Origin of the sequence: Gracilimonas halophila, from assembly GCF_042684365.1 — a bacterium.
GTDB classification, from domain to species: Bacteria; Bacteroidota; Rhodothermia; order Balneolales; family Balneolaceae; genus Gracilimonas; species Gracilimonas halophila.
The window spans coordinates 57,672-173,014 of record NZ_JBHULI010000003.1 but is presented as its reverse complement, the minus strand read 5'-3'; the positions used below and the strand labels follow the sequence as shown (position 1 = coordinate 173,014).

Genomic DNA, 115,343 nt, shown 5'->3' with positions numbered 1-115,343 from the left:
AATCTCATCGGTAACTATGTGGTATCCTCTTGACTTGGGGGTAAGCTTGATCTCTTTTTGTATCCACATGGTCTTGTTATTTGTTGATTCGTTAATCGTGTTAAAAGCACCTCAATTAACAAATAACGATTAACGGTTTTAAAATCTACGCTTCTTCCGTTTCTAATTTCTCCTCAAATGGAGCAATGACTTCATCAACATCTTTGGTTCCCTCAAAATATTCCAATATCTGAAGTAATACCTCATCCACTAAAATATCAGGACAAGAAGCCCCGGAAGTGAGGGCAATTTTTAATGGCTTTTCTGAGCCTGACAACCAGTTCTCTGTTTCCTTCATCGCTTTATCCCATTGATCGAAATGGTTGATCTTATCCTTAGAAAGCTCTCCTTTATCCCGAACGTGATAGGTTGGAAATTTATGCTCAAGGATCTCAACCAGATGCATGGTATTTGATGAATTGTAACCCCCTACAACCAACGCGAGATCTGCATCGGTCTCAGCTAAAGCCAGTGTTGCCGATTGATTCTCATTGGTAGCGTAACACAAGGTGTCTGTGGTGTCAGCAAAGTGGTCAAGGATATCTGCCTCACCATATCTTATGATTGCAGCCTCACGGAGAATCTCCATCACTTCCTGAGTTTCAGTAGCCAGCATAGTAGTTTGATTAATAACCCCAAATCGTACCATATCCTCCAACGGATTGAATCGCGGAGTAGCTTTATGGCCAAAATATTTTTCGAAATCTGAAAGTGGTCTTTCCTCTATAAGGATATCAGCAAGAATCCGCGCTTCCTCGGGATTTAGAACTACCACCACTTCAGAATGATCGGCACTGTGAGAAAAAGTTGCACGTGTTTCTTCATGCTGATGCTTTCCATGAACTACTAAACTGTAATCTTTCTTACCAAGTTGCTTCCCCCGCTTCCAAACCTTCTCCACAAAAGGGCAGGTGGTATTGTATTGATAGGGATCGATACCTACTTCTTTAAGCCGCTCCTGAATTTCCAATGTTGTTCCAAATGCGGGCACGATAACGATATCATCTGAATTCAGAGATGAGATGGGAATGCGTTCAGTGCCATCCGTATCAAATAAAAACTTAACTCCTTTTTTCTGAAGATCTTCATTCACAGTGGGGTTGTGAATCATCTCACTGAGCAGATAAATATTCTTATCCGGGTTTTCAGTGACTGTTCGGTAGGCAATATCGATTGCATTTTCTACACCGTAGCAGAATCCGAAAAAACGGGGAATATAGAAATGCACCGGACCAAAATCGAGCAGCGTGGGCTCAAGGTCCTTTTTCATCGGATCAATGATCTTGGTAGCCTCTTTCACCTTTCGGATTATTGGCGACTGATACATTTCAGGGATATCGAATTTCTTTCGTGCCAATGTTCGTTATTCGTTTGTTGCGTTATTCGTTAATCGTGTAATCGATTTGAGGTTCTTCCACAAAGTTACACTTTGATTTATATATGTAACCAATATATCCGATAATAAGTTTGGTCACCCACTGATCAATTTCTCGATCTCGTCTCTTTCCTTAGGTACATCTGTTAGATTTTCATACCCCTCATCCGTGACCACAATATTATCTTCAATTCTAATTCCTCCGAATTCGTACATCTTCGTGATCTTATCGGCATTCAGGAATTTTGATTGCATATCGTCTTCGAGTGCCGGGATCAACAATGCAGGGATGAAATAAACACCCGGCTCAATAGTGATGACCATTCCCGGCTGAAGGTCGCGGCGAACTCGCAGAAACTTAATTCCCGGACGGTCGATACGCTCCACTCCTTTCGGGTAACCTCCAACATCATGTGTATCCAGTCCCAAAAAGTGTCCCAATCCATGAGGGAAGAACAGAGCAAAAATGTCGTTCTCCATCATGTCATCCACTGAACCTTTTACAATTCCGACATCTTTTAGCCCTTCCATCATGGTTCGGGCAGCCTGCATATGCAGGTCTTCCATCTTCACACCCGTTTCCACTTTCTCTATCGTACTGTTAAGTGCATTCAAAACCGCATCATATACGCCGGCCTGCAGATCAGTAAATTTCCCGTTGGCAGGATAGGTTCGGGTGATATCGGAAGCGTAGCCTTGATACTCATGTCCGGCATCCAATAAAAACAGGACTCCATCTTTAATCTGACTTGTGTTTTCTACATAGTGAAGGATAGCGCCGTTTTTCCCACCGGCGAAGATCCCATTATAGGCATCTTGCTGTAACCCATGTTCGTACTGGATCTTGGTAAACAAAGCCTTTAGTTCATATTCATACATCCCGGGTTTAATGGCTTTCATCACCTCAGTATGAGCCAGATTGTTTACCTTAGCTGACTTACGCATGTATTCCAGCTCTTCATCCGTTTTTATGACACGGCAGTAAGTAAGTGCATCCTGAAGGGTTTCGATATCGGCTTCAAACCCACGATCCAGGTCTTCGATCAGCTCGGCATCGAGATCATTCAGACAATACACCTTATCCGGTTTGATCTCATTCATCACCGTCAATATTTCATTGGTATAATGCAGATGATCCGGCTTATACTGCTCCTGCCATGCTTCCTGTGATTTCACATACCCGTGCCACACTGCAAATTGAGCATCTCTTTTAGGAACAAAAAGATGATATTCTTCCGTCTTTAAGTCGAGAATCAACGCACATTCCGGCTCATTCACACCCGTTAAATACCAGAAATTGGACTCCTGACGAAAAGGGTATTCGTAATCCGTTTCATTTCGATACAGGATCTCAGAACCCTGAATAAAAACGGCACCTTGTTGTCCGTCATCAAATAGTGAGAATAGCTTTTCGCGGTGTTTTTGATGCATCATTGGTCTTTTATAAATGGTTGGGAATGATTTTTAGGACCTGAAGGATACAGAAATACCCAATGAATATCGACCAAACGGCTTAGGAATATTGAAGCAACAGGCGGTAAAATTCTTCCACCAGATCCTCGATATTTATGTCGAGACCGAAGCCGGTTTCATTGGCTAATTCAACTTCCGATCTACCACTGGATGAATGTATTTCCGTGCTCTTATTTTTTTGTTCCGCAAGCCGTTCCAGGGAAGTTGTTAAGAAAGCAGTATTTGCTCCTCCCTCATTCAGCACAACATTCAATCTGGTACCACCATTAGAATTGGCAGCTATACTGACTCCAATTTTTACACCTTCCCCTATCCCAAAAATTCGGTAATAGTGACTGAGAGCAAACTCTTTCGGAAATCCCTCAAAGTTCAAAAATTTTATGGGTTGATGCGGATCACCAAAAAGTTTCCTGCAAGAAGTTGTAGCAAATGCTAATGCTTCATTCTCCAATTTTTCCCCAATAAACGCCCGCTCCTGCCAATACATAAGTGTTTTCTGAACTTGATTATCTGGGGTGAAAGGTTTGGGTATTTCCTCTTGCGGAATGATCTGTGGCCCTTCAATTTTAAACCAAAAATCTAAAACTCCATTGCTTACCAATACAAAAGGTGCTCCTATTTTTTGATTGTATCTTGCCACCTGAATAGCAGCTTTTTCATCAAGTTTAATGTCCGGAGCTTTACATTCTGCCAAAAGAAGCGGCTTAAAGTCCTTATCATAGCAAATGATATCCGTTCGGGATTTGGACTTGTCTCCGGGCAGGTCAACCGGACTTTCAAAAGAAATGCGTGAATTCGAAATTCCTGCCTCCATCGTAAGAAAGTCGATGAGTTTGAGGCGCACCCTTTCCTCGGGCAGATTTACAAATGTCTTTTTAAGAATAGGATTCCGAAGACGTTTTTCTCCGTCCCGGAATTGAAATTGAGGAAAGTGTGATAGGGCTTTACTGAGCAAAATGATCTTGAAGTTATGCGTGAACGGGTAAGTTAACACATAACTTCAAATCGTAAAACTTAAGCTTTAGCTACTTCTTTCCCGTCTTTATCTCCATGCAAACTGCGCTTGATGAAGAACTGCTGTATAATGGAAAGCACATTGAATATGAGGTAGTACAAACTCAGTCCTGCTGCAAAGTTGTTAAAAATGAACAACAACATGACCGGGAAAATGTACTGAAGCACTTTCATCTGTCCTGCCATAGGGCTGCTTCCGCCACCGCCGCTCATTCCGCCGGTAAGTTTACTTTGTACCATCATAGCAGCCGTCATCAATAATACAAAGCCTGCGATCTGGTCACCCAAAAATGGAATCTCGAATGGAAGATTCAGTATATAATCAGGTGCCGATAAGTCACCCGCCCATAGAAATTCTTCCTGGCGGATCTGAATTGAATTCTGAAAATAGCGCCATAAAGTGATGAGGATCGGGAACTGTAATAGATTGGGTAAACAACCACCGAGCGGATTTACCTTGTTCTTCCGATACAGATCCATGGTCGCTTTTTGCTGCTTCTGCGGATTGTCTTTGTACTTCTCCTGTATCTCTTTCATTTGAGGCTGAAGCTCACCCATCGCCGCCATACTTTTGTAACTCTTGTAAGTAAGAGGAGACAGCACCAGTTTCACCAAAGAAGCAAATACAATAATAATGATCCCATAATTAGCAGTGAATCGTGACATAAATTCAAAGAATGGGATCACCATCCAGCGAACAAAAGGATCGGAGAACCAGCGTAACCAGCTCCAACCCACATCAACCATATCATAGGCATGCTCGTCCACTTTGGTAACTTCACGATATTTTAAAGGTCCAAGATAGAGTCGAAAAGAGGTGCTACCCTGATCATCAAGGTTTGTTCTGATAGAAGATGTATATCTGTGATCTGTATTCTGATTATCAATAGCCCCCGTAACTTCTCCTGTAAGTAATGCAGCATCTGTTTGGGATAATGGCTTGATCAGCTGTGTAAAGAATTTAGTTTTAGTAGCAACCCAATCAATGTTACCATTGATCGTAGTTTCGTTACGTCCGGCTTCATCCAGCTTAAATTTTTCGAGTTCACCGCCGGCATATACATAGGCAGCCGTTTCAAGTGCATCCTGTGTAGGATCCTTTTCGGTGAAATTCAGAGGTGCGGTCCAGCCAAAATCAACATCACCGCCAATCACATAATCCTGAAGTCCTGAAAACTGGACATCAACATCAATTTCGTAGTTATTACCATTCAATAAATAGGTGATGATAACTTCACGGCCATCCTCAAGCTCCAACTCATAGCGGACTTCCCGTTGTTCACCGGAAGCAATATTAATGGAATTCCCCTGCGTAACTTGACGGAATAGAATGTTTTGAGTTTCTACATTGTAATTTTCAGTGGATAAGAATCCAATATTGTACGCCGATCGTGTGGTATCATCAATAAGCTGAACCGGCCGGCCATCCCAGGTGTTGTATTGATTTAGTAGAAAAGAACTTGGACCTGCACCGCGATTTGTAAACGTAACGGTGTAAAGAGGGGTTGTGACCTCAATTTCAGTTTGTTCAGAAACCGGACTGTTTGCGAATAACCCTCTTACTTCAGGTACATCATCCACATCTTCACTTATGGATGGCTCGCTCCGCTCCTCTTCTTCAGCCTCAGCTTCATCAAGTTGATCTAAAGAATCCTGCTGATTTTGTTCAATACGTGCAAGGCTATCCTGAAGAGCTTGTTCCTGCCGTTGTTGTGCTAATTGTTCTTCGGAAGGCATGGTAAAATAAAACCATCCCAGCATCAGGAAAAAAATTAAAACAAATCCGGTGGCTGTATTCTTATCCAAAAGTAGTGCGTTTTAAAAGGGTGAATTTTTTGACAACAATCGATCACGCAGTTCTTTCAACAATGAAATAACTTCCTGCTGTACCGCTTCGAAGGTGAGATCTGCGCGTTTTGCCATAAAAGCATAGTGTAATCCTATATCAGCTGTTATGGGCAATCCGGTTATGATGTGTTGATTGAGCCGGTAAGCTTCACGCAGCAATCGCTTGGTTCTGACACGCTGCACCGCTTTTCCGATCTTTTTAGGAGCTATAAAGCCAACAAGGATCTTTTTGTCGGCATTGGGATAGGAGGTATAGCGAAGATTTACGTTTTGTGACCTGAGCATTGAGGAACCTGAAAAGAGTTCCTCAAAATTTCGCCGGCCACGTAAAATATGTGACTTTGATAACGTAAATCTACGCTCAGGAGAATCCGTAAGGTTACTTAGCTCCTTTTCTCTCATCACTAACGGTTAGCTTATGACGGCCTTTCTTGCGACGGCTCGCAATGGTTTTGCGTCCGTTTTTACTAGACATGCGTTCGCGAAAACCGTGTTTGTTCTTGCGCTTCTTATTACTTGGTTGATACGTGCGTTTCATGAATCGGGATATTTTATGCGTTCAATTTCTTATCCGAAAAAGGCTTTAAATATAAAGAGAATCTCCCAAAAAACAGAACTATTATTTACACTATCCTCACTTTTTAATCCTATTGCTACAAATCACTATTTATAAGCTTTGCCAAGTTAACTATTTACTTTCTCAATTTTTTATAAGTTATTAAAAACATTGCAACTATTTGGTGAGTCCTTTCATGCTTCAACATATACTAAATAAAAATTTCTGTCTGGCGCTCATACTTTGTTTGAGCATTCCTGATCTTGTTAAGTCCCAAAATTCCATTACAGCAGATTCCATAGCGTGTAAGGCGGCAGACTATTTTGAAGAAGCCAAAGAGGAAGAATCGCTGGCAAGCTACCTGAAAGTGCTTGAGAAAGATCCCGAACATTTTGATGCCCTTTGGCATACCGCACTGCTTTATGCACGTATTGGGTTCCGTATGGACTTGCAAAGAGAAAAGGAAAACTATTATAAACGATCTTTAGACTTTGCTGAGAAAACCTTAGAACTCTATCCCGACAAAGGCTATTCTCATTTTGTATATGCTGTAGCTCAAGGACGTATGTCTGACATTTCAAGTTCAGGCACACGTATCGAGAAATCACATATCATTAAAGAACATGCTGACAAAGCCGTGCAATTACTCCCCGATTATGGTCCAGCATGGCATTTACTTGGTGTCTGGAACAGCAAGATAGCCAATATAGGGTCTGCCCAGCGTTTTGCAGCAGGACTTTTTTCCAGGGGAATACCTGAGGGAGCATCAAATAAAAAAGCAGAAGAACACATCAAGAAGGCACTTGAGTTGAAGCCGGATCAAGCTATTCGTTTTAAGTTTGACCTAGCCCAACACTATGATCGCTCAGGGCAAAAACAAAAAGCCATCGATACTCTTAAGCAAGTTGTACAGGAATCCCCTCAGAATCAGATCGATGAGTGGAACCTGCAACGTGCGAAGAAATTACTTGAAGAACTTTCCTGAATTATTCAGGCTTCCAGCTCTTCATTCCGTCTCTGATCACATTCGCGATATTCGATACCGGGATCCTTTCCTGACTCATATCATCCCGATAGCGAATGGTAACCGTATCTTCACCTTCTGACTCTACCCCATCAAAATCTACGGTGATACAGAATGGAGTTCCTGCTTCATCCTGCCGGCGATAGCGTTTTCCAATAGAACCGGATTCGTCATACAGTATCGAAAACTCTTCGCGCAGATCTTCTTCGATCTTGTGTGCGAGATCCTGCAGCTTGTCTTTTTTGATAAGCGGAAAGATCCCAACCTGAGTCGGAGCCAACTTTGGATTCATTTTCAATACGGTACGTGTATCGCCATCCACTTCTTCTTCTCGGTATGCATCGCAAAGTACCATCAAGGTGAGGCGATCTAGCCCCACTGAAGTCTCGATCACATACGGGGTGAACCGTTCCTGATTTTTCTGGTCGTAGTAATCCATCTTTTTACCTGAAAATTCAGCGTGCTGGTTCAAGTCAAAATCGGTCCTGTTATGGATCCCCTCTACTTCCTGCCAGCCAATTGGGTACTTGTATTGAATATCGGCTGCGGCTCGTGCATAGTGGGCCAGCTTATCTTCCGGATGGGGAGCGGTTCGTAAATTCTCTTCCCTGATTCCCATCATTTTATGCCACTCAAGTCGTTTTTCCAGCCATTTTTCGTACTCAGCTTCGTCGGTACCGGGCTTCACAAAATATTGCATTTCCATCTGCTCAAATTCACGCATGCGGAAGACAAATTGCCGGGCAACCACTTCATTTCTGAAAGCTTTTCCTGTTTGGGCGATCCCAAAAGGCACTGTTACACGAGCCGTATCAAGTACATTCTTATAATTCACAAAAATACCCTGTGCCGTTTCCGGTCGTAAATAAACCCCATCTTCTTCCGTGGAAGTGGAGCCAAATTGTGTTTTAAACATCAGATTAAACTGTCGTACTTCTGTCCAGTCAAAAGCTCCGGATTCCGGTGCACGAATCTCATTTTCTATGATGATCTCATACAGGTCTTCGGTCAGGCTTTTGCGTGAACCGCAGGAGTCAAGCTTTTCTTGAATGGCGTTGGCTTCTTCATGCTTCTCATCTTTCCGCAGCTTCTCAATGTGCTGCTCAATGATCATATCCGCTCGGTAACGTTTCTTGGACTGCTTGTCGTCGATCATGGGGTCGTTGAAGCCACCCACGTGACCACTGGCTTCCCATACCTTCGGATGCATAAAAATAGCTGCATCAATCCCAACAATGTTATCGTGGCGACGAGTCATCTCTTTCCACCAGGCGTCACGGATATTTCGTTTGAGCTCTACACCGAGGGGTCCGTAATCATAAACGGCACTAAGTCCGCCATAAATTTCTGAAGATTGAAAGATGAAGCCACGAGCTTTAGCCAGTGATACAATTTTGTCCAGGTTGTCTAAATTCGACATGTGTGAGTGTGGTGTTTACAATTCTAAATTCGTTGAGCGTCAAAGATAAGGAAAATTTTAAGTGAGATAGTTTTAAATGTTAAATGAATCAAAAGTCGTTTAACATTTAAAATTGAACATTAAACCTATATGCGTATCTATCCACAAAACCCTACATTCAACTGCACTGATAATTGTTTACTGAAAACTGACCACTAAATATGGCGAAAGAGAAAAATGAACTTCCGAAGCTCCCTAAGAAATCAAAGAAGCAGAAAGAGCGAGCGATGGAAATTTTGAATGAGCTCTATAAGTATTATCCGGATCCGCATTGTGAGTTGAATCATAGAAATCCCTTCGAGCTGCTGATCGCCACTATATTGAGTGCACAATGCACCGATGTTCGTGTAAATAAAACTACTCCTGCTCTTTTCGAAACTTATCCTACTCCTGAGTTAATGAAAGACGCTCCGCTGGAGGAATTGGAGGAATTGGTGAGATCAACCGGTTTCTATAGAAATAAAGCAAAGTCGCTCAAGGAAACTTCTCAGATACTGGTGGAGGAATTTGACGGGGAAGTTCCTAAGAATATGAAAGACTTGTTAAAGCTGCGTGGCGCTGCAAGAAAAACCGCGAATGTAGTTTTGGGAAATGCCTTTGGAATTAATGTTGGAGTAGTAGTGGACACCCATGTAAAACGATTTTCAAACCGGTTTGGCCTCACCAAAGAAACAAAGAACACCAACAAAATTGAAAAGGACCTTATGGCCTTATTTCCCCGTGAAAGCTGGACGGATCTGTCGCACCTGATGATCCACCATGGTCGCGGCCCCTGCAAAGCCCAGATTTCAGAAGCGCCGGATCATCCCCTGTGCAAGAATTATGGTATAAATTGCAAATGCCAGAAGATGAGAGCAGACAATTAACCTGATTATTGTAGGGGCGAATCGCATTCGCCCTTTTTATAAACCAACAAATATAGTTTTATCTGTAATATCTGTCTTTATCCCATAACCGCGGATTCATATCAATGTATTCCGAAATTTTATTCAGAGATTCCTGATCTTGAATAATATGTTCGTGATAATTCCTTTGCCATATTCTTGGTACAGATCTTTTCCGAATTTGATTGATCTGATTTGTAACCGTTGATTTATAACCTCTAACGATTGCCCCAACAGAATTTGATGGTGATTTAAATGTTCGAGGTAGGGGCGTATTGCAATACGCCCCTACGGTTTTTTCGGCGGCTACTATCTGAAATATGGCATGCATGTGATTAGGCATTATCACAAAACTACCCAATTTGATATTTGATCTAATATTCTCCGTATTCATCCAGCTTCTTTTAGCAACTTCGCCATAATGGTTCAAAATCATGTATCCGTTGTATATTACTCCAAAAATATGCTTCATTTTATAGGTGCAAATCGTCACAAAATAGTGACCAGGTTGTTTGTAATCATAACATTGCAGACGAATAGATTTTCGATTACGTTTGTAGGGATTTATTTTTCTGATCATTTATTACATCGGGCGAATGCGATTCGCCCCTACGGTAAATATTTTGCTTGTTTATATAGTTAGAGCACGTTCAAACTAATTCCTTACAAATTATTTTCTACTGTGACTGAAAAAACCAATTCGATCTTCGCCTCCTATACCGATCCTATCCCGCCGCTGCGGTTTGATGTGCAGATCATTCCCATAAAGCAGGATGGAGAGACTTTTCTGTATTTTCAGGATCAATACGGATATGCTACCTCCGATTTTGCGGTGCCTTATTCGGCTCAAACTATTTTTTCGTTATTTGATGGGAGCCGGAGTGTAGAAGATATTTTAAAATTCAGTGGTGAGGGAGTCACCAAAGAGCAGATCCTGGAATATGTACAGTTTTTAGATGAAAATGCTCTTCTACATTCTAAATATTTTCGAGAGCACGCCCAGAAAATGGAAGCCGAATATGAGAAGTCTGATATCCATCATTCTATCACCTCAGGACTTTCCTATCCTGACGACCCTGCAGAAATGAAGCATTTTCTTAATGAAGCTTTTGAGAAACTTCCTGTTTCGGAACCGGTTAAAAGTGCAAGAGCACTGTATGCGCCCCATATCGATCTTCGGTTTGGCCTCAACAGTTATGTGAAAGCTTTCTCTGCAATTAAGGACCTGAAACCCAAACGAATTGTAATACTGGCAACGTCCCACTACTCGGGGTTGTATCCTGATATTTATGAAGAGCGACCGTTTGTGATCTCCTTAAAAGATTTCAAAATGGTAAACGGAACGGTAAATGCTGACCGGGACAGCATTCAGAAGATCCGGGAGCAAATCGGAGATGATTCAGAACATTATGGTGTCACTTTTCAGGATCGGGCGCATCGGATCGAACACAGTATTGAGCAGCATCTCATTTTCATCAATCACCTTTGGGATCATGATTTTTCAATGATCCCGATCGTGGTTGGCAGTCTTGATGAGCTTTTCTACAAAGCTGATGGGTTTCAGGGACAACAGGTTGAAAACTTCAGCGGATTGCTTGCAGAATTATTCGGGGATAAAGAAGACACCTTCTTTTTGATCAGTGGAGATCTGGCACATATTGGGAAGAAATTCGGGGACGAAAAACCGGCTAAGGAAATGTTTGAAGACATCCGGAATTTTGATGAATCTTTTCTGGATCTCGGAGCATCCGGTTCAGCCCAACAAATGCTTGAGTTGATGAGTAGAAAATATGATCCCTATCGCATTTGCGGATATCCCCCGCTGTACTCTTTCTTGAATATCTTTCCCAAACTTGAGGGTGAGATCCTTACCTATGACATCTGGGATGAAACTGAAAGGGAAAGCGGGGTAAGCTTTGGAAGTATCCTGTACACTTAATTTTAGTTACTCTTTAATCTCCATCTTTTCGGCGAAGTAATCACAAAAATCCCGCATGTCGCCGGCAATGCGTTCGTCGTCAATAGAATTATGGAGGGTATTGGCCATAGTCACCAGGGTTTGGTGGAAGAAGATCTTCATTTCGTCCACGGTCATGTCGCGGGTCCACAGGTCAAGCTTAAGGGTGTCTTTGTTGTGGGCATCCCAAAAGGAAAGCAACATAGCGCGACAGTTAACGGCATCCACATTGGGCATGTCATCGGCTTTAAATGCGATGTTATTCGCCACATTTTTATCGTCCAGTTCTACGGTGATCTTGATCTCTTTTTTCTGCATAGGTTTCTGATTTTTTACTTTTATCTAAAACTAAGGGTTTCTGTGGTTAAATCATGACTGATTTTACTCAGTATTGGTTATAACGCACAGCCGGATTCAGGTTTTTGAATCGCGATCAACTATAAGATTCCCGCCTTTGCGGGAATGACCAGGGGGGATATATGTGATGGTTGGAAACTACAGAGCGGCAATCAACTAAGGCCCCATCATCCCCCTATCAGGCGGGGATCTTAGGGTTGCCAATACTACCGTTACCTAAATCAAACAACCTGATACAAAAGCTATAGATTAATTTCATTCTACACCCAATTAATCCATATTTTTAGCGCTTCACTTTCACACAGACATTCATCAAACTTTGTTAGCACTCGAAAACATCACATTGCATTTGGGCGACCGCGAACTTTTGGACGGCGTCAGTACTTTCATCAATCCCGGCGAACGCATTGGACTGGTTGGCCCGAATGGAGCAGGGAAATCTACCCTGCTCAAGATCATCATGGGCATTCAGGAAATGGATGATGGATCCGTGGCTCTTGCTAATGAAGAAACACTGGGATATCTCCCACAGGATGGCGTTGATCCCGATTTCACCCTTACCGTTCTGGAGGAAGTGGAAACAGCTTTTTCTGAATTATTCGAGCTGGAGATGAAGGTGAAAGGCATTCAGGAACAATTATCTCAAGTTGATCCGCAGTCGAAGGAATATGAGAAGCTGATGGAACGCTACGGGATTTTACAGACAGAGCTGGAAGCTTCAGGATTGTATGAATTGCGCTCAGAAGTTGAAAAAGTCCTCATGGGACTCGGATTCAGTGAAGAGGATTTCCATCGTAATACCTCAGAATTCAGCGGAGGCTGGCTGATGAGAATTGCGCTGGCCAAGTTACTCCTTCGCCGCCCTACATATCTCCTTTTGGATGAGCCCACCAACCACCTTGACATAGAATCGCTCCAATGGATGGAGAATTTCCTAAATAACTATGAAGGAGCCGTGGTTGTGGTATCTCACGACCGGGCTTTTCTGGATACCATCACCAACCGGACGCTGGCCTTGCGTAGTAGCGATATTTCCGATTATGCCGGCAACTATTCCTTTTATGAGAAAAAGTGGGAGGAGGAGCGGGAATTGCTCATGAATGCCAAGAAAAATCAGGAAAAGCAGATCAAGGAAACGCAGGAGTTTATTGATCGCTTTCGGTATAAAGCTACCAAGGCCCGACAAGTGCAGAGCCGGATCAAGCAGCTCGAGAAGATGGAACAGATCGAGCTTGAGGACGAGCAGAATAACGTTTCATTTCGGTTCCCGGAACCGCCGCGAAGCGGTCAGGTAGTGATGAAGCTCGAAGACCTGCACAAAAGCTATGACGAGTACCAGGTTTTTTCAGGTATCGATTATGAAATTGAACGCGGCGATAAAGTGGCCATTGTGGGGCCAAACGGAGCCGGTAAGTCAACCTTGATCCGCATACTGGCAGGGAATGAGCCATTCCAAAAAGGAGATCGCATTGAAGGTCATAATGTAACCGTAAATTATTTTGCTCAGCATCAGGCAGATGAACTCGAACCCAAAAAGAATGCCCTCGAAACTTTGATGGATTCGGGTTCAAACCAAAAAGAAAGTCGTTTAAGAACCATTCTCGGCTGCTTTCTTTTTCAGGGTGATGATGTATTTAAGAAGGTGAAGGTGCTTTCCGGGGGAGAAAAAAGCCGGCTTGCCCTTGCCAAGATGCTCCTCTCTCCTGCTAATCTCCTCATCTTTGATGAGCCGACCAATCATTTGGATATGAGCAGTAAGAATATCCTTCAGCAGGCTATTCAGCAGTACGAAGGCACGTGTATCATTGTATCTCACGACCGGGCCTTTCTCGACCCTATTGTAAATAAAGTACTTGAAGTTCAGCCGGGATACATCAAAACGTATCTTGGAAATGTCTCTTATTATCTCACCAGAAAGAAAGAGGAGGAAGAGCAGGAGAAAAAAGCTGAATCTGTGGCAGCCGAAAAAGAGGCTGACAAAAACGATCAGCTTTCAAGGAAGGAACAGCGCCGGGTCGAGGCCGAACGCCGGAATGAGATCAGCCGAAGAACCAAACCCATCCGGCAGAAAATTGAATCTCTGGAAAAAGAGATCGAGCAAATGGAATCCCGTAAGGTGGAAATAGAGGAGGCCATGGCTCAACCTGATTTTTATGATGATGAGGAAAAAGTAAAAAAATTCTCATTAGAATATGACCAACTCAAATCCGACCTTACAGACCGATATTCAAAGTGGGAAGAATTTCAGCAACGTCTGGAAGTGGTTGAGCAAGAGGTAAGCAGCGAGTAGAAATCTGATTATGAAGTATCTTATTTACAATCTTTTTTTAGGGTTAATTTTATTTGGCCTGGGATGTTCTTCTTCGGAGAATATCGCTCAGCCGGATCCCATCATCAATGAGCGTATCTCACTGAATATTAATGAGGCTGTCTACTTTGACTTTGTAAAAACTGACACCGTCTGGACCGGGGAGCTCACCACCTATACCTTAAATGAATCCGGCGAAAAAGTGGTGAACAACGAATATGTTTCTACCAGGGACAGCTCCTGGAACGACTTTGATGCATTTGTTCAGTTTCTGAACATCTATGAAATAGAACCTCAAAATGAGATAGAAGGCTGGGTCCCTAATTCAGCTGAGCTACCGCGCCGGGTATATAATTTTGAAGTTTTTAACGGAGATACCACTCGCTCGTTCTCTTATCAAGATCCCATCAACGATTTACAAGACTTTTGGCAAGCCCAAAACCTGCTTACTTTTGTAACTTTTATTCGGAATGATCTGCGATGGGTTGAGAGGGAGAATATCGAACAGTGAATATTCAACATTGAACGTTGAAGTGTTGATATTCTCAATTATTCGGTGCAACCGAAAATTAATTAACCAACTCTCAATTCATGCAATTCATTATTCTGAACATCGATCAAAAATAATCTTTCAGTCATTAAGTCAGACTACTTCGCAAAGATCTGACTCCTATCCCCAAAAGCTTTGAATTCCAATGCATTTCCACTTGGGTCGAGGAAGAACATCGTTGCCTGCTCACCTGGTTCTCCTTTAAAACGGATGTACGGCTCGATCACAAATTCAATCCCTTCATTTTCCAGCTTTTCAGCAAGTGCTTTCCATTCATCCATTTCCAGTATCACTCCAAAATGTCGTACCGGTACGCCTTTGCCGTCCACCGCATTCATAGCAGATTCTTTGGCTTCTTCCGGGCTTAAATGCGCCACCACCTGATGCCCCCACATATTGAAATCGATCCAGGAATCAGAACTACGGCCGGTTTCACAACCCAACAGGTCGTGATAGAATTTGTAGGATTCCTCGAGGTCACGTACCGGAAATGCAAGATGAAATGGATTGATGTCACTCATGATAATTTTTGATTGGGTTTAAATTCTTGATTAAAATAATGGATACTTGTTTTATAAACCACAGGTGGGCAGGGTGTTTTTGTACTAAGGTGTTACGGTGTTACAGTGTTGAGACCAATCACTGAAACACCGTAACACTAAAACACCTGAGCACTTTAATTATCCAAGTTCCCAAAAAATCCCCCGCTCGAGTATCTGAAACTTTTCGTATCCTTGAGCTATCTTCCAGGAAAAATAAACGCACACCAAAATCAGAGACCACAATGGGTGAATCCATAGATGCTCTTCAGCTAAACCTTGATAGTGGCGGACTACACATTATGAATGTGTCGTTGGCCATCATTATGTTTGGGGTGGCCCTGGAACTCACTGTCGATGATTTCAAGAAAGTTGCCAAGAATCCGAAGGGAACATTAATTGGACTGGCATCTCAATTTTTTCTACTTCCTGCTCTTACTTTTTTATTGATCGTTATCATGGAGCCACATCCCAGTTTCGCCTTGGGTATGATGATGGTGGCGGCTTGTCCGGGTGGGAATATCTCGAACTTTTTCTCCCTGTTGGCTCGCGGTAACGCCGCGCTCTCAGTAAGCATGACAGCCTTTGCTACATTTTTATCCATTTTTATGACCCCTTTCAATTTTGCATTCTGGGCTAGTTTATATGGGCCAACAAATGCTATCCTAACTGAGATCCACCTGGATCTATTTGAAGTCTTTAGGATCATCATTCTTATTTTAGGAATTCCCCTAATTCTCGGAATGACCCTTCGCCATTTTAAAGATGAACTGTCGCAGATGATCTCACCCTACATCAAAAATTTTGGGATCATTTTTTTTGCAGGATTTGTGATCGTAGCTTTTAGTATGAATTTCGAGAATTTTATAAGCTATGTACACCTTGTGATAGTGTTGGTATTCTTCCACAATTCTATTGCCCTTATGAGCGGATACGGCTTGGGATATCTTTTCAAGCTTCCCCGTAAAGACCGAAAATCCATTTCCATTGAAACCGGTATTCAAAATTCGGGCTTGGGATTATTGCTTATTTTTAATTTCTTTGACGGCCTCGGAGGCATGGCATTAGTGGCTGCCTGGTGGGGCATCTGGCACATCGTAGCCGGGCTCAGTATCGGATGGTACTGGTCAATTGGAAAATCAACTATACAACGCGTCTTCTCTAATGCGTGAAAAAAATTATCTCTGGTATCAATTCTGGCGGCACACAGTAGTAGGAAACGGTCTGCGCTTTTTTTATAAAAAGCGTAAAGTTGTTGGAAGGGAAAACCTTCCGAAGGACAAACCGATCCTTTATATCCCCAATCATCAGAATTCCTTTATGGATGCCCTGCATGTTGCAACAACCACCAAGCCTACCATCTACTTTTTAACCCGTGCACAGGCCTTCAAGCCTGATATTGTCGGAAAGTATTTATGGTCCATCAACATGATGCCGGTCTATCGCGTTAGGGATGGATTCAGCTCGGTACAAAAAAATAATGAGATCTTCGAGAAATGTATCCGTTACCTAAAGAATGGAGATACTATTCTCATTTTTGCGGAAGCCAATCATAATTTAAAGCGCCGGATCAGATCTCTGAGTAAAGGTTTTACCCGTATCGCTTTCGGAGCTGAAGAAGAATATGACTGGACTTTGGATCTGCAGATCGTGCCTGTTGGTGTGAATTATTCGGATCATCAAACCGGTGGAAATACAGTGCAGATCAATTATGGGGAAGCGATACCGGTAAGCGAATATCGCGAGCGTTTTGAAAGTGATGAGAAAGCGGGCGTTGATGCCATGAAGGAGGATGTCTCAGAAGCCATGAAGAAACTCGTTTTCCACGTTGAGGACCTGGCCGAATATCCCCTTCAGAAAATATTATGGGATGACTTAGAACCTGATGATCTAAAAGTGATCGACCCTGATATTGCTAACAACCGGATTCAGCGAACGCAACCTCATATTACAGATGAACTGATCGAAGAAGCTAAAGAGCTGGAAAAAATATCTGAGAAAAATAAGATCGATCTTAATGAACTCGCTTTTAGCAAGCAATTCAGTATCAAAGATTTGCTACTCCTTCCATTTTATGGGTTTTCATTTCTGAATAATTTCATCGCTTATCAGCCTGTTCGGTATCTAATCAAAAATGTTATTAGGGACCGTGCATTTGATGCATCCATAAAATTTCTTTCTGCTTTATTTCTATTCCCCCTTTTCTATGGAATAGTCAGCTTGATATTAAGCCTCTCAGGAGTTGAAAGTACCTTTATTTGGTCTTACTTAATTCTCAGTGTATTTACTGCACCACTCTTTGTAAGAGCAAAAGCCCTATTCACACCTTCAAATACAAGCAGGTTGAAGAAGGAAAAGCCAAAACTTTATCAAGATATTCAATCACGACTATCTGTATTCAAGGACCTTCGTGCCTCCATTTTAAATGAATGAAGCACAATTTTTTAGTGTTGAACAACCAAACTGAAACTAAAAATAAAATATAACCATGAAGTTTTTTTCTTTTATAACTGCCTTTTTAATGATAGCAGCAGGATGCACACAAACCACAGAAAATAATATGGTTGAAACAGAGACCTCTTTCAACCACTCCGAACTGGTTGCTACTGTTATGCCGGTAGGTGACAGTGATGTCTCAGGGTCTGTAACTTTCACCGATACTGAAAACGGAGTTGCTGTTTCAGGTAATTTTGAAGGGTTGACTCCCGGAAATCATGGGTTCCATATCCACGAATTTGGTGACTGCCGTGCTGATGACGGTACAAGTGCCGGCGGACACTTTAATCCGGGCGGTAATGATCACGGGGCCCCTACAGATATGGAACGACACATGGGCGATCTGGGAAACCTTGAAGTTGGGGAAGATGGGTCAGGAACTTTAGAGTATACTGATTCAAATGTTTCTTTAGAACAGATCCTTGGCCGAGGTATAATTATACATGCCGGTGAAGATGATCTTGAATCTCAGCCTACCGGAGCAGCGGGAAGTCGTGTTGCCTGCGGTGTGATAGGAATTGCACAGAACTAATCTACCCGAAATTCATTTACTTCCATTCTCCGTAGAGCTGCTCAAGTTCTTCGGAGGATGAAAGTTCTATGGCGTGATCAGCCAACTTTATAAATTCTTCTGCACTTTTCGAACATAATAGTTCATTTATTTTTGGTACTGATGAAGGAACCATACTCAATTCCTTGATACCAAAACCAAACAAACATGCTGCCCCGATCTCATCTCCGGCAAGCTCCCCACATACACTTACTTCCACATCCGCTTTTTTTGCTCCATCAACCGTCATTTTGATCAATTTCAGTACAGATGGATGATAATGCTGAAACAAGGTGTGAATACGATCATTTCCACGATCTACAGCAAGTGTATATTGAGTAAGATCATTTGAGCCTATACTCATAAAATCTATTTCTCTTGCAAATTGATAGGCAGATAAAGCTACACTTGGCACTTCCACCATCAACCCAAGCGGTATGTTTTCATCAATATCTACGCCGGATGAAAGTAAAGCCCCTTGAACTTTTTCAATTTCATTTCTGATCTCACGCACTTCATCGATTACGGAAACCATTGGAACCAAGATCTTCACTCGCCCGGGATTTTTACCGGCCACAGTAAGTATAGCCTGAAGCTGACTCCTTAGTAATTTCTTTTCATCCAGCAATAACCGAATACCGCGCCACCCTAAAAATGGGTTTGTTTCTTTATGAGGCCGACGGGCATTTTTATCGCCTCCTATATCAAACAAACGAATAGTAACCGGCCCCTCTATTCCTTCTACAATATGCTCATAGAATTCTTGCTGTTCATCCGGACTGTTTCGCACTCGTTTTCCAAATAGTAATCCCTCTGTCCTTAAAAGTCCTACTCCCTGCGACCCACTTTTTGACGCATTATTAAGCTCAGCTTCAAACTCAATATTGGCCATTAACTTAAAGGGCACACCATCTGTAGTCTCAAAATCATTCGAACACTTGAGTTTTGAACCCTTTTTCTGGGCCTTCAACTTGACCTTATAATCCTTTACAGTTTCATCAGAAGGACGCAAGACCATCATGCCTTCATTGGCATCCAGAATAATAATCTCGTTTTTAACCGCTTCCTTTGTAGCTCTTTTTGCATTCACGATACAAGGCATTCCCAGTGACTTCGCAATAATAGCAGCATGGGCTGTTGTCCCACCTTTTTCCATCACAAGTCCGCTCGCGCCATCTTCATAATAGGTTACTAGATCAGTTGGGCTTATTTCCCGGGTAACTATGATCGACCCTTTCTTTATCGACTTTACGTTTTTCTGTCCACACACTTCTGCTATAAATCGATCCCTAATATCCTCCAGATCTATGATCCGCTGGCGGAATAGCTCTGATCCACTTTCTTTCAATCGCTCAATAAAAGTGCAATAGGTCTGATAAACGGCAAAATCAGCACTAAGTAACTTATTTTCGATGATATCAAACACACTCTTTTCGATCTCAGGGTCTTGAATGATCTGTTTTTGCGTATCGATAATATCAGCGGTCTGACTATCTTGAAGTCCACCCGACATTTCTTCTAGTTCAGCGATCAGGTTCTTCTTTGACTCCAGAAACCTTTCTTTGTGGTCATCAACTTCCCTTTTTTTTATAGAAGTCGGAGTAATGGTCCTAGACTCAGAATTAATAATTACAGCTTTTCCGATAGTAATACCTGATGCTGCAGGTTTACCCTGAATTGTATATTCCTGTGTCTTGGCAGTACTCATGATTTGAATATCCTATTCATCGTGCATCCCGAATTTATCCTCTACTGCTTCAACAATGGCCTCTAAAGCCTCCTCCTCATCAGCACCGTCCAGTTCAAGCTCTAATTCGGCCCCATGTTCTGCTGCGAGGGTCATCACTCCTAATATACTTTTCCCATTAACCCGATATCCGTAGCTATGGATATAGAAATCGGATTTGAATTTACTGGCAAGCTTTACAAGCTGAGCCGAGGGGCGGGCATGCAAGCCCGCTGAATTTTTTATAGTAACTTTCTTTTTGATCATGAAATTGAATTAGTCTCCTAAAATGAAAATAAAATCAGCAAGATGCCAAGTTTTTGAACCTAAAATATTGTATTTCCATTCTGATAGAACTATATAAAAGAACATCCGGAAAAAGCGATTAATCTTTCACCCAATGTTTCTTAAATTCAGGCTCATTAATTAATCCTACATACTTTTATGTCAGTTACCGAAAAAGACGTACAATACATAGCCAACCTGGCGAGATTACAGCTCAATGATGAGGAAGTGAGATCATTTGCCGGGGATATGAATAAGATCCTTGGTTATATGGATCAGCTCAATGAAGTAGATACAGAAAACGTAGAACCTCTTGAGCATGTGATAGACCTCGAAAGCCGACTGCGAAAAGACGAAGGCAAAGAACCATTGTCTCATGAGGATGCTTTAAAAAATGCACCTGATGCCGACAGTGACTATTTCCGTGTTCCAAAAGTAATTGAATAAAACTCCTTATGTCAGATAGCTCTTCTGCCCAAAACCAAGATTTTTTCACAAAACTCCCTGAAAGCAGACAACATATAGTTGCTCTGTTGATCTTGTTTCTGATCCCGTTCTTTCTTTTTACAGCCACCACCATTGGCGGTAAAGAGTTTCAACGGCATGACATTACTCAGTGGCGGGCAGGGGCTGAATCTGTAATTGAGTACCGGGAAGAATTTGAAGAAGAACCGCTTTGGGTAACGAACATGTTTGGGGGTATGCCGGCTTTTGTTGTTTCTGTAAAATCAGTAGTACCTCATATTGATTCTATATCCAGATACTTCAATAACATTTATCCTGCTTTTCAATATTGGATCCTATTATCAGGCACCTATCTTCTCTTAGTTATGATGGGATTTCGGACTCTGACTTCCCTCTTCGGAAGCCTGATGTACGGTTTGACCACTTACTTCCCCATTATTATTGTGGCGGGCCATACTTCTAAATTTTCCGCATTGGCTTTTGCCCCATGGATGATTGTAGGTTATTGGTTACTGACAAGAAAAAAGAAAAAATTAGCGGGTCTTTTACTTTTCTCTGTTGCTTTAACCCTGGAGCTTCGGGCCGGACATCCTCAAATCGCATATTACTTTTTCTTCCTCTTGGGCTCCTTATGGTCTTTTGACACCTGGAAAGCCTATAAAGAAAACCGCCTGAAAGATTGGGGATTTGCTACCCTATTGCTGATTGCAGGAGGAGTTATTGGTATTTTAGGTTATGCTGAAAATCTACTCGCTCTTCGAGAATATGCAGAATATAGCATCCGTGGTGGTTCAGCTCTCGACAGTTCAACCGGACTGACTTCCAGTTATGCTTTTGCCTGGTCGCAGGGAATTCGCGAAACCTGGACATTGATCATGCCCAATATTTTAGGCGGAGCTCCTCCTGAATATTGGGGGCCAAAATCTTTTACTTCCGGACCTCATTACTTTGGAGCACTGAGTTTACCATTCATAATTCTTGCCTTGGTTAAAAGACGCAGCAAAACAATGTACGCCTTTCTTGCCGCAGGCACACTGGGTATCCTTTTTTCTTGGGGTGGTAACTTCAGGCTCTTGAATGAATTTGCTTTCGACTACATCCCATATTTTGACAAGTTCAGGGCCCCTGAAACCTGGCTTGCCTTTGTAGCCTTTTGTTATTCGGTAGTAGCTGTTTATGGCCTTGATTGGTTTGCCGAATTTGTAAATTCCAAGAAAAACGAACTTAAGCAACTCTATGTACCGCTCGGCTTAACCGGTGGGGTTTTCCTGCTTGTGTTTATTATGGTGAGTTCAATGAATTTCACCCGTCCGGGAGAAGTGAACCAGATAGCCAATCAAATAGCTCAGCAAAATCAGGTGAGTCCCAATAATCCTCAGGTTCAGCAACGAGCCCAAAGCTATATAAATACCCAGCTTGTACCCGAACGCGAAGAAAAAGCCAACGCTGATCTATTACGGCTGGCGATCATTCTCATAATTGCTACCGGACTAATGTATCTGGCATTTACCAAAAAGATATCTTTGAGTGTCGCACTCATAGGGTTCATTCTGATTCTTGCAATCGACATGATCAGTATAGATAAACGTTACATACCGGAAGATGCTATTGTTGCAGGAAATGTAAATCCTGAAAGGACATTAGAATCTCAGCGCCGGGTCATTGACACTTTTATTGAAGAACAGGTGTCAGTAAATACAAATTATCCTTATCGCGTCTTCCCGATCTTAGATAATCCATACAGGAATGCAACACCGGCTTACTTCTATCCTATGATTGGCGGTTATACAGGGGCAAAGCTGAGTGTGGTACAGGACGTTATGTATGGGCAGGGACCACTAAGTGTTCAGAGTCAAAACTTCAATCCTCAGCTCCTTGATCTCCTCAATGTGAAATATGTCACCTATGTTCAGGGACTTCCATTTGAAGGTTATGAGTCTGTTTTCGAAAGTCAAAATGGCATCGTTTATGAAAATAAGAATGTACTGCCAAAGGCCTTCTTTGTAGATTCAGTAATAACTGTACAGGATCCTAACACTGCTTTTAATTACCTAATGCCGGGACAAATCGATTTCTCAAAGAAGGCAGTATTGGAAACCTCCAAAACCATCACCACTTCTGAAGACACCAGCTCAACTGTAGAAGTCACTGATTACACCGGACCGGAAATGACTCTTGAGCTTTCTCGCTCTGAGCCTGGATTCCTGGTACTAAGTGAAGTTTACTATCCAGCCGGGTGGACTGCCACTCTAAATGGAGAAGAAATCCCAATTTATAAAACAAACTACTTTTTACGTGGAATGGAAATTCCAGCCGGCAATCACACCCTGACGCTGACATTCATGCCCCAAAGCTATCAGCTAGGAGTGACACTTGCCTGGATCGCCCTGATAATTCAGTTTGGACTATTTTTATTGTGGGGATATACATCTTTCAAGAGTTCCCGGACAAGTGGCTCATAAGAAAGTTTTGATCATAACCTATTATTGGCCGCCAAGTGGAGGGGCCGGAGTACAACGATGGGTTAAGTTTTGTAAGTATCTCCCCAAGTTTGAAATTCAACCTATTGTACTTACCGTAAAAGATGGAACTTACCCTATATTGGATCCATCGCTGGAGGAGGATATTTCAGATGACCTGCCTATCCATTATTCCAAAAGTATAGAGCCTTACTTACTTTTTGCCAGATTGACGGGTAAAACAGATCGACAAGTTTCCACCCCTGCTACTGCTTTTTCTACGGAAGGTGGATTTATCCAAAAGCTCGGTGTCTGGATTCGCTCTAACTTCTTTATTCCTGACGCCAGGATAGGATGGGTACCGGCAACTCTTTCTAAAGCTAAAGAAATTATTCGGAAAGAAGACGTTGAAGTAGTAATAACTACGGGCCCGCCTAACTCTACACATGTGATCGGAAATAAAATTAAAAACTGGAGACCTGATTTAAAATGGATCATGGACATGCGTGACCCTTGGTCACAGATATTTTACAACGAGACACTCCCTCGAACTTCACTTGCTCAAAATATTGATGAAACACTGGAACGAAAAGCCTTAAAAACAGCCGATGAAGTAATTGTAGTCTCTAATGGTATGGCTGAGCTTCAAAGGAATATTTTTAAGCGCAAATATCATGTAATACCCAATGGCTTTGATCATGAGGATTTTTCTGACAGGCCTTCCCGTGCGGCAAAGAATAAATTCACCGTAAAATATATTGGGAGTATGACTGAGCCGGCTATTCCTTATAATTTTTTTGAAGCAATAAATTATCTTTCTGATGAACACCGAGACCGTATCTCGATTGATTTTTTTGGCTCATATAACCAGAAAGTGACCGCTGTAATTGAAGAGTACAATCTAGGTGGTATAGTTAATTTTCAAGGATATCTACCTCATCTTGAAGCAAAGGCTGAAATGGCTTCAGCCGATTTACTGCTGTTGGTAATTCCAAGATCCAGACATAATGAGCTTATTTTAACCGGTAAGTTGTTTGATTATATCGCAGCGGAACAACCTATATTGTGTATTGGCCCTTCAGAGGGAGATGCAGCTCAAATCATCAAAGAATATCAGCTTGGTGTATGTTTTAATTATAATGAAATAAAACCTATTCAGAATACTTTACAGAAACTCCTTGATGGAGGAAAAATATCCTATCAAAAATGGAATTCGGATTTTCAACACCACCCCTTTTCAAGGTATACTCTAACTGAAAAACTGTTAGAATTAATTGAATAATATCCCGAGAAGGTTATCAGTTATTGGCCTCTAAACTTTTGTAGATATTAATTAATTTCTCAGCGTCCACACCCCAGTTGTATTTCTCTTTTATCGCTTCCTTCCCATTATTTGAAAGTTGTTTTAACAAGGATTCATTTTCGTATAATTCGATCACCTTCTTGACGAATTGTTCTTCACTTTCCTCTTCGTAGATGATGCCACATTCCTCCTCAGTAACTAGTTTTTCTACTGAAGTACAATTAGTTGCTAAAATTGGAAGTCCGCAATGCATATACTGGTAAAGCTTATTTGAACTTGAGTTATCAGTTTGCGGAGTTCTTTTAAAAGGAACCAAGCCAACATCGCTGGCTTCAAGGTAAGATCTTATTTTTGTTTGCGGTTGCCAGCCCTCAAAATCCACAACGTCTTCAATATCTAATTCTTTTACTAATTCCTTTAGCATACCCATCATTTCACCATCACCCACTAATAAAAGCTTAATTTTGGGGTCATAGTCTTTAATTTTCTTCATTCCCCTAACAACGTGCTCTAACCCTCTGTTACTTATAAACCCACCTACATAGACCAACGTAAAGTAATCCTGATAACGTTTTATCGTATTCGCATCAATTTCATATTCATCAAAAATGGTCGTGTCTATACTGTTTGAAATAACAGTGATGTCCTTGGCCGGTACGCCTTTCTCAATATTCTTATCACGCATTCCTTCATTAACCACAATGATTCTATCAAACAGCTTAAGCCATTCTCTTTCCTTGCGCTCCCACTTAGAGAATGATATAAACAACTTATTTGGGTAGGTGGTACTCCACTTATAATCTCTCAAGGCATCAACATAGTTCTCATGTAAATCACCTATAAAATGTGCTTTGATTTTTTTTCTGAGGATCGAAGCTGCTCCAAATAAATAAAGATCATGTAAATGAATCGCATCGTAGGTTTCATGTTCAAATATCTTTAAAACCTGCTTTGCTACGACACGGTCTATCCATGGTATCATTGCGGCCAACCCATGCATTTTATTTGAGGTAAATGCGGATACCGCTACTTTGTAAATCTTTATCCCCTTATAGTGAACTACTTCACTCTTTGAATAGTCAGCTATAGATAGTAACCCAACCTGATAACCTGCGTCAATCAAAGAAAGTGCTTCCTTCTCGACCCTGATATCAGGAGGGAATTTGCTATCTAAAACCATCAGAATTTTCATCTAAACCTTTACCAACATTATTATTGAGTTTCCTTTATTGTAATGACAGTAACTTTTTATATGACTTCATTTCCTGGCTAACTACCAACCTGTTATTATGCCATAATACCACATATTCACCACCTAACCGCTTCAGTTGATTATGATAACTGACTAATTTTTCCTCAGCTTGCTCCAGAGACAATCCCATATATTTATCACTTAATAAACTTGCTTCCATTACAATTAAAGGATGCAGCTTTATGTCTAGCGATTTCTTTTCCTTCCAATCAAATCCTCTGTAAGGGAATGCTACACCGGTCCGGTAACCACTTCTGTCAGCATAACCAACAGTATAGTCATGTTTGATACCTGCATCCTGCAGGTCCTTTGCAGTACTATGCCAATCCCATCGCAGGTAATGTTTTCGGGTTGCATTAATTTCTATTTGTAAATCAAGGACATCACAAACATTTTGTAACTTCTGAACCTCTTCTCTAAGAAGCTCAGGACTATGCAAAGTATTATAGCTTGGGTGTAATCCAAGCAAATGACCTGCCTTATGTATCCGTTTTATAATGTTTTTTATTGCCTGATGCTCAATATTATATAGTACATCATGTTCGCTTTCATTTTTACCGGAGACAAAGAAAAAGGTGCTTTTAATATCATTGGCTTTCAGAATATCTATAATCTCTGAAAAATTATTGTATGGATCTGCATTATAATTCCCTGTTTTAACTGCGCGATAAAGCCGATATCTTTTTTTTACCTTATTTACATTTCTCCTGATCAACAGGTCTCCAAGTATTCGCTTTAGAAGCCTGCTTCTGGTATAGTCTAAATATTCAAAGGGCTGATCTACATCATGTGAAACATGTTTTGAGTATGCCGGAATCTGTTTTCTCGGTTTTAGCTTCTCCACACCATAAAGCAAATTTGCGATCACCAGAAACCATTCCTGAATGATCGGTCTATCGATCAGGTTATTCTTGACCACAAAAGAGGTTTTACCTTTATACCTCAAATGCTCGTCTTGCTCAGAAAAATGTATATCAGCGTAGCCACTGAGTAGAAAAAAGGCCATCCCAATTACATCAACCGGTAACCGCTCACTGTTCTTTGTTATGTTAAGTGAATCAGATTCGTTTTGTACAAACCAAGCCGGCAGTATTTGATCAATAAGTTGTTCACACTGAACTGATATTTCCTGAGTATTTGGGCTCTCAGGAGTTTTTTCTTTATACAAATGAGTAAAAAATATATCCGGGATGATGATTTTACTATTTCCCTTCCGAATAAGAAATTGTGAAGATTCATTACTCACTTCAAAAGAGTAAGATAAATTCAGAAAGTCTTCGATTAGCACATTAAAAATATACTTCTTCTCTGCAATATGTCCCGGTGTTGAAAATACTTGTACTTCCGGTTTACTCATCCCTTAAGCTTCTTTAGCAATTGTTTTCCATAATAAATGGGAGCAAATCGCTTGCTCACTCCCTGGATATTGTGAAAATGAATAGGTTTGGCTCCAAAAGAACTGAAGAAGTATTCTATAGATTCTATGCTTGATCCCTCAAAATCAAAGCTGTTGTTTCTTTTCTCCGCTTCCTTGATCCCATTCCAAAGAATCAAATTTACTGCTCCCGGAATTTCGGAATCAGCATCAAAACCACCCGCTAAATAATAGGTAGTCTCATCATCATGAATAAATAAATGAGCGGCATGTAGTTTTCCATCAGAATCTCTTGCTCCTAAAATAGTGGCTCTTTTTCTATTAAAAGCCTCTTTGCAAAGCTTCTGCAACAGTTGTTCGCTATATGGAGTTTTTTTGGATTGCCTTTCAAAAGTTAAAGAGATCATGGTAAATAATTCTTTAACACTCACATTAGTATCTACGGTGAGAGATTCATCTGCCCGTTTGATAAGCCTTCTAACCGAGCTTCTTAATTCTGACCATACTTCTTCACTTTTAAATGGGTATATAAATCTGAATGAAGTAAGTGATTGCTGAGTAAACCCAGCCCAAACAAAGGGCAGGTAATTAGTAATGTCTTCATTCAGGTTATATACGAATTTGTCAAATTTTGGAAGTTTAGAAATGAGCTCTTGAAGTAAAGAGCGTTCGTTACGATGCAAACTTTCTTGCTTACCCCCACTTTCCTTTATCCATGGGCCTAATTTTTGAGTCAGCACCGGCATCGTGATAAACGTAAAACCTTTTTCTTTCTTCCGAATGATAGGCCAGCGGGCAAAAATCTGTCCTCCCTTTTCAACCCGAATATCTTTCCAACAGTCCGTTGCCACAGTGTCTAGCCACCAGGGCTGCATGAATATATTTCCAGGAAGTTCATGTGGTTCCATTGAACTCATGCTAAGGCCTGCTTTATTTTTTTTGAAAGTGGATCATCAGGTAATTCAGAATAAGTAAAAGAATCCGGAATATTGCTCAAAGTTTTTCTTCTATGCTTTTTCAATTCAAATTTTCTCTCAAAATCTTCCATAGTTTCCATTGGACTATCACAAATCTGTTTATAATGAACTTCAAAATAAGCAGCTTCCATTTTTTTTAAGTCTGTTTCTATGATGTATTCAGTTTCATGAACTTGCCATATCGTTCTTTCTATAACAGGACGATCAAGTACTTTTTCCCATCCCGGCGGTTTAACTCCCCACCATTCATTATCTGGAATATTTAACTTTTCACGTGTTTTGAGAATTGAATATACAGTTGCATCCGTTTCTCTTCGAACCCAAACAAATACAGATCCAGGAAAGACATCTGATAAGACCTGTATTCTTAAAGAATGGAATGTGTTCTTTGAAATAAACATCTCTTGTGGGCTGCTAATAGCTTCAATTAAATTTCGGAAGCTTTTCTTCTGATCTCGACTGAGATCTTCAACTTCGGTGTATGGATCTTCTTTTGGGAAAAACTGATAAAAAAATTGCCCGCCTTCATGGGGATCTCCCGGAAATTTGGTGTTTCCAAAGTTAGATTTAAAGGAAGAAGGAATCAGAGTATCATTAATTAGAAATCGCTCTGCATACCTTGCCAATAAACTGATTCTATACCTGCTGGCTACCCTGTTCGTTAAATAATAAGACTCAAAATATCTGCAAAAAAGTTGGTATGTAAGGGTTGTTCCCGATCTTGGTGCTCCAACGATCCATATGGGCGCTACATTTTTTTTTCTGTTTATTGCACCCCTAAACACCTTTTCCAGTGGCTGAAATACGCGACTTTGGCTATTTATTAAAAATTCTGATGCATTCATAAATTCTTTTTTAAATACAAAACCAATTATGATAGACGCATTGTATTATAATTCAAAATCCTGATTTACCTATCCCTACTAATTTGGGTGTCTGAATTTACTTACAAACCTTCTTCTTTTTAATCTCTTTTCTTTGACCTGATCTGTCTTCAAGTATTTTAGCAACTTGACTCTTAATATTCGGGATATTTTTCCTCTTAGACTACGCCATGCTAAAAAGAAGGTAGAAAAACCCGTTGTTTCATACTGTAATTCATACCCTAACAAACCCATTTCCCGATGACAAATAGTTTCAACTAGCTTAATCTGTTTAGAGGAAAGTTCAGTTTTATATTTACCGAAATTATTTTTCAAGGTCGGCTTATTCAGATTTTTCCAATCATGAGCCTCTACAAATTCTTCATAGAAATTTTCACTTTCAGCCTCTTCAGTTCCTAAAAAGCTAAATATTTGTTTCAATGAATTTTCTTCATCTTTTATGAAATCTTCATAGGAAATTAGGAAGCAGTCGTCCTTAAAAAAATCCTGAAATAACTGAAAACTTTTAACCTGTTCACTCCTCCATAACTTTGCATTATTTACTATAGATTGATCTCCAAATCTACGCCTGGTTTGGCTTAAAACCACATCCCTTGGGTCACGGTACAAATAGATAAACTTTACAGGCTCAAGGTATGCTTTAATCTGATACAGATAATCGAAAAGAAAATTATCCTTACAAATGTAGGTTTTATAACCTTTCGATATTGCGTAACGCTTCATCATGTAATCCATCACTCCAAATACATTTCTGTAAGAGTAAATGGAGTCATATTCGCTGAATATCTCTTTAGCTTCAAATTCTATATCCCAGGGAGCGAAATGCAGTTTGCACAATTTTATTGCATCCTTGATCATCGCTATAAAATTCTGGTCATCGCTGAAGCTTCCATAAAACGGTTGATGATGATATAAGTGCTTAAGGAAGTGGGCAGGCTCAACACCATAGTAAATATCTTGTTTCTCAGTAAGTCTTTTTCGCAACAAATTGGTGCCACTTCTCTCAGAAGCTACAATAAATAATGGGGGTAAACTCATATCTCAAAACTTTCGGATAAATTCTATCTTATATATTGCTCAAAATAAACAACAACTTGATGGAAATTAATTACAAGAAATATACCAAACCCTTGGTTGAACTTTCCTATGAAATAGCAGCGTACTTATTTGTTGCTAATTTCTCTCTTTTAATTACATATCTTTCTCTTATCTAAGAAAGTATTATTTGAAAGGTACATTCGTATTTGAGCAAACTACATACCTCAGCTTATTGCATTAGTTAAATGGGTATCATAAAAACACAAAGCATTTACAATACCATAATTATATACATCGGTATTGGCCTTGGATTTATTTCCACTATATATCTATACCCAAATGTACTTACACCTGATGAATATGGGCTGACACGTCTGCTATTATCCGTAGCTTTATTATTTACCCAGTTCGCCCACATGGGTATGAATAATATCTCTATAAAATTTTTCCCTTATTTTGAGGATAAGCAAAACCAACACAATGGTTTTTTCTTTCTTACTTTGGTTGTCCCCTTTCTCGGGTTCCTGCTATTTCTTGGGGTATTTTTCTTGTTTTCAGATCTAATCCTGGATTATTACAGTGATAAGTCTGAGTTGTTTGTTGAATATTTTCCTTTTCTGATCCCATTGGTACTCGGAATTCTCTACTTCGATGTGATCAACAGCTACGTAAGGGCGCGATATGCCTCCGTCCCAGGGTCCATTATTGGTGAGGTGGTATTAAAAACCGTAACTATTCTACTATTAATACTATTCTTATTTAAATGGCTATCCTTTTATGAATTTATGGTCGCGTTTGTTTGCTCCTATATCCTCAAGCCGGTACTTCTAATTGTTTATTTGTATAGGAAGGGTGAATTATTTCTAAAACCTAAATTTAACTTTATTGATACCACCTTGTTTAAAAGAATGGGGAATTATGGGCTTTTTTCAATATTAGGAGGAATGGCAAATCTTATTGTAAACAATATTGACATTATTATGCTCGGATCTCTTTCGGGTTTAGCCAATACCGGGATTTATGCCATTGCTTTTTATGTAGGCAGTGTGATCGAGGTACCCAAAAAAGCTATTGGAAAAATAGTGCCTACTGTAATTGCTAAAAATTTAGCCGATAAGGATTATGCTGAAGTAGCAAATATTTATAAAAGCTCCTCCATTAACCAGGTAATTCCAGGGGCACTCATTTTCATAGGAATTTGGGCAAACCTTGAAAACCTCTTGGCTATTTTACCGGCAGAGTATTCGGGTGCAGGCATAGTAATTTTAATCATTGGAGCAGCTAAATTAATCAATATGGGTGTTGGGGTGAATGGGGTAATCATCCTGAACTCAGAACACTATAGGTTTGATCTAATTTCTACCATTTTTTTAGTAATCATATCCATCTTAACTAACTATTTACTTATCCCAATATATGGTATTGCAGGAGCTGCCCTAGCTACTGCCTTATCAATATTGATCTACAACATCATAAAAGGTGTATTTCTTTGGGTTAAGTTTAAAATGCAACCTTTTACGCCAAAAATTCTCACCGTTGTGTTACTAAGCGGTGCAGTACTCTATGCAAGTTTAATGGTTGATAGAATTGGAAGTGTTTATGTTGACATCTTCATTCGGTCTTTTACAATAGCCGTCATTTACAGTACCGGAATTATATTGTTCAATGTTTCTGATGAAGTGAATAAGATCTGGGCAGATATCAAAAAGAAAATCCTCTGAGAAACTCTCCCCTGCTCCCCTTATCTTTGGGACGATATTAGAACTGATTTCACTTCAACCCAATAACACACATGGCAAAACCTAAGTACACTTCTCACGTTGGAATGGTAGATATTCTTCCCGATGAATCTCCAAAGTGGAGGGCGTTAGAAGATATCATTCACGAAGAAGCGGCTAAGTTTAATTTTGAGGAAATTCGTACTCCCATTATGGAGCAAACCGAATTGATCGTACGTGGAATCGGTCAACTGACAGATATTGTTTCTAAAGAGATCTTCGCGTTTGAGAAAGGTGACAGCCATTATGTATTACGACCTGAACTGACCGCTCCCGTAGTTCGTGCTTTTGTGGAGCACCATATGGAACAGCGAGGCGGCTCCCAAAAGTTATACTACATCGGACCTATGTTTCGTGCGGAAAAGCCTCAAAAAGGCCGCCAAAGACAGTTTCACCAGTTTGGAGTAGAGGTAATAGGCAGTGATGATCCGGTTGCAGATGTAGAGACCATCGCTTTTATGATCCGCATCTATCAACGCATTGGGATTAAGAATTTTGAGCTGAAATTGAATTCTGTAGGTGACCCTGAAAGCCGAGAAGCTTATAAAGAAGCCCTGCGGGAATATTTAAAGCCGAACCTCAGTAAAATGAGTGAACTTTCTCAGCAACGCTTTGAAAAGAATCCGATGCGCATCCTTGATTCTAAGGAAAAGGAAGACCAGGAGTTCATCAAAAAGGCACCGGTAATACAGGATTACTTGAATGAAGAATCGGCTGACCACTTTGCTAAGGTTACTGATTATTTAGATGATCTCGGGATCAACTACACGCTCGACCCACACCTCGTGCGCGGCATGGATTACTATACCCGTACAGCTTTTGAGCTTACCTCTCCTGACCTTGGTTCACAGGATGCATTGGCCGGTGGTGGCCGTTATGATCTGTTGGTGGAAGAAATTGGCGGTCAGCCTACTCCGGCTGTTGGTTTTGCCGCCGGCATGGAGCGATTATTGATAGCCTGTGAGGAACTGGGTATTGAACTCGCCGAAGAAAAGTCAGTGGATGTGTATTTCGTGACTTTGGGTGATGCTGCACGAAAATGGGCCTTGACCCATCTCCCTAAGGCTCGGGAAGCCGGTCTTTCAGCAACGATGGATTACATGAGTCGTTCCATGAAAGCTCAGATGAAAGATGCCAACCGAGAGAATGCGAATTACACGATCATCATTGGTGATAACGAACTGAATGAAGGTAAATTTACGCTTCGAAATATGAAAGAAAGTGAAGAAGCTTCACTTTCTTTTGATGAAATCTTAGTGAAGCTGGATAAGTGAGTGCTGTTCTGTAAATAGCCCATTAAAGTCGGAAGTTTTTACAGGCATTCCCAACCTTTAGGTTGGGAATGTAAATGCAATTACAACAGATAATTTAAAAAAAGAACAAAAATGCTAATCTGTTACTTCTTCAGCATTTCTTTTAATTCATCTATATCCTCTATCTCACCAATTATTGAGAGCTCATCACCTTCCTGAAGAACTGTAATACCATGGGGAATTTTAATTTCCCCCTTCCTTCTGATGATTGTAATTAGGCTTTGTCCTGGGAATGAAACCTCTTTGATCATCTTACCGATGTACTGCTGAGTGGTATCATCCGGGTTTAGTGTTATACGAATAAAGCGCTCATCTCTCAATAATATCTCACGCAGCTCTTCTTCACTGTCGGCATTGCACCACCTTTCCAGGAATGATTTGGAACCCACCATTTCTGCAATATGGGCCAAAATACGCAGATGCTGACCACTGTTTTCTTTGGAGCTCACAAAGAAAATGATGGAGTGAAGTTTACTCTCATCATCATCTTCGGAAGTGGAGGATAATATTTTACGATCGCTATACCCTTCTTTGATCCTGACTAGAACCATTTCAGGAGATATTTTTTCATCAATTCGGGCGTGATTCAATGCTACACCTTCCGCAATCGGAATTGCGGTATAATCGTCAGAGGTCATAAACATCTTGGTAAGTTTCTCTAATGAAAAACCCATTTTATCAGCGAGTTTCTGAGATGCTTCTTCAATGATCACTTTGTAATCTATATCAGAACTGTACTCCAGCACATCAGCTCTTGAAATCAGTTCTTCATAAGGATCCTCTTGCCGAAGTCCCTTCTCTCTTAAAATATTTCTCATTTCTCCTTCAAGCCCATGGTCCTTATGCTCACCAAGGCGTGCATGCACGTGATAGATAGCTCCTTGTCGTTCCACATTAGCTTCCGCATAATACTTGTACCAGATAATAGAGGCTACAGAAACGGCAACAGTAAACAATATGGATAATACGCCCATCTCAAAGATCAGGATGATAGAAAGTATAATACCTGCAATTTGTATCCACGGATACCAGGGCGATTTAAAGCCCGGATCATATTCTTCGATCCGGCTTTCCCGCATCACAATAACTGAAAGGTTAAGCAGCCCAAACAGTAATAATTGAAAAGCACTTGCCAGCTTCGCAACCTCTGCAACATTAAAAGCCAACAGGAAAAACAACATCAACCCAACCGTTCCTAATACCGACCAGTGAGGGGTACCTAATTTTCCTACTGTAGCAAAATGTTTGTTGACCAATTTATCCCGTGCCATAGCCATAGGATACCTTGAAGCTGACATAATTCCGGCATTCCCCGTAGAAGCAAAAGCTGCTACAGCTGCAACTACGACCAATATCAATCCACCCGGCTCAGGAAGCCAGTCCAAAAATACTTCTCCGGCAGTCGCAACAGGGGTAAGATCTTCCCTGAAAGCGGCTGGGTCAAGCAGCGCTACCATGATATAAACACCTACCACATATACGATCACAGCCGTCCCTATTGCCAGGAACATCCCCAGAGGAATATTTCTGTCCGGATTTTTTACTTCCTCTGCTATACTCGCCACTTTTGTCAGACCTGCATAGGACACAAATACCATACCTACCGTTGCAAAAAAGCCAAACACTCCTTCCGTGAAAAATGGAGTGAATTGTTTTTCAGCTACCGCAAATACATCCATGGAGAACACTTCAAATACTCCCTGAATGATGTAGAAAAACATAATGGTTACGAGGGCTGCAACTAGTACTTTCTGAAGCCAGGTAGTTTCTTTTGCGCCCACAACATTCAATATCCCAAATACAATAGTTAGAAAAATAGCTACATAGAGGATATCGACTTCATAGAAAATAGAGATATATGCTCCCATACCAATAAGTGCAAACGCACTTTTAAGCACCAACGCTAACCATGAACCAAAACCACCAATTGTTCCCAGCATCGGGCCTAAGCTTCGGTCAATGATATAGTAGGTTCCTCCTGAGCGTGGCAGCGCGGTTGCCAGTTCAGCTACACTGAACATGGTGGGTAATACGATAATACCTGAAACCAGATAAGCTAAAACTACTGATGGTCCTGTTTCAGCAGCTGCTAAACCTGGTAAAAGAAAAAATCCTGAGCTGAACATTGCCCCGGTAGCGATAGCGTAAACGTCTGAAAGCCCTAATTCTTTGGCTAATTTTTTATGCTTCATAGAAAGTTTTTGTACATCTGATTTCGTTCAGCAAATAAGGCTAAACTTTTTCGACCTCATACCAATGGTACGTATTTATTTGCAAATCCATTTAGTTAACCTCATAAATAATATCAACCGTACTGATAACTACAAAATTTTTTGCAGTCAGTTAAACTTTAAAACCTCTTGGATCTAAGGCTTCATTAAAATACTAAATACATTTTCAGGCTTTTGAGCTGCTTTGAGCTGCTCGATACTTTCACCGGGACGCACTAATCTCGCAACTGTATTTACGCCTTTCAGGTGCTCCCTTACAGGCAGTTCTTTCGGACTGAGCAACATTAGCACTACATGTGCTTTGTTAGCTGTTTTGGGGATCTGAAGCCCTTCTTTCACAATACCGACAAATAACATTTGTTCTTCCACAATGGAAGTATGTGCATCATAAACAACCACGCCCGACATCATTTCAGGAGAATAGTCCGAAGAGTTTTTGAGTAACCTTCCGATAAGCTGCTCCACTTTTTCTCTTGGAATAGTATCGTCCCGGCTTAGCATTTTTATGAATTTATCTTCGAGACTGTCTCCGGTTTCCGAGATCACTATACGATCTTGATTCAATAACTTTAACCCGGACCCTTCTTCAAATTTTTTCACCTGATGCTCCACCTCAGACGGATATACCGTAATGAAACAAATTTTGGGAAATCGCTGTGCAACAACTCTTGGCAGCCGATCAAGCCCGGGGCGCCACGACAATGAACCTTCCCGTGCACTTAAAAGAACGAAAAGATCATCCTCTTCAATAGACGCATCCATCCACCCCGGAAGCTCCATCCAGCTTTCCATGGAGATAAATTGCGTTTCAAGTTCAGGCTTTACACGCTTGATTCTGCGTTCAACATTCTTCATCCGTTCTTTTGGAGCTAAAACTGTTACAGAACTTCCGATCTGATCTGCCATTAGTTTGATGGATCTGATAGCTCCATTAAAACCTGATTCCAGAGAGGCATAAGGAGGAATCGCGATCACTACTCTTTCTACCGTATTTATGGGTTTATGGATCTTGCAAACCATAACCATCTCATCGATCTTTTGAAGCAGTTGATCCAGGATACTCCCAAAAATGCGCTGTTTTGTGGATGTAGCTCCGTTCCATCCTATCACTACTGTAGAGGCCAATTTTTCATTTACCGAACGCGCAATACCTTGAGCAATATTAAGGTCAATGGCGGTTACCGGGTTTACGGGAATCTCAGCTGCGGCGGCATGCACAACGGCGTGACTCAACATTTTCTCGCCGCGCGCCACCTGGGCGTCTACATCCTTTCCATCATGTGCCACGGTAAGCGGGAAGATGGGCTCTTCAGAGTTTTCATCCCTGATCATAAAAGCGATATCCATCAAGGCATCTGAGGTCTCCGGATTTGCAAGCGGGACAATGATGCGTTGTGGAGTTTGAGATGGCTCATAAGGCTTTTTCTCTTCCTGAAGTGCAACTTCGCGCCCAAACTTTTCGACGAGCCAGGGCCCTACCAAACAGGTGATCAAGATCATGATCACTACAGCATTTACAGCTGTTTGGTCAAAAAATCCGAGGTCATATCCCAGTAAAGTTACGGCAAGCGTTGCGGCAGATTGAGGAGTTGTCAAGCCAAAGATCACCAACCCCTCTGCATTTGAAAACCCCTTGAGCAACCTTACGATCAGAGAACCGATCGCTTTTCCCACAAAGACCAATGTTGTAAAGGCAATGGCATATATCCAGACATCAACGCTGGCAAGTACTTCCACATCAACCAGCATTCCTACTGAGATCAGGAAAAAAGGGATGAATAGCGCGTTACCCACAAATTGGATACGGCTCATCAAGGTTCCATTTCCGGGAACAAGGCGATTCATAAGCAACCCGGCAATGAAGGCCCCAATGATAGAAGCTAGTCCTGCGAGCTCAGCTAAAAAAGCAGTAGCAAAAAGAACAGCCATCAAAAACACAAAATCCACATCCGTTTCATGCTTCAAATTTCTAAAAAACCACCTTCCCAAGCGTGGCAAAATAAGTACAGCTGCTACCAAAAATATGGCAATTGATGTTCCAAATAATGTCCAATACCCGGGACCTTGTGCATCCCCCACCGTTCCCGCAATGATAGCTAAAATTCCTAGTGACAGTGCATCGGTAACCAGTGTTCCGCCCATAGACATGGTTACAGCCGTATTCTTTGTAATCCCCAGTCGCTCCACTATGGGATAGGCAAGCAGTGTATGCGACCCTACAATTGCACCCAAAAGAAGAGAACTCTCTACTGAATAATTGAAAAGGTTCACCCCTGCAAAATATGCACCAAGTGCGGGAAATGAATAGGATAATATTCCAAATCCAATACTTTGATTTCGAAGTTTTTCGAACCGATTCAGGTCTATGGATAATCCGGCCATGAACATTAAATAGAGTAAGCCTACCGTCCCAAGGAGCTCGATAGTGCTGTCTCTTTCAAGCAGGTTTAATACACTTGGGCCAATAACCATTCCTGAAAGAATAATACCTACTAAACCCGGAATTTTGATCCTCTTGAATACGATAGGTGCAACAAGAATAACGATCATCACCAAAGCAAAGATCATTACCGGATTTGAGAATGGCAGAGAAAAATTAAGTGATTCGTTCATATACCTTTTTCATGTTACAGGCTTCTCATAAATAGCCTTAATAGCTGATCATTAATCGATATTATTTCTGTAATTGTCAAAAATTGATCGCAGTATTTCAGTGGCTGTAGGCGGATTAAACACAATGGCTTCTGCGCCCGTTTCAATCGTAGCTCGTATGGTTGAATCATGCGGCCCACCATTTGCCATAATAACTGAATCTGGAACTAATTCCCTTACACTTGCCACAGTTTCGGGCGTAAATTCCCCGGTAGAGATATTAAAGATATCAACTCCTGCCTGATGAAGTCCCTTGATATCTTCAGCTTCAAACATAACAGTATAAACGAGTGGCCCATCAATCTCGGACCGGATTCGTGCTACAATCTCGGGTGGAGTGGGTTTAGTTATTACTAAGGCAGATGCGCCTGCTTCAAATGCACCCGTTGCCAAACGGATCGATCTTTCTTCGCTAAGTAAACCTCCACCAATGTCACATATCACCGGTTTCCGTGAAAACTCTATAATTACCTGATCCAGCTTATTGGATTTATCAAATGGATGAACAGTCATAATTGCATCGGCACTCAGATTTTGGATATAGCTGAGGTCGGTACTAAGAAGTACAGACTTTACCAGGTTTTCGCCTAATGCAATTCCCGGACTTTCATAAATGGATTCCGGTATTTTGTATTTATTGGCAGAAAGGAGGTAATCTTGCTGTTGGAAGCTCATGCGCTTTTATTTTCGATACTATTTCCTGTTAGAACTGAAGACCGATTACGCACGATGCACACTCAATCTTCTATCAATGCCTGCGAAGTTAGCTGACGGGCTGGAGCTGATAGATGCTCTTTTCAATTTCCTGAAATTCGCCCCACTTCTGGGTCCTCCGCTTTTGCTATATCACAAAACTCGGCTGATTAATTTTCTTGCATCTCTAACAATGATACAGGCTTTTTAGTGTCTGGTCAAACCTAATATATTTTGATCGAGGATTTATTAAAATCTGTATGATCAATAATTCCGATCAATCCGTGCGGCAAATTTTATTATCTTTATTTCCTTCTAAAACCACTCATTCACTCTTAAAAAAATTCTACATGTTCCCATCGGAAGTCACCGACTTTTTCAGAACTCAAAAAACCCCTTTCTATTATTATGACATGGATGTTTTGAATACCACTCTTAATGAGATCAGAGAACATGGGATCTCCAAAGGATTTAGAGTGCATTTTGCTTTGAAAGCAAACAATCAGCCTAAGATTCTGGAGAAGATCAAAGAAGCCGGATTAGGTGCGGATTGCGTAAGCGGCGGGGAAGTTCAGCGTGCCATCGATTCCGGATTTACACCCGATGAGATCGCCTTTGCAGGAGTTGGCAAAAGTGATGAAGAAATGGAATTGGGATTGAAGCACGATATTTTTTGCTTCAATTGTGAGTCGACCCAGGAACTGGAAGTACTGAATGAATTAGCCGGAAAATATGGGAAAACTGCTCGAATTGCCCTCAGACTCAATCCCAACGTAGAGGCCGACACGCACAAATATATTACTACCGGCTTGAATGAAAACAAGTTTGGCATCAACGCTTCCGACCTTGATGAGGTGTTGGCAATGCTGCCGGCCCTAAAAAACCTGAAATTAATCGGGATCCATTTCCATATCGGTTCACAGATCGAAAAGTTCACCCCATTTGAGGAACTCTGCATAAAGGCCAACGCATTGAATGACCATATTGAAGAAAAAGGGTTTGAGCTTTCTGTCATAAATGTGGGTGGTGGATTTGGAATCAATTATGGACATCCAAATGATAACTCAGTCCCGGATTTTGAACGCTTTTTTGGATTATTTGAGCAGAATATTAACCTGAAAGATCATCAGCAATTGCATTTTGAATTGGGTAGGTCGATTGTCGGGCAGTGCGGAAGTCTGATATCCAGGGTTTTATTCACCAAATACGGGCAGACCAAAAACTTCGCTATTGTTGATGCCGGCATGACCGAGCTTATCCGTCCTGCGTTATACCAGGCGGCTCACCGCATTGATGTGTTAACCAGTTCCAGGGCAGAAGAAAAATATGATGTAGTCGGCCCTATTTGCGAAAGCTCCGATACCTTCCGAACAGATATCTCCATTCCAAAAGTTGAACGAGGTGACCTCGTTGCCATCCGCAGCGCCGGAGCCTATGGGGAAGTGATGCGCAGTGCCTATAATTTAAGAGAAGCCAACCCTACTGTTTATTCAGATGAGATAGGGTAATCCAAAATTTTGAATTACTTCAGCATCCCGGCAATATATCCCGTGGTCCACGCAGCCTGAAAGTTAAAACCTCCGGTTACGCCGTCAATATCCAACACTTCACCGGCAAAATATAGATTGGGCGATTTCCGGCTTTGCATGGTTTTCATGTCCACACCTTGTAAACTGATTCCCCCACAGGTCACAAACTCTTCTTTGAATGTGGTCTTTCCTTCCACCTGGTATTCGTCATTGGTGAGTAAATGTACCATCCGGTTAATATTTTTCTTGCCCATATTTTGCCAGATCATATCATCACCTAACTCCAGCTTGTTGATCAGGAATTCCCATAATCGCCCCGCCAAACCAAACGGGTTTACACTCGCGATCTTCTTTTTGCCATGCTCGTATTCAATCGTTTTCAGTATTTCGCGTATTTCTTGTTCAGTTCTCTCCCCTGTCCAGTTCACCAAAACCGTAAACCGGTAGTCCATCTCGTTCAGCTCTCTCGCACCAAATGCAGATAATTTCAGGATCGCCGGGCCGCTCATTCCCCAGTGTGTGATCAATAACGGACCACTGCTCTGTAATTTTGAACCCATGATCTTCACCGACACCGGCTCAGCTACCACTCCCATCAACTCTTTGATCGACTCATTAGGCATATTGAAGGTAAATAAGGAAGGTACCGGCTCTTCGATCTCATGATCCAGCTTTCGAAGCCAGTCAAAGCCACTTACCCGCGGACTTCCACCGGTCGCAACCACTACCTCATTTGCCACTATCCTTCCGCCCCGGTGAAATCCGAGCTCGTATCCTTTCTCTAATCGCTTCAGGCTTTTGATATTGGATTTGGTTTTGATACCGATCCCAAGCTCTCTCGTTTCCTGCATCAGGCAATCAATGATGGTTTCAGAGTCATCCGTGGTAGGAAACATACGTCCGTCTGATTCAGTTTTAAGTTCTACCCCTCGCTTCTGAAACCACTCAATGGTATCTGTGGGAGAAAACATCCCAAAGGCTTTTTTTAGCGGCCGCTCCCCTCGCGGATAGTTTTTAACCAATTCCCTAATATCAAAACAATGGTGGGTTACATTACATCGCCCGCCCCCGGATATCCGAACTTTGGAAAGCAGCTTATCCGACTTCTCGTAAATAGTGACTTTAGCTTCGGGGCGATGTGTTTTGGCAGATATGGCTGCGAAAAAACCTGCGGCTCCTCCACCAATAATGGCTACCTGTAGATCTTCTTTCTTCATGCGAGAAAGATACCGTTTCTTTGGGTGAGTCACGAAATAGAAGACGGATAAAGCAGGATGGGCTGAACACTATTAAACTCTATGCCCAATTTTTGATTGACATCAATTCTTCAGAAAAATTCTGAGCAATAATTTTCCATTTTTGTTTCTATTTACCCCGGGTTGCGCCCGGCATACTTGGCAATCCTACTTTCAACATTCCAGCGGGACTTACCCGGAGCTACTAACATATGACCCCGCTGGGGTCGAGTAGCCCAGAAACCTACTGATCTGGTGGTAAAAACATTGGAACTTAATTCTGAATTTGGCATGGAATAGGTTGAGATTCCCCTTATTTTCCATCTTCATTTTCAAGACGACTATTTATGCAGATCAACGTACTTAAATTTGGCGGTACCTCCATGGCCGATCACAAAACATGGAAACAGGTGTTGGAGATCATCAGCAATTATGAATATCCCGTGGTGGTAGTTTCGGCTACAGCCAGAACTACCCGACAGCTGGTAGAAGCCGGAAACCTGGCTGCAAAAGGGAAGCTGGATGATGCATTGGAGATCTCCGCTTCTATAAAGGAACGGCATAATAAGATCGTATCTGATTTTCTTGAAGAAAATCCCCATGCCAAGAATAAGCTCATAAAAGACAGCTGTGCCAAAAACACCGAAGCCAAGATCGGCAAGCTGAATAAACTGCTTACCTATACTGAGCGACAAGGCGCGCTTTCCCCTCAAATGAAGGATGCCATTTCAGCGATGGGAGAACAAATTTCATCCTACCTACTGGCCCAATGCGGCCTGGCGCTGGACATGATGACTCAACATATTGAAGCCCGAAAACTCATCAAAACGGATTCAGAGTACGGGAAAGCAAATCCAAATCGATTACTCATCAACCAGCATTGCGGGTCGCTTGAGACCGTACTTGAAAGTGGATTCACGCCCATAATTGGTGGGTTTTACGGAGAATCGAAAGATAAAACTGTTACCACATTGGGATTTGAAGGCTCAGATTATTCCGCAAGTTTGATAGGGGCAGCTATTGGTGCACAAACTATTGAAATATGGACTGATGTGAGTGGAGTATATACCGGCGACCCTCGTTATATCCCGGAAGCTAAACCCCTCGCTGAAATGAGTTATTTTGATGCTACCGAAATGGCTTACTTTGGAGCTAAAGTTCTTCACCCTTCCACTCTAAAACCGGCTCAGGAACGGAATATTCCTGTTTTTGTCAAGAATATGTTCAAACCGGAGGATGAAGGAACCAAGATCGTTCGTGACTCAAAACATGACCTTGATGTATTGGCTCTTTCCTTCAAACAAAATATGGCGACGGTCACCGTCAGTGCTTACGAAACGGTGATGGGATATTCTTTTTTAACGAAAGTATTTGCCGTATTGGAACAACATCGGTTAGCATTTGATGCCGTAAATACTACTGAAGCTTCCGTTACCATTGCACTTTCAGACTCAGAAATTCTTGATCAGCTTTCAAAGGAATTCATCGAGATCGGAACGGTGACACTAGAGCGGGAAAAGGGATTACTGACGCTCATCGGCTGTTCCATCAATAAGGCTGATAAACTCACCGACACCATATTTTCTTCACTTGGCGAAGTTGACATAAACATGATCTCATTCACTAAAGAAAAACGAATTTTGAATGTGGTAATGGATGATGAGAAGCTAATAGAAACTACCCAAAAAGTGCACAATCAGTTATTCTGATCTTTTTTGTTCCTGAACATTGGCTGATTCTTTAAGTTTGTCCGGGATCACAATACCCAATCGTTTTGCACGCTCTCTCCATTTTTGGCGGGCCAGCTTCTGCATGTCTTCGATGGCGTCAATTTCATCCACGATCTCCATCCCGAACAATGTTTCCACCACATCTTCCATAGTTACCACACCGGAAAATCCTCCGTACTCATCTACAACCACTGCAATATGTTCCTGTTTTTCAAGTAACCGCTCAAATAAGGTTTTCAGTGAAATAGTTTCCGGTAAGATCAATACTTCCCGTTTGATGTCTTTGAGTGTCTTTTCCCCATTTCCTTCTGAAAGGTTATAGTAGAGATCATTTTTCAATACATAACCTGTGATATCTTCTTCATTCTCTCCAAATACCGGCATCCGTGAAACCCTAAGTTCGTCCTTTTCTTTCAAGATCTGATCAATGGTTTGATCTTCCTGAAATTTCACTACCACAATGCGCGGAGTCATGATGTCCTGAACTCTTAGTGATCGAAACCGGATCAAATTTTTAAAAATATTGGATTCCCCTTCTTCAAAAATACCTTCCTCAAAACCAAGTTCTGCCATGGCACTGAATTCTTCACGGCTGACTGTAGGCTGATTTTCTTCGCTTGAAAGCCAACGCGTTATCCACTGTGAAAGCAGAACCAAAGGATAGGTGATATAGATCAACAGCTTGATAGTCCTTGCAGCAAACCCGGATAACGCTTTCCAGTAATTGGCCCCCAACGTTTTTGGTATGATCTCTGACAAGATTAGGATAGCCAATGTTAAAACCGCTGATGTTATGCTGACATACGCATTCCCAAAAACAACCTGTGCCTGCGCTCCAACTCCTGCTGCACCTACTGTATGGGCAATAGTATTTAACGTCAGTATCGCTGAAAGCGGACGATCGATGTCTTTCTTTAGCTCCTTTAAAAGCTGACCGGTCTTCGGGCTGTTCTTCTCTGTAACCGCCACAAAGGAGGGCGAAATAGAAAGCAAAACGGCTTCTAAGATGGAACATAAAAATGAAACGCCTATTGCCAGTACCAAATAAAATATTAGTAATCCCATGCGCTAAATGTAATGTAAATAAGAGTGTGTTTTTGTGAAAATATGGTTAGAGAATAGAGAATTCAGAATCCTGCTCACTTCTTCCAGCAAGCCCCTTAAGTGATCTGAGTCCCCATAATCTAAATCTTTCGACAGAATAATATAATATCTGCATTCTTCTAAAGATCCATGTGATATATTCAAAAATCTCATGTGTCTTTTGGCCCTCGTTTCTTGAACCCTTCTGCAATATTTGCGGGAATAGAAATAGCAGCCCTCCGAAATTGAGAACTTAATCCATAAAGTTCATGCTTCGGAAAATTTTGAGTGTATTGATAAGTTTTAAGTACCAATTGATGAGCCTTTTCTCAACTATTAATATTCCGATTTACAGTTTTCTCTTAGCATTGTTAATACATGCTGAAAATCATCCGGCAATTCTGAATCAAACCGAACCAATTCACCGGTTTTGGGGTGTTCAAATCCCAGGGTTTTAGCGTGAAGGGCTTGTCGCCCTAACCCGGTAATCAGATTATGGAACATCGATTTTCTTGAGCCGGTATTGGGACCGTATCTCACTGATGTACCACCATAGGTCGGATCTCCAAAAACATGGTTCCCTATATGTGCAAAATGAACCCTGATCTGATGAGTCCTCCCGGTTTCCAGCTTCACTTCAACTAAACTCAGATAATCAAAATATTCCAGCACTTTGTAATGGGTTACAGCGTGTTTACCCTGTCCTTCGGGTTTAACAGTCATCAGCTTTCGGTCTCTTTTGGATCGGCCGATATCCCCTTCAATGGTTCCTTCCTCATCAGGAGTTCCCCAAACGATAGCCCAATAGGTTCGTTCTACATCTTTTTCCTGAAAGAGCCCGCTTAGCTTGGCAAGCGTTTCCTCATTCTTGGCAACTACCAATAATCCACTGGTGTCCTTATCTAAACGATGTACAATACCGGGACGTAAATTCTCATCTTCATCATCTCCGGCAAGCTCATCTACGTGATACATAAGTCCGTTTACCAGTGTCCCTGTCCAGTTTCCATAGGCAGGATGCACCACCAGGTCAGCCTCTTTATTTACGATAATGATGTCGTCATCTTCATACACAATATTCAGCTCCATCTCTTCCGGCTTCGCCTCAGGCGGAGGCGGCTTGGGAATTTCGATAAAGATCTCGTCACCCGGCTGCATAATGTAGGATGCTTTTTCCTTCTTTCCATTCACCTCCACATAGCCATCCTTGATCGCCTGCTGTACCTTATTTCGGGATGCATTCTCAACAAATGATGTAATGTATTTATCCAAACGGATATCACTGTTCTGCCCATCAGGCACGGTATGTTCGTAGATCGTAGTCTGTCGGTCTTTTCCGGCTTTCTTTTCCATACCTACAAGGTACGCACTTTCAACTTTTTTGTAAGGAATTAGTTTTTCATCGCTCTTACTGTATAATTCAAAATGAAAAATTTAAAATTAAAAATGGGGTTGCTATGAAAGAGAATGTTATTCAAGTCAAAAGCTTCGAGTTTGCACTAACAGTTATCAGATTATATAAAAAGCTACAAGAAGAGAGAGAATACGTCATCTCAAAACAGCTTTTAAGATCAGGCACAAGTATTGGTGCAAATGTTGAAGAAGCCATAGCAGGTCAGTCCAAAAAAGACTTCCTTTCTAAGATATCTATTTCTTTAAAAGAAGCACGCGAAACACGATATTGGCTGAGGTTATTAAAAGAAAGTGAGTTAACGAATATCGATATCGATGCGTATCTTAATTCATCTTTTGAGCTGATCAGTATACTATCAGCTATAGTGAAAACCACCAGACAAAAGCTGAATTAATTTTTCATTTTGAATTTTAAATTTTGAATTCCCTATGATAAAATCACTGTACATAAAAGACTTTGCCCTTATCGACGAGCTGGAGGTTGAGTTTGAGGAGGGGTTGAATATCCTGACCGGGCAGACGGGCGCCGGGAAGTCCATTATTATCGGGGCTTTGAATATGATCCTGGGTGAGCGGGCTGATACGGAAGTCATTCGACAGGGAGCCGATAAAGCCATTTCAGAAGCTACTATCCGTGTTGGGGATGATGCAGACCTAAGATCACTGCTTGAAGAAAATGAAGTCGAGTTTAATGAATATTTAATTCTTCGCCGGGAGATCAGAAATACGGGAAGCCGTGCTTTTATAAATGATACACCTGTTAACATCAGTGTGTTAAAAGCTGCCGGAGATCTTTTGGTAGACCTGCACGGACAACACGATCATCAGTTATTGCTCAAAGAAGAAAATCACCTTGGAGTGATCGACGGATTTGGAGAAGTTGAGCCGATCCTGAAAGGCTATAAATCTGAGTACAAAAAAATGACGGAGCTGCAAAAAGAGCTTCGTGCCTTAAAGAAAAGAGAGCACGAGCTTGAAGAGAAAACCGAGCTCTACCGCTTTCAGGTACAGGAACTTGAAGAAGCCCGCCTTGACGAAATCGACCTCGAGCAGTTGGAGTCGGAAATGAATCTGCTGGATAACGCCGAAGTACTCGACCAAAAGGCGGGGGCCATTTCAGAGATGGAAGAATCCGACGATGGAAATATTATTCAGTTGCTAAATTTCCTGAAGTTGAATCTGGAAGATCTGGCCCGTATTGAGCCGGAGTTCGAAAATTATCTTCAGGAAATAAATGCCGCACGTGTAAGTATTAATGAAGCTATTGCCTTCGCTGAAAGATATCGGAACAGCATCGAATTCAACCCCAAACGATTGGAAGAATTACGCCAGCGACAGTCTGAACTTAACCGGCTTCAAAAGAAATATCAGCGTGACCTTCCGGAACTTGTTAGCTATTTGAATGAGATCAAACGCGAACTTTCAATCGCTGATAATTTTGATCTGGAAATTGAAAAGCTGGAACAGTCAATTGCGGCTCAGGCTGAAGTTTTAAAAGAGCACTCCATTTCGCTCCACAGAACCCGGGAAAAGATCGGAGAAAAACTTGCCGTACAGATTCAGCAAGAATTAGCCAAAGTTGGTATTCCGCATTCTAAATTAGACGTTCGTGTGGACTGGTTACTTTCCGACAATGGCTGGATCGAAGTGGAAGGCAAGACCATCGAATGCACGGAAAACGGTTGCGATGATGTCCGCATGTACATCTCCACAAACAAAGGGGAGGAGCCCAAGCCGCTGGCTAAAATTGCTTCCGGTGGAGAGATCAGCCGTGTAATGCTGGCTCTGAAATCTATTCTTGCTAAAGAACAAAGTCTGCCGGTCATGATCTTTGATGAAATTGATACTGGAATCAGCGGGGAGATCTCGGAGAAAGTCGGGACTTCCATGCGAAAGTTATCTGAACACTGCCAGATCGTGGCCATTACCCATCAGCCTCAGATCGCTAGTCAGGCTCACAAACATTACAAAGTAGCCAAAGCTGAAGAAGGTGAACGAACTGTAACCCGAATCATCCCGCTTTCTGATGAAGAACACATACATGAGATCGCCAGTTTAATGAGTGGTTCACAGATCACCGATTCCACCTTGAACAGTGCCCGCGAATTGATAGAAAAAAATACCTTTAAAAATTAATAGGTCATGTAGGGACGCAAGATTTTGCGTCCCTACATGAAGAAACCAAGGTTATAAAATCGCACGGGCGATCAATGACGCCGGATGCATTGCATCCCTTTTCAGACCATCTTTGATCTGATGACGGCACGAAAACCCCGGAGCACATACTTCATCCGTCTGATTTTCTCTCAACTTCGGAAATAGCACTAACTCACCAATGTCCTGAGAAACTTCATAATGATCTTTCTCATAGCCAAAACTTCCCGCCATTCCACAACATCCTGTTTCCAGCACTTCCACTTCAAACCCTGCAGACTCAAGGGCTTCCACCGTTGGCTCATTTCCAACTAGTGCTTTGGCGTGACAATGACCGTGTAACAATACTTTCCGGGATGAACCTCGAGCAGGAATCCGATCTTTATTTTGGGTTATAAACTCTTCAAAAGTAAAAGAAAAAGTCGCAAGTTTTTGAGCCAGTGGCAATTCCTCATCATTGCACAATTCCAGAAACTCATCACGAAGAGTCAGTATTTCAGAAGGCTCCAAGCCGACCACAGGAATACCGCATTCCACAAATTCTTCAAACTCAGCCAATACTTTTTTGGTAATGAATTTAGCTTCCTTCAGGAACCCCTTTGAAATTTGCGGCCTCCCGGTTTCCATGCTTTTGGGGATAATGACTTCATAACCCATTTTTTCCAATACATTCATGGCATCCATCCCAATCTTCGCCTCGTTGTAATTGGTGAACAAATCAATGAATAGAACTACTTTATTATCTGATCTTAGTACTCCATTCCTCTTGTGCTTCCGATACAAGGTTCGAAATGTCTTTGGTGCAAATGCCGGAAGATCCCTGCGGGCATCAATTCCGAACATATTTTCAAAGATCCACTTTCCGGGTTTTGAAATTGCAACCATGTTGGCAATTTTCGGAGTAATTGAGGCCAATGGAAAGATCTTTCCTGCATAAGAGAAAAACCGTTCTTTTAACTGTGCCCCCTTTTTCTGATGCCAGCCATTCATAAACTCCGCTTTCATTTTAGCCATATCCACATTGGCGGGGCATTCACTTTTGCAGGCCTTACAGCTCAGGCACAGATCGAGTGCTTCTTTCAGTTCTTCCGATTCATACCCATGGGGATCTTCACCTGAAAATACCTGCCGAAATACATTAGCTCGTCCACGGGTCGAGTCCTTTTCCTCTTTCGTAGCCATGTAAGAAGGACACATCGTTCCTCCACTTTCGGCCAGCTTACGGCATACACCGGCTCCGTTGCAAAGTTCCAAAGCGTCACCCAAGCTCCCCTCCTTATTCCATGAAAATACGGTTTCTTCATCCGGCTTTATATAATCGGGAGAAAATCTAAGATCGGCATCTACCGGTTTGGGATCGACAATTTTGCCGGGATTGAAGATATAATTCGGATCCCAGATCTCCTTCACCTGCTTCAAAACCGGAAGCATTTCTTCGCCCAGGATCTTTTTGATATAGGGTGCCCTGACACGGCCATCCCCGTGTTCCCCGGAAAGTGAACCGTTATACTTTTTAACCAGATCGGCGATCTCTTCCGCCATCACCTTCATTTTCTCTAAACCGGCTTCGGTGGTGATATCGATCTGAGGCCGTAAATGTAATTCTCCAACTGACGCGTGGGCATAAAACACGCAGTGGGTATCGTGTTTTTTCAATATCTGCTCAAACTCTTTTACATACCCGGGAAGGTCCTGAACCCGAACTGCAGTATCCTCACAAAATGACGGCGACCGGCCATCTTTACCTAATCCCATCAACAAACCAAGACCTGCTTTACGAAGATCCCATACCCGCTTCATTTCATCAGCATCGGAGATGATCGGGTAGGCATAACCCAGGGACTTTTCCTTCAGTGTTTCACCAAGTTTCTGCGCTTTTTCCTGAAGTTCATTCAGGTCATTCCCTTCCAGCTGAGTGATCAAAATATATCTCGGCTCTCCTTCCAAAAAGAACCTATTCTTACGTTGCTCAATATTTCCCTTTGTGGCATCCATGATGATATGATCCACCAACTCCACCGCGGCCGGCTCATACCCTACAATGTGTACGGCCGCTTTCATAGCCTCATCCAAGGATTCAAACTGTGGGACTACCACCAGCTTATGAGAATCTTTGGGAACTAAATTCAACTTAGCAGCAGCTGTCATTGCCAGGGTTCCTTCACTACCGCAAAGTAATTCACAGAGATTGAACTTTCTTCCTTTCGGGTTAAAAGGCTGCATCTCCAAAAGCTTATCTAAAGCATATCCGGTATTTCTACGGATAATGTCTTTGTGAGGATAACTCCGTTCTATAAGATCTCGGTTCTTCTCTATCAATTTCAGCATAGATCGATAGATGTGGCCTTCCAGATTATCCAACTTTTTTTTGGCTTCAAGCTCTTCTTTTGCCAGCGGTTTGAAATAGGCAACAGAACCATCACTTAGAACCGCCTCCACTTCGAGGATATGTTCACGGGTTGTTTGGTACTTGATGGAAAAAGATCCGGAAGAATTATTACCGATCATTCCGCCTATCATACACCTATTTGTGGTAGCAGTGTCGGGTCCAAATAACAGATCGAACTTCCCGGCTTCACGATTCAGGGTATCCCGAATTACTCCCGGTTGAACATGAGCAATTTTTGAAGCTTCATCCAGACTCAGGATCTTATCCATGTATCGGGACACATCCATGATCACTCCCCCTCCTGTTGTCTGGCCGGCAAGACTTGTTCCTGCACTTCGTGCCGTAATCGAAAACTTGTGCGTATTAGCTTGCTCCACCAATGCCCGGATATCACTGATATTTTTAGGGAAGGAAACTCCTTCAGGCACTTCCTGATACATGGAAGCATCCTGAGCATATAAATGACGGGTAAGTGAATCTCGTTGAATCAAAAAAAGCTCCTGCTGAATTAAGGAAGTAGTTTGAGGTTAATTCGGGATAAATTCAACGGATAATTATTATTAATTCTCCTTGATCCACTCAGTTATTTTCTTCAGGAATCCATCCTTTAAGTCCTTCTCCAAAAGTGCATTCTAAACAGCTTATCCGCTTTTGGGTTCGCTCTTAGCTGATGAAAAGTACCTGATAAACTTTAAAAGTGATCAAACCATGATCAATCTGTCTGTGGGAAATTGAAATTATCTTCCACTTTCTTCACGATCTCATCCCCAATAGCCAATCCGGCTGTTGCTGCCGGACTAGGGGCATTCAGCACATGGATCTGACGGTCCACAACTTCAAAATAAAAATCATCGAGAATCTCTCCATTTGGCTGAAGTGCCATGGCGCGAATTCCGGATGGGGATACTTGCAAATGTTCTTCCCGAACTTCAGGTATCAACTTCTGCAATCCCTTTACAAAAGCCTTTTTAGAAAAAGAGCGCTTGTATTCATCCAACCCCATACGCCAATGTTGGCGAGCCATCTTCCAGAATCCCGGAAAGTTGAAAGTCTCGGTCGTTTCTTTCAGATTAAATGAAAGCTTTTTGTAGCCTTCCCTTTTAAAAGCAAAAACAGCATTCGGACCACATTCAATTCCCCCCAAAGCCATTCGGGTAAAATGAACTCCCAGGAATGGAAACTCAGGGTTTGGAAGCGGATAGATCAGGTCATTTACCAGATACTCGGCTTCCGGCTTTAATTCATAATATTCGCCCTTAAAAGGCACGATCTTAACAGGGGAATGAACTCCTCCGGAACGAGCGACATGGTCGGAGTACAGGCCGGCGCAATTTACAAGAAACCGAGAATGAATATTTTTCCCACCTGCCTCAATAACAATTTCATCTCCCTTATCTGAGATATTACTTACTGCACTGTTGAACTGCACCCTGCCATTTCCTTCTTCCAACAGCTTCATCAATACCTTACACATTCCGGCATAATCCACTATTCCGGCGCATGGCACATGGATTGCAGCCACCCCGTTGACGTGAGGCTCGAGTTCTTTCAGGCGATCTGTGTCGATCATTTCAATGCCTTCAATCTCATTTTGAAGTCCCCGTTCAAAAATTTCCTGAAGCTTTGGAATTTCAGATTCATCTGTAGCCACAATCACTTTTCCACATACATCAATGGCAACGTTGTGTTCTTTGCAGAAATCAACCAGTTGGTGCCGTCCATCCACGCAGTTACGAGCCTTATAACTTCCAGGTTTATAGTAGATCCCCGAGTGAATCACTCCGGAATTTTTCCCGGTTTGATGAGCTGCTACCCGGTCTTCCTTTTCGAGGACAAGGATCTTTGCTTCGGGATATTTGAGAGATAATTTATAAGCCGTAGAGAGGCCAACTATTCCGGCCCCAACAATCGTAAAATCGTACATCATGGGGCAAAGATATGATTTCTTTCGCAAAGTATGAGGCTTCATTTATCCTTGTTTTTAGTTCCTTATTCAGGAAACTAAACCTTATCTTAGAGTTGTTCTAAAGAAAACTTTAAATTTACTGTATGCAAAATTTTAAAATAATCTTTTTTATAACAGCATTATCAGCACTCATGCTTGCTTGTGGTGAAACCCGCAACAACCCACGCGATCTAAGTGATGAAAACCAGATGATCGATAAGACGGTTTGGAATGCTACTTTCACCGACCTGGATGGAAATCAGGTTACGGTAGCTGACTTCGAAGGTAAAGTCGTTCTTTTCGACTTTTGGGAAACATGGTGCGGACCTTGTCTGCAGGTATTTCCAACTATAGATTCCCTTCAGAATGAATACCCTGACGATTTTGTTGTAGTTGCCGTTAATCTGAACAATTCAGATACCATTGAAGATGTTCAGGCTTTCAGGGATAAAAATGAGTATGACTTTGTATATACTGTTGACACTGAAAAAGTTGGAGATGAGATCATAAAACTCGGTATTCCATTCAAAGTATATTTTGATCCCGCCGGTTACCTAATCCAAACCGAATTGGGTTCAGCAGGGCCTGAAGGTGATTACCGAAAAGCGAAAGAAATTATAAAACAAAACAAAACATCATAAGATTTATGCCACAAGTTAAAGAAGAAGAAAAGTTAGCCTATAAAGTAAAAGACATTTCACTGGCCCATTATGGCCGACAGGAAATTGACCTGGCTGAAGCTGAAATGCCCGGCCTTATGGCTATCCGTGAAGAGTACAAAGACGAACAACCACTTAAAGGTGCCCGCATCGCCGGTTGTCTGCATATGACTATCCAGACTGCCGTTCTTATTGAAACACTGATAGAATTGGGAGCAGACGTAACCTGGTCATCATGTAATATTTATTCTACTCAGGATCATGCCGCAGCTGCAATGGCTGAAGCCGGTGTTCCTGTATATGCATGGAAAGGCATGACAGAAGAAGAATTCGATTGGGCCATTGAGCAAACCTTGTTCTTCCCTGACGGAGAGCCTTTGAATATGATCCTTGATGACGGTGGAGACCTTACCAATATGGTACTGGATCGCTATCCGGAATTAGTGGAAGGTATCAATGGAATTTCTGAGGAAACCACGACCGGTGTTCTTCGCCTGATAGAGCGTGAGCGGAAAGGAACGCTTACTATTCCTGCGATCAACGTGAACGACTCTGTTACCAAATCTAAGTTTGATAACAAATACGGATGCAAGGAATCAGCCGCGGATGCTATTCGTCGCGCCACCGATGTGATGATGGCCGGAAAAGTGGCTGTTGTAGCCGGATATGGAGACGTTGGAAAAGGAACGGCCGCTTCTCTTAAAGGCGCCGGAACCCGTGTTATTGTAACCGAGATCGATCCTATTTGTGCCCTGCAAGCGGCAATGGATGGCTTTGAAGTGAAAAAAATGGATGATGCCGCTGAAAGAGGCGACATTTTTGTAACCGCTACCGGAAACAAGGACATCATCAAAGACCGTCATTTCAAGAAGATGAAAGATAAAGCCATTGTTGGGAACATCGGTCACTTTGACAATGAGATTGACGTTGCGTGGCTGAAGAAAAATGCCAAAGAAGAGAACATCAAACCGCAGGTGGATATCTTCACCTTAAATGACAGCGGTAAACAAGTGGTGCTTTTATCTCAGGGAAGATTGATGAATCTCGGTAATGCAACCGGACATCCTTCTTTTGTAATGAGTAACAGTTTCACTAATCAGACGTTGGCGCAAATTGCACTCTGGAATCGTCCGGAAGAATTCGAGCCGGGTGTACATGTACTTCCAAAATCGCTGGATGAGAAAGTAGCAAGACTGCACTTATCCAAAATTGGAGTGGACCTTGAGACGCTGACGGAAGATCAAGCTGAGTATATTGGTGTTCCTATTACAGGACCTTACAAGTCAGATCAGTATCGATACTAATAATTAAGCATAAAAAAACCGCCTGAATTTGAATTCAGTCGGTCAGTTAAATTCATAAATCCCGCATTATTAACTTAGTGCGGGATTTTTAATTATCAGTCATTTCCGAAATGGGCAATAGCTTCATCCAGAGTGCGGAAGTGATTGAATACTTTAATAAGCTGGGTAACCATCAACAGGCTTTCGATCTTTTTATCTGCCTGACAGATCACTAGTTCACCGCCCGCATTTTTCATGGTTGTAAGACCGCCGATCAAAATTCCAAGTCCGGATGAATTCATAAACTTGACCTTCCCAAGATCAACGATTACTTCTTTCTTTCCTTCTTCTACCAGCTTGTGAAGTTCATCCCTGAATGTTTCTGCGTCCGGACCACCCATAACATTCCCCTTCAATTCTATGATCAAGCAATTGTACTTTTCCGAAACACTGTATTTCATTGGCTTAATGATTTAATTAAATGATGCTTAACAAACTAAAAAACTGGATTAACTTCCACTTTTTAACAACTTGATTATACTAAAATTCTAAGAGTATGTTACATAAATAATTGCCCAACGTTTCTTTAAAATCAGTTTGATTGATTACCATGAGTCCTTTTAATTTAAGATTTTCGAAATAGGTTTATAAAAACAAAGCCCGGTCTGTCTTTATCAGATCGGGCTTTGCTAATTTTAAAATTGTATTGAATCAGTTTTCTAAACTAAGTCCCGCCTCCAGTGCCTTTTCAATTCTGGCGCTCACTTCACGCAGATGCGCCTCAGTATATGCATCAAAATTATATGGTGGTGTCAATCGACGTGTAATTCGCTGATTCAGGTCGGTTAGCTGATGTCGGGCAACTGAACGGGCATCCGCCGGCATGTTGGCCGGTGCATCGGTTACGATCTCAACCATCTCATCAAGATAGGCTCGCTGAAGATCTCTCCGGTTGCTGTTGACATTGCTTCCGGGGGCAGACCAAACTTCACTCCAAACGGCATTAGTGATAGTTCCCATCAGTTCAGGGATGGTAACCGTATTCTCTGCACCAAATTTCATTTCCGTATCACGGATTCGCTCTAAACGAGTTCCATTCAATAATTGCGAAAGCAGCGAAGACTGAATACCTACTAACTGTGAATGAAGCGGATAATCAATTCGACCACCATAGGTACTTGAATTACCCCAGTGGCTCCATCGGTTTGCTCCCATTTGCTGGAATACATCCTGCGGAAGTTCAAAGGCATCCGCATCTAGCGCATATTCGATGATCATATCCAGCGCTTCTTGTTGCTTTGCTTTCGGGATAGCCACAAACGGCATTCTTCCATTAGGATCCCCCACGTGATCGCGGTACTGATACTGCCCACCAATATACTTGATGGCAGGAGCCAGGGTTCGCGAATATTGAAAGAAATACGTATTGAAAAGATCTGTAGCCTCATAGTAAGGCATGTTATCTGCCAAAACGATCTCGGGAATTTCCGGGATCAATCCCTGCAATAACTGAGCACGATCTTTACCCCAAGCCAGCGGATCATCACCCAGATCATACACATTGATGAGTGGATCTACCGCGCCGGCACCGCGTGCATCTTCATCGGTTCCGTACGCATGCCCTGGTTGGGCAGCCTGGCGGGCGATCTCTTTAGCCTTTTCTGCATCCGGAGTATAGCCGTAGCTGATCACCCAGCGATCATAACTTCCCACGCTTGGGTTATAATAATATCCATCTGCTGACTCTCCCTCTGAAGAAAGGTTCACAGTAGGATATTCCATGGCTGAACTGAAAACTCCATTTTCTACTGCCCACTCTTCATTATGTAATTTATCGAGCGGAGTGTCTATGGAGGATCGGAAATTATGGCGAAGGCCGAGGGTATGCCCTACTTCATGCATGGTCACCCATCTTAAGGCCTGATCAACGAATTCTTTCGGAACCGGATCGCCGAGGTTCATCGATCCTTTGGCAAAGAGTACGCTTTTTACTATATCCAATTGCATCGACATTTCAGCAAAAAAGGATGCCGTTTCGCCATATTTCATCTGTCCGATCTCTTCAGAAGTTACATTGAAGATCTCATCAATAGCTGCGCGAGGTTCTACCATTTCGCGGTATTCATTCTTATCGCCTAGCAACATATTTGCTTCGAATAAGATATCTGCATCCAGGATCTCACCGGTTCTCGGGTCTACAACAGAGGGACCGATCGCACCATATCCCGGTTGATCAGATACATTCCATCGAAGCGTAGCATAGCGAATATCTTCTGCTTCAGCATCTTCAGGCAACATTTCGGCACGTACGGCATTTCGAAAACCGGCGGCTTCATAGGCTTTACTCCACTCAGTCACCCCTTCCATCATTGCTTCCCGATAGCGCTCCGGTACGGTATGATCGATGTAATAGGTGATCGGCTTAACAGGATCACAAAGTCCGTCTGCTCCCGGCTCACCATTACACTCAAGCCTCCATTTGTTCACATATCGCTGAAAGAAGGTGTCATCATCATTTGAAAAATCTTTATGAACCGTCATAAAGTACCCGGTACGGTCATCCGCCATTCGCGGCTCCATGGGATCTTCAGGGAGAGCCGCCATAGTATAATGTATAGATACAGGGATAAACCTTCCGTCCGCCACAGTTCGCGGGGCTCCCAGTTCTGCATTATTAAAGGTGAGACTTGCAGTAACATTTGTGTTCATCGGGAATGACTTTATTGATTTGATATAGCTTTTAGCTTTATCGAGAGAAGCACGCCCCGGCTGTCCCGGTTGCGAGGATACAGCAAATTGCACGTTCTGAGTTATGTTTGAAAGATCCCCGACAAACCAACCATATACATCAAGCAGCATCACGCTGTCTTCATTGGTGGCTTCAATGCTTGCAGTTTCCAATACGGAGTTGCCATAGGTCAGCTCCACGGCTTTTGCCTCAGGAGTTCCCTTTTCTGCCTTATAACGGTGTGGAAGCTGTACCAAGAAGATCTTGCCTTCTCTTTTTTCGAGCCGAACCAAAAGCCCTTCAAAAATATTCAACATGGTTCCGCCATACAGTCCGGATGAACCAATACCCTGAGCAATTTCAAAATTCATAAGGAACTCTTTATTCAGGTCTTCCTTACTTACAGCCATATACAGCTTTTCATCTGTTTTGTAGAGATCAATAAAGCCTTCCAAATGCTCCGCATCTTTGGTCAGCTCTGCAAACTTATCTTCTTTTTCAGCATCGTCCTCGCCCTTTTGCGCAACCACCATTCCGGGCAACAAAAGTAAAAGGCCGGCTATCAGTAATATGTTCTTCATAGCGAAATTTTTTGAATTATTGTTAAAGTTCTGATTTAGAGAAACTTTTCACTATAAGCAACACCACCGATAAAGTTTCAAAGCAGAAACGTTTTATTTCTATAAACAGAATTCAGACGCAGCCGTATTGTACTCATTTTTTTGTTCCGTAAATTAATTGCCCAGCAGTAATGATATTCTTATCTTTGATGCTCTCAATTATTTGCACCCGTAGCTCAATTGGATAGAGTACCTGACTACGAATCAGGCGGTTGGAGGTTCGAATCCCCCCGGGTGTACATACTAAAAGCCTTTGTCTTGCAAGAACTTACAGCAAAACAAAGGCTTTTTTTATTTTAGGCAGACCTTGCAGAAACCAACTCGGGGTAACAATGGGGTAACAGAATGTGATGTCTCACCTCTATTTTCTCTAAAAAGATTAGTCAAGTTAGATACAAGTAAAGGGATACCTCTTCGTAAATTGGCGCATATTTTTCTTCGACATGTTTTCTATAATTATCAGGGTCAGCTTGCTTTTTTTCGCTCCCAAAATATTCATCTTCATCATTAACAACGATATCAACTAACTCAATAAAATCAGTTAGCTTACCTTTTTGCAGTGTTTTTTATCACCATTGTAGACATCCCTTAAAATACTTACCACTAAAGATGCCGTCTCCCTGGTTTTCTCTAAAGCGATTCTTTCTTCATTTGTATGATTTTGGTCATCTATGTCAGAGAGTTCTTCCAGCATTTTGTAAATATTACTTATGAACTCATCCTTAAAAGTTACCTCTACCTTCTTTTCTTTCTTCCTTTTTGCCTCAGCCTTTCTTTTTTCCTTAAAGCCCCACGTTTCCTCAATCGCTTCTCTATGCTCAAAAGGACTAAAGGTATATTTTGTTTTAATTGCATTTTCAATCATCGCTTCAATCTCACGTAAAGCCTTTTCTCTTTCCTTCTCACTGATATTCTTTTTCTTTTTAAGGTGATCATATACATCTTTATATCTATCAATATCGGCATGGTAAATATCCTCGTGCATCTCCCTCTGCATTTCATCAAAAGCTTTCTGTGTCCCAGATCTGAACGTGTAATACATCAATTTATCTAACCAATCATTCGGCATGACTTCGTACTAAGTGAATTTTTATGAATTTAGAAAAAACTAATAAAAATACAATTGGACCCCAACTTATCCTCTCATCACCCATTTCTCTCCAAAAAATGTGTATTCCCCTTCACCCTTGTTAACGCATTAGCCTTAGTAATATATTTCTGCCCAAACCTATTCTTGATCTCATCCATGGCTTTCGTTCGTGCCACCTTCTCTTCGTCATCTTGAAAGAACACATTAAGCTGATCGGTTTTGTCGATTTCCTTGGTGCCCAGCCAAAGGTTTCGAATCTCTATTCCATTTTCACATGCTTTTCGTAGGGCGGGTTCAATCTTATTCATTAGCGACTCATACACATAGTCATCGATGTTTGTATGAGCCTGGGTAACGAACCGAAAACCTATACCTGGCTTATCCGGATGGTTAAAGCCAAACATGCCGGAGAAAGAATTGGCACGTATACCATAGGCTCGCATTCGGTAGCAGATATGTTGAACGGCGATGGCGTACTCTCCCTTGATACGATCTAATTCTGTGGAGCCTTCAGAGAAGGTGTGCCCATAGCTGACTCCCTGTTTAGGTTTATAGTCCTCAGAGATCTCTTCCATGACCCGTCCCTGATCTTGTCCGGTAATAGTTTGATAAAGCATCTTGCCAAAGTTAGCTCCAAACAGGCGGATGAATGTTTTTTCGTTGCCACGTTCTACAACATCACCAATGGTTTTATAACCTTCAGCCAGAATATGTTCATGTCGCCGTCTTCCTACACCCCAGACTTCATCCAGCTCCAGTGGCCAGATCTGTGCTCGTTCATCATCATTGCTAAGAATAAGTGTTCTTCCTTTGGGCTTATCCAAACTGCTACACAACTTGGCGTAGGTTTTAGATCGGGCAATCCCAACGGCACCTACCAGTTTAGTGACCTCGTAGATTCTTTGTTGTAGCCTCCTGCCAAAGTCGTCGATCTCTTCTCGGGATTTCCCTAACAAAAAATCTACTTCCATGAAGTACTCATCCATACTGTACCGCTCTACCACCGGGGCAAACTCCTTGAATATAAAATGCACCTGCTCAGAGATGGCTTTATAGGAGTCATAATCTACCTGCTTCATGCACACATGCGGGCAAAGCTTCCATGCCTCATACGCACTCATGCCTGTCTTGATACCAAACTCTCGCGCTTCATAGGAGGCAGTCGCTACAATGCCTTTAACTTGTCCATTGTCTTTTCTCCACCCTCCGATGATCAGCGGAAGTCCGTACATGTTGTATCGTAGCTGTTCCACCTGAGCATAGAAACAGGCGAAGTCAAAGTGCAGATACAGCCGGTCTTTTTTCGATCGATGCTGATGCTCAGGATAGATCGTGTTATAAAGGGTGATCCGGTAGACATCGTGTTCGGGCTGGTATGGATGGGGTTTCTTTTTGATCATTTTTCCTTTGTACATATTGATATGTAAAATATATGTGTGTAGGTTATTACGACCAAAAAAAACTTGGTCATGAATAAATTCCCTTTAATCGAAGTGTTGGTTTTTTTCTCCCGGTATGCACCTGTCAAGCATCCCGATTGGAGACCACCGTATCGCAGAGATATCGCACGTGTGCGCTCATGCCACAGTAAGATCGACGGAGGAGTTCGTAAGTCCTTTTACACTGTGGAAACGAAGTCCGGGGAGATTCTGAACCTGATCTTTGATGAAGAGCAGCTGCTTTGGTCCCTGGAGAAGTCTCCGGGATATGAAGACAAAGCCATCGACCGGATGCTGGTGCTCGTAGATCGTCACAAGCACAAACCTTCAAGAGCACATCGCATTCAGCCGTTACGGTTTGAGCTCCTGCCGGAAGAAGAAGCCAAGAAACAATATGACGGAACCGAATTTCCCCTCATCCTAAGAATGCAACCGTACCGATTTCGTTCAGGAAAACTACCTTCTGCTCAGGTTACTAAGATACCCACCCGTCACATGGAAAACACCATGATCACCAAAGAGCTGAACTATGTCGTAGAGACAGACGAACAACGCTTTTTCCACCTGATCTACATCCTTGATCAGTTAGACTGGCGGTTTATGCAGGAAGTGGATGAAGAGTTCTTTTTTGTGCGATGAGCATACTCATTAACTGATTTGTAAATTTATATGGTTTTTTTGCACTTTCCTCCTGCATAAAACTTATGTTATACAGCAAACCTAAAAACTGAGCAATCAAGTATTCAGTATGAGTAGTATATCTTGGACACCAACCACCTTCGAAGATCGACTACTCTATAAATATCTAAATGAAAATCCCGGAAAGTTGTTTCTTGAAGTTCGTGTCGGTGGGTCCGAAGATATTCTTAATGCCAGACGAATTGATGGCGTATTAGTGCCAGGATCAAAAAGTGAAGTTTACTCACCTGGGAAATACACAATACAAGATTTAAAACAGTCTTTAGATGGAAGTGAAATTCATCTTATAGAAGCAAAACGTACTCTTAATAGAAATGTTATTGGACAAGTGCTTGTTGGAAGCTCTTTATTAGCTCGCAAATTTAACCCTTCACAGATTCGCAAAGTTGCTTTATGTTCTGCAGGTGAAACGGATCTTGAATGGTTTTGCAACCAAAACGGAGTAGAAGTTGCCCTTCATCCCATCATAGTAAAATCATCAACCACAAATAACTCAGATCAAAATAGATCTATAAACGATATTCGAAAAGATCCTGATGAGTATAGAAGGAAAGCATTCCTATCAGGTTGGACTGATGCTGTAAAAGGACAGCTATATAAAACGGTTCAAACACGGAAAACTCATGCTAATATGGGAAACCTATTTGGATGGATTTACGGAGATCAAGATTATGATTTCCGTATTGATACCTGGGATCATTATGTTGATAATCTTGCAGATCCAGACTCATTGGATTAATGCTTATTTATAATACAGCTCATGCCTTAATCTGATTTTATCACACTATAAATGAGTTTCCACAACTACCCAAATAAATCAGCCTTCTCAATCAACCCAGCCCCATTGTTTTGCACCTTCCCGACAGCCTTAGAAACAATATGCTCATCAATCCCATCATCCGGATACGGCTCTAAAAACTCTTTCAGATAGTTTGGATCCTCATTTTCAGGATTCAGCCAGTCATCAAACTCCTCTGGGTGTAGAATCACCGGCATCCGGTCGTGGATGTTCTCCATCACTTTATTCGGATCGGTGGTAATGATCGAATAAGAGAAGTCAGTATCTTTATCCTCCGGCGCAAGATCGTTATAGATCCCTGCAAAACCCATGAGTTTACCTTGCGTTGGATAGATAAAGTGAGGGGTTTTATTTCCTTTACTTCCAGTCCACTCATAGAAACCGTTGGCCGGCACAATGCAGCGCTTATGTTGAAACGGTCCTTTCCACATGCGGCTTTTGGTAATCTTATCGTCACGGGTATTGATGGGCAGAAATGGGCGATCTCCTTCTTTAGGCTTCCATCCCATAAAGCCCCAGTGCATCGGCATCAGTATTCTCTTCCCATCTTCATTGGTGTAAGCCACTGGCATGATACTGGTAGGGGCTACATTGTAGTTGGGGCGGTACCTACCATTACCATCCGCTTGATACCTTTCGCTTTCAACGCTGTTCAGGAAGTGATTAATTTCATCGAGTTCTTGGTAGAGGACGTATCTTCCACACATGGCTTTCTTCTTTTAAATGCTTTTAGTAACTACAACCTGAAAGTATGATTTCTTAGCGAGATTTATAATCCATGCCTGAAAAAGATAAATTTGCCCATATTTACCGTTCGGTCCTTTATGGAATAATCCACCTGGAGAAGCCTCGATGGATTTACTGGTACGGTTCCGGCTTTGGAGATTTTGATATCGAGTGGATTGATCAGCCTACCATTGAAAAAGGAACTCAAGTTATTCATGACATTGAACAGAAAATGCTGGAGCTACAAAGAGAGGGTACGGATGGGTTTCCGGAGCTGGATTATTATGAATATTTAGAACAGATTGGCGAATCGCCTCAATAGCAACAACGACCAGCCTCCGAAAATCTATTGCTCAAATATTTACTATGAAATAAACTCCAATTCATCTTTAACTAAATTGGAGAACCAATGAGTAATTTAGAAGAACATATCACTCAGGTAATATCTGAAGCAGTAGATAATGCAGTTTCAAAAGCTTTAAATGACATTAAGCAAACCATTTCAACGGCCGTAACCCCACCCTATCTGACTAAAGAAAAAGTAATGGAGCTAACCGGGTGGAGTAGTCGAACTATTCAACATTTACGTGATTCCAATCAAATTGATTATGTGAAACATGGTAGAAAGATCTTGTACCCAACTCAGCCTCTTTATGACTTCCTTGATAATCATCGATTGTATAACATTAGAAAAGAACGATAACAATATTGGCCTTAGTAGTTTACTAAGGCCATTTTCAAATTATTCTAAAATATTTTGTACGGAATTGCTTTGAGATCGCTCTTACTTTATGTGAAAGTCTACATTTCATGCATAATTTAGATAACACATTGATTTTTTATAACCCGGTTTAATTTTAGGAGATACATATGAAACCTCTAATACAAATAGCCCTGGTATTAATTTTAGCAAGCTGTGCTACTGCAGACTTAACTATGGATGGCGGATATTCATATTATGGGATAGATTTCAGAGAATATACCGAGCAGGATTTCAGATTTACTACTGAAAACCCAAGTGGTGATTATGAATCAGTCGGTATAATTGAAGTAGAATTTTATCCTGAAATTATCCAAATAACAGCTGGAACCTATAGAACTGCCGTAGGGGATGATAACATTTGGACCAATAATGGGAAACAATATACAGTACAAAGAAAGTTTGATGGTCGTAATTATGAATATTATGCTGTAGAAATATTCAATACAGAATCACTCATAGCAGAGATGTATGACATTGCAACTGAGTGGGATGCAAATGCGGTAGTGAATTTAAGATTTGAGAACCAACCTTTTAACACCGGAGTATACTGGACTAAGGTAAAAGTTAGAGGTTTTGCTATTAGAGAGCTTTAACCCAAAGAGGTACACGTAATGACAAGTTTCACTAACCCCCCTATCCTGATTTATTACTTTACGACGATAACAAGGGATTTTACATAGCTGACAGAGCAAGTGAAAAGCAAAAAAAAGAATTAGAAGAATGGTTAAAGTATTACAACGATTCCGAAGGGGCTACGTTTTTACCTGAACCACCTGAAAAATGACAAAGAAAGATTTAATAAATACCATACAATTCATACATAATTATGCACGGGGTAGGCTAAGAAAGAATGAGGCTGAAAAGCTTTGGAAAGAATTTATGAAAGAACCAGAGTTGTTAAAAGCCTTAGAGATTGAAGTCTGTTTACTTAAAATATTCGATGATATTAATTAAGGATAAAAATGACTTTTGCTCTTATACTTACTAATTGGTGGTTGTTAACACTATTAGCAACTGTTGGAATTATATATGCAATTTGGAAAATGTTTAGAAATCATACATACCCTGAATAGTTCTAAAAATCATTATCAAATTCAGAGATTATTGGAGAAAGGGTGACAGGATCTGTCAGTTGGCATATATATTTTGAACTAAACCAATAACAAAGATCAGGTTTATCATGAGTGCTCTTTTTTATTTAATCGGGTCAACACTAATGTTCTTTGCCGGGTACTATTTAGGGATGCAACAAGGACATAAAGATGGAATGGTGAAAGGCTTCAATGATGGCGTTAAAGTTTCCTTACATGAAGTGGATCGATATATGCGTGGGGGCTTAACTTCTACCTTAGACTGGGAAACGGCTCAGAAGCTATTGAGAGAAAAGATGTGCAAGAATTAAGGTATCTAAGATAACGTGTATATCATCAGACCAACGGCTGACAAATTCAAGTTTTTGATGTTATTGTAATTGATGTATTTATTCACTAAATAATTATAATTTTCAATTCTATAAAAAGTAAAATAAGATGGTGGCATTTTTAATAACCGGGGCCTCTGGTTTTCTACTTCTCTACGGGTTTATTACGCACTTGCAAAGTATGAAAGCAGATAAAGAGGAGGAGCAAAAACAAATTGATAATTTAGTAGAGGCTTTAAGTGAAGCTACTCTTGAAAATATAAGTGACAAGCACTTTTTGATTTCTGAAGTTATTTACAAGAAGTATGAAGGATACCCTTTGGCTAAACATTGGAAAGAGTTTGAGGAGTCATTAGTATTTAATGATGATCAAATAGAAAATACACTTGATGCGGGACACTTCTTTAATGTAAAATCACTTTGCCCAAATACCTTTGAAAATGAGATTTATAAGTGGGTTCCAAGTGCCTTAATAGGTGTAGGAGTCCTTTTTACTTTTATAGGTTTATTGTCTGGTATTTGGAATTTAGATGTTTCAAGTGAAGATATTGATACATTAAGAACAGGAGTTCAGGGCGTAATTAATGGAGCTTTTATTGCATTTCTTTCTTCAATACTTGGAATAATGCTAAGTCTCATATTTGCATATAAAGAGAAGGCTTTTAAAACGGATTTAAGAAAAAGTGTTACTCGCCTTCAAAATTTAGTTGATTTTAAATATCCACGTACAAATCCAGAGAAGTCTTTAGTCCAAATACGAGATCATTCAAAATCTACTGAGGAGCATATTGGTGCGCTATCTGAAAAGTTAGGATCTAAACTACAAGAAGTGGTTCGTGATATATCAGATGACCTAAAACAAGGTATACAAGAAAGTCTTGAAAATTCTATTAGTCCTTACATGGAACAAATAGCTAATAAAGCTATGAACTCTTCAGAAACAGCATTTTCGACACTTGTCGATGAGTTTTTGGAAAAAGTAGGCGATGCCGGTGCTGAACAGCAAGAGTTAATCCGCCAAGTGAATCAAGAAATGCAAGATGCATTGATAGAATTTAGGGAGAAATTTACTGATCAGGTCAGTGGACTTAAGGATAGCATTCAAAATTTAAATGAAAGCTATCACTTTATTGAAGAAAATCTGATTACTGAGTTTGAAGGAGCTATCAATAATTTAGAAGAGGTTATTAAAGACCAGCAGGAAATAAAAGATATATCAAAAACTCAATTCAATGAACAACTTAAATTTGTTCAAGAGACAAGAGATTCATTGGGGAATTATTTAAATAATATCAAAAAGGTGCACGATCAGCTCGTACAAATTATTCAATCATTCAACGTTGCTACAGATAATTTAGAAGTTACAAACTCGAACAATGAGATGGTAAATAGCATGATAGCTGAGGCCTCCCAACAACTAAGAAAGCCATTTAGCGAATTAAATAATGAATATGAAAAAATGAGAGGTGAAGTTGAAAATAACCTAAATCAGATATCTGCTGAGCTAAATAAAACGATGGATAGTTACTTTAGTAAAGTTGAGCAGCAAACTAATGAACGAATGAACGAATGGAATCAACAAACATATGAATTTACAAAAGGTATGGTAGATGTTACTCGCCAATTTAATTACGTCATTGAAGAATTAAACAAGAATGGATCCAAAGAGGTAGAGTAAATAATGTTCGACCATAAAAATATCAGTATAGAGGAAGAAGAAAATCCTTTCTGGATTACATATGCTGATATCCTTTCATCACTTTTAATAATTATTTTATTGGTTATGGTATTTGTCATCTATGAATTGATGAGTACCAAAAGAGTAGTAACTGAAAGTTTAGCTGAAGTTGCTAAAGCGGAAATGGTAAGAAAGGACATTTTACAGGATATAGAAGATCGTCTTGAGCAGGAGAATATTGAAGTAACAATTGCTGATAATTTCAGTGTATTACGTATACCTGAATCAACACTTACATTTAAATCAAATCAATATGAAATACCAGTAAGTGCTAATGTAAGAGATCAGTTACGCCGAATAGGTGAGGTCTTATTTGAAGAGATAAATGAAGATAGCAGTTCAAAATATTTTGACACAATATTTATTGAAGGCCATACCGATATTAGACCAACCGAAAGAGAAATGGGTAATTGGGGTTTATCAACTTTTAGAGCAATATCAGTTTGGAATTACTGGAATGATTTTTCGAATGATAGTTTAGCCTTGTTAGTAAATAGTAAAAACGACAAACTGTTTTCAGTAAGTGGTTACGGTGAAACAAGACCATCAACAAATCAGCAATTGAGTTTAGAAGATTACCGAAAAAACAGAAGAATAGATGTCAGATTTACTATAAGACGCCCAACAAGTCTTGATTTGCAAGATATAATGACAAATTTCGAATAATGCTTTCAAGAGAACCAGTTATTAAGCAATGGGGTGATCTTTCAAGTTGGGAAAAACTTGCGAAGAAAGTAGATAAAAACAGTACTGATCTACTCAAAAAAGTTCCGGTATTTCAAAAAATTTATACATCATTAGTCAGAAAACCGAAAATCGAAGAAGTAATAAAGATTCTTAAAAATAACCCTTTTGCTGCTAATGTTTTTGTATATCTATCAAGAAATGACCCTGAGTTTTATACCCATTATTTAAACAATAATGAAATAATTGAGCATTTAAGTAAGAGCTTAAAAAATTCTCCGACCTACTCTCAAAGGTTATTCAAACTCGCATACTTAGAAAACCTGTATCTGGGACTTTCAACAAAGGAGATTATCGTTGAAAAAATTATACTTAATCTTACCAATGATGAAATTATATCTACGAGTTTTTTAAAGGAAGTTGGATTGCTATCTAATAAACCTATTGATTCATTTGTAGATTATTTGATCGCCAAAGGAAAATCACCTAAACAAGTTATTCAAAACAGTAAAATCGAAATCTCTTACTCCAGTCAGACTTTCAGAGAAATAGAGTCTGGGTATATTTTAAAAAGAATCGATGAAATTGATTTAAAGAAAAAAAGCAAATTGCCGTCTGATTTAAAAAGAGGGGGGTATTTTGAAGTTCCTTACCACTCGGAGCTACTTGGTCACGAAATATTGAGGAGAATTTTAAGAAATTTATCTTCAGTCGATCTTCATCACTATTGGATCGATTTAATACTTGATATTGCTTCCGACCCAAGATCTTCAAAAGGATCAGAAAATTACGTGAAGTGGTGGTCTAAGATTGACCAAAGATTAATAAATGAATTTATAAAAGTACTTTCGCATAACGACATTATTTTGTTTTTGGATGCTATCGAAGACTTTGCAGATGAAACCAATAATAAAACTATGCAAAGAATGTACGAAAGCCGTAAAAAATTACTCAAGGGCTTAGCAATTCAAGGATTAATAGATGAATCAAGGTTGGTCCTACCAAAAAGAGCTAAAAGATTTATCAAACAAAAGAGAAAAAACTTAGATCAGTCTTTCATAGCAAATTTAAATGCACATCAAGGCTTATGTGTTATTTATCTGAGAATAGGTAGGCTTCACATTATTGAGGGAAGCCACAATTTTGCTATGAGAGTATTTTATGATTTGAATGATGTAGTTGATTTGATGAAACCCTCCACTAAATCACTTACATATTTAGGGCTCACTAATCTCGATTGGGAGTACGAAAATTTCACTGGCAGGTCAGCATATAATTTTACACATGACCAATTTGGGAGATGGAAAAAGAAAATAATAAGGTTGATACAAAGTGAAGTTGAAGTTGATGTAAATCTGCTTTTGACAGATGAAGAGTTTTATAAATTAAACATTTAGTATTCATGGCAAATATAACACATGATATTACTGAAAACCTTTTGGTAGAGTTTTCACAGGAAGAGTTAAAATTCACTTTTTCAAGTTTTGCCAATGAAAAACTAAAGGCTCTGGATCTTGATTTATTAGATGATAAAACTGTTGAAGTATATTTATCCTTAAATAAACAACTGGCTGACTTAGGATACGTAAGACAATCGAATACTGATAACGCCTATTATATAAAAACGGACGATTTCTATGACTTAGATTGGTTTGATAGAACTGACCTTATTCATATTGATAATAGGCTAAAGGGCATAATAAGTATTAAACCAAAGGGTTTAAATGCAGCAGATCCAAATTTTAGAATACAGGTAGTATTTAAACCCGATAGCTCACCAATGCAAAGACCTTTCTCACCTTTTGGGCCAATACTAAAGGCAGGCTTAAATCACTACCACTTAACCGATGAAGAGTACAACGCATTCAGTTCATACTTAAGCTATATAGGAAAGTCCACGTATAATGAAAATGACCATTATCAAATTGTTGCCTTGTTTAAAAAAGCTAAAAGTGACCGCCTTGAGATTGATGAGTCTCGATTCAAACATCTCAAACTAAGTGAGCCAAAAAAAGTTAGCCTAAATATTACTAAGGAAAATAATGGAGACCTCAGCATCTCCCCTAATTTGGCGGGGGTAGATTCTAAAAACTTACATGCATTAGAAAGAGAGTTCAGTCTTTTAAATGAAGTAGATAATAACCGTAATACATTGCATGTTGATGATGAGCTAATAATGCTTGATGAGAAAAAAAATAGGGCTGTAAAAGAAGTCCTCAAAAAAGGTAAAATCCCAAAAAAAGACGTAAACGATTTTTTAAACAACCCCGGTTCTTTTTTTAATGGAGATTTAATAGATCTTGATACAGGGTTCTCCTATCGTGTAAAAGGACTTGTTGAGTATACAAAAATCAGCTTTACTGATTTAGATGGAGAAGATAATGATTGGTTTTTGAGAGCAGACCCTCCTTTAATTGAAGATATTGAAAAGGTAATTCATGATGAGACGGATTTAAACGATTTTAAGAAAGAATCTGATTTAGCCTATGAGGTAAATAGCTCTTCAATGGTTTTCAATAGAGCGAAAGTAAAATTACCCGATGAGAAGATAGTATTAGAGGAAGAATTAGAACAAATACGCAGTAAAATTAATGAAGGAACTTATAAACAAGATTCCGAATCAAAAGCAGAAAAAGAACCCGAGAAAAAGAGACTAACATTTGATATAGATTTCTATGATCAGAACAAAGCCGTTCGGGATAAATTTAAAGAGGCCCATGTTCCTGAGGACACATATCAAAGTTTAAAATATAAACCGAAATCTTATCAATATGAGGGCATTGATTGGATATATAGTCTTTATAAGGCTTCTTTAGAGTCTAATAAAGATATCCAAGGGGGTATTTTGGCCGATGATATGGGGCTTGGTAAAACATTTACGACTCTGGTAGCAATGAAAGCTATCATTGCACACTCAAACAAGAACAATAATCCCCCCAAACCTTTCTTAGTTATTGCACCTTTATCTTTACTGAAAAATTGGGAATCAGAGATCGAAAAATTCTTTATTTCGACCCCGTTTCATGATGTAAAGATATTAAACGGACAAGAAGATCTTGATGAATTTAGGTTGAGGTCTGGAAATGAACGACTTCAAGTTCAAGATGAGGATCAGGACATGAATCCTGATTCAATTTCATACTGTTTAAAAATTGGAAAAAAGTTTGGTACGGAAAGACTAGATGTTCCTCGGCGAGTTGTATTAACTACTTATAGTGGTTTGAGAAATTATCAATTTTCATTAGCGCGAATAGATTGGGCAGCAGTAATGTTTGACGAAGCTCAAAACATTAAAAACCCTGATGCTTTACAAACACGATCTGCAAAAGCCTTGAACGCAGATTTAAAATTATTGATCACCGGTACTCCAGTAGAAAACAAGCTGGAGGAGTATTGGTGTCTTATGGATACAGCAAACCCTAAGTTATTTGGAAGCAGAAAGTTTTTCATAAAAGAATACGTCGACCCTATTAAAGACTCCGGTGATCCTCAGGTACAAATAGAAGTTGGGAGAAAACTATACAAAGATAGTGGTCAATTTCTGCTAAGAAGATTAAAAAGTGATGTACTTGACGAACTACCTAATAAATATTATTACAAAGGTATTGAGCAGGAAGATATAACCTACTCTGAACACCTTGATCAACCACTTACAGATGACCAGATCACTAAAATTGAGGAAATAAGAAAAATTTATGCTGAATCGGATAGTGGTAACATTGCACTCTCCTGCTTGAGTAAAACCAGAAACTGTTACTTACATCCTTTAATGACTTTTGATTCCAGTGGGGAAAAACTTGACGGAATAGATGCTCGTCTATTCTGGGGAAACTCAGCAAGACTAAAAGCTCTTTATACAACAATTACTGATGTCAAATCTAAACATGAGAAGCTGATAATTTTTGTTATATCAAAAGCCATGCAAAAGAAGTTGAGAAACAGGCTTATCAAAGATTTTGGAGTACTACCTGATATCATATCTGGTGATACTAAGGTGAAATCTTCTGATTATACTGAAACCCGCATGGGAATTATTGATGAGTTTACAAGAAGCAAAGGGTTTCAGGTTATAATCCTTTCACCAATTGCTGCGGGAGTAGGACTAAATATCACAGCAGCAAACCATGTATTCCATTTAGACAGACACTGGAACCCTGCAAAGGAGGAACAAGCAAATGATAGGGTGTATAGAATAGGACAGGAAAAAGATGTTCATATTTACTACCCTATTAGCAAATTACCGGGTGCAGATAGTTTTGATATTAAATTAGATAATATGTTATCCAGGAAGCTTTTTTTAAAGGATGCAATCATGACACTGCCCCAAGGTAGTGAAAGAGATTTAGCCGTTTCAACAATGAGTGACTAATAAGAAAATATTTTTAAATCATGCCCATAAAAAAATCAGACCTTTACGCCTCCATTTGGAAATCTTGTGATGAACTTCGGGGAGGAATGGATGCTTCGCAGTACAAGGATTATGTGCTCACCATGCTCTTTCTAAAATATGTGTCGGATAAGTATGCCGGTGAACTGATCTCAAATTCTCTCCGGCAAGGCGAATCCACTCTACTTCTCGATGATGTTGAATTGGAAAAAGTGGTAAAGGATTTGGTCCATATCTACAAACCTGTTGCTGAAGCCAAAAAGATCACTATTACTACGAATATTGATGCCCCTCATCCATTCAGCCTGGATAACGAAAAGTTTAAATTTATACTCAGTAATCTGATAAGCAACGCACTTAAGTTTAGCGATGAAGGAGATACTGTTTCCATAAATATTGAGATCATTGGTGATCAAGAAAAAGAACTTCATTGCGAGATTTCTGACACTGGACTTGGTATTCCGAAAGAATTCATTCCTACCCTTTTTGAAAAGAAAAAAGAGCATCAGAGACAAGGAACTGGCGGTGAGATAAGCACAGGAATGGGATTGCCTATAGTCAAGCAATTCATTGAATTGCACAACGGTGAAATCAAAGTAGAAAGTAAGGAAGGCGTGGGTACCAGCTTCTACATATTATTGCCGGAAAACAGTTAGTACCGATCAGAATTTCATTTGTACCCCGAAAACCCAAGAGTCGCTCCCTGATACGGAGCGGCTCTTTTTATTTCTATACTAACGGTCGGCATAATTAAATAACTTCTGCTCCAAATCAACAGGATTGAATGGTTTGGTTACAAAATCATTCATCCCTGCAGCATAAACTCTTTCGCGAACTTCTTTTAAAGCTGCTGCTGTCAAGGCTATGATAGGTGTGTTGCGTTTATATGGGTCATCAAGCTTTCGGATCTGCTCAGAGGCTTCATAACCGTCCATTTTAGGCATCTGAAGATCCATCAAAATAACATCAAAATTACTTTCTTTGAGTGCCTCAAGTGCTTCTTCGCCATTATTAACAACTTCCATCTCAATATTCCAGCGCTCCAAAAACCGTATCATCACTTTCTGGTTTACCACATTGTCTTCCGCTAATAATACTTTTAAACCGGTTATGGTATGCGTATCTGCTTCTTTCTTAGTGTGTTCTTCAACTTCAGTTGTTGAAGTTGCTTTATCGAAAGTCAATTCTATCATAAAAGTACTTCCTTCCCCTTCCTCACTTTCTACAGATATATTACCTCCCTGAAGTTCTGCAAGTTGTTTACTGATGGTCAGACCCAGTCCGGTACCACCGAATAAACGCTTAGTATTCTGACTGGCTTGCGTAAAACTCTCAAAAATCGAATCTACCCTTTCTTCTTCAATTCCAATACCAGTGTCCATAATAGAAAACTTAAGCCTTACTGCATCATCGTAGTCACCAACAGTACTGACTTCTACTTTTACCTGTCCTTCTTCGGTAAATTTCAGGGCATTGCTAACCAGGTTGTTCAATATCTGAGTTAACCTTGCCGGATCACCGATCAAAACATTTGGAATACCCTCTTCAATTTCATTTTTAAGCTCTATACCCTTATTTGAAGCCGTAGCCTTGAAGCTTTCCATGATTACACTGATCAGCTTGTTAAGCTCAAATTCTATGTTTTCAAATTCTATTTTTCCGGCTTCAATTTTTGAAAAGTCTAACACATCATCAATAAGTGACAATAATGTTCGTCCAGAAAAATCTAATATATTGATGGGCTCAACCTGATCTTTTCGTGGGCTATCCTGCTTAAGCAAATGGGTCATACCCAATATAGCATTCATAGGCGTCCTGATCTCATGACTCATAGTCGCCAAAAACTCAGATTTTGCTTTCGTACTTTTAGCGAGTTCTTCCGTAGCTACTTCAAGCTGGTTGATATAAGTTTCCAGCTTATCCTGCTTCTTGCTCAGTTCCTGATTCAGTTCCTGTTCTTTCTGTAAGAGTTCAAGAGTTTGCTGTTCAGCCGATTCTTTAAACTGAGAAAAAGTATTGAAAATAAGCCATGAGGTAACGAAGGAACCTGTTAATACAGCCCACCTGACCAAAGAAAATCCGCTTTCACTCATACTGATTCGCTCAAAAATGATATAATCCAATATAAAATATGAGAGGATCGACAACAGAATACCAATATTACGCAAATATACCTGGGTATTATCAAACATCAGAATGGAAAGGCCCATTGCCGGTATAAAAAAGGCCTGTATCATGGCATCGCCGCCAAAAACAGCACTCAATATTACGATCCCTATATCAGCGTATGCAATGAGAAGCATTTTTGCTGCCTTTTCAAACCCTTGGCGGGCCAGGAGCGGTATCAATAGAAAAGCAATTGCTTCCGAAAGAAAGAACCAGGTTAATGAAACAGATTCATTGATCTGAAATGCAACCAAAAATAAAATTGAAACCCCGGCCAGGAAAAATGAAACCGGGTTCAACACCGTCATGCCTGCTTTTTTACCGACAATTTCAACTTTTCCCCTGAGGTCTTTGCCCAGAGCTATGTCTGAAATGCAGGTTAGAGAGAATTTTTTACTCATATCCATATTTAATCCCCATTAATGCGGGAATTAACTGAATTATTTTGACCCTTACAATTAAATTACGATAACGTTTCCCGGGATTTAAATGCCATTGCGTAGATTTTCATCTGTTTTACCATGGATGCCAGTCCATTTGCCCTTGTTGGTGATAAATGCTTTGCCATACCTATCTTTTCTATAAAAGAAGGAGGGGTATTGAGGATAACTTCCGGCTCTCTGCCCGAATAGAACCTAACCATCAGCGAAACCAACCCTTTTGTTATGGCTGCATCGCTATCCGCTTTAAAGATCACTTTACCATCTTTAATATCGGCAACGAGCCAAACCTGACTTTGACATCCCTTTACCAAATTCTCATCCACTCTTTCGCTATCGGAAATGGATTCAAGTTTGTCTCCCAGCTTGATGATATATTTATATCTTTCCTGCCAGTCACTTAGCAGTTCAAATTCTCTGATTATACGGTCTTCTGTTTCTTTGATATCCATTTTTATTTTGAATATAAGGTTTCACACCTTCCCCATAAAGAAAAAGCCCGCACCTGGCGGGCTTTTTCTGAAATAATATTGAGTTGTCTTATTTCTCTACTCCCAACTCGATCAATGCTACACTTTTAACACTTTCAACCATTTTACCATTTTCGCCATAATTCGGCTTAAATGACTGAATTACCGAAACATAATCTCCTTCAGAAGTTTTGTATTTACAACTTACACTGGATGATTTGCCCTCAAAAGCTTGCTCAAGTGCGGCTTCCACATCATTGATATCATCAGCATGAACTACTTTTTTTACTCCCTCATCAATAATCATATCGGGGTTTAAACCGGTTATGCTTTGGAAGGTATCCGACACGAATTTACAGCCCATTTTCCCATCTTCTGTTAAAACAAAACGAAGAGTAAATTCATCTTTTTTCCCGACGATCTCCTGAAATTCATTCTTTTTCTTTTTCAGAGTTTCAATGATTCGGTCTCGTAATGAGAGATTATCAAAGTGAATACGAATAATGGTTTCATCATTACTTACAAAATAGTTGATATTTCCTTCAAGCTTGACCGTTTCACCTCTTTTCTGCTTGAATTCCCATGGGTATGGTTCATCATTAATCCTCTTAGCATCGAAATCGGCAAATAATTCTTTCATTTCAGATTGATCATCCTCAGAAACAAGATCCCAGATCTTAACCGTCTTCAGCTCATCAGCATCGTATCCCAAAATATTTTTAAAAGAATTATTAGAAGAAATGATATTTCCCTGAATATCCAGATCTACAAATGTCTTTTTAGATTCTTCGACCAGGTTGTCAAAATCCATATTGGCATCGAAAACCAGCTTGCTTGACTCCTTCCTGTCTGTAATATCTCTTTGGTAAGAAACCCAATGTGTGATCTCACCATTTTTATTGGTTAAAGGGTGAATGTCCCATTGATTAATAAACTCACTTCCATCTTTTCGATAATTGACAGTGTGCCCAAAAAAAGCTTGCCCCTCAATTAATCTCTCCTTAAGTCGATCAAGTACATGACGATCTGTTTTTTCACCTTGTAAAATCCTTGGTGTTTTCCCTATCACCTCTTTTTTTGTGTAACCTGTCATTTTCGTGAAACCGTCATTCACGTAAACAATTTTGGGACTGGGCTTCTCAAGATCCAGCTCAGTAATAAGTATAGAATCGTAATCATACTTAATTGCTTGCTCAACCAATGAAAGCTGCTTCTGAAGATTCCGGTAACGTTCATGTAACTCCTTATATAATTCCTTCAGTTTCGAAAATGAAGCTTCATCTTTGCTACATTGCTTAAGCTGATCTATAATCTTTTGGTCTGACTTCTGATCCATTTTGTTCAGTTTACTTATGTGAGAGGTACTTATGGGATTTTTTGCAAATCTAAAACTCTGTATTGGTAAACATCATTCCATTTTCTTGAAATTAATTTACATTAATACTATCATTTTAGTATGTATGATTTATTACGAAGAATTCTATTGATATTTTTAATCGCTTTAGGTGTAAGCAGTTGTTCCATTTTTAAAAATACAGCAAGTAATTCCAAACCTGAAATGGTTTTTGTAGAAGGGGATACTTTTTTAATGGGAGATATTATCAACCGTTCCAATTCAGATGCTCTTCCTGTCCACAAGGTTATTATTCAAGATTTTTATATCGGAAAATATGAAGTCACCTTTGAACAATACGATGAATTCGCGTTAAAAACAGGACGTGAATTACCAAATGATCGAAGCTATGGCCGGGGGCAACGTGCTGTTGTTTATGTCAATTGGCATGATGCACAGGCTTATTGCAATTATTGGGGATGGCGACTCCCCACAGAAGCCGAATGGGAATTTGCTGCCCGTTCAGGAGGAAAAATAACACGTTATTCGGGAACTAATGACCCCGATTCCCTGGAATCATATGCTATCACAAAAAACTCAAATATCACCTTTTCTTATTTGGCAGGCAGCAGAAAACCCAATGATCTTGGCCTATATGATATGAGTGGTAACGTACTTGAAATGATTGATTCTTTTTATCAGAATTATTCAACCCCGGACAGTATTCATAACTTAGAAGAAAGTTCTCTTAGAATTATACGGGGTGGGAGTTTCGATGAAGAAGTTGAAACAAATCAGACATTTTGGCGGGTGGGGACGCATGCTCTGATGATACACAATGACGTTGGCTTCAGGTGTGCTGTATCTAGTGAAACACTGAATGACCAAGGTTTCCTGAATGAGCTTTTTAACGTTAATAAGTAAAAGCCCTAAAATAAAAAGGGGGCCGAAGCCCCCTTTTTTTCACTCACTCATCGAAGTAGCAACTTAGCAATTGTGCTGAGCTGCATGTTCGTTGTACCCTCGTAGATCTTACCGATCTTAGAATCACGGTAATATTTCTCTACGGGATATTCTTTAACATAACCGTAACCTCCAAACAGATCCACTGCCTGAGAACTAACACTCTCAGCAACTTCAGAGGAATAAAATTTTGCCATAGCCGCTTCTTTCAGGAAATTCTGTCCGGCCATTTTCTTTCTTGCTGCATTATAAACTAACAATCGTGCTGTTTCGATATCAGTAGCCATTCTTGCTAACTGAAATTGCACACCCTGAAATTCAGAAATTGCTTTACCAAATTGCTTGCGTTCCTGCACATAGGCAAGTGCGGCATCGAATGCTCCCTGAGCTATACCGATCATCTGGGCTCCAATTCCTACCCGACCTTCATTCAGGGTCTCTATCGCAACTTTATATCCTTTCCCAACTTCGCCTACTACATTTTCTTTTGGAACACGGCAATTGTCCAGCAAGATCTCACAAGTTGAGCTGGCACGAATACCCAGCTTATTTTCCTTTTTGGAGATCGAGAAACCTTCCATCCCTCTCTCAACCACAAAAGCGGTAATACCTTTATAGCCCGCATCAGGATTCACATTAGCCATCACTAAAAAGATATCAGCCTCATTTGCATTGGTGATCCATAGCTTGGCTCCATTCAGTATAAAATCGTCACCATCTTCGGTGGCCGTTGCTTTAAGTGCAAAAGCATCACTTCCTGAACCAGCCTCAGATAAACAATAAGCTCCTACTTTTTCGGTAGCCAATTGTGGTAAATATTTATCTTTAAGTTCTTCAGAAGCAAAATTAACAAACGCATTATTTACAAGCGTGTTTTGGACATCCATGAATACACCGGCTGAAGCATCAACACGGGATATCTGCTCAATGGCAACAATGGACATCATGAAAGTACCCCCGCCACCTGAATACTGTTCGGGAATATCTATTCCCATCAATCCCATTTCAAAGAATTCCTTGATCAGATCCGGATCGAGTTTGGCCTTTTCGTCCATTTCTTCGACTAAAGGCTTTATTGAAGCTTCCGCAAAATCAGCAGTAGCCTCTTTCAACATTTGTTCATCTTCGGTCAGCTGTGTTAAAGGTGGAATGAGTTGATCCGTTTGTTCCATCAAAAAAGTAAGTGAGTTTTATTTCTATGAAAATGAAATTGAATATACAAATTGTAAGCGCTTTTTTACTAATTAAAACGGTATTTTTTCGTCCCGGTTAGTAAAGAACTTCTGACCTCTTTATTTTGGGCAAAATATAAATTCAATAAACTTATAACCCAGTTTTGGAAAATTTGAATTTCAAAGAGAAACTTAATTTTAATGAATTTCCTCCCATAAGTTTAGAAGAGTGGGAAGGAGTCATTGAGTCTGACCTAAAAGGCAAAGATTATAAAGACGCGTTACAATGGGAATCAGGTGAAGGGTTTAATATTCTTCCATTTTACCGAAAAGAACACCTGAAAGATCTTGAACAATCTCCTTTTCCTGTTCGTAATTCCGCTTCCTGGGATATCATTGAACCAATAACAGGTACGGATCCCAAAAAAGCCAACGAACTTGCCTTGCATGCACTCCGGAATGGTTCTACGGGCTTATACTTTCTCCTTAAGGCAGATTCTATTTCTTCAAAACAAGATCTGGAATTGCTTCTAGAAGATATACAGATAGAATTCATCACCCTTAAGTTTGGAGCCGGGTTATCTACCCCAGGCATTGTTAAATGGCTGCAATCTATTTGTGAAAATCGGGGTATTCTAAATAAAGATCTTAATGTTTACTTTTCCTTTGATCCGTTCTCATCAGCTATCCGATCAGGCAAGCTGCTTGACTCGGACAGCCTGCAGCAAATGGTGTCCAGGTTCGGTGACCTGTTTAGTTTCATGGTTTCTGATTCCTCTGTTTATGCTAATTCAGGTGCCACCATCATACAACAGATCGCTTTTACATTGGCATCTGGAAATGAGTTTTTGGGGATGAATGAAAAGAATGCTCAGAAACTATATTTCAACTTCGCTTCAGGTCCCAACTATTTCCCTGAGATCGCTAAGATCAGGGCTTTCCAATTAATGTGGACTCAGGTCCTAAAGGAATATGGAATTCAAGAGTCCAGTAATCCCGTTCATTCTGAAACCTCATTTTGGAATAAGTCTAAAACTGACGCTCATAATAATATGCTTCGGGCTACTACCGAAGCTATGTCATCGGCTTTGGCAGGTTGCGATGTAATGACCGTTCACCCATACAATGCTCACTTTGAAGATCCTTCCGGTTTTTCTTCCCGGATCGCACGGAACGTTCAGCTTATCCTTCAGGAAGAAGCTTATCTCGATAAAGTGGCCGACCCGGGTGCAGGATCCTACTACATTGAAGTTTTAACGAATAAGATATCAGAAGAAAGCTGGGCCTTATTTCAGAAAATTGAAGGGAAAGGTGGTTTTTATGAATGTCTGAAAGAGGGCTTTATTCAGGATGAGATCATGAAATCACAAAAAGAAAAAATTTCAGCTTATAAAGATAAAGAAAAGGTATTGGTGGGAGTTAATAAGTATCAACCTGACGAAATTCAAAAGTCACAATCCAATATTCAAAATTTTGCAGATTTTGAATTTGCAGATACCTCCTTCTCAGACATTAAAAAAGTCGAGCCATTGAACATCGAAGCTGAACTTCAAAAAGGAAATGCGTAATGAAGAAAGACTTTTCTAATATCAGTTTGAATCTGCCTTCAGTAAAAAATACCACCGGAAACTCAGCTGCTGAATGGGAAACACCGGAGCAGATCTCGGTTAAACCGACCTTTACCAAAGATGATATCAAAAACCTGGAACATTTGGATTACGCAGCCGGGATCCCTCCTTACTTGCGCGGCCCTTATTCAACCATGTACGCTGTCAGACCATGGACTATCAGGCAGTACGCCGGGTTCTCTACCGCAGAAGAGTCAAACGCATTTTACCGCCGAAATTTAGAAGCCGGACAAAAGGGACTTTCAGTGGCTTTTGACCTGGCAACCCATCGTGGATATGATTCCGATCACCCACGGGTTTCCGGTGATGTAGGGAAAGCCGGTGTTGCCATCGATTCGGTTGAGGATATGAAGATCCTTTTCGATCAGATCCCCCTCGATAAAATGTCAGTTTCCATGACTATGAATGGGGCTGTTATCCCAATAATGGCTTTCTATATTGTTGCCGGTGAAGAACAAGGAGTGAAACCGGAACAACTTTCGGGGACTATTCAGAATGATATCCTAAAGGAATTCATGGTGCGAAATACGTATATCTATCCGCCCGAGCCTTCCATGAAGATCATCGGGGATATCTTTGAATATACCTCTCAAAATATGCCGCGATTTAACTCTATCTCGGTGAGTGGTTACCACATGCAGGAAGCCGGAGCCACCTGCGATCTTGAACTTGCCTACACCCTTGCTGACGGACTCGAATATCTGCGAAGAGGTATCAAAGCCGGGATGGATATTGATGAATTTGCACCGCGTATTTCTTTTTTCTGGGGTATCGGGATGAATCATTTTATGGAGATTGCCAAGATGCGAGCTGCTCGACTTCTCTGGGCTAAGATCGTAAAGTCCTTCAATCCTAAAAATGAAAAATCACTTTCGCTGAGAACGCATTCCCAAACTTCAGGATGGAGCCTCACCGAACAGGACCCTTTCAACAATGTGGCACGAACAACGGTGGAGGCATTGGCCGCTGTGCTTGGTCACACGCAATCTCTGCATACAAATGCACTTGATGAGGCCATTGCCCTTCCAACTGATTTTTCGGCACGCATAGCCCGAAATACACAGTTATTCTTACAGGAAGAAACCGGGATCACCAAAGCAGTGGATCCCTGGGCAGGATCATATTATGTGGAGTACCTAACGGATAAAATTGCCCGCCGGGCCTGGACGTTGATCGGAGAAGTTGAAGAATTGGGGGGAATGGCCAAAGCCATAGAAACCGGACTGCCAAAAATGAGAATCGAAGAAGCTGCTGCCCTTAAGCAAGCTCGTATCGATTCAGGCAAAGACACTATTGTCGGAATCAACAAATATCAAACCGACGAGAAATCTGAAATTGATGTGCTGGAAGTGGACAACGTGAAAGTGAGAAGATCACAGATCGAGCGGATCAATAAAATGAAAGCTGAACGTAATGATGAAGCTGTTGGAAAAGCACTGGAAAAGCTGACCAAAAGTGCTGAATCTGGTGATGGAAATTTATTAGCTTTGGCTGTTGATGCTGCCCGCGAACGAGCAACGCTTGGAGAGATCTCCGATGCCATGGAAAAATCTTTTGGGCGGTATAAAGCAACCATTAAATCCATTTCAGGTGTGTATTCTTCAGAATTGAAAAATAACGAATACTTTAAAGCTGCTCTTAAACGTGCGGATGAATTTGCCGTACTTGATGGCCGCCGACCAAGGATCATGGTTGCCAAGATGGGACAAGACGGACATGACCGTGGTGCCAAAGTGATCTCTACAAGTTTTGCTGATCTCGGTTTTGATGTAGACATCGGTCCCCTTTTCCAAACACCGGATGAAGCTGCCCGGCAAGCGGTGGAAAATGATGTGCATATTTTGGGTGTTTCCAGTTTGGCCGGTGGTCATAAGACATTGGTCCCTCAGGTTATTGAAGAACTTAAAAAGCATGAACGGGAAGATATCATGGTGATAGCCGGAGGAGTTATCCCTCAACAAGATTATGACTTCTTATATGATGCCGGAGTGACTGCAGTATTTGGTCCCGGTACCGTGATCCCAAAAGCTGCAAAACAAATTTTAGACGTCTTGATCGAGAATTATTCTAATGGATCGGATTGATCGAAATTCTTTTACGGCCTGCATTCGCTCCAACGCAAATCGTTGGAGCGAGGACGAAATGTTGCCCTTACTAACTTTTCCAAAGTTAGTAGGCAAACCCTGTCAACTTCGATTTCTACATAACTTTGGAAAAGTTACAGGAGGAAAATTTGAGTAAAAAACTTCCTTCCTCAAAAGAATTCATTGATGGCATTTTATCCGGAGACCGGATGCTGCTTAGCCGTGCCATTACGCTTATTGAAAGTACGAAACAGGAGCATCAAGACCTCGCCCAGGAGATCATTGAAGGTTGCCTTCCCCATACCGGAGATTCCATAAGAATTGGTATAACCGGAGTACCCGGGGTTGGAAAAAGCACCTTCATCGAAGCTTTTGGGAATTATGTGATCAAGGAGGAAGATCGAACTTTAGCTGTTCTCGCGGTTGATCCTTCCAGCTCCAAAACACGCGGAAGTATTCTGGGTGATAAAACCCGTATGGAGACACTCTCCAATCATCCTAAAGCTTACATTCGCCCTACTCCTACTTCAGGTTCTTTGGGAGGTGTTGCACGAAGTACAAGAGAAACCATCACCCTTTGCGAAGCCGCAGGGTTCAATACCATCCTGATCGAAACTGTTGGGGTCGGGCAGTCCGAAACAGCAGTTCATTCCATGGTTGATTTCTTCCTTTTACTCATGCTTGCAGGTGCCGGTGATGAACTTCAAGGCATAAAACGTGGTATTATGGAAATGGCTGACTCCATCGTGATCAACAAAGCGGATTCGGGTAATGAAGATGCCGCCAAAAGAGCACTGTCCGAGTACAAGAATGCGCTCCACCTATTCCCCCCTACCGAGTCAGGATGGATCCCCAAAGTTGCCACGTGTTCCGCTTTTCATAATAATGGAATTGATGAAGTTTGGTCCATCGTAGAACAGTATATGAGGCATACCGAAGCCAAAGGCTATTTTAGTGCAAAAAGGAAAGAGCAAGCGAGTTATTGGCTGGATGAGGCAATAAATCAAGAATTGCATCGTGCTTTCTATCAAGATGACGAGTTGAAAAAACAAATGGAAAAATTTCGTCAAAAAGTACAGGAAGGAAAGCTTTCATCTTACAAAGCTGCTCGAGATCTTATGCATATCTTTCTGAATAATAAATAACACTTCTTTTAATACAGTATCAAAATGAGATTATTTTTTCGCTTTTTAACTGCTTTCTTTTTCTTCACTTCCATCATAATTGCCGGATGCAATAATGACTCTAATCCTGTTACTGAAACGAATGAACCTGAACCAGAACCAAATACTGAATTTGAGGCTGTGGGAACAGACTCAACCTTAGATTTTGCAACTTGGAATCTTGAGTGGTTTGGAGATAGAGGAAGAGGACCAAATGATGAAGATCTTCAGTTTAAAAACATTCATTTTGTAATAAATGGACTTGATATGGACATTTTGTCCGTACAAGAAGTCAATATTGGTTCACGATTTGACAGCCTTCTTTCTACTTTAAGCGGTTATGAAGGAATACTTGCAAACGACCCGGCAGTTCAAAGCGACTCCGCCTACTACGATGACTTCAATGGCAATGAACAAAAGGTCGGGCTTATTTATAAATCCGATATTGTGACTGTAGAAAGTGCTCGCGTTATACTAACCGAATATGATCATGAATTTGCAGGTCGCCCCCCTGTTGAAGTTCAACTTTCAGCCACAATCGGAGAACAGTCACAAAACCTTATCGTAATATTGCTTCACGCCAAGTGCTGCACCGATAACGAGTCGTATCAGCGTAAAAAAACCGGTTCTGAAGCACTTAAATCTTATCTCGACCAAACATGGCCTGCTGCAAATGTGATGGTAATTGGGGATTTTAATGATGATGTGGATACCTCCATCTCTTCAGGAAAAGAATCTGTCTATCAAAACTTTGTAGATGACCCGATGAACTACATCTTTCCAACGAAAGAATTATCGGATTCAAGTGAATCGTCCACTGTTTTTTACCCTGATGTTATCGATCATCATTTAACATCGGATGAATTGTATGAGCTATATGTTGAGAACTCCGTACTCTCATTCCCTGCCGATGATTATGTAACAAACTATGGGGAGTCTACGAGTGACCATTATCCTGTAATATCCAGGTATATTCTTGATTCAGGAAACTAGAATCAGTATCAATTCAAATTCATATCAGCTTGAGCACTGAATGCAACATCATCTTCAAACTTTTGATCTCCGAACGATTCTTCCATTTCGGCACGGAGTTTCTGGATAGTCAAGCCACTTGTAAGTGCTCCGTTTCTGGCGATGGAAATGCGGCCGGTTTCTTCTGAAACAACAAGAACAAATACATTGTTGGATTCACTGATACCTACTGCCGCCCGGTGACGCGTCCCAAATGAAGTGGATATATTTGGGTTTTGTGAGATAGGCAGATAGCAACTAGCTGATACAATTCTGTTTCCACGAATTACAACAGCTCCGTCATGAAGCGGAGTATCTTTCTGGAAGATCGTAATTAGCAGTTCACTTCTGATCTCTGCATCAATATTCACTCCGGCGTCCACAAGATCCTGAAGTGAAGAAGTACGGGCAAATACGATCAAAGCCCCGATCTTGTTCTTCGACATTTCTTTGACCGCGTCTATCACCTCATCAATGGTCTTATCAGAATTTGAAGTAGAGAAAAAACGATCAAGACTTGTATTGGTTCCAAGCCTGTATAAAAGTTTACGAATCTCCGGCTGAAAAAGGATGATCAACGCGATGATCCCGACATCCAGGATCTGACTTAAAATAGAGTTTATGGTTGTGAAGCCAAGCAACCCGATCACAACATTGATGATCACAACAAACAATATCCCAAGCGCTGCCTGAATGGCAAACGTACCTTTCACCCACCGGTAGAGATATACCAGGAATAGGGCAATAATAAGAGTCTCGACGAAATCTTTAATTCCGAACTCGAGAAAACCAATGGGAAACAAGGCCGCCTGATTTAAGATTGTTGAGATTTAACTGCGTTGAATATACGAATTGAATCGGAAGCTTCCTTCACATCATGTACTCGTAATATTTTTGCTCCTTTTGTAAGTGCATGATAGTGGAGTGCAACAGTCCCGGTAATTCGGTCGTCTGTAGGCCGATCATTTAATATCTTACCGATCATAGACTTGCGTGAAGCCCCAACCAATATAGGTAAATCAAATTTTTGGAATTTATCAAGATGGGCGATCAGTTTTAGGTTATGCTGCAACGTTTTTCCGAACCCAATTCCGGGATCAAGAATAATTTTATGTACACCACTCGTTTTTAAATCAGCCAGCTTCTTTTCAAAAAAGCTCATTACATCACTCACCACTTCCGCATATTCAGGATTCTCCTGCATAGTTTTTGGGTCTCCCTGGCTGTGCATCAAAACATAAGTTGCATTAAATTCACCACAGAGGTCGGCTAATCTGGGTTCTTTCTGCAAGCCACTTACATCATTGACAAATTTTGCACCTGACTCCAACGCTTTTTTAGCGACTGTATATTTAGTAGTATCAATTGAAAATTGGGCTTTTTTAAAAACCGGGATCGCTTTCTCAAGCAGAGGCATCACACGATCAATCTCTTCCTGCTCGGATACGGGATCAGCTCCCGGCCGTGTTGATTCTCCTCCCACATCAATGATCTCCGCTCCGTTTTTGATCATAATGTGGATCCGATCCATCGCCCTGTTTACATCCAGGTAGTGGCCTCCATCACTAAATGAATCGGGTGTAGCATTAATGATCCCCATTATTTTTGGAGATGAGAACGAATCGGAAATGAAGTTTTTATCAGGCAACAAAAAGGGGTTAGATAAAAATTAAACTACCCCGGGCCCCTTTTTCGAAGGAGCCGAGTACTCAATTCGGACACTTCTTTTACCAGGTTTCAACAAGCTTATCAAGCTTATCTTCCTTCGCGGCCCATTCGTCGGCATCATCGAGGGCATCTTGTGTTTCGTTGATTATGCGGTCTTCCCAGGATTCAGCCAAGCGCTCGTTCAAGTCAATATAATCTTCCCATTTCTCAGGCACTTCATCATCAGGATAAATAGCCTCTACAGGACATTCAGATACGCAAGCGTCACAATCGATACACTCCAGGGGATCGATAACCAAGAAATTTGGACCTTCCCGAAACGCATCAACCGGGCAGACGGCTGCGCAATTAGTATATTTACATTGAATGCAGGGTTCAGTTACAACGTAAGCCATGTGTGAAAATCAGTTATAAATAATGGTAATAAAGTGAATTTTTTACAGGTTGGAATATCCCCTCTCTTGAAGATAGATGCAATCTTTATAGCAAAACAGAAATTATTTTTTAGGATCAGCGTTCCATTTATTTTAACATAACTGATACGCTGTCTATACTTCCATCTGTTGGAGCCGGTTCAATATCCAATAAATGAGCCATTAAAACATATAGATGGATATTTTGAAAGGTCTGCATTTTATATGCTGACTTAAAGTCAGGGCCATTTGCAATAAAAATTCCGTGCATCTCTTTTTCACGGTTGTCAAAACCGTGGGTAGCTCCGGAAGGATAATCTTCTCTTTCATCAAAATATTCCTGTGAGTTGATGGTATATCCAAGATCGGCCACTAACAACAATTCCGGAATTCTACGGTGGTTCTTTAGATGATAGCGATCCGGAATCTCATCTCGCTTATATACTTTGAAATTCTCCTCATTTTTTTTGAGGGCATTATACACTTCATCCAGTTTTCCGTCTTTGACATTTGCCATCAGCGCCGGACTGTAGGCGATCACCTCCAGGTCATCAGGATCTATCATATCATCCAGCACAACAATACGGTCTCTGGAGATATCCGCCATTCCGTGATCTGAAACGATCAATGTATTAGTTCTTCCGGTTAATTCAGCTTCATCCATACGCTCCAATAAATACCCAATAAGGCCATCTGCACGTTCTATAGCTGAAACCACTTCCGGTGAGTCAACTCCGTACCAATGTCCCTGACTATCCACAAAATGAAAATAGAGCGTTGCAAGATCTACTTGTTTGGGATCGTCATAACTCAGCCATTTAACCACGGTGTCTATTCGGGCTGAATCATTCATCGATTCATCATATGTTTTCCAGTGTGTTGGCCTCATATCCTGAATAGGAGTTTCTGACCCGACCCAAAACATAGTACCGGCTTTCTTACCAGCTTTTTCCACGGTATTCCAGATGGGTTCGCCTTCATACCATGCGGGATTTTCTACTGCCTCACGATCTCTTATCGTAAAGCGGGCGTCCATCTCAGGATCGTACATATTGTTGCCAATAAAGCCATTATTCTCGGGGTATAAGCCGGTAGCAATAGCATAGTGATTAGGAAATGTTTTGGACGGAAAGATGGGAATAAGTCCCTCGCTGATCACTCCTGTTTCAACAAGCTTATCAAAATTTGGGGTATCGGTTTTGGAAAGGTAATCATACCTGAAACCATCAAAGGAAATAAGGAGTACTTTTTTCTGATCCTTCTCAACGGGATCACAACTGATAAATGCTATTGATAACAAAGTGAGACTAATCAGCCGGTGAATATATTTTTTCATGAGAGAATGTAGCTTTACAGATAAAATACTTTGAATTCGTATAATTTAAGTTAATAAAAAAAGGGAGACCTGAATAGGCCTCCCTTTTATGCTAATTGAGCTGTTTGTTATTAGAAGTTATAACGAACAGTAAATTGCATTTGCCATCTTGAGCTTTGGTCACTGATATTAAATATTTCGTCCTCAGTAACATTTTCAGGATCGAAGTTAACAACCGGCTTGCCAATATCATCGGCAGTTAAGCCATATCCGGCTCCTCTGTTGTCAATGAAGTCTTGGTCTACATATTGCTCAAAGTTATATGCTCTGTAGTTGTTAAAAGATACACCTTTCCGAATTCCCCACTCAGAGTTGATAAGGTTCAGGAAGTTGATAACACTTGCACTTATCTCCAGAGATTGACCACTAATAGTTTGGATCTCTTGTGATACTTTGAAATCAACATAGTTGGTCCAAGGCTCTCTAGCAGTATTTCTGTCTACAAAACCACCTTTGTATTCACTAACTGATTCTTCGCTGTTAATCCATGATTCAAACTCATTCCAGTTATTGCTGGTTAGCACAACTTCGCTTTCGTTTGCTGGAACATAGATCAAGTCGTTATCAAAGCGACCGTCACCATTTGCATCTCCGGTATAGATCCAACTGAATGGAGTTCCTGAGCGGCCATCATATATAAAAGAGAATGAGGTTGCAAAACGCTCAGCATAATCAATTCTATAGGAAGCGATACCAAGAATTCGATGTCTTCTTTCGAAGTCAGCGGTACCTACTTTTGGACTGTTTACATCAACATTCTCGTTATACTGCCAGTTAGAAATAGCACGACTTGAAGTACCATTGTTTACGTTTTCAGCTCGGTTGTAGGTATAAGCAAGCTTAGTGTACAATCCTGAGTCAAACGATTTTTCCAACTCACCGGTAATACTGTACTGATAGCCCTTATTGGTATTATCAAGTACGATCGCATTAGTGAATCTTGCATCTTTTCTTGAAGGATTTCCTGATGCATTACCAAATTGTGAATTATAGAAAATATCCCCATAAATAGGTCTTCCGTTAGCGGATTCACCTTCCCTTACAAGGTTAATATTTTCAAATACAACATCATTAATGCCTTTCGAGTAAACCCCTTCAAGTGTACCGCGGATTCCCAATGGAAGTTCTTGGTCAACGGCTAGATTCACTTTCAGTGCTTGAGGATATTTAAAGCCATCTGCCAACAAGTTGATCTCTGATGTTTCAACAGGATCGAGAACATTGCTTGTTTCCGGGGTTGGTTGATTATCTGGGTCCGGAGAGAACAATCCAGGAAATCTCCCAAAGTTGAATTCATCTACACGTCCGTAATCTACCCCAGTATTACTATACTGGTTTGATATCCAAACAAATGGAGGAGTTCCTGAAAAGATGCCAACACCGCCACGGATCTGAGTAGTTCTTTCTCCTTGGCTGGCATCCCAGTTAAATCCTAAGCGAGGTGCCCATAGAACCTGGCCACTTGCAATTTTATCGGTTGAGTAGCCTGGGAATGCATCAGGTACTGCAGGGTTGAATGTGGGGTCATCAGGAAGTACCGGAATATCAATTCTCAAACCGTAAGTGAGTTTCAGGTAATCAGTAACAGACCACTTATCCTGGGCATAGAGTCCAAATTGCATACCTGTGAAGTTTGCAGTTGGGTTTCCTCCATCAAGTAAGTAACTATGCTGATATTCCACTGGATCTCCAGCTTCTAGATCGGCAATACTCCAGAACTCGTAGGTACCAAAAGCATCCTGTACGAAAAGGTTATCGAAAGTAAAGATCTGATTGCTGGTACCTAACGTGAATTCATGATCTCCACGGATATACGTGAAATTATTGGTAAACTCGATCAGGTCTTGATCCAACGCATTTGCCTGAGAGAATCTTTCCACTCCGGCATTTATAGCACCAAAACCACTTCTGTCGGGATCATCAAATCCCATGCTAACGGTAACACTTGGAAATCGCTGCGAAGGCACATCACGGGAATCTCTGATTCGTGTATAAACCAAACGAGCTTCGTTATACATATTATCACTTAGCCGGCTTGTCAATTCAGTTACAAAAGACGTTTGCTTGCTGTTGAAATCGTACTGTCGATTGCTGAACGTGTAGCTATTTCGGCCACGGCTGATTCCACGATCTGCCAGTGCATCTACATAATTCATTCGGAAGCTAAGCTTGTTGTCTTGATTAATATTCCAGTCAAGCTTGGCTAATACTTTATCATTGTTTGTCTCTGTGTCTAAAGGAGAAGTGTAGGCTCCCGGGTCATAACCGTACTCATTGATCAATACATTTCTTATTTGGTCAAAAGTAGCGGGTTCAAAACCTACCTCTACAGGGGCTCCACTGCCGAATACACCGCTTGTGATCGGGCTGGTTTCTCTTTTAAATTCAGCATTCACAAAAAAGAAAAGCTTGTCTTCAATAATTGGGCCGCCAACATTAAGACCTATATATCTTTCTGTGAAGCTTGGGAAATCCTCTGAGGATTCACCATCATCAAGAGTATAGTTACCGATCAGATTCTCATTTCTTGTTTGGAAATAAACAGATCCTTCATAATTGTTAGTACCACTCTTAGTAACAGCATTTACCTGTCCACCGGTAAAACCGTTATTTGTAATATCGAAAGGAGCAATATCCACATTAAACTCTGCAATGGCATCAATACTTAATGGAGAACTAACACCTGCTTGTGAACCGGGAGTTGCATCACCCAATCCAAATACATCATTAAGGGTAGCACCATCCACAAGAATATTATTGTATCTGTCGTTAGCTCCACCAAAGCTGTTTCCACTTGTTACTTGTGGAGTTAGACGGGTGAAGTCCCCTAAAGAACGAAATACACTTGGAGTTCTTGAAATATCTTCACTTGTGATATTAGTTCTGGCTCCTGTACGATCCGGATTAAATAAACGATCACCGGCAGCAACTACAGAAATTTGCCCAAGATCTTGTGCACCTTCTTCAAGCGTAAAGTCCAACGTGTAACGTTCGCTCAGCTCAATTCTATCGATTTCGATAATTTGAGGATTGAACCCTACAAAGGTAATGCGGACTTCATACGGCCCGCCAATACGCACATTTCTTAATGTGTATTGCCCGTCAGGACGACTAGCTGTACCATACTCTGTTCCGGTAGGCATGTGCTCGGCAACTATGGTAGCTCCCGGCAATGGCTCACCATTAATATCTGTTACTGTTCCTTCGATTGAACCTGTGGTAGTACCCTGCGAGAATCCCGCAAAAGGCAACACTAGTGCAACGAAGAAAAATAGAATACTTTTTTTCATGAGGTTGTTTTTTAATTGATGAATTATGGAATAATTATTAGTAAAAAGTAGCAATCTTATTTCACCTGTTATCTCTTAATTAACAAGTTGCGCTAATTTAAGGCTTTTAGAGAAAAATGTAATTTCATGTAATGAATACGGAACGGGTAAAAAACTACCTCTTTCTTACTAAAAGCTCTATTTGCTAATTTCTTTTATTATGAAATCATTAACTATCAATTCCGTCTTCAAATTCTGTGCGCAGAACATTTTGATAGAAGTGGAGCAGCATTTCTTGTGAGGCGCCTATATAAAACAAACTCAATATGAGACCAAAAATAATCTGCAATTTGAAAACCCCGACCCTCTCGTATTTTCGGGCTGAGGTATGTACCGGCTTTGGAATGATGGTGAATTGTGCATGATCTTTGAGCCTGCTTACTATCTCCTGGTCTTCCATTACAATCAGGCTTTCATTAAAGCCTCCTATTTTTTGGAACAGGTCTCTCTTCACAAACAAACTTTGATCCCCAAAGCGAAACAGGTCGATATCAAAGCGGGTAAACCATGAATAAAAATTCAGGACTTTGTGGTCTATGTCAAATTGCAGCCGAAAACATCCACATGAAGATCTTTTTTCCAGTTCGAGTGAAATATCATCTATAAAAGTTTCAGGAGGGAACGTATCAGAATGAAGGAAGTATAAAACATCCCCTTTCGCTTGTTCGGCACCGAGATTCATTTGGCGCCCCCTTCCCTTTTTTAGTGATCTCAAAACCTTGGCGCCGGCTTTTTCAGCTTCTGCTGCCGTTCTATCACTGCTACCCCCATCTACAATGATAATCTCTACTTTGTGCGGTATAGTGACCTCATTCAGGTAGGCTATCAGCTTCCCAATATTCTTCTCTTCATTATAAGCGGGAATGACAATACTGATCATGAATTCTTGCTGCCTTAATAGATAATCTCGATGGTTTGTCAGATAAGCGCCTGAAGAAATATACCTTATTCCGATTCAAACTTGTACTTAATTAGCTCCCAGTCTTTTTCCTCATCCACATCATGCAGTTCTTCCAGCTTATGGTATGAGGCATGTTCCTTGTCAGCTTTTTCCAGCGTTTGCTCTAAAACTGCTCCGGTACTCCAGCTTATCTCGGTGAACAGTGCCGGGATAAACCTGCTCATACCCAATAGGTAATATCCCCCATCGTCCGCGGGTCCAATTACAATATCATGATCTTCGAGCTGCCTGAATGCCTCCCCAAGTATCTCCGTAGTCAATTCTGCACAGTCACTACCTATGATCACAACGTTTTCCATCCTTTCTTCTTCAAAAGATCTCCTAAAAGCTTCGGACATCCGCTCTCCCAAACCATCACCTTTTTGAAGCTGCTTTTTAAAATCTCCCATACTCCAGAGGTCATTCTCCTCAATGAACCGTGAATACCATACTTCCTTTATCACCCTAAGCGGCTGAACCTGGTCCCGAGTATATGTCAATAATTTCCGGTAGATCTCCAGAGCTTTTTCATCACCGACTGTTTTGGCCAATCTCGTTTTGACCTTACCGGCCTCTTCATTTTTCACAAAAATTATGAGCTTTTCTTTCAACACTTATAAATTGGTTTTTAAGGTTTGTTTGAGATCATAGTAACTTTAAAGACATGAAATACTTCGGGCGTATGCGATACGCCCTTACTGATTCTTGGCTGTCTTCACTTCAATATTCAATATTCAATGTTCTTTGTTCCTTGTTGGATGTTCATGTAGTTGCTCCGCCACAACTGCTTCCCGCTCCGGCAGTACAACCAAAACAATGCTGATTCACCAGGATCTCCCTGTTATTTAAGGACTCCAGATCGAAGTCTCTGATGTGCTGTACGCTATCTTCGTGTATCTCCATCTCCAGCATCTGATTGAAATCACAATCAAAGAGCCGGCCATCCCAACCCACTGAGATCGTATTTCTGCACATGACTCCCATTGCTGCGGCAGGATTAAAAGACTCTATCAGTTTTTCCATGTACTCCTCCAGATTTCCGGTCATCAACAGGAAGTTCAGGAAGCGACTGATGGGTAAGTTGGTGATGGTATAAAGATCGTTGAATTCAATGCCATGACTTCGGCTCAGCTCTTTTTTGAATTCCTGCTTTATCTCTCCCTGATCTCCCGGCAAAAAGGCACCTACAGGATTGTAAACCAAATTCAGCATTAATCCGGTATCCTTTTTTCCATACCCCAACTCATTCAACCTTTTAAGAGCGGTAATTGATTTATCGTATGTTCCTTTTCCCCGCTGACGGTCAGTTCTGGATCTACTATAGAACGGTAGCGAACATGTAACTTCTACCCCATGTTCTTTAAAAAACTCCGGCAGATCACTGAATTTGTTGGTGGTCAGAATGGTAAGATTAGACCTGACGATCACATGTTTACCTAACTTAGAAACTTCCTCCACAAACCACCTGAAATGCGGATTCATTTCCGGGGCACCTCCCGTCAGGTCAACGGTATTTATATCCGTATTCTTAAGGGCATCCAGGCAGTACTGAAAGGTTTCCCTGCTCATGATCTCTTCCCGATCAGGACCTGCATCCACATGACAATGTTTACAGGTCATATTGCACATATACCCCACATTCATTTGAAAGATCTCTACACCGGTAGGTTTTAGCGGAAACAGGTCGATCTCCCCGAGCTTCTCTTCAAACTTTGATAGAGATCGTATCTTTTCGTTATGGGAATTAATGATCTCGAGTTGAGTTGCAGGATCTGATAACGAATGTGCTTCGGCTTGTAAACTTTTCATAATACTAATGGCTAAAACTTCACAGATTGGAAGAGATATAAATACTGTTTAAAAAAAAATCGTGGAATAAATGATTTGATCACATTGAGAGACCTTTCACTTTATTCATCATTTGAACTCCATGAACGAGTGAGGAGCCTCCTCTAATTGCTGCTGAAACATGTACGGCTTCCATCATTTGTTCTTCACTCGCCCCATTCTCAAGGCTTTCGGTGGTATAGGCATCAATACAGTACGGACATTGAACAGTATGTGCAACCGCCAATGCGATCAGGGCTTTTTCTCGTTTTGTGAGGGCTCCTTCTTCAAACACTTCCCCATAATAATCAAAGAATTTGTTCCCCATTTTCTCCTGAAACTCGGTGATATCGCCAAATTTTTTCAGGTCTTCCGATTTGTAATAAGAGTCATCCATACTGGCATTCCTTTTTTTTAATAATAGGTTAGTAACTGACGTTTGCTTATATAATAATCTTACGTAATAAATGATCAATCAGATTGATCTACCATTCCAAGAACTCACTATTTTGTATAAAATTGAAACAATTTCTTCCTAATTCGCATTTAAATACACAGAACCCTAATAAATCATTTCTAATGAATAAAAATAAATTATTTTCAGTATTACTTATCATCACAGGATTTCTAATCTACAGCCCAAATGAAGCCAAGGCACAGGCCAACGGAAATGGCGGTAATTTAGGAATTGGTGTTATGCTGGGTGAACCTACCGGTATTTCTATAAAAGCCTGGAATAATAATCGAAATGCCTTTGCTTTTGGAGCAGCCTGGTCTTTCGGCCGTAACGATGCCATTCACCTTCATGGGGATTACCTTCTCCATTCCTGGATCGATGGAGTTGAAGAAGGAGATCTCGCTTTTTATTACGGAATTGGTGGCCGACTGGCTTTAAGTGATCCGGATGCACGAATAGGAGTAAGAGTGCCGCTTGGTTTAAACTATATTATTCCAAACTCACAATTGGATCTGTTTGTTGAAGCAGTACCCATTTTGAACCTGGCTCCTGATACCGATTTTGATGGGAACGGATCTTTAGGCATCAGATATTACTTCTGATCCTAAACCTATTATTTATTTGACACTTACCTTATCAGCTTTAGTGAGGGGCAGACTTACAGTTTGCCCTTCCTTAGCTAAACTAATTTCTTCAAAGTTTGAGTTGGCATACGAATGCATTACTGCTTCTATGTCCGAAAGTTTATCATCATCATTATCTGGATCGTGATGAGTAAGTAATAATCGCTTTACATTTTCTTCTGCAGCAATATCTACCACATCTTCCCAGGCTGAATGACCCCACCCTATCTTATTCTGATATTCTTCTCTTGAAAATTGTGCGTCATGTATCAAAAGGTCTGCATCTTTTATGAATGACCTGAATTCCTTCTCAAATTTTTCTGTAGCATCACCTCTATCTTCCATCAGCTCATTATCGGGAGCAAAGATGATGCTCTTGTTACCCACACTGATCTTATAAATAGCGGTGGGCACGGTATGACTCGCCCACATATATTCAACCGTAAACCCATCAAAGAGTTTCTTCCCAAGCTGAAAAGTTTCACAATCTAAGTCTGCTTCCAGCATATCCATGGATACAGGAAAGAAAGTATTGGACATATGTCCCTGTAGTATCTCGCTGCACCCAATGTCCCCCTGCGGAGGCATATAGATCCGAAACCAGCTTTGTGCTTCATAGAAAGGCTTAAAGAAAGGAAACCCTTGTAAATGATCCCAGTGAGGATGGGTAATAAATATCCGTCCCCGCAAATGCTCATTAGAATTTATGAGTGAATTACCTAAATTTCTAAATCCTGTTCCACAATCAAATATGAGTAATTCATCCAAGCCCGATACTTCGATTTGAACACAGGTGGTATTGCCACCATAGTGCATATTTTCACTATTTGCACATGGTGTAGAGCCTCTGACTCCCCAAAATTTTATGTTTATGGAATTACTCACTCTTTTAGTTTCTACATAATGTTACTTGCAACAATCTTAATAAGATCTTTACAACCCCAACGCTATCTACCGCCACAGATAATTTATTTCACTTTTTCTCTCGAAAGAAAGTGAGTTTTAATATCTCGAAGTGTTTACAAGTGTAAAAAATTATTAACTAAAAAGTTGAAGAATTTCACTCTTCTTCATCATCAGCTTCGCTACTGCGCTTAAGCTGATCGATCTCTTTCTTCAGTTCTGTAATGCGATCTTGCTTCTCCTCGATCGATTTATCTGCTTTATCAATTTTTTCCTGAAGCTCATCTAAGAGTTTATTTCCGCGATTGGTTGGCTTGAAGTATGTTTTTGCTTCTTCCCACTGAATCACGTCACTTTCGATACCGGAAACCTCTTTCTTCAGCTTATCCCGTTCTTTCTGATACTTGATTATATCCTTTCTCGTATCAGGATCAATACCTTGATTTGCCAGTTTTTTCTCCAAACCAAGATCGGAGCCTAATGCACGATAGCGATCATAGATCACATCACAGGCTTCACGATACTGTTTCCAGATCTTGTTCTTCATTTTGATGGGAACATATCCTATGCTCTTAAACTCTTCCTGAAGCTCTTTTGCCTCTTGAACAGCAAGCGCCGGGTCCTCATGCTTTCCTAACTCATTAAGCTTTTCAAGAATCTCTTCCTTTTTGGCAAGATTTTCTTTCTGATCTTTCCGCTCCCCTTTAAATGCTTCGCGACGTCGGTCATAGAATTCATCCATAGCTCCCTTGAACTGCTTCCAGATCTTGGAAGATTTTTTACGGGGAACAGGACCTATTTTTTTCCATTCATTCATCAGATTTTGCATAACCTGATGTCCACGGTCAAAGTTATCCGTGTCTTTTTCTTCGTTGGCCTTCTCGATCAATTCATACTTTTTCTCGAGATTCTTCTCTTCTTGTTCACGGAGAACATCAATGTTCTCAGACTTAATTTCATTAAACTTATCTGTAGCTGCCTTAAACAGGTCCCACATTTCGTTCTCATCTTTCTGAGGGAGGTTTCCTGCTTTCTTCCACGCTTTGTGCAATTTGTTCACTTTACGGGCAGCCTTTGCAATATTTTCCTGATCCACCAGAGCTTCTGCTTCTTTGATCAGTTTTTTCTTCTTCTCGAGAGCTTTCTCGATGACCTGCCGATATTTTTCATCGAACTTGAAACGAGTTTCGTTAAAAGTATCCTGCACAGCATTGAAACGATCCCAAAGTGCCTGATTTTTTTCTGAGGGCACACGACCAACTTTTCTCCATTGAGAAATAAGCTTATTGAATGAATCCTCAAGTTCTTCAAAATCCGGGCTTTCTTCCTCCAGCTTTTTAACCAACCCGTCCATCTTATCAAGCAGAAGAAGTTTTAATTCCAGGTTTTCTTCTTCCTGTTGAAGTTTTTTAACAAGTCGGTCTACTTTGTGATCTTCAAACTCATCCATTAATTCTTTAAAGCGTTTCTCTAACGCTTCCACTTCATTTTTAGGAAGTAACTTAATGGATTCCCACTGACCTTTGATCTTACCTACTTCCTTTGTAGCCGACCATTTTTCTTCACTTATAATTTCAGAAAGTGATTTTAGCAGATCCTTTTTCTTTGCTAAATTTTCTTCTTTCTTCCGGTTTTGCTCTTCGTAATATTCGTTTTTCTTCTGTTCGAAGTTATCTCGTAATTCCTCGAACTCACCGATCAGCTTCTTACCTTTCTCGCTTGCTGTTTCAGGGCCTTCCGTGACTTTTTGAGCAAGATTGGATAACTCCGTAGTCACAAAAGCCCAGTCGGTCTGAACTACCAATTCCTTTGCACGCTCTACAATGTCAGCGTAAAAAGATTCAGCATCTAACTCATCTTCGGCATCTTCACTTTCTGCTTCTTCTGAAGTGACCTCTGATGATTCCGGCTCACCTTTTTCTTCAGCTTTCTCAACATCATCCTCGGATGGAGCTTCTTCAGACTCTGCATCTCCCTCAGGTGTAGCTTCGGTTTCTTGAGTTTCCTCTGCCTTCTCACTTGATTCCTGATCAGGTTTTGATTCCTCTTCTTCAGCTTTGGGCTCTTCTTCCTTTACGGACTCAGCTTCTGCTTCTTCAGAAATAACATCCTCAGGCGTGTCTTTTGCTTCTTCTTTAGTTTTTTCTTGTTCTTCAGAATCGATCTTGTTTTGCTCCAGGTTCTCCACAGTAACCTTCCTTTCCTCGTAGTTCTTTATGATTTAACGGCTCGAAGCCTTCTTTGATAGATCAGTTAAGATAATATATCTGCTCAATCTTTGGCAATTTAAAGCAAAACCACAGCAAAGTTTTTTAGATCAAACAGATAGGTGTGCACTACCGGTTCATGAAACTTAGTTCAAATTATACATTAGGCCGTTTAGCGGAGTGTAATCCTAAAAAGTTCTCGGCAGCCAGTATATATCAAAATAACTACCTGCTGAAGTCTGAAGGTTAAATCTACAGATCAATTAATCTTCTTTAATTAGGTGTACATCGCGTTGAGGAAATGGGAGTTCAATGCCTTCCTTATCTAATTCTTCTTTCATCTTCTCAAGGTTATCCCAGAAGAAGCCCCAATAATCTTCCGTTTTTGTCCAGGCCCGTGCGGAAAGGTCAAGCGAGCTGTCTCCAAGATTTGTCAACACAACAATCGGTTCCGGGTCTTTCAAGGTGCGTTCATCTTCATTTAAAACTCTCAACATCACTTCCCGTGCTTTCTTCATATCAGAAGTATACCCGATCCCTACAGGAAATACCGCCCGCCGAGTTTCTTTGGCAGAATAATTGGTAACCGGAGAATTAGCCAATTGTCCGTTGGGAATTGTGATCACCTGATTATTTGGGGTTCTCAGAACTGTGTGGAGAATATCGATACGTTCTACGGTACCGGACTCGCTTCCTCGTTCAATAAAATCATCTACTTTAAATGGTTTGAAGAACAGAATAAGTACTCCGCCTGCAAAATTGGCAAGGCTTCCCTGAAGAGCAAGGCCAACAGCCAAACCGGCAGCACCCAATACAGCAATGAAGGAAGTCATTTCAATACCCAGCATCCCCAGTGCAGAAATGTACACCATTACTTTTAACAGTATTGAAACCAGGCTTTTCAGAAAACTTTTAAGAGCATCATCTACGTTGCTTTTATCTAAGCCTTTGCCCACCCCTTTCACGATCAATTTTACTATCCAAAGTCCTATAACAAGTACTGCAATTGCGGCCAGTAATTTTGGGCCAACGGTAGCAACAAAGTTCAAAATATCATCCGGTGTAATATTGAAGTTTTCCATTATGCGAAGGTGTGGTTCTGATTTTGCAGTTGAGAATTAATACCAGTATTTATTAGATGTAATAAAAAAAGGAAGGACTTATCCCTTCCTTCGTTCCTTTTAGCCTTAAAGTTTGGCTAATTCTTTTTTGATCTCGTCTTTGGTTTTACCGAGCTTCTTCTGAAGCCGGCCAAGCAATTCATCTTCTTTACCTTCAGTAAATGCAAGATCATCGTCTGTCAATTCTGAATATTTTTGTTTGAGTTTTCCTTTTGTCTCGTTCCATGTTCCTTTTAGTGTTAGATCATTCATACTGTCTCTCTTTCTTAGTTATAGGTTATTTGTTATTGGTTAATGGGGGCATTCCCGATCAACCAATAACCGTTAACTGCATCTTATTCTTCAAGGTGACTTCTAAGCATCCAGGCGGTTTTGGAATGAACCGTTAACCGCTCAGTGAGCAAGTCGATCGTGGCTTCATCTTCGGCTTCATTTGCCGGCTTTAAAGCCTCACGTGCCGTTCGTATTACCTGCTCATTTGCTTTGGCTAACCGCTTAACCATCTCCATGGCTTTGGGCTGATCGGTGTCTTCCTCCATGGAAGTAATCTCATTAAACTCCTTAAAGCTTCCCGGTGCCCGGAAACCAATGGCACGGATGCGTTCAGCGATCTCATCAATGGCTTCTGCCAATTCGGTGTACTGCTCTTCAAATTGTTCATGCAACTGATGAAACAATTCACCGGTTACATTCCAGTGGTAATTGTGAGTTTTCAGATATAACAGATAAGAGTCTGCTAATACCTTTGACAACCCTTTTGCAATTTTCTCTCTGTGTTCTTCAGAAATTCCTATGTTTACTTCCATTTTACTTACTCCGTTTAGTGTTTCAATACTCATAATTAAGAAACCTTTTTGTGAATATTCTACTAACTAAACAAAAGTGAGCTACTGCGGTTCCATCCCCTAAGTAATTATTTAAAAGGATTTACAATCAGCGTGATTGAGACTATCGATCATAAAAAAACCCCGCACTTGATATGAGTGCGGGGTTTTAAATTTTTAATGATCTGAAGAAGGTTTTCTATCCGTCTATATCATACACTTCTTTAAGAATTCCTTTGGCATTGGCATCGCCATCTTGCATTACGCGGTGTTGCAGGTTAGTAATGATCTCCTGCTCTGACCGTTCGTAGGCTAATTCCTTGGCGCTCTCGTCGGTATTGGTGCGCACCAGTTCATAAATATCATCGGCTCGTACTACGCTGTATATCTTATCATCATTGAAAGCATGAGAGCGCAGATCTTCAAATTCCTTAAATACCCGCGGAAAGTCTTCACTGTCTTCTGCGCGTGTGACTATTTCGACATGCTCCGGTCCCTCAGCACTTAATGGGATCTTACAGAGATAAAAGAAGTTTTGTTGGTATTGCATCTGCTGTCTGTGTGTAGGTTGAATTTTTTAGCTGTGCCAATATAACAAATCAGCTGAATTATTGTGAGGTATAATGGATAGGTTTTAGGATTGCTACTAAAACCTAACACCTAATAACTCGCACCTATCTTTTTCAAGATCTTCGGGATCATCATCCATTTGATCTGACAGGTATCGGGACTGATAGATTGCCATGTCTCAGCAAAGCTTTCCAGACAAACCAGGGCTGCAGTTGGCATACGTAATGAAGCTTTTTGTCCTGACCCTGCTAAAATACCAGCTGTATGTTCCATCAATGGGTTATGCCCTACCAGCAATACACGATCATATTCTTCCGGCGTAGATTGTATAGCAGCTGCGTAATCCTTTACGGTTCCAAAATAGAGATCTTCATTCCAGCTGATCTGTTCCTCATTTACCTTTGCCGCCTCCATGCTTAGCATTGTTGTTTCTTTCGCACGCTGCGCAGGAGAAGAGATCACCCAGCCTGGCTTGTGTTTACTGTTACGCATGAATTCTCCCATCATGGGTGCATCGTGTAAACCTCGGTCTGCCAGAGGGCGGTCAAAATCTTTGAGGTCAGGATGTTCCCAGCTCGACTTTGCATGGCGCATCAACAATATCTGTTTCATGTTCAGGACTCCTTTTTTTGTGCATCTGTTTCCACCATTCTCATCTTTCGGGCAAACCGTCCGGCTTTAACTTCTTTATCCCCACGTTCAGCCATTGCTTTGACCAATTCGATCCCAAAAAATACAATAATACTTGAATAGTACACCCACAGCATTAAAATAATTATGGATGAAGACGCTCCGGTTAACTCATTCAATGAACTGTTCCCAATGATCACGCCAACGCCAAACTTCCCAAGTACCAACAATATGGCGGTTACCAGGCTACCTATTACCCAAGGCTTTCGACGAGACCTCACATCCGGAAGGATGTATAACATGGTTAATATGGCAAAGAAGATCATAATAAAGGTAAGCAGGTTTCCACCTAATGATGTCAGCACAATTCGGACAGACTCATAATTTTCTGAAAGAAGATCAAAAAGTCCGATCAGTACGGAATCCACGATCAACGAAAATATCATAGCCAACCCCAGCAGAAGGATCATCCCAAATGATACCGCCCTGTCGAATAGTATTTTTAGGAATCCGGCCTCCTTCCTTGGAACGATCCTGAAGATCCGGTTAAAGGAATCTTTGAATTGGACAAAAACAGTAGTAGCTGAGATCAAAAGAAATCCAAAACTCAAAACCAGATACAGCACGTTTCTCGTGTCAGTTTGTATGGTCTCTACAAGCAATATCACCGCTTCAGTACTATCGGCCCCGACTGTTTGATTTAAGAAACCGGTCAGTTCAGCCATCACGCTTTCATTTCCTGCAAATAATCCGGCTGTGTACACGGTGATCAAAACAATGGGTGCAAGAGAAAACAAAGTATAGAAAGAGACCGCCGCACTGTACTGAAAGCAATTATCCTCTATAAAACCATGTACGGCTTTTGAGATCACTTTAGAAGTGTTCCTTATGAATTCCATTTCTAGGTTCCTGATGCTGTACTTCCGAATATTCTGGAAGGGGCATATAGTGTTAGTATTACTCCTCGTGCAACCATGAAGGCTGTCATCGCCATCCATAACGCATGAATGCCCGCAAACGGTTCACTTACATAATATACGGGTATGAATACCAGTATAGTGGCAATAAGCATAGAGTTTCTCATCGCTCCTGTAGCCGTTGCACCGATGTACACTCCATCCCAGATAAAGCAGACACTGTTTACAAGTGGTGCAGCAATCAACCAGATAACAACAGTCAGGGCTACTGCAATCACATTGTCCTTATCGGTGAAAAGGGCGATGATCTCTGCATCAAAAATGGCGTACGTTGTAGTACCCAGTAATCCAAGAGCAAGCCCCCAAAGCATATTTGCTTTTACTGCAGCCTTTAGCTGTTCATTATCCCTTGCACCTTTGAACCTCCCCACCAGGCTTTCCGCAGCATAGGCAAATCCATCCGTCCCATACGAGCTGATATACCACATTTGAAGTAAAATGGTGTTTGCGGCCAATACCACATCTCCCATTTCAGCAGATTTAGCGGTAAAAAATGCATAGGAAAAGATGAGACAAAGGGTACGTATTACAATATCCCGGTTTACTGAAAAGAATTTCTTTAGCTCCTGTGTTTCGATAAGCTCATCTAAGCTAATGTTCAATTTCATACCCCCATATTTTTTCTTGTAGAGTATAATAGCCAGAATCAATGCGAGGAAACTTGCGATCAAACTTCCGGTAGCTACTCCGTCTACAGTCATGTTAAACCGGAACACAAAAATGAGATTCAGAATAATATTTACAATGTTTAAGAAAATAGTGACGATCATGGGATAGGTGGAATTCTGCATTCCGAGAAACCATCCGTTCAATCCAAAGAGAGCCAATGTAGCCGGTGCTGCAAAAATGCGGATGTGATAATACAAGCGCGTATATTCTTCTACTTCAGGGGAGGCATTTACCAGAAAAAGTGAAGCTTCAATAAGCGGGTATTGGATGAGTAAAATAAAAGCACTGCTTATGGCAGCTACCAATAGAACCCGAAACAGTATGATTCGGGTTTTTCGCTCCTCTTGTGCTCCATAAGCTTGAGCCACCATTCCTGTAGTTCCCATTCTCAGGAAGCCGAACCCCCAAAAGATAAAGTCAAATATGATACTTCCTACCGCTATTGCTCCCAGATAATAAACGTGCTCAAGTCGCCCTACAACAGCAGTATCTACCGCTCCAAGTAACGGAACCGAAAGATTACTTATAATATTTGGTATTGCCAGACGAAGTATTTGCCGATTCAAAAAAGATGTATTTTAGGTTAAATTTGACTGCTAAAAATAAAAGCTTAATAACTATTATAAATTCATATTTTAAGAATAGTCTAGAAAGTTGCATATCTATGGGTGTGCGTGTATTTTCTTTCTCTAAATTTTCTTAGGAATTAAACTTAATTACTTAACATACTTGCTTTTCACATGGATATTGATTCGCGTAATAAAATTCTGACAATAGTACTTGGTATCGTAATCTTAGGACTTTCTTACTGGCTTTATGATTCGCTTGTAACTCCTTACCAAGAAGTTAAAGAGCGAGAAGCTATGACTGAAAAAGTGCGGCAACGATTGGTTGACGCTAAAGATGCCCTCATTCAATACCAAACCCGTAAAGATACCTTCCCTCCAACTGAAGGTGGGTTAGACAGTCTTGTGAATTTCCTCAAAACAGATTCTTTGATGATCGCAATGGGCGACAGCCTCTTCGGTACTACATTTGATGTATTCAACCCGGATTCGTTGGTATATTCTCCACGCCCGCCTTTCCCAAGGTTCGAGTACACTCTGAATGACACCCTGCGTCCTCAGATCTATTTACTTGAAGACCCGGGAAGTGATGACTCCATTGGTAGTTTGGAACGAACTACGATGCGTAATGCACCAAACTGGAATTAATGGGTGACGCTTCTGCAAATTTAGGTGTTTGTTTTTTCTCGGATCGCCTTTTCTACTCGATCAATGATCCGGAAAAAGACAAGCACCTTTTTCGTATTGGCTCTTTTGACTTCAATTTTGATGTCATAAACGCCATTACCAGACAGCATGAAGATCACTTTCCTCACATCCTTTCTACTTTCGACCGATTCCGTACTGATCATAACATAAAATCGGTTCGCGCCTTAACACACCCTGCTCATGAATGCTGGACGGTTTTCCCAAAAGTAGTTTATGACAATGCCGACGAACGGGAAGATCACCTTGCCATCCTGATGAAAGGCGTTGATCGAGAACATATGGAACCCACCTGGCATACGCTTCATAACAATGAATATAAATTTCTGTCTGTACGCAGACGAAATCTGATGGCAGGTTTTGATGAGTTAACCACTCAAGTTGCAACAACCGACTTCAACAGTGATTTTGAGATTGCTCAAAAATGGTCTTCATTCGCAAAACCCGGCGGTTCTTTTTTGATGATTGGATGTCATGAGAACGTACTTTCCATCACCTCTTTTTTGCTCGGAAAGTTCAGAGCCGCTACATATATCACATTCGATCAAGCTGAAGACCTTCCTTACCATTGGTTGCAACATGCTAAGAACTCAAGCTGGCTGCGAGGACTTCATGAGACTATTTATCTTTTTGGGCATCAGTGTTACGATGTTGAACAGGCACTTCAGGGGTTTTGGGATGACTCAGCTGAGATCACAAAATTAAATTCCCTGAAAAATATTGGCGTAAAAGCAGAAGAAGAAACCTATGGATTCGATCTTGCTGCTGCTTTTCCCGCAATTCTACTCAGCCTCGATTTTTAATTTGAAATGTTAAATGCTCCGTTATAAATGTTAAATTAAGGGTGAAATCTTATTTAACATTTAACCCTTAAAATCTAATCATTCCGCCATGCGGATAATTACCGGAAAATTAAAAGGGCGACACTTCAACATCCCTAAAGGACTGGAAGTACGCCCCACTACCGATCGAACCAAGGAAAGCATCTTTAACCTCATTGAGGCCCGTGTTTTCATGGAAGGGACCATTATTCTTGATCTGTTTGCAGGATCAGGGAATTTAGGGTTCGAAGCTATTTCACGGGGAGCAAAGCATGTTACTGCTGTGGAGATCGATGCTGACAATGTAAAGCAAATTGAGAAAACAGCAGCTCAATTTAACATTGCTGACCAAATGCGTATCGTCTGTTCCGATGTACAACGATTTTTGAATGGAATGGCTACCCCTCACCATTTTATTTTTTGTGACCCTCCCTATGATTACCCCTTCATGGATGAAATGATCGAACAGATCCTGTCTGAAAACTGGCTTACTGATGAAGGGTGGCTGATGCTGGAACACGACAAATACAAAGATTTTACCGATCATCCGCACTGTACTTTTTCAAAAGCTTACGGGCGAACCATTGTTAGCATCTTTGAGAAGCATCCGGTAGATTCAGAATCAGAATAAATTCACTCCTATGAAAACCATTGCCCTTTATCCCGGATCATTTGACCCCATCACCAATGGACATCTCGATATTCTAGAAAGAGCTACAAACCTTTTTGAAACTGTTATTGTAACCGTTGCTGTAAATAATAAAAAGGATGCCGTTTTTTCCGGGGATGAGCGGGTTGAGCTTATTAAGGAGTGCATCAAAGACAAGGAATGGGCTAAGAATGTCGAGGTAAATCAATTTACCGGTTTGCTGGTTGACCACGCACAGGACATGAATGCAGATACCTTAGTGCGTGGAGTACGTCAAATTTCTGATTTTGAATATGAATTCAGGATGGCTCTCACCAACAAACGGCTGGCACCTGAGGTTGACACCATCTTCCTGATGCCTGATGAAGAATTCACTTTTATCTCTGCTTCCATCGTTAAAGAAGTTGCTTACTGGGATGGTGACCTTAGTTCATTTGTTCCTGATATTGTGGCAAAAGCTTTAACTGAAAAGTTTAAAGACAAATAGCATGATCCTATTTTTCTTAGTGTAAGCCCTTTATATTCCATTCGCTTTTATTACTCACTTTTATCACTACTATTTTAGTCATTATGATCTCAAAACGAGCACAAAATTTACAGCCGTCAGCAACCCTTAAAGTAACCGGACGTGCAAAGGAACTAAAGCGTCAGGGAAAATCGATCGTTTCCCTAAGCGCCGGAGAGCCCGATTTTAAAACTCCAAAACATATCTGTGATGCCGCTATTAAAGCCATAGAAGATGGTTTTCACGGCTACACCATGAATCCGGGAACTCCTGAATTGCGGGAGGCTATTTGTGCAAAGCTGAAACGAGATAATAATTTTGAATATGACCCTTCACAGATCATCTGCTCTAATGGGGCCAAGCAGTCCGTTGGATTTAGTATTCTGGCCTTAGTTGATCCCGGTGATGAAGTCATTATCCCGGCGCCATACTGGGTTTCTTATCCTGAAATGGTTCGGCTGGCGGAAGGAAGATCGGTAACGGTCCGAACTTCCTTTGAGAATAATTTTAAACTGACTCCTGCTCAGTTGGAAGAAGCCATCACAGAAAAGACCAAAGCGTTGATCCTTTGCTCTCCTTCTAACCCTACCGGAGCTCAGTATTCTGCTGAAGAACTTGAAGGCCTAGCTGAAGTACTAAGAAAATACCCCGATATATATGTGATCTCTGATGAAATTTATGAATACATCGTTTTTGAAGAAGAACATGTGAGCATTTTGAATGTAGCCCCCGATTTGAAAGATCGTGTGGTGGTGATCAATGGATTCTCAAAAGGATTTGCGATGACCGGCTGGCGATTGGGCTACCTTGCTGCTCACAATGATATAGTTAGTGCTGTTTCAAAGATCCAAAGCCAGGAGACCTCTGCCCCTTCATCCATTTCCCAGAAAGCCGGAGAAGCTGCCTACAAAGGCACCCTTGATGAAGTAAAATCGATGCGTGAGCAGTTTAAGAAACGTCGTGACTATTTGGTGGAGGCCTTAAATGCCATTGAAGGTGTAAGTTGTTTTACTCCCGGTGGTGCATTCTATGTGTTCCCTGATATTTCACATTATATCGGTACAAAAAAACCGGAAGGTACCCCCATTGGTTCTTCTACCGATCTCTGCCTGTATCTTCTGGATGAATTCGGTCTGGCCCTCGTTCCCGGTGATGCGTTTGGTGAACCAAACGGTATACGTTTGAGTTATGCTGCTTCAATGACTGACCTTGAAGAAGCAATGAAGCGACTCAAAGAAGGGTTGGAAAGTTTGTCTTGAAAACCCATAAATGGCACAAAATTTGTATCAGTCATTTAACATTCATCATTAACTAATTTAACATTTCCGAAATGCCCACATACGAGTATAAAAGAGAAGACGGAACCACTTTTGAGATCGTACAAAAAATGAGTGAAGATGCCCTGATAACCTGTCCAACCACAGGACAGAAAGTTAAGCGGATCATTTCCGGTGGAAGCGGAGTCGTGTATAAAGGAGAAGGCTGGTACGTGACTGATTACAAAGATGGCGGACGAAAGTCAGCTTCAACACCTCCTGCTGAAACTTCTGATAACGGAAGCAATGAGAGTAAAGCTGAGACACCAAAACCAGATGTCACTAAGGACGTAAAATCGTAACTCGTTAATGGTTAATCGTTATTCGTATCTTTCAAGGCACGATTAACGAATAACCCTTGTCTATGGATCACAGTCAGGCATATCAGGAAGCGCTAGACCAATTTGTCCTACTTTGGGGTGAAATGGCATCCGCATGGGGCATCAATAAAACCATGTCTCAAATACATGCATTGCTATACGCCGAATCTAATCCGCTGGACACTGACACCATCATGGATACGCTGGATATCAGCCGTGGTAATGCCAACATGAATCTTCGCAGGCTCCTTGATTGGGAATTGATTCACAAGGAGAGTTTCCCGGGAGACAGGAAAGATTATTACTCTGCTGAAACCGATGTATGGAAAATTGTATCGACCATCATTCGTGAGCGTCAGCAGCGCGAGATCGCCCCGATTCGTGAAAACCTTCAGAAATGTATAGAAACTCTTGAAGCAGGTGGGCTCAATGATGAAGAAAGTAAAGAGTTCAAGGTACGAATCGAGAATTACATGGAGTTTCTCGAAATGTTTGAGCGATTTACCGGAGCCTTACTGCCTTATATCAACAAAAAGAATTTAAAATTTCTGAAACAGCTCGTAAAGTTAGTAGAAGTAAAAGAATCATTGACCGGATCAAAAAAAGAGGATGACTAAAAGATCGCATCGCAAAATTGGAAACGAAGGTGAGGAACTAGCTTGCGCTTACCTGGAATCAAAAGGCTGGAGAATATTAGAGCGAAATTATTTCTTTGAGCGCGCTGAAGTAGATATCGTTGCTTATGATGATACCGCTATCGTTTTCGTTGAAGTTAAGATGCGCTCATCTACAAAGTACGGTCATCCTATGGAGTACGTTACCGAAGACAAAGTGAAAAACGTGTTCAAAGCAGCTGAAGCCTGGATGTATGAGCGCAAGATGGAAGGCTCGCCTATGCGTTTTGATATCGTCGGGATCATTCAAAAAAATAACGAGGCCCCGGAATTTAATCACATCGAAGATGCATTTAGATAGGTGTGAGGTGTTAGGTTTTAGAAAAGGCACTAACACCTAAAACCTAACACCTCGCACCTGAACTCAACATTTATAATTTCCCAATTCAGAATTACTTATGCCCTATACCAACAACCAAATTGCTGATCTGCTTAGAGAAGTTTCCCAGCTTATGCAACTTGCTGGTGAGAACCGGTTTAAAGTGATCGCCTTTGATAAGGCTGCCCAAACTATCGAGGGACTTCAGGAAAACATAGACGATCATATTCAGAATAAAACGCTTACTGATATCAAAGGAGTTGGGAAATCAATCGCAGAAGATATCTATGCGCTGGAGGAAACCGGGGAAATGCCCGTACTGGAAGCCTTCAAAGAGAAAGTTCCGGAAGGATTGATCGAATGGCTGAATATCTCAGGACTGGGTCCAAAAAATGCCTATAAAATTCACAAGGAATTAGGCATCAGTACCATCGGGGAATTGAAAGAGAAAATTGAAGATGGCTCCGTAGCAGGACTTTCAGGGTTGGGACAGAAGTCAGCTGATAAGATCATGAAATCCATAGAGTGGATGGAGAAGTTTGATGAACGCTGCCGGCTTGATCAGGCTCAGGAAATTGCAACGGCCATTTATGAAAGTCTTAAAGGTCTGGAAGGCGTTCAAAAGATAGAAGTTGCCGGTTCATACCGCCGCGCGCTCGAAACTATTGGTGATGTTGATATTCTTATCGCTGCAGAAGAGAAGCATATAGAAGGTCTATTTGATGTATTTGTGAATCATGAGCGGGTTACGGATATATTGGGCCGTGGAGATACCAAAAGTTCCGTTCGTACCAAAGAAGGACGACAGGTTGACCTTAGAATTGTATCACCTAAAGAATTTTCAGCGGCACTGATGTATTTCACAGGAAGCAAGGAACACAACATCGTACTTAGGCAAAGAGCCAGAGATCGTGGGATGAGCTTGAACGAATACGGCCTTTTTAAGCTGAATGATGAAGGTGATACCGATTTTGATCAGCCGATTGAGTTTTCCAGTGAGACTGATATCTACGAAAAATTAGACCTCCATTTTGTTCCTCCGGAACTGCGGGAAGATCGTGGTGAATTTGAGATCTACGAAGAACAGAAAAAATTTGATCTGGTCACGGATGAAGACATCCGCGGTGTCATTCACGCCCATAGTACCTGGAGTGACGGTAAGTATTCCATCCGGGAAATGGCTGAAGCATGCATGGAACGTGGATATGAATATCTGGGACTTACCGATCATTCCAAAACAGCCGCTTATGCAGGTGGGCTTTCAGTAGATGAGATCAAACAACAATGGGAGGAGATCGATCAGCTGAATGAAGAATTCAAAGAAGCAGGTAAAGATTTCGTGATCTTTAAAGGCATCGAATCAGATATTCTTGCCGATGGTTCCCTGGATTATGAAGATGAGATCCTGGAAGGTTTTGATTTTGTGATCGCCAGTGTGCATCAATCGCTGAATATGCCTCGTGAACAAATGATGGAACGAATGAGTAATGCGATCAAAAATCCTTACACTCGTATTTTAGGACACCCAACCGGGCGATTACTTCTTAAGCGAAACGGCAGTGACCTGGACCTTAATGAACTGGTTGCTTTGGCGGCCGAGCACAATACCGCTATTGAGATCAATGCCAATCCACACAGACTTGATATTGACTGGAGGTTCGGGAACAAGGCCCGTGAGGTTGGAATGATGACCTCCGTTAACCCGGATGCTCATACTATTGAGGGTATTGATGACATTCCTTTTGGTGTTCGGATAGCACGCAAAGGGAAGTATGGGAAAGACCGGGTTTTGAATGCTAAAAGTGCAGATGAGGTCAAAGCTTTTTTCGATGCACGATAGCTCTTCATCTCTGCCTTTATTATGCAAGATTTCCAAAATTAGCTACATTTGGCACTGATCTTTTAATTCTAAACTTTGGCTATTGTGATCATAGAAAAATCTGACTTTCCACATCGGCAAGTAGCAAAATTAGTAAAAGGCACTGTGGTTCCACGTCCTATTGCCTGGGTTTCATCTATCGGGAAAAGTGGAATCCCCAATCTTGCTCCGTACAGTTATTTCCAGGTCATTTCACATGACCCGATCATGTTTATTATTTCCATTGGACTGGGCGCCAAAGTTGGTAAAGACGGAGATAAGGATACCCTTGCCAACATCAAAGAAACCGGAGGTTTTGTCATCAATATGGTTTCGGCATCCTTAGCCGATCAAATGCATAAATCCAGCCTGATCTTTCCAAAGGAAGTGAGTGAGTTTGAAAAAACAGGATTAACCCCTGTTCCAAGTAATCTGGTTAAAGCACCCCGCGTTGAAGAAGCTGTCATCAATATGGAATGTGAACTGAAACAGGTCATGGAATTGGGTGACTTCAACCAGGTGATCGGAGAGTTGGTTTGTTATCACATCAAAGATGAAGTGTATTTAGAAAACGACAAAGTGAATTACGAAAAATATGACCCAATAGGGCGCATGGCAGCAAATTACACTCATGTTCGGGATCTATTCTTCCCAAAAGATATTTAAGGTTCAAATACTTCTCTGTTTATCTCATTACCCAGACTATCGTATTCGATCCATGTTCCATGTTGTTGTCCGTCTTTGTATTCCCCGATGGCCTGAAGTTGACCGTTTGCATGCCAGCGTCTTGCAGTTCCGTCACGGGATCCACCTTCTTTATATGGAAGCTTTAAGCGCGGCTGACCATCCGGATAATAAAATGTGATGGTCGTATCTGTAAAAATTGTATAGCGGGTCAGGTTCCCCTGCATATCAAAATAACTTTGAATGGTATCCCTCCTGATCTCTTTTATCCGCTGAGTCCCTTGAAAGTAATAATAGGTTTCTTCGGGAGAGATGGATGCAACCAACATTCCTGACGAATCCCAAAGTTGGGTCTCTTTGGTTTTAAAATCCGTATCCATTCCAAGAGTTCTGTTTGGATGCCAGTACCGTAACCTGAAAATTTTACCGTCCTCATACTCCCCCTGAAGGTTATAGGTATTTCTGTGGAACGTGCGAATATACCCGGAGTAAGGCTCCCCTGAGCGCCTGTGGACAAGGGTTAAACTCGTATCTCGAATTTCATAACTTCTAAATCCATTGGTGCGGGTTGTACTATTTATATACTGTGAAGGAGGTACGGGATTACCTAAACTATCTTTGAATACCAACTGATCATATCCCTTTAAATAATAATGTTCGCGCTCTGAATCTGTGGTATCCGTACATGCCATCAGGTTCAAAAGTATGAATCCGGATATTAGAAATATTTGGACTTTATTCATGGTATTTCACACTGTTTCCTAATAAATATCCATAGGGTTTCATTTCAGGTATTTGGTCAAAGACTACTTTTAAGATACCAATCAACGGTACGAACAAAATCATTCCCGAGATACCCCATAACTCTCCACCAATGATCAGCGCTACCATTGCTATAAATGGGTTAATAGATACCTTAGAACCAACTATTCTTGGCGTGATAAAATTTCCTTCCAAGAATTGTACCGTTGCAAATACAACGATCACAAAGACAGGAGTAAGCAATGAATCAGTTAATAACAAAGCAAACAAGAGTGGGGGCAATGCGCCAATGATAATTCCGATGTATGGGATTATCGCCAGTAATGATGCAAAGACACCAAAGAATAAAGCGTGATCCAATCCCACGATCAACAATCCGGTTGTATTCAGGACAGCCAGTATACCGATCACTGTTAACATGCCTACCAGATAATTTTGAGTTACTTCCTGTATGCGGTCAAGCAGTTTATCTACTTTTGAATCTGTTCCTTTTACTTCAAATAATTTCTGAAAGAATGTCCTGAACATTTCCTGATAGTAGAGCATGAAAAAGATAAAGATAGGCATGAGTGTCATTACAGTAAAAGCATTGGTAGTAGCACTAACCAATGAACTCGCAAAATCTCCACTTTTATCGATCAGGTTATTAATGCCTTGTTGTAAATATTGGCTTTGTTCTTCCTGTGAAATTCCAACCGTTTCTTCCAACAATATAATGGCATCATTCGAGACTGATTTGAGCTTTTCAGTAACTTCGGGGATTCGTTCAGTAAACTGTATGAACTGAGCAGAGATCAGTGATAAAACACCTGCAACACAAATTACTATAACCAGTAGTGTAAGAATAATACTAAGTGCCCTGCCCATTTTCATTTTTTCGAAAACTTTAACGAGAGGGTTCAGAAGCATGGCAAAGAAAGCAGAAAATGCCAGTGGCATCAGTATAAATTTTCCATAGATCAAGACCACGACAAGGAGGCTCAGCCCTACTAATATAAGGGTTGTCTTAAGCCAATAAGGATATTTTTGACCTGACTTTAGTCGATGATGTTTCATAAGGATCAGTAGCTGTTAATATAAAACGTAGAGTTGCACCCATAATAACCAATACCCTCTTAAGATGGTAAAGAACTCAAAAGGAATCCAACCTATTAATAGATAGATCTTGTTATCAAAAGGATATCTATTTAGTATCTATTACTTCGGAATTATTTATACCTTTCTTACTCTGCAAGCCAGAGCCCTGGCTTCACTAATCAAGTTAATTCTTAATTAATTTTTTTATGCACATTGATCACATTGGCATTGCGGTTAAAGACATAAAAGCCGCTACCGAAACTTACTCAAAGATCTTAAACGCATCTCCTACTAAAACCGAAGTTGTTGAAAGCGAAAAAGTGGAAACTGTTTTCTTTGAAGCCGGAGAATCAAAAGTTGAGCTATTGGGACCAACTTCAACTGATTCCGTAATCGCCAAATATGTGGCTAAAAAAGGTGAAGGACTCCATCACGTTGCATTTGAAGTAGATGACATACACTCAGAATTAGATCGGCTAAGAGAAGAAGGTTTTACTGTTTTGAATGATAAACCTAAAGATGGGGCCGACAATAAACTGGTAGCCTTTGTACATCCTAAAGATAATCATGGAGTGTTAGTTGAGTTGTGCCAGACAAAGAAATGATTGAGTTTTGCTTGTAATGATGCGTATCTTCATGGCCTATTGAACGGGGCGTGGCTCAGCTAGGTAGAGCGCTCGGCTGGGGGTCGAGAGGTCGCAAGTTCAAATCTTGTCGCCCCGACAATACTATTAAAGGGACGTTATTGATAACGTCCCTTTTTTTATGCTAAGTAATTTTAATTGGTAGAAGTTTTATTTCTACAATAGCTGATCAGCTTTGAATACCAAGTTTTACACAAGCTTAAGAAAGATAAAAATCTCTCTCGTTTTAATGTTAAAATTCCTTAACATTAAACATCATCTACCGAAAGGTTATAGTACGGAACTTTTATAACGGCTTTCAGTACATATTACAAGACCCCATTATTTATGTATATCCTTAATAACAAGAGACAACTCGAGCGAATAAATGACATGGTGCCTGTTCGAAAGAACATGGATACATTCGAAGTCTTTTATCATGACCCTACCACCGGTGAGCTTTGGAAAAGCTTTTTCCCAAAGGGATTTAAAGAACATAAAGGCACAAAGTTACTTCGACCGGAACCGCTCCCTAAGAGCCTTGAACTTCAGCTTGAGATCTGTTTAAATAGTCCAGACGATGCGGATGCAATTGGTTTAGGAATTGAATGTTCAGTAAAACCAGAAAACTGGCCAGACATTATAGATATACTCGATAATAACCGTAAGAAATATTTGCGTTCTCACCTTAATACGTTCATTAAGCATCTCGGTGTTCTCAACCCTGAAGAATCTTTAAAAGAAATTCAGGTTGATCCAGCTGAAGCCGGACTGGACAAAGAAACTCTATCCCTCCTTACCAAAAAAGCTAAGAGAATAAAACTGAAGCGATTTTTCAGGATCTGATTCTCGACTTTTACAAGTTTTCATACCTTATTTTAAGAGTTTTTAGGACAATCGCTCCTTAATTATTAGAAAGACCTAATTTCTAATAAAAGTAAAAAACAGATTCCATAAGCTATAAATGGCCTTTTTCATAATAGAGAGATAGTATTTTGCGTTATTCAAAATATTAAAATTTTTTAATATTAATTAATTTTAATATTTTGGAGATGAGTTAAAAAAAAAGAGAGCTCACATGAGAACTAAAATACTTCCCGTTTTAATCCTTTTAGTTATCGGCTTTTGTTTTCAGGCAAACGCTCAAGTAACTGCGGTTATGCAAGCAAAGGTTGAGATCGTAAGCGGAGCAGGATTTACCTTTACGGAAAGTGCTGTTATCGACCTGAACTCGGAAAACTTAAGCAAAGAAATAAATGCAGGTTCATTTTCTTTGGTTTCCTCCCCCGGCACTGATATAAACGTGCACATTCAAGAGGAGTCTGTTATTAAAAATGAACTTGGCCAAGTTATAGTGTTTGAGTCCTTTGACCTGGAAAAGGAAAGCACAGAATCAGGTCAACTCCACATCTCAGTTAACGGAAAGGTTAAAAACGGCCAACTCTTTAATGGCAACTACAAGGGTTCAATAACCGCAGTAGTAGAATATCTGTAGGAAGAACATTTCTTTAGCCTCCATATAGGCAGCCTTTCATATCGTTCAAAATTTTTGCAATGAATACATTACATTGCATGATATTATTGAACATTTAACCAACCTTATTTGATATGAAAAAAATTGGGCTACCATTGCTTTTGGCCTTCGCTTTAATAGGCCAAGCTGTTGCACAAAATTACACACCTCTTAATACTCCAGACTGGCCGGAATCGGATACAACTATGTATACTGTTGGCGGTGAGCGGCACGGGATTAGTTTTTTTGAACAGCACCGATTTCCGGAAGTTGAGTACAAAGCCGGAGATGAGCTAACTTTTGACACTTACCATACCGTGAATGTAATGTATGAATGGTATGAGAGATGGGCGGAAAAATATCCCGATATTGTGGATCTCTATGAGGTTGCTAAAAGTTTTGAAGGCAGACCTATTTTGCAAATGACCATCACTAATAAAGAAACAGGGGAGCATACTGACAAACCTGCCGCTTATTTTGAAGGAGGTCGTCACAGCGGAGAGATCACCAGTAGTGAATCCATTTTATGGCTGACTAAGCACCTGCTTGAAAACTACGGAAAAGACCCGGAGATCACCGAATTAATTGATACGAAAGCCATCTACCTTCGTCCTC

The 115,343-nt window shown here is 40.8% G+C and carries 104 protein-coding genes, 2 tRNA genes, 2 pseudogenes and 1 riboswitch (2 of these 109 cut by a window edge); of the genes and pseudogenes, 53 read left to right on the top strand and 55 right to left on the bottom strand.

Translation table 11 applies throughout. From position 1 onward, the window contains the following. From ACFSVN_RS03505 to rpmH, 7 genes are all read right to left on the bottom strand, one after another. On the bottom strand, positions 1-69 hold the start of the coding sequence (locus ACFSVN_RS03505) for a secondary thiamine-phosphate synthase enzyme YjbQ (protein WP_390298687.1). 351 nt of this gene lie to the left of the window's left edge; 69 of the gene's 420 nt are visible here — the first part of the coding sequence; its start codon is at positions 67-69; the stop codon falls past the left edge of the window. A 76-nt stretch (positions 70-145) separates the two neighbouring features. Then, positions 146-1,366, bottom strand: a complete 1,221-nt coding sequence (gene ispH, locus ACFSVN_RS03500) for a 4-hydroxy-3-methylbut-2-enyl diphosphate reductase (RefSeq protein WP_390298814.1) — start codon at positions 1,364-1,366, stop codon at positions 146-148. A 144-nt stretch (positions 1,367-1,510) separates the two neighbouring features. Next, a complete protein-coding gene (locus ACFSVN_RS03495; protein ID WP_390298684.1) occupies positions 1,511-2,848 on the bottom strand; it encodes an aminopeptidase P family protein in 1,338 nt (445 codons plus the stop codon). A gap of 79 nt (positions 2,849-2,927) precedes the next feature. After that, a complete protein-coding gene (locus ACFSVN_RS03490) occupies positions 2,928-3,731 on the bottom strand; it encodes a type I restriction enzyme HsdR N-terminal domain-containing protein (protein WP_390298681.1) in 804 nt (267 codons plus the stop codon). A 170-nt stretch (positions 3,732-3,901) separates the two neighbouring features. Further along, positions 3,902-5,707: a membrane protein insertase YidC gene (gene yidC / locus ACFSVN_RS03485; RefSeq protein ID WP_390298678.1), complete on the bottom strand. Its 1,806-nt coding sequence runs from the start codon at positions 5,705-5,707 to the stop codon at positions 3,902-3,904. Between the two features lie 12 nt (positions 5,708-5,719). Then, a complete protein-coding gene (locus tag ACFSVN_RS03480; RefSeq protein ID WP_390298675.1) occupies positions 5,720-6,151 on the bottom strand; it encodes a ribonuclease P protein component in 432 nt (143 codons plus the stop codon). After that, positions 6,129-6,287 (bottom strand): 50S ribosomal protein L34, encoded by a 159-nt coding sequence (gene rpmH, locus ACFSVN_RS03475; RefSeq protein WP_103664365.1) that lies wholly within the window; start codon positions 6,285-6,287, stop codon positions 6,129-6,131. The genes ACFSVN_RS03480 and rpmH overlap by 23 nt, the downstream gene beginning before the upstream one ends. A 265-nt stretch (positions 6,288-6,552) precedes the next feature. Here rpmH and ACFSVN_RS03470 point away from each other — a divergent pair, with 265 nt between their 5' ends. Then, a complete protein-coding gene (locus tag ACFSVN_RS03470; protein WP_390298672.1) occupies positions 6,553-7,290 on the top strand; it encodes a tetratricopeptide repeat protein in 738 nt (245 codons plus the stop codon). Position 7,291: 1 nt separating this feature from the next. Here ACFSVN_RS03470 and ACFSVN_RS03465 read toward each other — a convergent pair whose 3' ends face one another. Continuing rightward, positions 7,292-8,749, bottom strand: a complete 1,458-nt coding sequence (locus tag ACFSVN_RS03465) for a glycine--tRNA ligase (protein WP_390298669.1) — start codon at positions 8,747-8,749, stop codon at positions 7,292-7,294. Between the two features lie 200 nt (positions 8,750-8,949). Between ACFSVN_RS03465 and nth the strand changes: the two genes are divergently transcribed. Together nth and amrB are read left to right on the top strand one after the other, a co-directional pair. Beyond that, positions 8,950-9,654, top strand: coding sequence for an endonuclease III (gene nth / locus ACFSVN_RS03460; RefSeq protein ID WP_390298666.1), 705 nt, complete (start codon positions 8,950-8,952; stop codon positions 9,652-9,654). Positions 9,655-10,354: 700 nt separating this feature from the next. After that, entirely contained in the window at positions 10,355-11,611 is a 1,257-nt protein-coding gene (gene amrB, locus ACFSVN_RS03455; RefSeq protein ID WP_390298663.1) for an AmmeMemoRadiSam system protein B, read from the top strand. A gap of 6 nt (positions 11,612-11,617) precedes the next feature. On the opposite strand, the gene gldC is transcribed toward amrB, so the two are convergent. Then, on the bottom strand, positions 11,618-11,947 hold the full coding sequence (gene gldC, locus ACFSVN_RS03450; RefSeq protein ID WP_390298660.1) for a gliding motility protein GldC: 330 nt from the start codon (positions 11,945-11,947) through the stop codon (positions 11,618-11,620). 358 nt (positions 11,948-12,305) lie between these two features. Here gldC and ACFSVN_RS03445 point away from each other — a divergent pair, with 358 nt between their 5' ends. Together ACFSVN_RS03445 and ACFSVN_RS03440 are read left to right on the top strand one after the other, a co-directional pair. Further along, positions 12,306-14,276: an ABC-F family ATP-binding cassette domain-containing protein gene (locus tag ACFSVN_RS03445; RefSeq protein WP_390298657.1), complete on the top strand. Its 1,971-nt coding sequence runs from the start codon at positions 12,306-12,308 to the stop codon at positions 14,274-14,276. A gap of 10 nt (positions 14,277-14,286) precedes the next feature. After that, positions 14,287-14,805 carry a hypothetical protein gene (locus ACFSVN_RS03440; protein WP_390298655.1) on the top strand — a complete coding sequence of 173 codons (519 nt, stop codon included), beginning with the start codon at positions 14,287-14,289 and terminating at the stop codon, positions 14,803-14,805. Between the two features lie 137 nt (positions 14,806-14,942). Here ACFSVN_RS03440 and ACFSVN_RS03435 read toward each other — a convergent pair whose 3' ends face one another. After that, a complete protein-coding gene (locus ACFSVN_RS03435; protein WP_390298652.1) occupies positions 14,943-15,365 on the bottom strand; it encodes a VOC family protein in 423 nt (140 codons plus the stop codon). A 263-nt stretch (positions 15,366-15,628) separates the two neighbouring features. Between ACFSVN_RS03435 and ACFSVN_RS03430 the strand changes: the two genes are divergently transcribed. From ACFSVN_RS03430 to ACFSVN_RS03420, 3 genes are read left to right on the top strand one after another with little or no spacing between them, the layout of a single operon-like run. Further along, a complete protein-coding gene (locus tag ACFSVN_RS03430; protein ID WP_390298649.1) occupies positions 15,629-16,555 on the top strand; it encodes a bile acid:sodium symporter family protein in 927 nt (308 codons plus the stop codon). Next, on the top strand, positions 16,548-17,816 hold the full coding sequence (locus ACFSVN_RS03425; protein ID WP_390298646.1) for a 1-acyl-sn-glycerol-3-phosphate acyltransferase: 1,269 nt from the start codon (positions 16,548-16,550) through the stop codon (positions 17,814-17,816). The genes ACFSVN_RS03430 and ACFSVN_RS03425 overlap by 8 nt, the downstream gene beginning before the upstream one ends. A 55-nt stretch (positions 17,817-17,871) precedes the next feature. Beyond that, positions 17,872-18,411 carry a superoxide dismutase family protein gene (locus tag ACFSVN_RS03420; protein ID WP_390298644.1) on the top strand — a complete coding sequence of 180 codons (540 nt, stop codon included), beginning with the start codon at positions 17,872-17,874 and terminating at the stop codon, positions 18,409-18,411. A 16-nt stretch (positions 18,412-18,427) separates the two neighbouring features. Here ACFSVN_RS03420 and ptsP read toward each other — a convergent pair whose 3' ends face one another. Both ptsP and ACFSVN_RS03410 read right to left on the bottom strand, forming a co-directional pair. Beyond that, complete coding sequence (gene ptsP / locus ACFSVN_RS03415) at positions 18,428-20,137, bottom strand: phosphoenolpyruvate--protein phosphotransferase (RefSeq protein ID WP_390298642.1); 1,710 nt, start codon at positions 20,135-20,137, stop codon at positions 18,428-18,430. A gap of 12 nt (positions 20,138-20,149) precedes the next feature. Then, positions 20,150-20,422, bottom strand: coding sequence for an HPr family phosphocarrier protein (locus ACFSVN_RS03410; protein ID WP_390298639.1), 273 nt, complete (start codon positions 20,420-20,422; stop codon positions 20,150-20,152). A 177-nt stretch (positions 20,423-20,599) separates the two neighbouring features. On the opposite strand from ACFSVN_RS03410, the gene gatC reads away from it, so the two are divergent. The 3 genes from gatC to ACFSVN_RS03395 are packed head-to-tail and all read left to right on the top strand — an operon-like array spanning position 20,600 to position 24,646. Beyond that, on the top strand, positions 20,600-20,887 hold the full coding sequence (gene gatC, locus ACFSVN_RS03405) for an Asp-tRNA(Asn)/Glu-tRNA(Gln) amidotransferase subunit GatC (protein WP_390298636.1): 288 nt from the start codon (positions 20,600-20,602) through the stop codon (positions 20,885-20,887). Between the two features lie 8 nt (positions 20,888-20,895). Then, positions 20,896-23,367, top strand: a complete 2,472-nt coding sequence (locus ACFSVN_RS03400; protein WP_390298633.1) for a YfhO family protein — start codon at positions 20,896-20,898, stop codon at positions 23,365-23,367. Continuing rightward, positions 23,357-24,646 carry a glycosyltransferase family 4 protein gene (locus ACFSVN_RS03395; protein WP_390298631.1) on the top strand — a complete coding sequence of 430 codons (1,290 nt, stop codon included), beginning with the start codon at positions 23,357-23,359 and terminating at the stop codon, positions 24,644-24,646. Before ACFSVN_RS03400 ends, ACFSVN_RS03395 begins: the two co-directional genes overlap by 11 nt. A gap of 16 nt (positions 24,647-24,662) precedes the next feature. On the opposite strand, the gene ACFSVN_RS03390 is transcribed toward ACFSVN_RS03395, so the two are convergent. The 5 genes from ACFSVN_RS03390 to ACFSVN_RS03370 all read right to left on the bottom strand — a co-directional run bounded on the left by ACFSVN_RS03390 (position 24,663) and on the right by ACFSVN_RS03370 (position 30,193). Then, positions 24,663-25,859, bottom strand: a complete 1,197-nt coding sequence (locus ACFSVN_RS03390; protein ID WP_390298628.1) for a glycosyltransferase family 4 protein — start codon at positions 25,857-25,859, stop codon at positions 24,663-24,665. A gap of 34 nt (positions 25,860-25,893) precedes the next feature. After that, positions 25,894-27,276: a polysaccharide deacetylase family protein gene (locus tag ACFSVN_RS03385; RefSeq protein ID WP_390298625.1), complete on the bottom strand. Its 1,383-nt coding sequence runs from the start codon at positions 27,274-27,276 to the stop codon at positions 25,894-25,896. Next, positions 27,273-28,211 (bottom strand): GNAT family N-acetyltransferase, encoded by a 939-nt coding sequence (locus ACFSVN_RS03380; protein WP_390298622.1) that lies wholly within the window; start codon positions 28,209-28,211, stop codon positions 27,273-27,275. Before ACFSVN_RS03380 ends, ACFSVN_RS03385 begins: the two co-directional genes overlap by 4 nt. Beyond that, the gene (locus ACFSVN_RS03375) at positions 28,208-29,116 is read right to left on the bottom strand and encodes a sulfotransferase (RefSeq protein ID WP_390298619.1); all 909 of its coding nucleotides are present in this window, start codon (positions 29,114-29,116) and stop codon (positions 28,208-28,210) included. The genes ACFSVN_RS03380 and ACFSVN_RS03375 overlap by 4 nt, the downstream gene beginning before the upstream one ends. A 78-nt stretch (positions 29,117-29,194) precedes the next feature. Beyond that, complete coding sequence (locus ACFSVN_RS03370) at positions 29,195-30,193, bottom strand: sulfotransferase family protein (protein ID WP_390298616.1); 999 nt, start codon at positions 30,191-30,193, stop codon at positions 29,195-29,197. A gap of 245 nt (positions 30,194-30,438) precedes the next feature. Here ACFSVN_RS03370 and ACFSVN_RS03365 point away from each other — a divergent pair, with 245 nt between their 5' ends. Together ACFSVN_RS03365 and hisS are read left to right on the top strand one after the other, a co-directional pair. Next, a complete protein-coding gene (locus tag ACFSVN_RS03365) occupies positions 30,439-31,914 on the top strand; it encodes an oligosaccharide flippase family protein (RefSeq protein ID WP_390298612.1) in 1,476 nt (491 codons plus the stop codon). Positions 31,915-31,985: 71 nt separating this feature from the next. Next, positions 31,986-33,245: a histidine--tRNA ligase gene (hisS, locus tag ACFSVN_RS03360; protein ID WP_390298609.1), complete on the top strand. Its 1,260-nt coding sequence runs from the start codon at positions 31,986-31,988 to the stop codon at positions 33,243-33,245. Positions 33,246-33,367: 122 nt separating this feature from the next. Here the strand turns inward: hisS and ACFSVN_RS03355 are convergent, their stop codons facing one another. From ACFSVN_RS03355 to ACFSVN_RS03345, 3 genes are all read right to left on the bottom strand, one after another. After that, positions 33,368-35,476 carry an amino acid permease gene (locus ACFSVN_RS03355; protein WP_390298606.1) on the bottom strand — a complete coding sequence of 703 codons (2,109 nt, stop codon included), beginning with the start codon at positions 35,474-35,476 and terminating at the stop codon, positions 33,368-33,370. 174 nt (positions 35,477-35,650) lie between these two features. Then, positions 35,651-38,128 carry a cation:proton antiporter domain-containing protein gene (locus ACFSVN_RS03350; protein ID WP_390298603.1) on the bottom strand — a complete coding sequence of 826 codons (2,478 nt, stop codon included), beginning with the start codon at positions 38,126-38,128 and terminating at the stop codon, positions 35,651-35,653. Between the two features lie 51 nt (positions 38,129-38,179). Then, a complete protein-coding gene (locus tag ACFSVN_RS03345; protein WP_390298600.1) occupies positions 38,180-38,842 on the bottom strand; it encodes a beta/alpha barrel domain-containing protein in 663 nt (220 codons plus the stop codon). Between the two features lie 62 nt (positions 38,843-38,904). Further along, positions 38,905-39,038, bottom strand: a riboswitch (cyclic di-AMP (ydaO/yuaA leader). A gap of 172 nt (positions 39,039-39,210) precedes the next feature. On the opposite strand from ACFSVN_RS03345, the gene lysA reads away from it, so the two are divergent. Next, a complete protein-coding gene (gene lysA, locus ACFSVN_RS03340) occupies positions 39,211-40,368 on the top strand; it encodes a diaminopimelate decarboxylase (RefSeq protein WP_390298597.1) in 1,158 nt (385 codons plus the stop codon). A gap of 14 nt (positions 40,369-40,382) precedes the next feature. Here lysA and ACFSVN_RS03335 read toward each other — a convergent pair whose 3' ends face one another. Next, positions 40,383-41,606 carry a BaiN/RdsA family NAD(P)/FAD-dependent oxidoreductase gene (locus ACFSVN_RS03335; protein ID WP_390298594.1) on the bottom strand — a complete coding sequence of 408 codons (1,224 nt, stop codon included), beginning with the start codon at positions 41,604-41,606 and terminating at the stop codon, positions 40,383-40,385. A 365-nt stretch (positions 41,607-41,971) separates the two neighbouring features. Here ACFSVN_RS03335 and ACFSVN_RS03330 point away from each other — a divergent pair, with 365 nt between their 5' ends. Next, entirely contained in the window at positions 41,972-43,333 is a 1,362-nt protein-coding gene (locus ACFSVN_RS03330) for an aspartate kinase (RefSeq protein WP_390298591.1), read from the top strand. Here ACFSVN_RS03330 and ACFSVN_RS03325 read toward each other — a convergent pair. The 3 genes and pseudogenes from ACFSVN_RS03325 to ACFSVN_RS03315 form a co-directional block, all read right to left on the bottom strand. Next, on the bottom strand, positions 43,325-44,419 hold the full coding sequence (locus tag ACFSVN_RS03325; protein WP_390298588.1) for a CNNM domain-containing protein: 1,095 nt from the start codon (positions 44,417-44,419) through the stop codon (positions 43,325-43,327). The two genes, ACFSVN_RS03330 and ACFSVN_RS03325, sit on opposite strands and share 9 nt — an antisense overlap. Positions 44,420-44,422: 3 nt before the next feature. Continuing rightward, positions 44,423-44,766, bottom strand: a pseudogene (locus ACFSVN_RS03320) (four helix bundle protein); the annotation flags it as partial. Between the two features lie 7 nt (positions 44,767-44,773). Beyond that, positions 44,774-45,790, bottom strand: coding sequence for an RluA family pseudouridine synthase (locus ACFSVN_RS03315; protein ID WP_390298585.1), 1,017 nt, complete (start codon positions 45,788-45,790; stop codon positions 44,774-44,776). 104 nt (positions 45,791-45,894) lie between these two features. Here ACFSVN_RS03315 and ACFSVN_RS03310 point away from each other — a divergent pair, with 104 nt between their 5' ends. Both ACFSVN_RS03310 and recN read left to right on the top strand, forming a co-directional pair. Next, the gene (locus ACFSVN_RS03310; RefSeq protein WP_390298581.1) at positions 45,895-46,245 is read left to right on the top strand and encodes a four helix bundle protein; all 351 of its coding nucleotides are present in this window, start codon (positions 45,895-45,897) and stop codon (positions 46,243-46,245) included. Between the two features lie 34 nt (positions 46,246-46,279). Further along, positions 46,280-47,986 carry a DNA repair protein RecN gene (gene recN / locus ACFSVN_RS03305; protein ID WP_390298578.1) on the top strand — a complete coding sequence of 569 codons (1,707 nt, stop codon included), beginning with the start codon at positions 46,280-46,282 and terminating at the stop codon, positions 47,984-47,986. Between the two features lie 51 nt (positions 47,987-48,037). Here the strand turns inward: recN and ACFSVN_RS03300 are convergent, their stop codons facing one another. Both ACFSVN_RS03300 and lhgO read right to left on the bottom strand, forming a co-directional pair. Next, the gene (locus tag ACFSVN_RS03300) at positions 48,038-50,884 is read right to left on the bottom strand and encodes an FAD-binding and (Fe-S)-binding domain-containing protein (protein ID WP_390298575.1); all 2,847 of its coding nucleotides are present in this window, start codon (positions 50,882-50,884) and stop codon (positions 48,038-48,040) included. 221 nt (positions 50,885-51,105) lie between these two features. Then, the gene (gene lhgO / locus ACFSVN_RS03295; RefSeq protein WP_390298811.1) at positions 51,106-52,317 is read right to left on the bottom strand and encodes an L-2-hydroxyglutarate oxidase; all 1,212 of its coding nucleotides are present in this window, start codon (positions 52,315-52,317) and stop codon (positions 51,106-51,108) included. 125 nt (positions 52,318-52,442) lie between these two features. On the opposite strand from lhgO, the gene ACFSVN_RS03290 reads away from it, so the two are divergent. After that, entirely contained in the window at positions 52,443-52,979 is a 537-nt protein-coding gene (locus ACFSVN_RS03290; RefSeq protein ID WP_390298572.1) for a TlpA family protein disulfide reductase, read from the top strand. A 5-nt stretch (positions 52,980-52,984) separates the two neighbouring features. Beyond that, positions 52,985-54,301, top strand: coding sequence for an adenosylhomocysteinase (gene ahcY / locus ACFSVN_RS03285; protein ID WP_390298569.1), 1,317 nt, complete (start codon positions 52,985-52,987; stop codon positions 54,299-54,301). Positions 54,302-54,396: 95 nt separating this feature from the next. On the opposite strand, the gene ACFSVN_RS03280 is transcribed toward ahcY, so the two are convergent. Together ACFSVN_RS03280 and ACFSVN_RS03275 are read right to left on the bottom strand one after the other, a co-directional pair. Then, entirely contained in the window at positions 54,397-54,741 is a 345-nt protein-coding gene (locus ACFSVN_RS03280; RefSeq protein WP_390298567.1) for an STAS domain-containing protein, read from the bottom strand. Positions 54,742-54,991: 250 nt separating this feature from the next. Then, positions 54,992-57,589 carry a zinc-dependent metalloprotease gene (locus ACFSVN_RS03275; protein WP_390298564.1) on the bottom strand — a complete coding sequence of 866 codons (2,598 nt, stop codon included), beginning with the start codon at positions 57,587-57,589 and terminating at the stop codon, positions 54,992-54,994. 204 nt (positions 57,590-57,793) lie between these two features. Here ACFSVN_RS03275 and ACFSVN_RS03270 point away from each other — a divergent pair. Continuing rightward, positions 57,794-57,867 (top strand) — tRNA-Arg (locus ACFSVN_RS03270). A 302-nt stretch (positions 57,868-58,169) separates the two neighbouring features. Here the strand turns inward: ACFSVN_RS03270 and ACFSVN_RS03265 are convergent. Both ACFSVN_RS03265 and ACFSVN_RS03260 read right to left on the bottom strand, forming a co-directional pair. Beyond that, complete coding sequence (locus ACFSVN_RS03265) at positions 58,170-58,697, bottom strand: hypothetical protein (protein WP_390298561.1); 528 nt, start codon at positions 58,695-58,697, stop codon at positions 58,170-58,172. A gap of 77 nt (positions 58,698-58,774) precedes the next feature. Next, a complete protein-coding gene (locus tag ACFSVN_RS03260) occupies positions 58,775-60,118 on the bottom strand; it encodes a DNA polymerase Y family protein (protein WP_390298558.1) in 1,344 nt (447 codons plus the stop codon). A gap of 69 nt (positions 60,119-60,187) precedes the next feature. Here ACFSVN_RS03260 and ACFSVN_RS03255 point away from each other — a divergent pair, with 69 nt between their 5' ends. Together ACFSVN_RS03255 and ACFSVN_RS03250 are read left to right on the top strand one after the other, a co-directional pair. Then, positions 60,188-60,796, top strand: coding sequence for a hypothetical protein (locus tag ACFSVN_RS03255; protein WP_390298556.1), 609 nt, complete (start codon positions 60,188-60,190; stop codon positions 60,794-60,796). 109 nt (positions 60,797-60,905) lie between these two features. Next, complete coding sequence (locus ACFSVN_RS03250; RefSeq protein ID WP_390298553.1) at positions 60,906-61,595, top strand: hypothetical protein; 690 nt, start codon at positions 60,906-60,908, stop codon at positions 61,593-61,595. A 65-nt stretch (positions 61,596-61,660) separates the two neighbouring features. On the opposite strand, the gene ACFSVN_RS03245 is transcribed toward ACFSVN_RS03250, so the two are convergent. Then, positions 61,661-62,362: an SOS response-associated peptidase gene (locus ACFSVN_RS03245; protein WP_390298550.1), complete on the bottom strand. Its 702-nt coding sequence runs from the start codon at positions 62,360-62,362 to the stop codon at positions 61,661-61,663. 71 nt (positions 62,363-62,433) lie between these two features. On the opposite strand from ACFSVN_RS03245, the gene ACFSVN_RS03240 reads away from it, so the two are divergent. From ACFSVN_RS03240 to ACFSVN_RS03195, 10 genes are all read left to right on the top strand, one after another. Continuing rightward, positions 62,434-62,703 carry a hypothetical protein gene (locus ACFSVN_RS03240; RefSeq protein ID WP_390298547.1) on the top strand — a complete coding sequence of 90 codons (270 nt, stop codon included), beginning with the start codon at positions 62,434-62,436 and terminating at the stop codon, positions 62,701-62,703. An 87-nt stretch (positions 62,704-62,790) separates the two neighbouring features. Continuing rightward, on the top strand, positions 62,791-63,084 hold the full coding sequence (locus ACFSVN_RS03235; RefSeq protein WP_390298544.1) for a helix-turn-helix domain-containing protein: 294 nt from the start codon (positions 62,791-62,793) through the stop codon (positions 63,082-63,084). Between the two features lie 167 nt (positions 63,085-63,251). Continuing rightward, entirely contained in the window at positions 63,252-63,737 is a 486-nt protein-coding gene (locus ACFSVN_RS03230; protein WP_390298541.1) for a hypothetical protein, read from the top strand. Positions 63,738-63,924: 187 nt separating this feature from the next. After that, positions 63,925-64,098, top strand: a complete 174-nt coding sequence (locus ACFSVN_RS03225; RefSeq protein WP_390298538.1) for a hypothetical protein — start codon at positions 63,925-63,927, stop codon at positions 64,096-64,098. Positions 64,099-64,464: 366 nt separating this feature from the next. Further along, positions 64,465-64,560: a hypothetical protein gene (locus ACFSVN_RS03220; RefSeq protein ID WP_390298808.1), complete on the top strand. Its 96-nt coding sequence runs from the start codon at positions 64,465-64,467 to the stop codon at positions 64,558-64,560. A 185-nt stretch (positions 64,561-64,745) separates the two neighbouring features. After that, positions 64,746-66,242, top strand: a complete 1,497-nt coding sequence (gene zorA / locus ACFSVN_RS03215) for an anti-phage ZorAB system protein ZorA (protein WP_390298535.1) — start codon at positions 64,746-64,748, stop codon at positions 66,240-66,242. A 3-nt stretch (positions 66,243-66,245) separates the two neighbouring features. After that, positions 66,246-66,968: an OmpA/MotB family protein gene (locus ACFSVN_RS03210; protein ID WP_390298532.1), complete on the top strand. Its 723-nt coding sequence runs from the start codon at positions 66,246-66,248 to the stop codon at positions 66,966-66,968. Further along, positions 66,968-68,383: an EH signature domain-containing protein gene (locus ACFSVN_RS03205; protein WP_390298529.1), complete on the top strand. Its 1,416-nt coding sequence runs from the start codon at positions 66,968-66,970 to the stop codon at positions 68,381-68,383. The genes ACFSVN_RS03210 and ACFSVN_RS03205 overlap by 1 nt, the downstream gene beginning before the upstream one ends. A 5-nt stretch (positions 68,384-68,388) precedes the next feature. After that, positions 68,389-71,355 carry a DEAD/DEAH box helicase gene (locus tag ACFSVN_RS03200; protein WP_390298526.1) on the top strand — a complete coding sequence of 989 codons (2,967 nt, stop codon included), beginning with the start codon at positions 68,389-68,391 and terminating at the stop codon, positions 71,353-71,355. Between the two features lie 20 nt (positions 71,356-71,375). Beyond that, positions 71,376-72,029, top strand: a complete 654-nt coding sequence (locus ACFSVN_RS03195; RefSeq protein ID WP_390298523.1) for an ATP-binding protein — start codon at positions 71,376-71,378, stop codon at positions 72,027-72,029. A gap of 78 nt (positions 72,030-72,107) precedes the next feature. On the opposite strand, the gene ACFSVN_RS03190 is transcribed toward ACFSVN_RS03195, so the two are convergent. The 3 genes from ACFSVN_RS03190 to ACFSVN_RS03180 form a co-directional block, all read right to left on the bottom strand. Then, the gene (locus ACFSVN_RS03190; protein WP_390298520.1) at positions 72,108-73,940 is read right to left on the bottom strand and encodes an ATP-binding protein; all 1,833 of its coding nucleotides are present in this window, start codon (positions 73,938-73,940) and stop codon (positions 72,108-72,110) included. 62 nt (positions 73,941-74,002) lie between these two features. After that, positions 74,003-74,431, bottom strand: coding sequence for a SufE family protein (locus tag ACFSVN_RS03185; RefSeq protein ID WP_390298517.1), 429 nt, complete (start codon positions 74,429-74,431; stop codon positions 74,003-74,005). A gap of 88 nt (positions 74,432-74,519) precedes the next feature. Beyond that, complete coding sequence (locus ACFSVN_RS03180; protein ID WP_390298514.1) at positions 74,520-75,785, bottom strand: PAS domain-containing protein; 1,266 nt, start codon at positions 75,783-75,785, stop codon at positions 74,520-74,522. A 120-nt stretch (positions 75,786-75,905) separates the two neighbouring features. Between ACFSVN_RS03180 and ACFSVN_RS03175 the strand changes: the two genes are divergently transcribed. Next, on the top strand, positions 75,906-76,706 hold the full coding sequence (locus ACFSVN_RS03175) for a formylglycine-generating enzyme family protein (RefSeq protein ID WP_390298511.1): 801 nt from the start codon (positions 75,906-75,908) through the stop codon (positions 76,704-76,706). A gap of 47 nt (positions 76,707-76,753) precedes the next feature. Here the strand turns inward: ACFSVN_RS03175 and ACFSVN_RS03170 are convergent, their stop codons facing one another. Next, complete coding sequence (locus ACFSVN_RS03170; protein WP_390298508.1) at positions 76,754-77,917, bottom strand: acyl-CoA dehydrogenase; 1,164 nt, start codon at positions 77,915-77,917, stop codon at positions 76,754-76,756. Between the two features lie 164 nt (positions 77,918-78,081). Between ACFSVN_RS03170 and ACFSVN_RS03165 the strand changes: the two genes are divergently transcribed. The 4 genes from ACFSVN_RS03165 (at position 78,082) to ACFSVN_RS03150 (ending at position 83,785) form a co-directional block, all read left to right on the top strand. Beyond that, the gene (locus tag ACFSVN_RS03165; protein ID WP_390298505.1) at positions 78,082-79,485 is read left to right on the top strand and encodes a methylmalonyl-CoA mutase subunit beta; all 1,404 of its coding nucleotides are present in this window, start codon (positions 78,082-78,084) and stop codon (positions 79,483-79,485) included. After that, positions 79,485-81,629 (top strand): methylmalonyl-CoA mutase, encoded by a 2,145-nt coding sequence (gene scpA / locus ACFSVN_RS03160; protein WP_390298502.1) that lies wholly within the window; start codon positions 79,485-79,487, stop codon positions 81,627-81,629. Before ACFSVN_RS03165 ends, scpA begins: the two co-directional genes overlap by 1 nt. Before the next feature lie 149 nt (positions 81,630-81,778). Continuing rightward, on the top strand, positions 81,779-82,774 hold the full coding sequence (meaB, locus tag ACFSVN_RS03155) for a methylmalonyl Co-A mutase-associated GTPase MeaB (protein ID WP_390298499.1): 996 nt from the start codon (positions 81,779-81,781) through the stop codon (positions 82,772-82,774). Positions 82,775-82,798: 24 nt separating this feature from the next. Continuing rightward, positions 82,799-83,785 carry an endonuclease/exonuclease/phosphatase family protein gene (locus ACFSVN_RS03150; protein ID WP_390298496.1) on the top strand — a complete coding sequence of 329 codons (987 nt, stop codon included), beginning with the start codon at positions 82,799-82,801 and terminating at the stop codon, positions 83,783-83,785. Between the two features lie 8 nt (positions 83,786-83,793). On the opposite strand, the gene cdaA is transcribed toward ACFSVN_RS03150, so the two are convergent. The 9 genes from cdaA to ACFSVN_RS03105 form a co-directional block, all read right to left on the bottom strand. Then, on the bottom strand, positions 83,794-84,606 hold the full coding sequence (gene cdaA, locus ACFSVN_RS03145; RefSeq protein ID WP_390298493.1) for a diadenylate cyclase CdaA: 813 nt from the start codon (positions 84,604-84,606) through the stop codon (positions 83,794-83,796). Positions 84,607-84,617: 11 nt separating this feature from the next. Further along, on the bottom strand, positions 84,618-85,451 hold the full coding sequence (folP, locus tag ACFSVN_RS03140; protein WP_390298490.1) for a dihydropteroate synthase: 834 nt from the start codon (positions 85,449-85,451) through the stop codon (positions 84,618-84,620). A gap of 79 nt (positions 85,452-85,530) precedes the next feature. After that, the gene (fdxA, locus tag ACFSVN_RS03135; protein ID WP_390298487.1) at positions 85,531-85,866 is read right to left on the bottom strand and encodes a ferredoxin FdxA; all 336 of its coding nucleotides are present in this window, start codon (positions 85,864-85,866) and stop codon (positions 85,531-85,533) included. A 127-nt stretch (positions 85,867-85,993) separates the two neighbouring features. Beyond that, positions 85,994-87,220, bottom strand: coding sequence for an alkaline phosphatase family protein (locus ACFSVN_RS03130; RefSeq protein ID WP_390298484.1), 1,227 nt, complete (start codon positions 87,218-87,220; stop codon positions 85,994-85,996). 110 nt (positions 87,221-87,330) lie between these two features. After that, positions 87,331-90,549: a TonB-dependent receptor gene (locus ACFSVN_RS03125; RefSeq protein ID WP_390298480.1), complete on the bottom strand. Its 3,219-nt coding sequence runs from the start codon at positions 90,547-90,549 to the stop codon at positions 87,331-87,333. Between the two features lie 208 nt (positions 90,550-90,757). After that, entirely contained in the window at positions 90,758-91,468 is a 711-nt protein-coding gene (locus ACFSVN_RS03120) for a TIGR04283 family arsenosugar biosynthesis glycosyltransferase (protein WP_390298477.1), read from the bottom strand. A gap of 65 nt (positions 91,469-91,533) precedes the next feature. Further along, positions 91,534-92,115 (bottom strand): TIGR04282 family arsenosugar biosynthesis glycosyltransferase, encoded by a 582-nt coding sequence (locus tag ACFSVN_RS03115; RefSeq protein ID WP_390298474.1) that lies wholly within the window; start codon positions 92,113-92,115, stop codon positions 91,534-91,536. A 175-nt stretch (positions 92,116-92,290) separates the two neighbouring features. Then, the gene (gene arsS / locus ACFSVN_RS03110; RefSeq protein ID WP_390298471.1) at positions 92,291-93,337 is read right to left on the bottom strand and encodes an arsenosugar biosynthesis radical SAM (seleno)protein ArsS; all 1,047 of its coding nucleotides are present in this window, start codon (positions 93,335-93,337) and stop codon (positions 92,291-92,293) included. A gap of 79 nt (positions 93,338-93,416) precedes the next feature. Then, entirely contained in the window at positions 93,417-93,752 is a 336-nt protein-coding gene (locus ACFSVN_RS03105; protein ID WP_390298468.1) for an arsenosugar biosynthesis-associated peroxidase-like protein, read from the bottom strand. A 182-nt stretch (positions 93,753-93,934) separates the two neighbouring features. Here ACFSVN_RS03105 and ACFSVN_RS03100 point away from each other — a divergent pair, with 182 nt between their 5' ends. After that, the gene (locus tag ACFSVN_RS03100; protein ID WP_390298466.1) at positions 93,935-94,414 is read left to right on the top strand and encodes a hypothetical protein; all 480 of its coding nucleotides are present in this window, start codon (positions 93,935-93,937) and stop codon (positions 94,412-94,414) included. A gap of 15 nt (positions 94,415-94,429) precedes the next feature. On the opposite strand, the gene ACFSVN_RS03095 is transcribed toward ACFSVN_RS03100, so the two are convergent. The 9 genes from ACFSVN_RS03095 to ACFSVN_RS03055 form a co-directional block, all read right to left on the bottom strand. After that, entirely contained in the window at positions 94,430-95,320 is an 891-nt protein-coding gene (locus ACFSVN_RS03095) for an MBL fold metallo-hydrolase (protein WP_390298464.1), read from the bottom strand. A gap of 175 nt (positions 95,321-95,495) precedes the next feature. Then, complete coding sequence (locus ACFSVN_RS03090) at positions 95,496-97,526, bottom strand: DUF349 domain-containing protein (protein WP_390298461.1); 2,031 nt, start codon at positions 97,524-97,526, stop codon at positions 95,496-95,498. Between the two features lie 282 nt (positions 97,527-97,808). Further along, a complete protein-coding gene (locus ACFSVN_RS03085) occupies positions 97,809-98,627 on the bottom strand; it encodes a mechanosensitive ion channel family protein (RefSeq protein ID WP_390298458.1) in 819 nt (272 codons plus the stop codon). Positions 98,628-98,732: 105 nt separating this feature from the next. Continuing rightward, on the bottom strand, positions 98,733-98,918 hold the full coding sequence (locus tag ACFSVN_RS03080) for a CsbD family protein (protein WP_390298455.1): 186 nt from the start codon (positions 98,916-98,918) through the stop codon (positions 98,733-98,735). Between the two features lie 83 nt (positions 98,919-99,001). Continuing rightward, positions 99,002-99,505 (bottom strand): Dps family protein, encoded by a 504-nt coding sequence (locus ACFSVN_RS03075; protein WP_390298452.1) that lies wholly within the window; start codon positions 99,503-99,505, stop codon positions 99,002-99,004. 184 nt (positions 99,506-99,689) lie between these two features. Further along, a complete protein-coding gene (locus ACFSVN_RS03070; RefSeq protein ID WP_390298450.1) occupies positions 99,690-100,040 on the bottom strand; it encodes a hypothetical protein in 351 nt (116 codons plus the stop codon). Positions 100,041-100,150: 110 nt separating this feature from the next. Then, complete coding sequence (locus ACFSVN_RS03065; protein ID WP_390298446.1) at positions 100,151-100,672, bottom strand: SixA phosphatase family protein; 522 nt, start codon at positions 100,670-100,672, stop codon at positions 100,151-100,153. Between the two features lie 2 nt (positions 100,673-100,674). Next, positions 100,675-101,589, bottom strand: a complete 915-nt coding sequence (locus ACFSVN_RS03060; RefSeq protein WP_390298443.1) for a YihY/virulence factor BrkB family protein — start codon at positions 101,587-101,589, stop codon at positions 100,675-100,677. A gap of 2 nt (positions 101,590-101,591) precedes the next feature. Next, positions 101,592-102,902: an MATE family efflux transporter gene (locus ACFSVN_RS03055; RefSeq protein ID WP_390298440.1), complete on the bottom strand. Its 1,311-nt coding sequence runs from the start codon at positions 102,900-102,902 to the stop codon at positions 101,592-101,594. 174 nt (positions 102,903-103,076) lie between these two features. Here ACFSVN_RS03055 and ACFSVN_RS03050 point away from each other — a divergent pair, with 174 nt between their 5' ends. The 10 genes and pseudogenes from ACFSVN_RS03050 (at position 103,077) to ACFSVN_RS03005 (ending at position 110,735) form a co-directional block, all read left to right on the top strand. Beyond that, positions 103,077-103,550, top strand: a complete 474-nt coding sequence (locus ACFSVN_RS03050; RefSeq protein ID WP_390298437.1) for a hypothetical protein — start codon at positions 103,077-103,079, stop codon at positions 103,548-103,550. Beyond that, positions 103,550-104,410: a hypothetical protein gene (locus ACFSVN_RS03045; protein ID WP_390298434.1), complete on the top strand. Its 861-nt coding sequence runs from the start codon at positions 103,550-103,552 to the stop codon at positions 104,408-104,410. Before ACFSVN_RS03050 ends, ACFSVN_RS03045 begins: the two co-directional genes overlap by 1 nt. An 82-nt stretch (positions 104,411-104,492) precedes the next feature. Beyond that, positions 104,493-105,059, top strand: a pseudogene (gene rsmD, locus ACFSVN_RS03040) (16S rRNA (guanine(966)-N(2))-methyltransferase RsmD); the annotation flags it as partial. A 10-nt stretch (positions 105,060-105,069) separates the two neighbouring features. Next, complete coding sequence (gene coaD, locus ACFSVN_RS03035) at positions 105,070-105,564, top strand: pantetheine-phosphate adenylyltransferase (RefSeq protein ID WP_390298431.1); 495 nt, start codon at positions 105,070-105,072, stop codon at positions 105,562-105,564. Between the two features lie 83 nt (positions 105,565-105,647). Continuing rightward, complete coding sequence (locus tag ACFSVN_RS03030) at positions 105,648-106,841, top strand: pyridoxal phosphate-dependent aminotransferase (protein ID WP_390298428.1); 1,194 nt, start codon at positions 105,648-105,650, stop codon at positions 106,839-106,841. A 71-nt stretch (positions 106,842-106,912) separates the two neighbouring features. Further along, complete coding sequence (locus ACFSVN_RS03025) at positions 106,913-107,200, top strand: FmdB family zinc ribbon protein (RefSeq protein WP_390298425.1); 288 nt, start codon at positions 106,913-106,915, stop codon at positions 107,198-107,200. 62 nt (positions 107,201-107,262) lie between these two features. Beyond that, entirely contained in the window at positions 107,263-107,835 is a 573-nt protein-coding gene (locus ACFSVN_RS03020; protein ID WP_390298423.1) for a GbsR/MarR family transcriptional regulator, read from the top strand. Beyond that, entirely contained in the window at positions 107,828-108,193 is a 366-nt protein-coding gene (locus ACFSVN_RS03015; protein WP_390298421.1) for a YraN family protein, read from the top strand. The genes ACFSVN_RS03020 and ACFSVN_RS03015 overlap by 8 nt, the downstream gene beginning before the upstream one ends. Positions 108,194-108,290: 97 nt before the next feature. Next, positions 108,291-110,051, top strand: coding sequence for a DNA polymerase/3'-5' exonuclease PolX (gene polX / locus ACFSVN_RS03010; protein WP_390298418.1), 1,761 nt, complete (start codon positions 108,291-108,293; stop codon positions 110,049-110,051). 84 nt (positions 110,052-110,135) lie between these two features. Next, positions 110,136-110,735, top strand: coding sequence for a flavin reductase family protein (locus ACFSVN_RS03005; RefSeq protein WP_390298415.1), 600 nt, complete (start codon positions 110,136-110,138; stop codon positions 110,733-110,735). Here the strand turns inward: ACFSVN_RS03005 and ACFSVN_RS03000 are convergent. Next, positions 110,732-111,496, bottom strand: coding sequence for a toxin-antitoxin system YwqK family antitoxin (locus ACFSVN_RS03000; protein WP_390298412.1), 765 nt, complete (start codon positions 111,494-111,496; stop codon positions 110,732-110,734). The genes ACFSVN_RS03005 and ACFSVN_RS03000 overlap by 4 nt on opposite strands. Then, the gene (locus ACFSVN_RS02995; RefSeq protein ID WP_390298409.1) at positions 111,489-112,571 is read right to left on the bottom strand and encodes an AI-2E family transporter; all 1,083 of its coding nucleotides are present in this window, start codon (positions 112,569-112,571) and stop codon (positions 111,489-111,491) included. The genes ACFSVN_RS03000 and ACFSVN_RS02995 overlap by 8 nt, the downstream gene beginning before the upstream one ends. Positions 112,572-112,798: 227 nt before the next feature. Between ACFSVN_RS02995 and mce the strand changes: the two genes are divergently transcribed. The 5 genes from mce to ACFSVN_RS02970 form a co-directional block, all read left to right on the top strand. Further along, positions 112,799-113,197, top strand: a complete 399-nt coding sequence (gene mce / locus ACFSVN_RS02990; protein WP_390298405.1) for a methylmalonyl-CoA epimerase — start codon at positions 112,799-112,801, stop codon at positions 113,195-113,197. Positions 113,198-113,241: 44 nt separating this feature from the next. Then, positions 113,242-113,315 (top strand) — tRNA-Pro (locus ACFSVN_RS02985). A gap of 314 nt (positions 113,316-113,629) precedes the next feature. Beyond that, positions 113,630-114,061 carry a hypothetical protein gene (locus ACFSVN_RS02980; RefSeq protein ID WP_390298402.1) on the top strand — a complete coding sequence of 144 codons (432 nt, stop codon included), beginning with the start codon at positions 113,630-113,632 and terminating at the stop codon, positions 114,059-114,061. A 232-nt stretch (positions 114,062-114,293) separates the two neighbouring features. Next, positions 114,294-114,710: a hypothetical protein gene (locus ACFSVN_RS02975; protein WP_390298400.1), complete on the top strand. Its 417-nt coding sequence runs from the start codon at positions 114,294-114,296 to the stop codon at positions 114,708-114,710. Positions 114,711-114,823: 113 nt separating this feature from the next. Beyond that, positions 114,824-115,343, top strand: partial view of a M14 family metallopeptidase gene (locus ACFSVN_RS02970; protein WP_390298397.1) — the start only. 1,415 nt of this gene lie beyond the right edge of the window; the window shows 520 of its 1,935 coding nt (coding positions 1-520); the start codon lies at positions 114,824-114,826; its stop codon lies beyond the right edge, outside the window.

Excerpts from the sequence above, each read along its gene's own strand:
- ACFSVN_RS03345 (WP_390298600.1), bottom strand. The coding sequence starts at position 38,842 with ATGAGCTTCCAACAGCAAGATTACCTCCTTTCTGCCAATAAATACAAA.
- ACFSVN_RS03385 (WP_390298625.1), bottom strand. The coding sequence starts at position 27,276 with ATGAGTAAACCGGAAGTACAAGTATTTTCAACACCGGGACATATTGCA.
- ACFSVN_RS03325 (WP_390298588.1), bottom strand. The coding sequence starts at position 44,419 with ATGGGATTACTAATATTTTATTTGGTACTGGCAATAGGCGTTTCATTT.
- ACFSVN_RS03290 (WP_390298572.1), top strand. The coding sequence starts at position 52,443 with ATGCAAAATTTTAAAATAATCTTTTTTATAACAGCATTATCAGCACTC.
- ACFSVN_RS03050 (WP_390298437.1), top strand. The coding sequence starts at position 103,077 with ATGGATATTGATTCGCGTAATAAAATTCTGACAATAGTACTTGGTATC.
- ahcY (WP_390298569.1), top strand. The coding sequence starts at position 52,985 with ATGCCACAAGTTAAAGAAGAAGAAAAGTTAGCCTATAAAGTAAAAGAC.
- ACFSVN_RS03355 (WP_390298606.1), bottom strand. The coding sequence starts at position 35,476 with ATGAAGCATAAAAAATTAGCCAAAGAATTAGGGCTTTCAGACGTTTAC.
- ACFSVN_RS03210 (WP_390298532.1), top strand. The coding sequence starts at position 66,246 with ATGTTCGACCATAAAAATATCAGTATAGAGGAAGAAGAAAATCCTTTC.
- ACFSVN_RS03180 (WP_390298514.1), bottom strand. The coding sequence starts at position 75,785 with ATGGATCAGAAGTCAGACCAAAAGATTATAGATCAGCTTAAGCAATGT.
- gldC (WP_390298660.1), bottom strand. The coding sequence starts at position 11,947 with ATGCAGAAAAAAGAGATCAAGATCACCGTAGAACTGGACGATAAAAAT.
- ACFSVN_RS03125 (WP_390298480.1), bottom strand. The coding sequence starts at position 90,549 with ATGAAAAAAAGTATTCTATTTTTCTTCGTTGCACTAGTGTTGCCTTTT.
- ACFSVN_RS03260 (WP_390298558.1), bottom strand. The coding sequence starts at position 60,118 with ATGATCAAAAAGAAACCCCATCCATACCAGCCCGAACACGATGTCTAC.
- ACFSVN_RS03495 (WP_390298684.1), bottom strand. The coding sequence starts at position 2,848 with ATGATGCATCAAAAACACCGCGAAAAGCTATTCTCACTATTTGATGAC.
- recN (WP_390298578.1), top strand. The coding sequence starts at position 46,280 with ATGATAAAATCACTGTACATAAAAGACTTTGCCCTTATCGACGAGCTG.
- lysA (WP_390298597.1), top strand. The coding sequence starts at position 39,211 with ATGTTCCCATCGGAAGTCACCGACTTTTTCAGAACTCAAAAAACCCCT.
- ACFSVN_RS03310 (WP_390298581.1), top strand. The coding sequence starts at position 45,895 with ATGAAAGAGAATGTTATTCAAGTCAAAAGCTTCGAGTTTGCACTAACA.
- ACFSVN_RS03330 (WP_390298591.1), top strand. The coding sequence starts at position 41,972 with ATGCAGATCAACGTACTTAAATTTGGCGGTACCTCCATGGCCGATCAC.
- ACFSVN_RS02975 (WP_390298400.1), top strand. The coding sequence starts at position 114,294 with ATGAGAACTAAAATACTTCCCGTTTTAATCCTTTTAGTTATCGGCTTT.
- polX (WP_390298418.1), top strand. The coding sequence starts at position 108,291 with ATGCCCTATACCAACAACCAAATTGCTGATCTGCTTAGAGAAGTTTCC.
- hisS (WP_390298609.1), top strand. The coding sequence starts at position 31,986 with ATGGCAAAACCTAAGTACACTTCTCACGTTGGAATGGTAGATATTCTT.
- ACFSVN_RS03200 (WP_390298526.1), top strand. The coding sequence starts at position 68,389 with ATGGCAAATATAACACATGATATTACTGAAAACCTTTTGGTAGAGTTT.
- ACFSVN_RS03195 (WP_390298523.1), top strand. The coding sequence starts at position 71,376 with ATGCCCATAAAAAAATCAGACCTTTACGCCTCCATTTGGAAATCTTGT.
- ACFSVN_RS03250 (WP_390298553.1), top strand. The coding sequence starts at position 60,906 with ATGAGTAGTATATCTTGGACACCAACCACCTTCGAAGATCGACTACTC.
- ACFSVN_RS03245 (WP_390298550.1), bottom strand. The coding sequence starts at position 62,362 with ATGTGTGGAAGATACGTCCTCTACCAAGAACTCGATGAAATTAATCAC.
- rpmH (WP_103664365.1), bottom strand. The coding sequence starts at position 6,287 with ATGAAACGCACGTATCAACCAAGTAATAAGAAGCGCAAGAACAAACAC.
- ACFSVN_RS03175 (WP_390298511.1), top strand. The coding sequence starts at position 75,906 with ATGTATGATTTATTACGAAGAATTCTATTGATATTTTTAATCGCTTTA.
- arsS (WP_390298471.1), bottom strand. The coding sequence starts at position 93,337 with ATGAAAAGTTTACAAGCCGAAGCACATTCGTTATCAGATCCTGCAACT.
- ACFSVN_RS03025 (WP_390298425.1), top strand. The coding sequence starts at position 106,913 with ATGCCCACATACGAGTATAAAAGAGAAGACGGAACCACTTTTGAGATC.
- ACFSVN_RS03480 (WP_390298675.1), bottom strand. The coding sequence starts at position 6,151 with ATGAGAGAAAAGGAGCTAAGTAACCTTACGGATTCTCCTGAGCGTAGA.
- ACFSVN_RS03230 (WP_390298541.1), top strand. The coding sequence starts at position 63,252 with ATGAAACCTCTAATACAAATAGCCCTGGTATTAATTTTAGCAAGCTGT.
- ACFSVN_RS03280 (WP_390298567.1), bottom strand. The coding sequence starts at position 54,741 with ATGAAATACAGTGTTTCGGAAAAGTACAATTGCTTGATCATAGAATTG.
- ACFSVN_RS03425 (WP_390298646.1), top strand. The coding sequence starts at position 16,548 with ATGCGTGAAAAAAATTATCTCTGGTATCAATTCTGGCGGCACACAGTA.
- ACFSVN_RS03390 (WP_390298628.1), bottom strand. The coding sequence starts at position 25,859 with ATGAAAATTCTGATGGTTTTAGATAGCAAATTCCCTCCTGATATCAGG.
- ACFSVN_RS03400 (WP_390298633.1), top strand. The coding sequence starts at position 20,896 with ATGTCAGATAGCTCTTCTGCCCAAAACCAAGATTTTTTCACAAAACTC.
- ACFSVN_RS03070 (WP_390298450.1), bottom strand. The coding sequence starts at position 100,040 with ATGCAATACCAACAAAACTTCTTTTATCTCTGTAAGATCCCATTAAGT.
- ACFSVN_RS03030 (WP_390298428.1), top strand. The coding sequence starts at position 105,648 with ATGATCTCAAAACGAGCACAAAATTTACAGCCGTCAGCAACCCTTAAA.
- lhgO (WP_390298811.1), bottom strand. The coding sequence starts at position 52,317 with ATGTACGATTTTACGATTGTTGGGGCCGGAATAGTTGGCCTCTCTACG.
- ACFSVN_RS03190 (WP_390298520.1), bottom strand. The coding sequence starts at position 73,940 with ATGAGTAAAAAATTCTCTCTAACCTGCATTTCAGACATAGCTCTGGGC.
- ACFSVN_RS03255 (WP_390298556.1), top strand. The coding sequence starts at position 60,188 with ATGAATAAATTCCCTTTAATCGAAGTGTTGGTTTTTTTCTCCCGGTAT.
- ACFSVN_RS03420 (WP_390298644.1), top strand. The coding sequence starts at position 17,872 with ATGAAGTTTTTTTCTTTTATAACTGCCTTTTTAATGATAGCAGCAGGA.
- ACFSVN_RS03410 (WP_390298639.1), bottom strand. The coding sequence starts at position 20,422 with ATGATCAAAAAGAAAGTTACTATAAAAAATTCAGCGGGCTTGCATGCC.
- ACFSVN_RS03350 (WP_390298603.1), bottom strand. The coding sequence starts at position 38,128 with ATGAACGAATCACTTAATTTTTCTCTGCCATTCTCAAATCCGGTAATG.
- ACFSVN_RS03205 (WP_390298529.1), top strand. The coding sequence starts at position 66,968 with ATGCTTTCAAGAGAACCAGTTATTAAGCAATGGGGTGATCTTTCAAGT.
- ACFSVN_RS03060 (WP_390298443.1), bottom strand. The coding sequence starts at position 101,589 with ATGGAATTCATAAGGAACACTTCTAAAGTGATCTCAAAAGCCGTACAT.
- ACFSVN_RS03265 (WP_390298561.1), bottom strand. The coding sequence starts at position 58,697 with ATGCCGAATGATTGGTTAGATAAATTGATGTATTACACGTTCAGATCT.
- ACFSVN_RS03000 (WP_390298412.1), bottom strand. The coding sequence starts at position 111,496 with ATGAATAAAGTCCAAATATTTCTAATATCCGGATTCATACTTTTGAAC.
- ACFSVN_RS03105 (WP_390298468.1), bottom strand. The coding sequence starts at position 93,752 with ATGGATGACTCTTATTACAAATCGGAAGACCTGAAAAAATTTGGCGAT.
- ACFSVN_RS03100 (WP_390298466.1), top strand. The coding sequence starts at position 93,935 with ATGAATAAAAATAAATTATTTTCAGTATTACTTATCATCACAGGATTT.
- zorA (WP_390298535.1), top strand. The coding sequence starts at position 64,746 with ATGAAAGCAGATAAAGAGGAGGAGCAAAAACAAATTGATAATTTAGTA.
- mce (WP_390298405.1), top strand. The coding sequence starts at position 112,799 with ATGCACATTGATCACATTGGCATTGCGGTTAAAGACATAAAAGCCGCT.
- ACFSVN_RS02995 (WP_390298409.1), bottom strand. The coding sequence starts at position 112,571 with ATGAAACATCATCGACTAAAGTCAGGTCAAAAATATCCTTATTGGCTT.
- scpA (WP_390298502.1), top strand. The coding sequence starts at position 79,485 with ATGAAGAAAGACTTTTCTAATATCAGTTTGAATCTGCCTTCAGTAAAA.
- ACFSVN_RS03335 (WP_390298594.1), bottom strand. The coding sequence starts at position 41,606 with ATGAAGAAAGAAGATCTACAGGTAGCCATTATTGGTGGAGGAGCCGCA.
- ACFSVN_RS03085 (WP_390298458.1), bottom strand. The coding sequence starts at position 98,627 with ATGGAAAACTTCAATATTACACCGGATGATATTTTGAACTTTGTTGCT.
- ACFSVN_RS03020 (WP_390298423.1), top strand. The coding sequence starts at position 107,263 with ATGGATCACAGTCAGGCATATCAGGAAGCGCTAGACCAATTTGTCCTA.
- coaD (WP_390298431.1), top strand. The coding sequence starts at position 105,070 with ATGAAAACCATTGCCCTTTATCCCGGATCATTTGACCCCATCACCAAT.
- ACFSVN_RS03170 (WP_390298508.1), bottom strand. The coding sequence starts at position 77,917 with ATGGAACAAACGGATCAACTCATTCCACCTTTAACACAGCTGACCGAA.
- ACFSVN_RS03430 (WP_390298649.1), top strand. The coding sequence starts at position 15,629 with ATGGGTGAATCCATAGATGCTCTTCAGCTAAACCTTGATAGTGGCGGA.
- ACFSVN_RS03045 (WP_390298434.1), top strand. The coding sequence starts at position 103,550 with ATGGGTGACGCTTCTGCAAATTTAGGTGTTTGTTTTTTCTCGGATCGC.
- ACFSVN_RS03075 (WP_390298452.1), bottom strand. The coding sequence starts at position 99,505 with ATGAGTATTGAAACACTAAACGGAGTAAGTAAAATGGAAGTAAACATA.
- ACFSVN_RS03465 (WP_390298669.1), bottom strand. The coding sequence starts at position 8,749 with ATGTCGAATTTAGACAACCTGGACAAAATTGTATCACTGGCTAAAGCT.
- ACFSVN_RS03150 (WP_390298496.1), top strand. The coding sequence starts at position 82,799 with ATGAGATTATTTTTTCGCTTTTTAACTGCTTTCTTTTTCTTCACTTCC.
- ACFSVN_RS03015 (WP_390298421.1), top strand. The coding sequence starts at position 107,828 with ATGACTAAAAGATCGCATCGCAAAATTGGAAACGAAGGTGAGGAACTA.
- ACFSVN_RS03225 (WP_390298538.1), top strand. The coding sequence starts at position 63,925 with ATGACAAAGAAAGATTTAATAAATACCATACAATTCATACATAATTAT.
- ptsP (WP_390298642.1), bottom strand. The coding sequence starts at position 20,137 with ATGAGTACTGCCAAGACACAGGAATATACAATTCAGGGTAAACCTGCA.
- ACFSVN_RS03130 (WP_390298484.1), bottom strand. The coding sequence starts at position 87,220 with ATGAAAAAATATATTCACCGGCTGATTAGTCTCACTTTGTTATCAATA.
- ACFSVN_RS03375 (WP_390298619.1), bottom strand. The coding sequence starts at position 29,116 with ATGAATGCATCAGAATTTTTAATAAATAGCCAAAGTCGCGTATTTCAG.
- ACFSVN_RS03435 (WP_390298652.1), bottom strand. The coding sequence starts at position 15,365 with ATGAGTGACATCAATCCATTTCATCTTGCATTTCCGGTACGTGACCTC.
- ACFSVN_RS03065 (WP_390298446.1), bottom strand. The coding sequence starts at position 100,672 with ATGAAACAGATATTGTTGATGCGCCATGCAAAGTCGAGCTGGGAACAT.
- ACFSVN_RS03235 (WP_390298544.1), top strand. The coding sequence starts at position 62,791 with ATGAGTAATTTAGAAGAACATATCACTCAGGTAATATCTGAAGCAGTA.
- ACFSVN_RS03370 (WP_390298616.1), bottom strand. The coding sequence starts at position 30,193 with ATGAGTTTACCCCCATTATTTATTGTAGCTTCTGAGAGAAGTGGCACC.
- ACFSVN_RS03080 (WP_390298455.1), bottom strand. The coding sequence starts at position 98,918 with ATGAATGATCTAACACTAAAAGGAACATGGAACGAGACAAAAGGAAAA.
- ACFSVN_RS03120 (WP_390298477.1), bottom strand. The coding sequence starts at position 91,468 with ATGATCAGTATTGTCATTCCCGCTTATAATGAAGAGAAGAATATTGGG.
- ACFSVN_RS03275 (WP_390298564.1), bottom strand. The coding sequence starts at position 57,589 with ATGAAGAACATATTACTGATAGCCGGCCTTTTACTTTTGTTGCCCGGA.
- ACFSVN_RS03380 (WP_390298622.1), bottom strand. The coding sequence starts at position 28,211 with ATGAGTTCAATGGAACCACATGAACTTCCTGGAAATATATTCATGCAG.
- ACFSVN_RS03365 (WP_390298612.1), top strand. The coding sequence starts at position 30,439 with ATGGGTATCATAAAAACACAAAGCATTTACAATACCATAATTATATAC.
- nth (WP_390298666.1), top strand. The coding sequence starts at position 8,950 with ATGGCGAAAGAGAAAAATGAACTTCCGAAGCTCCCTAAGAAATCAAAG.
- ACFSVN_RS03440 (WP_390298655.1), top strand. The coding sequence starts at position 14,287 with ATGAAGTATCTTATTTACAATCTTTTTTTAGGGTTAATTTTATTTGGC.
- ACFSVN_RS02980 (WP_390298402.1), top strand. The coding sequence starts at position 113,630 with ATGGATACATTCGAAGTCTTTTATCATGACCCTACCACCGGTGAGCTT.
- ACFSVN_RS03240 (WP_390298547.1), top strand. The coding sequence starts at position 62,434 with ATGCCTGAAAAAGATAAATTTGCCCATATTTACCGTTCGGTCCTTTAT.
- gatC (WP_390298636.1), top strand. The coding sequence starts at position 20,600 with ATGTCAGTTACCGAAAAAGACGTACAATACATAGCCAACCTGGCGAGA.
- fdxA (WP_390298487.1), bottom strand. The coding sequence starts at position 85,866 with ATGGCTTACGTTGTAACTGAACCCTGCATTCAATGTAAATATACTAAT.
- ACFSVN_RS03315 (WP_390298585.1), bottom strand. The coding sequence starts at position 45,790 with ATGGAAAAGAAAGCCGGAAAAGACCGACAGACTACGATCTACGAACAT.
- ACFSVN_RS03185 (WP_390298517.1), bottom strand. The coding sequence starts at position 74,431 with ATGGATATCAAAGAAACAGAAGACCGTATAATCAGAGAATTTGAACTG.
- ispH (WP_390298814.1), bottom strand. The coding sequence starts at position 1,366 with ATGTATCAGTCGCCAATAATCCGAAAGGTGAAAGAGGCTACCAAGATC.